Origin of the sequence: Neotabrizicola paludis (genome assembly GCF_044142105.1) — a bacterium.
GTDB lineage: Bacteria > Pseudomonadota > Alphaproteobacteria > Rhodobacterales > Rhodobacteraceae > Pseudogemmobacter.
In genome coordinates, this window is sequence record NZ_JBGTYM010000007.1 from 111289 (window position 1) to 222984 (window position 111696).

At 65.5% G+C, this 111696-nt stretch carries 107 protein-coding genes, 1 tRNA gene and 2 pseudogenes (1 of these 110 only partly in view); 64 read left to right on the plus strand and 46 right to left on the minus strand.

Annotation, left to right across the window (positions count from 1 at the left end):
• Positions 1-107: 107 nt before the first annotated feature.
• From ACED67_RS15200 to dnaQ, 4 genes are read left to right on the plus strand one after another with little or no spacing between them, the layout of a single operon-like run.
• Entirely contained in the window at positions 108-710 is a 603-nt protein-coding gene (locus ACED67_RS15200; RefSeq protein WP_395542561.1) for a Maf family protein, read from the plus strand.
• Positions 707-1546, plus strand: coding sequence for a shikimate dehydrogenase (locus ACED67_RS15205; RefSeq protein WP_395542562.1), 840 nt, complete (start codon positions 707-709; stop codon positions 1544-1546). Before ACED67_RS15200 ends, ACED67_RS15205 begins: the two co-directional genes overlap by 4 nt.
• Positions 1543-2136, plus strand: coding sequence for a dephospho-CoA kinase (gene coaE / locus ACED67_RS15210; protein WP_395542563.1), 594 nt, complete (start codon positions 1543-1545; stop codon positions 2134-2136). Before ACED67_RS15205 ends, coaE begins: the two co-directional genes overlap by 4 nt.
• A complete protein-coding gene (gene dnaQ / locus ACED67_RS15215) occupies positions 2129-2842 on the plus strand; it encodes a DNA polymerase III subunit epsilon (protein ID WP_395542564.1) in 714 nt (237 codons plus the stop codon). The genes coaE and dnaQ overlap by 8 nt, the downstream gene beginning before the upstream one ends.
• Positions 2843-2913: 71 nt before the next feature.
• Here the strand turns inward: dnaQ and ACED67_RS15220 are convergent, their stop codons facing one another.
• Positions 2914-5142 carry a xanthine dehydrogenase family protein molybdopterin-binding subunit gene (locus tag ACED67_RS15220; protein ID WP_395542565.1) on the minus strand — a complete coding sequence of 743 codons (2229 nt, stop codon included), beginning with the start codon at positions 5140-5142 and terminating at the stop codon, positions 2914-2916.
• A 3-nt stretch (positions 5143-5145) separates the two neighbouring features.
• Positions 5146-5613, minus strand: a complete 468-nt coding sequence (locus ACED67_RS15225) for a (2Fe-2S)-binding protein (protein ID WP_395542566.1) — start codon at positions 5611-5613, stop codon at positions 5146-5148.
• Positions 5614-5701: 88 nt separating this feature from the next.
• Between ACED67_RS15225 and ACED67_RS15230 the strand changes: the two genes are divergently transcribed.
• The 8 genes from ACED67_RS15230 (at position 5702) to ACED67_RS15265 (ending at position 13309) form a co-directional block, all read left to right on the plus strand.
• Complete coding sequence (locus tag ACED67_RS15230; RefSeq protein ID WP_395542567.1) at positions 5702-6304, plus strand: TetR/AcrR family transcriptional regulator; 603 nt, start codon at positions 5702-5704, stop codon at positions 6302-6304.
• A gap of 72 nt (positions 6305-6376) precedes the next feature.
• Complete coding sequence (locus ACED67_RS15235) at positions 6377-7204, plus strand: flagellar motor protein MotB (RefSeq protein WP_395542568.1); 828 nt, start codon at positions 6377-6379, stop codon at positions 7202-7204.
• Positions 7205-7291: 87 nt separating this feature from the next.
• On the plus strand, positions 7292-8599 hold the full coding sequence (locus ACED67_RS15240; protein ID WP_395542569.1) for a flagellar hook protein FlgE: 1308 nt from the start codon (positions 7292-7294) through the stop codon (positions 8597-8599).
• Between the two features lie 10 nt (positions 8600-8609).
• On the plus strand, positions 8610-10067 hold the full coding sequence (gene flgK, locus ACED67_RS15245) for a flagellar hook-associated protein FlgK (RefSeq protein WP_395542570.1): 1458 nt from the start codon (positions 8610-8612) through the stop codon (positions 10065-10067).
• A gap of 3 nt (positions 10068-10070) precedes the next feature.
• Positions 10071-11072: a flagellin family protein gene (locus tag ACED67_RS15250; RefSeq protein ID WP_395542571.1), complete on the plus strand. Its 1002-nt coding sequence runs from the start codon at positions 10071-10073 to the stop codon at positions 11070-11072.
• 41 nt (positions 11073-11113) lie between these two features.
• The gene (locus ACED67_RS15255) at positions 11114-12157 is read left to right on the plus strand and encodes a flagellar basal body P-ring protein FlgI (RefSeq protein WP_395542690.1); all 1044 of its coding nucleotides are present in this window, start codon (positions 11114-11116) and stop codon (positions 12155-12157) included.
• Between the two features lie 104 nt (positions 12158-12261).
• On the plus strand, positions 12262-12822 hold the full coding sequence (locus ACED67_RS15260; protein ID WP_395542572.1) for a flavin reductase family protein: 561 nt from the start codon (positions 12262-12264) through the stop codon (positions 12820-12822).
• 22 nt (positions 12823-12844) lie between these two features.
• Complete coding sequence (locus tag ACED67_RS15265) at positions 12845-13309, plus strand: Lrp/AsnC family transcriptional regulator (protein WP_395542573.1); 465 nt, start codon at positions 12845-12847, stop codon at positions 13307-13309.
• Here ACED67_RS15265 and ACED67_RS15270 read toward each other — a convergent pair.
• Positions 13306-15696, minus strand: coding sequence for a thiamine pyrophosphate-binding protein (locus tag ACED67_RS15270; RefSeq protein WP_395542574.1), 2391 nt, complete (start codon positions 15694-15696; stop codon positions 13306-13308). The two genes, ACED67_RS15265 and ACED67_RS15270, sit on opposite strands and share 4 nt — an antisense overlap.
• Positions 15697-15869: 173 nt before the next feature.
• On the minus strand, positions 15870-16199 hold the full coding sequence (locus ACED67_RS15275) for an Hpt domain-containing protein (protein ID WP_395542575.1): 330 nt from the start codon (positions 16197-16199) through the stop codon (positions 15870-15872).
• 177 nt (positions 16200-16376) lie between these two features.
• Here ACED67_RS15275 and ACED67_RS15280 point away from each other — a divergent pair, with 177 nt between their 5' ends.
• On the plus strand, positions 16377-17627 hold the full coding sequence (locus ACED67_RS15280; protein ID WP_395542576.1) for a PP2C family protein-serine/threonine phosphatase: 1251 nt from the start codon (positions 16377-16379) through the stop codon (positions 17625-17627).
• Here the strand turns inward: ACED67_RS15280 and ACED67_RS15285 are convergent.
• Entirely contained in the window at positions 17615-18058 is a 444-nt protein-coding gene (locus ACED67_RS15285; RefSeq protein WP_395542577.1) for an NUDIX hydrolase, read from the minus strand. The two genes, ACED67_RS15280 and ACED67_RS15285, sit on opposite strands and share 13 nt — an antisense overlap.
• Before the next feature lie 81 nt (positions 18059-18139).
• Between ACED67_RS15285 and hslO the strand changes: the two genes are divergently transcribed.
• The 7 genes from hslO (at position 18140) to ACED67_RS15320 (ending at position 26544) form a co-directional block, all read left to right on the plus strand.
• A complete protein-coding gene (gene hslO, locus ACED67_RS15290; protein ID WP_395542578.1) occupies positions 18140-19126 on the plus strand; it encodes an Hsp33 family molecular chaperone HslO in 987 nt (328 codons plus the stop codon).
• Entirely contained in the window at positions 19119-19706 is a 588-nt protein-coding gene (locus ACED67_RS15295) for a CoA pyrophosphatase (RefSeq protein ID WP_395542579.1), read from the plus strand. Before hslO ends, ACED67_RS15295 begins: the two co-directional genes overlap by 8 nt.
• Positions 19703-20857 carry a CCA tRNA nucleotidyltransferase gene (locus ACED67_RS15300; RefSeq protein ID WP_395542580.1) on the plus strand — a complete coding sequence of 385 codons (1155 nt, stop codon included), beginning with the start codon at positions 19703-19705 and terminating at the stop codon, positions 20855-20857. The genes ACED67_RS15295 and ACED67_RS15300 overlap by 4 nt, the downstream gene beginning before the upstream one ends.
• A 167-nt stretch (positions 20858-21024) precedes the next feature.
• Positions 21025-22884, plus strand: coding sequence for an ABC transporter ATP-binding protein (locus tag ACED67_RS15305; protein WP_395542581.1), 1860 nt, complete (start codon positions 21025-21027; stop codon positions 22882-22884).
• The gene (locus ACED67_RS15310; protein ID WP_395542582.1) at positions 22881-24737 is read left to right on the plus strand and encodes an ABC transporter ATP-binding protein; all 1857 of its coding nucleotides are present in this window, start codon (positions 22881-22883) and stop codon (positions 24735-24737) included. Before ACED67_RS15305 ends, ACED67_RS15310 begins: the two co-directional genes overlap by 4 nt.
• The gene (locus tag ACED67_RS15315) at positions 24734-25960 is read left to right on the plus strand and encodes a class I SAM-dependent RNA methyltransferase (protein WP_395542583.1); all 1227 of its coding nucleotides are present in this window, start codon (positions 24734-24736) and stop codon (positions 25958-25960) included. The genes ACED67_RS15310 and ACED67_RS15315 overlap by 4 nt, the downstream gene beginning before the upstream one ends.
• 92 nt (positions 25961-26052) lie before the next feature.
• Positions 26053-26544 carry a L,D-transpeptidase family protein gene (locus ACED67_RS15320; RefSeq protein ID WP_395542584.1) on the plus strand — a complete coding sequence of 164 codons (492 nt, stop codon included), beginning with the start codon at positions 26053-26055 and terminating at the stop codon, positions 26542-26544.
• A 21-nt stretch (positions 26545-26565) separates the two neighbouring features.
• Here ACED67_RS15320 and dalA read toward each other — a convergent pair whose 3' ends face one another.
• Complete coding sequence (gene dalA, locus ACED67_RS15325; protein WP_508436223.1) at positions 26566-27081, minus strand: divisome-associated lipoprotein DalA; 516 nt, start codon at positions 27079-27081, stop codon at positions 26566-26568.
• Positions 27082-27291: 210 nt separating this feature from the next.
• Here dalA and ACED67_RS15330 point away from each other — a divergent pair, with 210 nt between their 5' ends.
• Positions 27292-27873, plus strand: a complete 582-nt coding sequence (locus ACED67_RS15330) for a L,D-transpeptidase (RefSeq protein WP_395542585.1) — start codon at positions 27292-27294, stop codon at positions 27871-27873.
• Between the two features lie 145 nt (positions 27874-28018).
• Positions 28019-28198, plus strand: a complete 180-nt coding sequence (locus ACED67_RS15335) for a hypothetical protein (protein ID WP_225027926.1) — start codon at positions 28019-28021, stop codon at positions 28196-28198.
• Positions 28199-28265: 67 nt separating this feature from the next.
• Here the strand turns inward: ACED67_RS15335 and hemH are convergent, their stop codons facing one another.
• Together hemH and ACED67_RS15345 are read right to left on the minus strand one after the other, a co-directional pair.
• Complete coding sequence (gene hemH / locus ACED67_RS15340; RefSeq protein ID WP_395542586.1) at positions 28266-29330, minus strand: ferrochelatase; 1065 nt, start codon at positions 29328-29330, stop codon at positions 28266-28268.
• Positions 29331-29377: 47 nt separating this feature from the next.
• Positions 29378-30232, minus strand: coding sequence for a methyltransferase domain-containing protein (locus tag ACED67_RS15345; RefSeq protein WP_395542587.1), 855 nt, complete (start codon positions 30230-30232; stop codon positions 29378-29380).
• Between the two features lie 30 nt (positions 30233-30262).
• Between ACED67_RS15345 and ACED67_RS15350 the strand changes: the two genes are divergently transcribed.
• Genes ACED67_RS15350 through ACED67_RS15365 form a run of 4 tightly spaced genes read left to right on the plus strand, consistent with a single transcriptional unit; the run spans position 30263 to position 32546 of the window.
• The gene (locus ACED67_RS15350) at positions 30263-30979 is read left to right on the plus strand and encodes a double zinc ribbon domain-containing protein (protein WP_395542588.1); all 717 of its coding nucleotides are present in this window, start codon (positions 30263-30265) and stop codon (positions 30977-30979) included.
• Positions 30980-31015: 36 nt separating this feature from the next.
• The gene (grxC, locus tag ACED67_RS15355; protein ID WP_395542589.1) at positions 31016-31273 is read left to right on the plus strand and encodes a glutaredoxin 3; all 258 of its coding nucleotides are present in this window, start codon (positions 31016-31018) and stop codon (positions 31271-31273) included.
• Positions 31273-32103: a carbon-nitrogen hydrolase family protein gene (locus ACED67_RS15360; RefSeq protein WP_395542590.1), complete on the plus strand. Its 831-nt coding sequence runs from the start codon at positions 31273-31275 to the stop codon at positions 32101-32103. The genes grxC and ACED67_RS15360 overlap by 1 nt, the downstream gene beginning before the upstream one ends.
• Positions 32100-32546, plus strand: coding sequence for a MarR family winged helix-turn-helix transcriptional regulator (locus ACED67_RS15365; protein WP_395542591.1), 447 nt, complete (start codon positions 32100-32102; stop codon positions 32544-32546). The genes ACED67_RS15360 and ACED67_RS15365 overlap by 4 nt, the downstream gene beginning before the upstream one ends.
• A 9-nt stretch (positions 32547-32555) precedes the next feature.
• On the opposite strand, the gene ACED67_RS15370 is transcribed toward ACED67_RS15365, so the two are convergent.
• Complete coding sequence (locus tag ACED67_RS15370; protein WP_395542592.1) at positions 32556-33686, minus strand: polysaccharide biosynthesis/export family protein; 1131 nt, start codon at positions 33684-33686, stop codon at positions 32556-32558.
• 100 nt (positions 33687-33786) lie between these two features.
• Between ACED67_RS15370 and ACED67_RS15375 the strand changes: the two genes are divergently transcribed.
• From ACED67_RS15375 to ACED67_RS15405, 7 genes are all read left to right on the plus strand, one after another.
• Positions 33787-34632 carry an NAD-dependent epimerase/dehydratase family protein gene (locus ACED67_RS15375; protein WP_395542593.1) on the plus strand — a complete coding sequence of 282 codons (846 nt, stop codon included), beginning with the start codon at positions 33787-33789 and terminating at the stop codon, positions 34630-34632.
• Positions 34629-35243, plus strand: a complete 615-nt coding sequence (locus ACED67_RS15380; protein ID WP_395542594.1) for a sugar transferase — start codon at positions 34629-34631, stop codon at positions 35241-35243. The genes ACED67_RS15375 and ACED67_RS15380 overlap by 4 nt, the downstream gene beginning before the upstream one ends.
• A gap of 114 nt (positions 35244-35357) precedes the next feature.
• Positions 35358-37277: a polysaccharide biosynthesis protein gene (locus ACED67_RS15385; protein ID WP_395542595.1), complete on the plus strand. Its 1920-nt coding sequence runs from the start codon at positions 35358-35360 to the stop codon at positions 37275-37277.
• A gap of 79 nt (positions 37278-37356) precedes the next feature.
• Entirely contained in the window at positions 37357-39477 is a 2121-nt protein-coding gene (locus tag ACED67_RS15390) for a YjbH domain-containing protein (RefSeq protein ID WP_395542596.1), read from the plus strand.
• Positions 39468-40130 (plus strand): YjbF family lipoprotein, encoded by a 663-nt coding sequence (locus tag ACED67_RS15395; protein ID WP_395542597.1) that lies wholly within the window; start codon positions 39468-39470, stop codon positions 40128-40130. Before ACED67_RS15390 ends, ACED67_RS15395 begins: the two co-directional genes overlap by 10 nt.
• A 165-nt stretch (positions 40131-40295) precedes the next feature.
• Positions 40296-40514 carry a hypothetical protein gene (locus ACED67_RS15400; protein ID WP_395542598.1) on the plus strand — a complete coding sequence of 73 codons (219 nt, stop codon included), beginning with the start codon at positions 40296-40298 and terminating at the stop codon, positions 40512-40514.
• A gap of 122 nt (positions 40515-40636) precedes the next feature.
• The gene (locus ACED67_RS15405; RefSeq protein WP_395542599.1) at positions 40637-40852 is read left to right on the plus strand and encodes a hypothetical protein; all 216 of its coding nucleotides are present in this window, start codon (positions 40637-40639) and stop codon (positions 40850-40852) included.
• A 74-nt stretch (positions 40853-40926) separates the two neighbouring features.
• On the opposite strand, the gene ACED67_RS15410 is transcribed toward ACED67_RS15405, so the two are convergent.
• On the minus strand, positions 40927-44457 hold the full coding sequence (locus ACED67_RS15410) for a translocation/assembly module TamB domain-containing protein (protein ID WP_395542600.1): 3531 nt from the start codon (positions 44455-44457) through the stop codon (positions 40927-40929).
• Positions 44457-46280: an autotransporter assembly complex protein TamA gene (locus ACED67_RS15415; RefSeq protein ID WP_395542601.1), complete on the minus strand. Its 1824-nt coding sequence runs from the start codon at positions 46278-46280 to the stop codon at positions 44457-44459. The genes ACED67_RS15410 and ACED67_RS15415 overlap by 1 nt, the downstream gene beginning before the upstream one ends.
• A 178-nt stretch (positions 46281-46458) precedes the next feature.
• On the opposite strand from ACED67_RS15415, the gene ACED67_RS15420 reads away from it, so the two are divergent.
• From ACED67_RS15420 to infB, 7 genes and pseudogenes are all read left to right on the plus strand, one after another.
• Positions 46459-47085, plus strand: coding sequence for a class I SAM-dependent DNA methyltransferase (locus ACED67_RS15420; protein ID WP_395542602.1), 627 nt, complete (start codon positions 46459-46461; stop codon positions 47083-47085).
• An 80-nt stretch (positions 47086-47165) separates the two neighbouring features.
• The gene (locus ACED67_RS15425) at positions 47166-47519 is read left to right on the plus strand and encodes a cupin domain-containing protein (protein ID WP_395542603.1); all 354 of its coding nucleotides are present in this window, start codon (positions 47166-47168) and stop codon (positions 47517-47519) included.
• A gap of 146 nt (positions 47520-47665) precedes the next feature.
• Positions 47666-48280 (plus strand): ribosome maturation factor RimP, encoded by a 615-nt coding sequence (gene rimP, locus ACED67_RS15430; RefSeq protein WP_395542604.1) that lies wholly within the window; start codon positions 47666-47668, stop codon positions 48278-48280.
• Positions 48281-48308: 28 nt separating this feature from the next.
• Positions 48309-49928, plus strand: a complete 1620-nt coding sequence (gene nusA, locus ACED67_RS15435; RefSeq protein ID WP_395542605.1) for a transcription termination factor NusA — start codon at positions 48309-48311, stop codon at positions 49926-49928.
• A 22-nt stretch (positions 49929-49950) separates the two neighbouring features.
• Positions 49951-50604: an RNA-binding protein gene (locus tag ACED67_RS15440; protein WP_395542606.1), complete on the plus strand. Its 654-nt coding sequence runs from the start codon at positions 49951-49953 to the stop codon at positions 50602-50604.
• Positions 50601-51158 (plus strand): annotated as a pseudogene (locus tag ACED67_RS15445) (translation initiation factor IF-2 associated domain-containing protein); the annotation flags it as partial. The gene ACED67_RS15440 and the pseudogene ACED67_RS15445, both read left to right, overlap by 4 nt.
• Positions 51159-51242: 84 nt before the next feature.
• Positions 51243-53201 (plus strand): annotated as a pseudogene (gene infB, locus ACED67_RS15450) (translation initiation factor IF-2); the annotation flags it as partial.
• An 87-nt stretch (positions 53202-53288) separates the two neighbouring features.
• On the opposite strand, the gene ACED67_RS15455 reads toward infB, so the two are convergent.
• From ACED67_RS15455 to ACED67_RS15470, 4 genes are all read right to left on the minus strand, one after another.
• Entirely contained in the window at positions 53289-53429 is a 141-nt protein-coding gene (locus ACED67_RS15455; RefSeq protein WP_395542607.1) for a hypothetical protein, read from the minus strand.
• Positions 53430-53529: 100 nt separating this feature from the next.
• Entirely contained in the window at positions 53530-53928 is a 399-nt protein-coding gene (locus ACED67_RS15460) for a (deoxy)nucleoside triphosphate pyrophosphohydrolase (protein WP_395542608.1), read from the minus strand.
• A 78-nt stretch (positions 53929-54006) separates the two neighbouring features.
• Positions 54007-55395 (minus strand): bifunctional glutamate N-acetyltransferase/amino-acid acetyltransferase ArgJ, encoded by a 1389-nt coding sequence (argJ, locus tag ACED67_RS15465; protein ID WP_395542609.1) that lies wholly within the window; start codon positions 55393-55395, stop codon positions 54007-54009.
• 28 nt (positions 55396-55423) lie between these two features.
• Positions 55424-56266, minus strand: coding sequence for a peptidylprolyl isomerase (locus tag ACED67_RS15470; RefSeq protein ID WP_395542610.1), 843 nt, complete (start codon positions 56264-56266; stop codon positions 55424-55426).
• Positions 56267-56465: 199 nt separating this feature from the next.
• Between ACED67_RS15470 and secA the strand changes: the two genes are divergently transcribed.
• The 3 genes from secA to ACED67_RS15485 all read left to right on the plus strand — a co-directional run bounded on the left by secA (position 56466) and on the right by ACED67_RS15485 (position 61906).
• A complete protein-coding gene (gene secA, locus ACED67_RS15475) occupies positions 56466-59237 on the plus strand; it encodes a preprotein translocase subunit SecA (protein WP_395542611.1) in 2772 nt (923 codons plus the stop codon).
• Between the two features lie 161 nt (positions 59238-59398).
• The gene (locus tag ACED67_RS15480) at positions 59399-60367 is read left to right on the plus strand and encodes a hypothetical protein (protein WP_395542612.1); all 969 of its coding nucleotides are present in this window, start codon (positions 59399-59401) and stop codon (positions 60365-60367) included.
• A gap of 15 nt (positions 60368-60382) precedes the next feature.
• Positions 60383-61906, plus strand: a complete 1524-nt coding sequence (locus ACED67_RS15485) for an OmpA family protein (RefSeq protein WP_395542613.1) — start codon at positions 60383-60385, stop codon at positions 61904-61906.
• A 303-nt stretch (positions 61907-62209) separates the two neighbouring features.
• Here ACED67_RS15485 and radC read toward each other — a convergent pair whose 3' ends face one another.
• Positions 62210-62977 carry a RadC family protein gene (gene radC, locus ACED67_RS15490; RefSeq protein WP_395542614.1) on the minus strand — a complete coding sequence of 256 codons (768 nt, stop codon included), beginning with the start codon at positions 62975-62977 and terminating at the stop codon, positions 62210-62212.
• A 358-nt stretch (positions 62978-63335) separates the two neighbouring features.
• On the opposite strand from radC, the gene ACED67_RS15495 reads away from it, so the two are divergent.
• Positions 63336-63488: a hypothetical protein gene (locus tag ACED67_RS15495; protein ID WP_395542615.1), complete on the plus strand. Its 153-nt coding sequence runs from the start codon at positions 63336-63338 to the stop codon at positions 63486-63488.
• Between the two features lie 46 nt (positions 63489-63534).
• On the opposite strand, the gene dnaJ is transcribed toward ACED67_RS15495, so the two are convergent.
• Together dnaJ and dnaK are read right to left on the minus strand one after the other, a co-directional pair.
• Complete coding sequence (gene dnaJ / locus ACED67_RS15500) at positions 63535-64689, minus strand: molecular chaperone DnaJ (protein ID WP_395542616.1); 1155 nt, start codon at positions 64687-64689, stop codon at positions 63535-63537.
• Positions 64690-64765: 76 nt separating this feature from the next.
• A complete protein-coding gene (gene dnaK / locus ACED67_RS15505) occupies positions 64766-66676 on the minus strand; it encodes a molecular chaperone DnaK (protein ID WP_395542617.1) in 1911 nt (636 codons plus the stop codon).
• 204 nt (positions 66677-66880) lie between these two features.
• On the opposite strand from dnaK, the gene ACED67_RS15510 reads away from it, so the two are divergent.
• On the plus strand, positions 66881-67486 hold the full coding sequence (locus ACED67_RS15510; RefSeq protein ID WP_395542618.1) for an alpha-ketoglutarate-dependent dioxygenase AlkB family protein: 606 nt from the start codon (positions 66881-66883) through the stop codon (positions 67484-67486).
• Between the two features lie 261 nt (positions 67487-67747).
• On the opposite strand, the gene ACED67_RS15515 is transcribed toward ACED67_RS15510, so the two are convergent.
• Positions 67748-68386, minus strand: coding sequence for a COG3650 family protein (locus ACED67_RS15515; RefSeq protein ID WP_395542619.1), 639 nt, complete (start codon positions 68384-68386; stop codon positions 67748-67750).
• Positions 68383-69207: an ABC transporter permease gene (locus ACED67_RS15520; protein WP_395542620.1), complete on the minus strand. Its 825-nt coding sequence runs from the start codon at positions 69205-69207 to the stop codon at positions 68383-68385. Before ACED67_RS15520 ends, ACED67_RS15515 begins: the two co-directional genes overlap by 4 nt.
• 133 nt (positions 69208-69340) lie before the next feature.
• On the opposite strand from ACED67_RS15520, the gene cysQ reads away from it, so the two are divergent.
• The 7 genes from cysQ to ACED67_RS15555 all read left to right on the plus strand — a co-directional run bounded on the left by cysQ (position 69341) and on the right by ACED67_RS15555 (position 77372).
• Positions 69341-70132, plus strand: a complete 792-nt coding sequence (cysQ, locus tag ACED67_RS15525; protein WP_395542621.1) for a 3'(2'),5'-bisphosphate nucleotidase CysQ — start codon at positions 69341-69343, stop codon at positions 70130-70132.
• A complete protein-coding gene (locus ACED67_RS15530) occupies positions 70129-70926 on the plus strand; it encodes a 3-deoxy-manno-octulosonate cytidylyltransferase (protein WP_395542622.1) in 798 nt (265 codons plus the stop codon). The genes cysQ and ACED67_RS15530 overlap by 4 nt, the downstream gene beginning before the upstream one ends.
• Positions 70927-71091: 165 nt before the next feature.
• Positions 71092-71988 carry a UTP--glucose-1-phosphate uridylyltransferase GalU gene (gene galU, locus ACED67_RS15535; RefSeq protein WP_395542623.1) on the plus strand — a complete coding sequence of 299 codons (897 nt, stop codon included), beginning with the start codon at positions 71092-71094 and terminating at the stop codon, positions 71986-71988.
• Positions 71989-71992: 4 nt separating this feature from the next.
• Entirely contained in the window at positions 71993-73078 is a 1086-nt protein-coding gene (locus tag ACED67_RS15540; protein WP_395542624.1) for a glycosyltransferase family 2 protein, read from the plus strand.
• 181 nt (positions 73079-73259) lie between these two features.
• Entirely contained in the window at positions 73260-74270 is a 1011-nt protein-coding gene (locus ACED67_RS15545; RefSeq protein WP_395542625.1) for a glycosyltransferase family 2 protein, read from the plus strand.
• Complete coding sequence (locus ACED67_RS15550) at positions 74267-75964, plus strand: DUF5927 domain-containing protein (protein WP_395542626.1); 1698 nt, start codon at positions 74267-74269, stop codon at positions 75962-75964. The genes ACED67_RS15545 and ACED67_RS15550 overlap by 4 nt, the downstream gene beginning before the upstream one ends.
• A 4-nt stretch (positions 75965-75968) precedes the next feature.
• A complete protein-coding gene (locus tag ACED67_RS15555) occupies positions 75969-77372 on the plus strand; it encodes a nodulation protein NodH (RefSeq protein WP_395542627.1) in 1404 nt (467 codons plus the stop codon).
• An 82-nt stretch (positions 77373-77454) separates the two neighbouring features.
• Here the strand turns inward: ACED67_RS15555 and ACED67_RS15560 are convergent, their stop codons facing one another.
• From ACED67_RS15560 to ACED67_RS15600, 9 genes are all read right to left on the minus strand, one after another.
• Entirely contained in the window at positions 77455-77919 is a 465-nt protein-coding gene (locus tag ACED67_RS15560; protein WP_395542628.1) for a PTS sugar transporter subunit IIA, read from the minus strand.
• A 42-nt stretch (positions 77920-77961) separates the two neighbouring features.
• The gene (gene hpf / locus ACED67_RS15565; RefSeq protein WP_395542629.1) at positions 77962-78537 is read right to left on the minus strand and encodes a ribosome hibernation-promoting factor, HPF/YfiA family; all 576 of its coding nucleotides are present in this window, start codon (positions 78535-78537) and stop codon (positions 77962-77964) included.
• 224 nt (positions 78538-78761) lie between these two features.
• Positions 78762-79532 (minus strand): LPS export ABC transporter ATP-binding protein, encoded by a 771-nt coding sequence (gene lptB / locus ACED67_RS15570; protein ID WP_395542630.1) that lies wholly within the window; start codon positions 79530-79532, stop codon positions 78762-78764.
• Positions 79532-80017 carry a lipopolysaccharide transport periplasmic protein LptA gene (gene lptA / locus ACED67_RS15575; RefSeq protein WP_395542631.1) on the minus strand — a complete coding sequence of 162 codons (486 nt, stop codon included), beginning with the start codon at positions 80015-80017 and terminating at the stop codon, positions 79532-79534. The genes lptB and lptA overlap by 1 nt, the downstream gene beginning before the upstream one ends.
• Before the next feature lie 14 nt (positions 80018-80031).
• A complete protein-coding gene (lptC, locus tag ACED67_RS15580) occupies positions 80032-80661 on the minus strand; it encodes an LPS export ABC transporter periplasmic protein LptC (protein ID WP_395542632.1) in 630 nt (209 codons plus the stop codon).
• A 4-nt stretch (positions 80662-80665) separates the two neighbouring features.
• Positions 80666-81634 carry a KpsF/GutQ family sugar-phosphate isomerase gene (locus tag ACED67_RS15585; protein ID WP_395542633.1) on the minus strand — a complete coding sequence of 323 codons (969 nt, stop codon included), beginning with the start codon at positions 81632-81634 and terminating at the stop codon, positions 80666-80668.
• Positions 81615-82229, minus strand: coding sequence for a ribonuclease D (locus ACED67_RS15590; protein WP_395542634.1), 615 nt, complete (start codon positions 82227-82229; stop codon positions 81615-81617). The genes ACED67_RS15585 and ACED67_RS15590 overlap by 20 nt, the downstream gene beginning before the upstream one ends.
• Positions 82230-82349: 120 nt before the next feature.
• Positions 82350-83348 (minus strand): dimethylarginine dimethylaminohydrolase family protein, encoded by a 999-nt coding sequence (locus ACED67_RS15595; protein WP_395542635.1) that lies wholly within the window; start codon positions 83346-83348, stop codon positions 82350-82352.
• Between the two features lie 119 nt (positions 83349-83467).
• Positions 83468-83896 carry an organic hydroperoxide resistance protein gene (locus ACED67_RS15600; RefSeq protein ID WP_395542636.1) on the minus strand — a complete coding sequence of 143 codons (429 nt, stop codon included), beginning with the start codon at positions 83894-83896 and terminating at the stop codon, positions 83468-83470.
• Positions 83897-84015: 119 nt separating this feature from the next.
• Here ACED67_RS15600 and ACED67_RS15605 point away from each other — a divergent pair, with 119 nt between their 5' ends.
• Complete coding sequence (locus tag ACED67_RS15605; RefSeq protein ID WP_395542637.1) at positions 84016-84447, plus strand: MarR family winged helix-turn-helix transcriptional regulator; 432 nt, start codon at positions 84016-84018, stop codon at positions 84445-84447.
• An 86-nt stretch (positions 84448-84533) separates the two neighbouring features.
• Here ACED67_RS15605 and ACED67_RS15610 read toward each other — a convergent pair whose 3' ends face one another.
• The 4 genes from ACED67_RS15610 to mtgA all read right to left on the minus strand — a co-directional run bounded on the left by ACED67_RS15610 (position 84534) and on the right by mtgA (position 87310).
• Positions 84534-84701 carry a hypothetical protein gene (locus ACED67_RS15610; RefSeq protein ID WP_395542638.1) on the minus strand — a complete coding sequence of 56 codons (168 nt, stop codon included), beginning with the start codon at positions 84699-84701 and terminating at the stop codon, positions 84534-84536.
• 31 nt (positions 84702-84732) lie between these two features.
• Entirely contained in the window at positions 84733-85791 is a 1059-nt protein-coding gene (gene queG / locus ACED67_RS15615) for a tRNA epoxyqueuosine(34) reductase QueG (RefSeq protein WP_395542639.1), read from the minus strand.
• A gap of 52 nt (positions 85792-85843) precedes the next feature.
• The gene (fzlA, locus tag ACED67_RS15620; protein WP_395542640.1) at positions 85844-86509 is read right to left on the minus strand and encodes an FtsZ-binding protein FzlA; all 666 of its coding nucleotides are present in this window, start codon (positions 86507-86509) and stop codon (positions 85844-85846) included.
• A 69-nt stretch (positions 86510-86578) separates the two neighbouring features.
• Positions 86579-87310, minus strand: a complete 732-nt coding sequence (mtgA, locus tag ACED67_RS15625; RefSeq protein ID WP_395542641.1) for a monofunctional biosynthetic peptidoglycan transglycosylase — start codon at positions 87308-87310, stop codon at positions 86579-86581.
• A 136-nt stretch (positions 87311-87446) separates the two neighbouring features.
• On the opposite strand from mtgA, the gene ACED67_RS15630 reads away from it, so the two are divergent.
• Entirely contained in the window at positions 87447-87872 is a 426-nt protein-coding gene (locus ACED67_RS15630; RefSeq protein WP_395542642.1) for a hypothetical protein, read from the plus strand.
• A 37-nt stretch (positions 87873-87909) separates the two neighbouring features.
• On the opposite strand, the gene gltB is transcribed toward ACED67_RS15630, so the two are convergent.
• From gltB to ACED67_RS15660, 6 genes are all read right to left on the minus strand, one after another.
• Entirely contained in the window at positions 87910-92448 is a 4539-nt protein-coding gene (gltB, locus tag ACED67_RS15635) for a glutamate synthase large subunit (RefSeq protein ID WP_395542643.1), read from the minus strand.
• A complete protein-coding gene (locus ACED67_RS15640; protein WP_395542644.1) occupies positions 92435-93154 on the minus strand; it encodes a hypothetical protein in 720 nt (239 codons plus the stop codon). The genes gltB and ACED67_RS15640 overlap by 14 nt, the downstream gene beginning before the upstream one ends.
• Positions 93151-93846: a hypothetical protein gene (locus tag ACED67_RS15645; RefSeq protein ID WP_395542645.1), complete on the minus strand. Its 696-nt coding sequence runs from the start codon at positions 93844-93846 to the stop codon at positions 93151-93153. Before ACED67_RS15645 ends, ACED67_RS15640 begins: the two co-directional genes overlap by 4 nt.
• Positions 93847-93951: 105 nt before the next feature.
• Positions 93952-95388: an NAD(P)-dependent oxidoreductase gene (locus ACED67_RS15650; protein ID WP_395542646.1), complete on the minus strand. Its 1437-nt coding sequence runs from the start codon at positions 95386-95388 to the stop codon at positions 93952-93954.
• Between the two features lie 160 nt (positions 95389-95548).
• On the minus strand, positions 95549-96349 hold the full coding sequence (locus ACED67_RS15655; RefSeq protein ID WP_395542647.1) for an undecaprenyl-diphosphate phosphatase: 801 nt from the start codon (positions 96347-96349) through the stop codon (positions 95549-95551).
• Position 96350: 1 nt separating this feature from the next.
• Positions 96351-97337, minus strand: coding sequence for a complex I NDUFA9 subunit family protein (locus ACED67_RS15660; RefSeq protein ID WP_395542648.1), 987 nt, complete (start codon positions 97335-97337; stop codon positions 96351-96353).
• 165 nt (positions 97338-97502) lie between these two features.
• On the opposite strand from ACED67_RS15660, the gene ACED67_RS15665 reads away from it, so the two are divergent.
• Positions 97503-97587, plus strand: a tRNA-Leu gene (locus ACED67_RS15665).
• 343 nt (positions 97588-97930) lie between these two features.
• Here the strand turns inward: ACED67_RS15665 and ACED67_RS15670 are convergent.
• On the minus strand, positions 97931-98797 hold the full coding sequence (locus ACED67_RS15670; protein ID WP_395542649.1) for a branched-chain amino acid aminotransferase: 867 nt from the start codon (positions 98795-98797) through the stop codon (positions 97931-97933).
• A gap of 145 nt (positions 98798-98942) precedes the next feature.
• On the opposite strand from ACED67_RS15670, the gene ACED67_RS15675 reads away from it, so the two are divergent.
• The 6 genes from ACED67_RS15675 (at position 98943) to dxs (ending at position 104167) form a co-directional block, all read left to right on the plus strand.
• On the plus strand, positions 98943-99437 hold the full coding sequence (locus tag ACED67_RS15675; RefSeq protein ID WP_395542650.1) for a MarR family winged helix-turn-helix transcriptional regulator: 495 nt from the start codon (positions 98943-98945) through the stop codon (positions 99435-99437).
• A 14-nt stretch (positions 99438-99451) separates the two neighbouring features.
• Positions 99452-100159: a response regulator gene (locus ACED67_RS15680; protein ID WP_395542651.1), complete on the plus strand. Its 708-nt coding sequence runs from the start codon at positions 99452-99454 to the stop codon at positions 100157-100159.
• 64 nt (positions 100160-100223) lie between these two features.
• A complete protein-coding gene (locus tag ACED67_RS15685; RefSeq protein WP_395542652.1) occupies positions 100224-101138 on the plus strand; it encodes a histone deacetylase family protein in 915 nt (304 codons plus the stop codon).
• Positions 101135-101374: an exodeoxyribonuclease VII small subunit gene (locus ACED67_RS15690; RefSeq protein WP_395542653.1), complete on the plus strand. Its 240-nt coding sequence runs from the start codon at positions 101135-101137 to the stop codon at positions 101372-101374. Before ACED67_RS15685 ends, ACED67_RS15690 begins: the two co-directional genes overlap by 4 nt.
• Positions 101371-102240 carry a polyprenyl synthetase family protein gene (locus ACED67_RS15695; protein WP_395542654.1) on the plus strand — a complete coding sequence of 290 codons (870 nt, stop codon included), beginning with the start codon at positions 101371-101373 and terminating at the stop codon, positions 102238-102240. The genes ACED67_RS15690 and ACED67_RS15695 overlap by 4 nt, the downstream gene beginning before the upstream one ends.
• Before the next feature lie 13 nt (positions 102241-102253).
• Positions 102254-104167 carry a 1-deoxy-D-xylulose-5-phosphate synthase gene (gene dxs, locus ACED67_RS15700; protein WP_395542655.1) on the plus strand — a complete coding sequence of 638 codons (1914 nt, stop codon included), beginning with the start codon at positions 102254-102256 and terminating at the stop codon, positions 104165-104167.
• 9 nt (positions 104168-104176) lie between these two features.
• Here dxs and lpxK read toward each other — a convergent pair whose 3' ends face one another.
• Genes lpxK through ACED67_RS15715 form a run of 3 tightly spaced genes read right to left on the minus strand, consistent with a single transcriptional unit; the run spans position 104177 to position 106600 of the window.
• On the minus strand, positions 104177-105169 hold the full coding sequence (gene lpxK, locus ACED67_RS15705) for a tetraacyldisaccharide 4'-kinase (RefSeq protein WP_395542656.1): 993 nt from the start codon (positions 105167-105169) through the stop codon (positions 104177-104179).
• Positions 105169-106353: a 3-deoxy-D-manno-octulosonic acid transferase gene (locus tag ACED67_RS15710; protein WP_395542657.1), complete on the minus strand. Its 1185-nt coding sequence runs from the start codon at positions 106351-106353 to the stop codon at positions 105169-105171. The genes lpxK and ACED67_RS15710 overlap by 1 nt, the downstream gene beginning before the upstream one ends.
• Before the next feature lie 4 nt (positions 106354-106357).
• A complete protein-coding gene (locus ACED67_RS15715) occupies positions 106358-106600 on the minus strand; it encodes a DUF4170 domain-containing protein (protein ID WP_395542658.1) in 243 nt (80 codons plus the stop codon).
• Between the two features lie 211 nt (positions 106601-106811).
• Between ACED67_RS15715 and ACED67_RS15720 the strand changes: the two genes are divergently transcribed.
• The 3 genes from ACED67_RS15720 to ACED67_RS15730 are packed head-to-tail and all read left to right on the plus strand — an operon-like array spanning position 106812 to position 108443.
• On the plus strand, positions 106812-107696 hold the full coding sequence (locus ACED67_RS15720) for an SPFH domain-containing protein (protein ID WP_395542659.1): 885 nt from the start codon (positions 106812-106814) through the stop codon (positions 107694-107696).
• Positions 107696-107977, plus strand: a complete 282-nt coding sequence (locus tag ACED67_RS15725; protein WP_395542660.1) for an NfeD family protein — start codon at positions 107696-107698, stop codon at positions 107975-107977. The genes ACED67_RS15720 and ACED67_RS15725 overlap by 1 nt, the downstream gene beginning before the upstream one ends.
• Positions 107964-108443, plus strand: coding sequence for an NUDIX hydrolase (locus ACED67_RS15730; RefSeq protein WP_395542661.1), 480 nt, complete (start codon positions 107964-107966; stop codon positions 108441-108443). The genes ACED67_RS15725 and ACED67_RS15730 overlap by 14 nt, the downstream gene beginning before the upstream one ends.
• Here the strand turns inward: ACED67_RS15730 and ACED67_RS15735 are convergent.
• The 3 genes in view from ACED67_RS15735 to ACED67_RS15745 are tightly spaced (each overlapping or abutting the next) and all read right to left on the minus strand, a layout consistent with a single transcriptional unit that may run on beyond the window.
• A complete protein-coding gene (locus ACED67_RS15735) occupies positions 108416-110050 on the minus strand; it encodes an amidohydrolase (protein WP_395542662.1) in 1635 nt (544 codons plus the stop codon). The genes ACED67_RS15730 and ACED67_RS15735 overlap by 28 nt on opposite strands.
• On the minus strand, positions 110047-110907 hold the full coding sequence (locus tag ACED67_RS15740; RefSeq protein WP_395542663.1) for a dimethylsulfonioproprionate lyase family protein: 861 nt from the start codon (positions 110905-110907) through the stop codon (positions 110047-110049). The genes ACED67_RS15735 and ACED67_RS15740 overlap by 4 nt, the downstream gene beginning before the upstream one ends.
• Positions 110904-111696 carry the 3' portion of an ABC transporter permease subunit gene (locus ACED67_RS15745; protein ID WP_395542664.1) on the minus strand. 47 nt of this gene lie beyond the right edge of the window, so the window shows 793 of its 840 coding nt (coding positions 48-840); its start codon lies off the right edge, out of view — the gene reads right to left on this strand; it ends in the stop codon at positions 110904-110906. The genes ACED67_RS15740 and ACED67_RS15745 overlap by 4 nt, the downstream gene beginning before the upstream one ends.

The following is a 111696-nucleotide window of genomic DNA, read 5'->3' on the forward strand; positions in this document are numbered from 1 at the left end:
CTTCTCCCCAGCCTGCCGCCTTCTGCCCGGTGCCGGGCGGCTTACCCAGACCCCGCCCCCAGCGCGCACCGCAAGAACAAAGCCGGATTGTCCACAGGCCCTTCCCCATGAATGTCTCGCCGCTCCTTCTCGCTTCCGCCTCGCAGACGCGCATCGACATGCTGCGTGCGGCGGGGCTGGAGATTCGCGCCGAGCCCGCGCGGATCGACGAGGATCAGGTCCGTCGCGCGCTTGAGGCCGAGGGCGCGCATAGCCGCGACGTTGCCGATGCCCTGGCCGAGATGAAGGCCGCGAAACTGTCGGATCGCTATCCCGAGACCCTGGTTCTGGGTGCCGATCAGGTGCTGGACCTGAAAGGCCAAATCTATGCCAAGCCGGAAAGCCCCGACGAAGCGCGCGACCAGTTGCGCGCGCTGCGCGGCCAGACCCACAAGCTCTTGTCGGCGGCGGTGCTCTATCAGGGTGGGAAGCCGCAATGGCGCCATGTCGGCGAGGCGCGGCTGACCATGCGCGATTTCTCGGACAGCTATCTTGAAGACTACCTGGCGCGGAACTGGGAAAGCATCCGTCACAGCGTCGGCGGATACCGGCTGGAAGAGGAAGGGGTGCGGCTGTTCTCCTCGATTTCGGGCGACCATTTCACCATCCTCGGCCTGCCGCTTCTGCCCCTCTTGTCCTATCTTGTCCAGCGAGGGATCATCGCCGCATGACCGACCATCCCCGCATCCCGCTCGCCGGCGTTCTTGGCCATCCCGTCGCCCACAGCCGCAGCCCGGCGCTGCATGGCTATTGGTTGCGGCGCTATGGCCTGCAGGGCTTCTACATCCCGATGGATGTAGCCCCGCTGGATCTGGCCGAGGCAGTGCGCACCCTGCCAAAGCTGGGTTTCGTGGGCGTCAACGTGACGATCCCGCATAAGGAACCGATCCTTCAGATCGCCGATATCGTCACCGACCGGGCGGCGCTGATCGGGGCAGCGAACACGCTGATCTTTCGCAAGGATGGCAAGATCCATGCCGACAATACCGATGGCATGGGTTTCATCGCCAATCTGCGCCAGCACGCGCCGAACTGGCATCCGCCCGCAGGGCCTGCCGCCGTGCTGGGCGCGGGCGGGGCGGCGCGGGCGGTGGTTGCGGCACTCCTCGAGGCCGGGGTGCCGGAAATCCGCCTGTCCAACCGCACGCGGCCAAGGGCCGAGGCGCTACGATCGGATTTCGGCGCCAAGGTCGTGGTGCAGGATTGGGTGCAGTCGGGCGCGATGATGGAAGATTGCGCGACCGTGGTGAACACAACCTCGCTGGGCATGGTGGGCAAGCCGCCACTGCAAGTGCCGATGGATGCATTGTCTGCGGGCACTTTGGTGACCGACCTCGTCTATACGCCCTTGCAGACCCAATTCCTGATCGAGGCGGCGGCGCGCGGCTGCGTCACGGTCGATGGTCTGGGTATGCTGCTGCATCAGGCCGCGCCCGGCTTTGAACGCTGGTTCGGCCAGCGCCCGGATGTGGATGAAGCGACCCGTCAGGCTGTTCTTTCGGCATGAGCGCCTTTCGCCTTGGCCTGACCGGCAGCATCGGCATGGGGAAATCCACCACCGCCGGTTTCTTTGCCGCGCGGGACGTGCCGGTCTGGGATGCCGATGCCGCTGTCCACAGGCTCTACGCGCCGGGCGGAGCGGCGGCCCCTGCCTTGGCATCCCATTTTCCCCAAGCGGTGACAGGCGGCGCGGTGGATCGCGCCGCGCTCAAGGTGGCGCTGGCCGAGGATGCGGGGAAGCTGAAGCTGCTGGAGCAGATCGTGCATCCGCTGGTGGCGCAGGACCGCGTCGCATTTCTGGCGCAGGCGAGCGCCGATCTGGTTGTGCTCGACATCCCACTGCTGTTTGAGAAGGGAACCGAGACGGAATGCGATGCCACGCTGCTGGTCACCGCGCCCGCCTCGGTCCAGCGCGCCCGCGTTTTGGCCCGGCCCGGCATGACCGAGGCGCAATTCGCGCTGATCCTGTCGCGCCAGATGCCAGATGCTGAAAAACGTTTTCGGGCGACTCATGTGGTGGAAACCCTGTCGCTTGCCAGCACCGACGCTTATGTTGACGCCCTGATCAGCCACATCCGGGCAGGCCGTCATGCGTGAGATCGTTCTCGACACCGAAACCACCGGCTTCGACCCGGATCAGGGCGACCGCATCGTTGAAATCGGCGGGGTCGAGCTGCTGAACCACCTTCCGACCGGGCGGACCTATCACCAATACATCAACCCCGAACGCGACATGCCGCAATCGGCCTTCGAGGTGCATGGCCTGTCGACCGATTTCCTGCGCGACAAGCCGGTTTTCGCCGCCGTGGGCCGGGCGTTTCTGGATTTCGTCGGCGATGCCAAACTGGTCATTCACAATGCCAGCTTCGACATGAAGTTCCTGAACTGGGAGCTGAAGACCATGGGCCTGCGTGAGCTGCCCTGGGAACAGGCGATCGACACGCTGGCGATTGCGCGGCGGCGGTTTCCCGGTTCCCCGGCCTCGCTGGACGCGCTGTGCCGCAGGTTCGGCATCGACAATTCACGGCGCGAGAAACACGGGGCGCTGCTCGATTCCGAAATTCTTGCCGAGGTCTATCTGGAGCTGGTGGGCGGGCGGCAGCCCGACCTGGTTCTTGCGCCCTCGGGCGGCCAGAAATCGGCCTCTGCCGGGGATGGAATGACGGGCGGCGACTGGCGGCCCCGGCCGCGCCCGGTGCCTCTGCCGCCCCGGATCACTGAGGCAGAGCTTGCCGCGCATGACGCATTTGTCGCCAAGCTGGGCGAGGGCTCGATCTGGCGCAAGCGGCTGGGCAATTCTTGACAAACGGTTAATCTGCCTGACCCAAGCCCTTGAAATTGCTTGGGTCAGACCGATGTCCCGCCGTGGGACAATCAGGCGAAGCTGATCTCGTGCCGCATCGGCAGGCGGCGAATGCGCTGGCCGTTCAGGGCAAAGATCGCATTGGCCAGTGCCGGGGCGGCGGGCGGCGTGCCCGGTTCTCCCACGCCGCGGATCTTGCCGCCCTCGGCCAGAACCCTCACCTCGATGGGCGGGCATTGCGCCAGGCGCAGCGGCTCGTAATCCCAGAAATTCTGCTCGACCACAGCCCCGTCCTTGAAGGTGATTTCGCCATTGATCGCGGCGGACAAGCCATAGACCATTCCGCCGGACAATTGCGCCTCGATATTGCGCGGGTTCAGGGCGATGCCCACATCGGCGGCGATCCAGGCTCCGGTCAGGCGGATGCCCTGCGCCGTCTCCTCGACCTCGATCACCTCGGCCACCGGCACGCCGAAGGACAGGCTGAACGCCACGCCCTTGGCCCGGCCCGGCGCGCTGTTGCCCCAGCCCGACATCTCGGCCACGGCCTCCATCACCTTGATCGAGGGCGCGTGGTCCATCTGCCGCATCCGAAAGACCATTGGGTCCACCCCGGCCTGATGCGCCATCTCATCCAGGGCGCTGTCCAGGAAAAAGGCGTTCTGCGACGCCCCGACCGAGCGCCAGAAGCCGATCGGAACCCCTGCGGGCGCGCGATAGCCGCGGGCGCGGAAATTCGGCAGCGCATAGGGCTGCTCCCACGCCCCTTGCAGGATGGTGCTGTCCGGCCCCAAGGCGGGCAATCCGATCCGACCGAAGAACGAGGCCATCAGCGAACCGGCGGCGGTCTGGAAATCCAGCGCTTCGACCATGCCATCTTTCAGCTTTGCCTTGATCCGCCCGGCTGCCATTGGGCGCAGCATGTCATGGGTCATGTCCTCTTCGCGCGACCAGGTCAGAAGGACCGGCGTGCCCGGCATCTCTTTGGCGATGGCCGCGACTTGCCGGATCACGTCGATCTCGCCCCGCCGGCCGAAAGCGCCGCCCATCGGCAAGGTGTGGATATCGACCGCCGTTTCCTCCAGCTCCGCGACCTCGGCGGCATGACTGCGCGCCATCGTGGGGAATTGCGTCCCGGCCCAGACGCTCAGCTTGCCGTTTTCCAGCAGCGCCGCTGCGCCCTGGGGTTCCATAGGCGCATGGGCGAGATAGGGAACGACATAATCCGCCTCGAAATCGGCACCACCGGCGAGAGCGGTTTCCGCATCGCCATCGTCGCGGGGAGTCGATTCCAGCGCATCCTCGGTGAAAGAGGCGAGAAGCTGTTTCTCCATCTCTTCCGAAGTCGGCGCATGAACCGCCGGGCCCCATTGCGGCACCACCGCATCGGCAGCCTGAAACGCGGCCCAGGTCGTCTCGGCCACCACCGCAAAGGCGCCGGGCAGAGAGATGATCTTGATCACGCCCGGCAGTTTCTCGGCGGCGGTGGAATCGAGCGAGACCAGCCCCCCCTCTGGGGCCGGATTGGCGCGGACTGTCGCGAATTTCATGCCGGGCAGGCGCATGTCGATGGCATAGGCCTCGGTCCCGGTCGATTTGGCGACCATGTCGAGACGCGGCAGGTCGCGGCCCAGAAGTTTCCACTCAGCCTGTGGGCGCAGAGCGGGCGCGTCGGTCAGATCCAGCGCCGCCGCCTCGACCGCCAGCTCAGGATAGGGGATCCGCGTCCCATCGGCCGTGACGACCGCGCCGCCTTCGGTTTTCAGGGTCTCGGTGCCCACGCCCAGCCGCTGTGCCGCGGCCTGGACCAGCGCCTGGCGGGCAAGCGCGCCCGCCGCGCGCATCCGTTCAAAATGATCGGGCATCGAAGAAGAGCCGCCGGTCAGCTGCATGCCCATGAACTTGGCCGGAATGTCCATTGCCTCGCGCAGAGTCTCGGCCAACCAGGATTCGTCGGTCGGGCGGAAGGGTACGCCCTCGGCCATGGCCGCGCCGTTGTAATAGGCCTTGCCGGGCGGGCCATGCTGGACGCGGACCTGATCCCAGGCCAGGTCCATCTCCTCGGCCACCAGGGCGGCAAGGGTGGAATGCACCCCCTGCCCCATTTCGGCGCGCGGGGTGATGACGGTGACCCCGTCCTGGTCGATCAGCACATAGGGGTTGAGCGCGGCGAGCCCCTCGCCCGCGATCGGGTTGGGCAGGGGTTTGCGGTACTGATACCAGCCGAAGGCCACGCCCCCGGCGATGGCGGCGGAGCCGATCAGGAAGCTGCGGCGGGCGATGGTGCCAAGGCGCGACATGGATCAGACCTCCTTCAGCTTCTGGGCGGCAAGATGAACCGCCGCGCGGATGCGCGGATAGGTGCCGCAGCGGCAGAGATTGCCGTTCATCGCCTCGTCGATCTGATCATCGGAGGGCGCAGGCGTTTCCGCCAGCAGCGCTGCCGCCTGCATGATCTGGCCCGACTGGCAATAGCCGCATTGCGCGACCTGCAATTCCACCCAGGCGGCTTGCACGGCGTGAAGCGCCTGTGGCGTGCCCAGCCCCTCGATCGTGGTGACCTGCGCCCCCGCCACATCGCCCAGCGCCGTCTGGCAGGACCGCACGGCCTGCCCGTCGACCATCACCGTGCAGGCCCCGCAGGCCGCGACCCCGCAGCCATATTTCGTGCCGGTCAGGTTCAGCCCGTCGCGCAGCGCCCAGAGCAGCGGCATGTCATCGGGCAGGTTCAGGCTTTCTGGCTTGCCGTTCACGGTCAGCTGAATGGGCATCATCGCCTCCTTTTCACTCCTGACATTATGTGCACGAAATGTCATGACGTCAATTGACAAAATCGATGGAATTCGTCAGAACAACGGCATGTCCGCTGATCTTCCCGCCAATGACCGGATCGAGACGATCCTGGCCGCTGCCTTCCGCGCCTTTGCCGCCTATGGCTATCGCCGCACGACGATGGACGACATCGCCACGGCGGCGGGCCTGTCCCGCACGGCATTGTACCAGAATTTCCGCAACAAGGAGGACATCTTCCTCCAGCTGACCCATGACTACATGGCCGCCGCCGTCGCCGAGATGCGGGCGGTCTTCCGCCGCGACGGGCCGCCGGCCGAGGTGCTGGAAGCGGCCTTCGCGGCCAAGGGCGGCCGGTTCATGGAGATCGTCCTTGGCACGCCGCATGGGCGCGAGCTGATGGAGGCGGGCTTCGCCGTCGCCGGCGATCTGGCGCAGCAGGCCGAGGCGGAAATGCAGCTGATCGTGCAGGACTGGCTGCAGGGATTCGAGATCGACCCGGCGCTGGGCACGGCGGCGGATCTAGCGGCCATGGTGCAGACGGGGCTGAAGGGGCTGAAGGTCTCGGCCACGACGCTGCCGGACTATGAGGCCGGGCAGAGGACGCTCGCGCGGGTGATCGCGGCGGCGCTGGGCCCGCGCAAATCGGGCAAAGCTGTGAAAATCGGCTAAAAGCCAATCGGTTAAGGCCCTCTTCACCCCGGCCACGCCATTCTGCCGCCGGGTGTGAAGACGGGTGGTGGAATGGCAGGGCAGACGAATGCCGCGCCGGTCATCATCAAGCGGAAAAAGATTGTCGGCGGCGGCGGTCACCACGGCGGGGCCTGGAAGGTTGCCTATGCCGATTTCGTGACGGCCATGATGGCCTTTTTCCTCTTGATGTGGCTGTTGAATGCGACGACCGAAAAACAGCGCAAGGGGCTGTCGGATTATTTCAACCCCTCGATCCCGGTGAACCGGGTTTCGGGGGGTGGCGATGGCACGCTGGGCGGCGAGACCCTGTTCACCGAACAGACCAAGGTCCATAACGGCACGGGAGGCACCTCAAAGGATGCCGGGGCGTCGGACGGCCAGGTCTCGGATACGCTGCGCGACGAGGGCGAGGACCAAAAGCTTCAGGCGGTCGAGAAGGCGCTGTTCGACCGGGGCGGCGAAAGCCGCACCATGGAGCAATTGCTGCAGCATGTCGTGACGCGGGTGACCGATGAGGGGCTGGTGATCGAGCTTTTCGATTTGCCCGACGCGCCGCTGTTTACCGGCGACACGGCCTCGCCCGCGCCCGTCACCGTGGCGCTGGCCGCGATGCTGGTCGAAGTCATGAACCTGACGGCGAATGAGGTGGCGGTGAATGGCCATGTCCATACCTATCCGGTCACGCTGGCCAACAATCCGGTCTGGGACCTGTCGGCCGCGCGGGCGCAATCGGTGCGGATGCTGCTCGAGGCCGCGGGTTTGCAGACGGCGCGCCTTCAGCGCATCGGCGGTTTTGCCGACCGCAAGCCCGCCGTGGCCGACCCGGCCGCGATCCGCAACAACCGCATCGAGATCGTGCTCTTGCGCCGCGACAGATGAAGTCTGAAAAATCCAACCCGTTAGGAGGTTCTTAGGGCATCAGAGCCAGTCTGCGGCAAGGGTCTCAGCAGCAGAAAGGTGCGCAGGATGACCATTTCCTCGGCGCTTAGTGCGGGCGTCGCCGGGTTGAATGCGAACGCCACCCGGCTCGCCACGATTTCGGACAATATCGCCAATTCGGGCACTTATGGCTACAAACGCGCCATGGCCGATTTCTCCAGCATGGTCATCACCAATGCGCGGGGATCGGGCACCTACTCGGCTGGCGGCGTGCGGGCCACGGCGGGCCGCCTGATCGAGGAACATGGCGCATTGGTCGGTACCTCGCACCCGCTGGACATCGCGGTCTCGGGGCGTGGGATGCTGCCCGTCTTTCCAGAGGTGGCGCTGGGCAATTCGATCTCGGACACACCCTTGCGCATGACGACGACCGGATCGTTCCGAACCGATTCCAACGGCGTGCTGAAAACCGATACCGGCCTTGTTCTTCTGGGCTGGCCCGCCACTTCGGACGGGGTGATCCCGGTGCTGCCGCGCGACACCATCGCCGGGCTGGTGCCCGTGGTGATCAACACCAACCAGACCGCCGGCGATCCGACCACGTCGATGAACCTGGGCGTGAACCTGCCCGCGACCGAGACCGAGGCCGGGGCCGATGGCACGGCGCTGCCGCTTTCGGTCGAATATTTCGGCAATCTCGGCACGTCCGAGGCGCTGGACATCACCTTCACGCCCACGGTTCCGGGATCGGGCGCATCGAATGAATGGACGATGCAGATCTATGATTCCGCCAGTGGCGGCGCGCTGATCGGGGAATATGTCCTGACCTTCGATGACAGCCGCAGCGCGGGCGGCACGCTTGCCTCGGTGACCGAAGTCTCGGGCGGCGCCTATGATCCAGTGACCGGTACGCTGGATCTGGCCGTCTATGGCGGCCCTCTGAGCGTGGCGATCGGCAAGCTGGGCGATCCGAACGGGCTCACCCAGCTTTCCGACAGTTTCGCCCCGGTGTCGATCACCAAGAACGGCTCGCCCGTCGGCAATCTGACCACAGTCGAGGTGGATGAGAATGGCCTGATCACAGCGACCTATGACACCGGGTTTACCCGCGTCCTGTACCAGATCCCTCTGGTCGACGTGCCGAACCCCAACGGGCTTCTGTCGCTGAACGACCAGACCTATCAGGTCTCGCCGCAATCGGGGTCTTTCTTCCTCTGGGATGCGGGTTCGGGTCCGACCGGCTCGATCGAAGGCTATGCCCGCGAAGGATCGACCACCGATGTCGCGGCGGAACTGACCTCGCTGATCCAGACCCAGCGGGCCTATTCCTCGAACGCCAAGGTGATCCAGACCGTCGACGAGATGTTGCAGGAAACCACCAACATCAAACGCTAGAGGCTAGGCGATGAGCGTCACCTCCGCCCTGAATTCCGCGCTTTCGGGCATCACCGCGACCTCGCGCCAGGCCGAGGCGCTGTCCTCCAACGTCGCCAATGCCACGACGCCCGGCTATGCGCGGCGCTCGGTCTCGCTTTCGGCCCAAGCGATCGGCGGCAGCGGCCAGGGCGTCACGGTGAATGGCGTCACCCGCGACGCCGACCTCTTCCTGCTGAACGACCGCCGCGCCGCCGAGGCTAATGCCGTCGACCGCGGGGCAAGATCCGAGTTTCTGGCCCGGCTTGAGGACATTTTTGGCGATCCGCAGGATCAGGGCTCGCTGGGCGCACGGGTGAATCTGCTCGATTCCACCCTGCTCGAAGCCGCAAGCCACCCCGAATCCGAGGCGCGCCTTGCCGCTGTCGCCAATGCGGCGCGGTCGCTTGCCCAGGGGGTGAACCAGGCCAGCGATGCCATTCAGGCCGAGCGCCAGAAGGCCGACCGCGATATCGCCGCCGCAGTGAACACGCTGAACACGACGCTGCGGCAGGTGCGCGAACTGAACAGCCAGATCCGCAGCTTTTCCGGCGCGGGCAATGATATCTCGGCGCTGCTCGACCAGCGTCAGCAGTTGATCGACCGCATCGCCGGGATCGTGCCGCTGCGTGAATTGCCGCGTGACCACAATCAGGTGGCGCTGATCACCACCGGCGGCGCCGTGCTGCTGGATGGCAAGGAATCCGAATTTGGTTTCACCCCCGTCAGCACCATCGTGCCTGAGATGACCCAGGCCAGCGGCGGTCTGTCGGGCCTGACGATCAATGACAGGCCCATGGCCACCGCCGGAACGGCCAGCCTGATCCAGGGCGGCTCGCTGGCGGCGCTGTTCGCCGTGCGGGACGAGCTGGCGGTCGATGGCCAGGCCCGGCTGGATGCGATGGCGCTGGACCTGTATCAGCGCTTTGCCGATAGCGGCGTCGACCCGACGCTGACCACAGGCAACCCCGGCCTGTTCACCGATGGCGGCGGTGCCTATCTCGGGCCGGACGAAGTGGGCCTGTCGGGCCGACTTCAATTGAACGCCCTGGTCGATCCGCAACAGGGCGGCTCGGTCCTGCGTCTGCGCGACGGGCTGGAATCCGTGACCGTCGGCCCCACCGGCAATGCCACCATCCTGCTGGCGATGACCCGGGCGCTGAACGATCCGCGCCTGCCCGCTTCGGCGGCGATCACCGCCACGGCGCGGTCTGCGGCCGGTCGGGTCGAAGATGTCCTGTCTACCGTCTCGACAGCGCGGCTTTCCGCAGATGCCGAGACCGCCTTCACCAAGGCGCGCCACCTCGCGCTGACCGATCTTGAGGCCGCCAATGGCGTGGATATCGATGCTGAAATGCAAAGCCTGCTGGTGATCGAAAAGAACTATGCCGCCAATGCCAAGGTGATCCAGACGGTCGATGAGATGATCTCGACCCTGCTCGGGCTGTAACCCATGGATGGAATTCTCTCTTCCGGCTCTTTCCTGACCGCCGCGCTTGCCCGCCAGGGCGCCGGTTTGCGCGCCGATCTGCAACGCGCCTCGACCGAGATGACGACGGGGCAAAAGGCCGATGCCGGGGCCGCGCTGCGCGGCGACTTCTACGGGATAAGCGCGATTGATCATTCGCTGGCGCGGCTGCGCGGCTACAAGGCGACGACTTCGGAAACCGCGCTATTGGCCGACAGCATGCAGACCGCGCTGGGCGTGATCGCCGATGGCGCAACGACGGTTGGCGCCGATCTCTTGCGCAATACCGGGTTGAACCTGCCTGCACAGCTTGGCGCCATCGTCGGCGACGGCCGGCGCCATTTCGATACGGCGGTCGCGGCCTTGAACACGCGCTTCGCCGAACGCGCGGTCTTTGGCGGCGTGGTGGCGGAAACCTCTCCGCTGCCCGATGCCGAAACCATCCTGACCGCGCTGGACACGGCAACGGCGGGCGCAGTGACGGTTCAGGATGTGGTCGATGCCATCACCGGCTGGTTCGACGACCCGCTCGGCTATGGCGCGCTTTATTCCGGGGGCGCCGCCCGCCGCCCGCTGCCGGTCGCAGCAGGCGAGGAGGTGGCGCTGGACGCCACCGCCATGGATCCGGCCCTGCGCGACACGCTGAAGGGGCTGGCCATGGTCGCCATGCTGGATCGCGGCATTCTGGGCGGACAGGATCAGGCCCGGGCCGATCTGGCCAAGGCGGCGGGCGGGCAATTGTTGAGCTCGGGCGAGGCGCGGGCCACGTTGATGGCGCGCATCGGCACGGCGCAAAGCCAGATCGAGGATGCCACGGCGCGCAACGGGGCAGAAGAAACCGCCTTGGGTATTGCACGGGCCAATATGCTGGCAGCCGACCCCTATGACACCGCGGCGCGGCTGAAAGACATCGAGAGCCGGCTCGATTCGCTTTATGTGCTGACCGCGCGGCTCTCGCGCCTGTCGCTGACCGAGTATCTGCGGTGATCCGGCTGGTCCTGCTTTTCCTGTGCCTGGCGCTTCCTGCCATGGCCGAACCGATCCGGCTGAAGGATCTGGTCGAGGTCGATGGCGTGCGCGGCAATGATCTGGTGGGCTATGGTCTGGTCGTCGGGCTGAACGGCACGGGCGACGGCTTGCGCAACGCGCCCTTCACCGAAGAGATCATGACCAACATGCTGGAACGCCTGGGGGTCAACATCACGGGCGAGGATTACCGCCCCAAGAACGTCGCTGCGGTGTTTGTGACTGCATCCTTGCCGCCGTTTTCCCGCGCCGGATCGCGGATCGATATCACCGTCTCGGCCATTGGCGACGCGACCAGCCTTCTGGGCGGGACGCTGGTGATGACGCCTCTGAACGGGGCGGACGGGCAGATTTATGCGGTCGCCCAGGGCACGATCATCGCGGGCGGCATTTCGGCCCAGGGTCAGGCAGCGCGCGTGGTGCAGGGTGTGCCGACGGCGGGCACCATTCCGTCGGGCGCGCGGGTGGAACGCGAGGTGCCCTTTGATTTCAGCGGTGTCACCACGCTGCGGCTGGCGCTGAAGACCGCCGATTTCACCACCGCCGCACGGATCGAGGCGGTGATCAACGCGGAATTCGGCGCGCGGGTCGCGGCGATGGAGGATGCGGGAACGGTGACGCTGACCCTGGGCCGGACCGGGCTAAACCCGGCCCATGCCATCGCCCGGATCGAAAACCTGCTGGTCGAGCCGGAAACCAAGGCGACGGTTGTCGTCGACCAGCGCTCGGGCACGATCGTGATGGGCGCCGATGTGCGGATCAGCCGGGTCGCCGTGGCGCAGGGCAATCTGACCCTGCGGGTCGAGGAGGCGCCTCTCGTGGTGCAGCCCAATCCCTTTGCCGAAGGCGAGACGGTGGTTGTCCCGCGCAGTTCGGCCTCGATCAGCAAGGACGGCACCGGTCTGGCCCTTGTGCCGGGGGGCACCAACCTTTCGGAAGTGGTGGCCGGGCTGAATGCGCTGGGCGTGGCGCCGAATGATATGATCGACATCCTGAAAAGCATCAACGCCGCCGGGGCCTTGCACGCGGAATTCGTGATCCAGTAGCGGTGCGGGCTGCGCGCCAGTTGCGAGAGGTTCCAACCCCGCGCCGAACCCGTTAGACCTGCTTCGGGGCGCCACGAACGGGCCCGGATGTCAGGAGTTGCGCAATGACCGGGATGCCGCTGTCGCAGGCCTTCCGCGAAGCCTTTCGCTGCCACCCCGCCGGGGTCGCGGTGATCACGGCCGATGCCGGGCTGGGCCCGGTGGCGATGACAGTGTCCTCGCTGATCTCGGTCAGCGCCGAGCCGCCCATGGTGGCCTTTTCGCTTTCGGCGCGCTCCAGCTCGACCTCGGCAGTGCTGGCGGCAGAGACCATCGTAATCCACCTGCTGCGCTATGCCGATCTGCCGTTGGCCCGGTTGGGCGCCATGTCTGGTGCAGATCGCTTTGGTCCCGATATCGCCTGGGAGCGGCTGCCCAACGGGGCGCCGCGCTATACAAGCGTTGCAACCTGGTTTCTGGCCCGCGTCGCCGGAACTCTGATCGTCCCCGGCGCGACGGTGGTGACGGCAGAGCTGTTGGATGGCACGGCGGCCACCCTTGCCGGCGCGCCCGAGCTGGAATCGCTGATCTATCTGGACCGCCGCTGGCACCGGCTTCGGGAAAGCGCCGATGGCACCACAAGCCTGACGCCGCTGGATGCCGAGAACCGCGACGTGTTTCGCTGAAACACCCATTCAGAGGTCGACCATGACGACAGAGATCGACGCCATCGACCGCCGCATCCTGGCCGAATTGCAGCGCGAGGGCCGGCTGACCCATCAGGAATTGAGTGAACGGGTCGGGCTGTCGCCCACGCCCTGCGCCCGCCGCCTGCGCAGGCTTGAGGAAATGGGCTATATCAGCGGCTATGCCGCGCTGATCGATGAGGCGCGGATGGGCTTTGGCTTTACCGTCTTCGTCTCGGTCCAGCTGGATCGCCAGGTCGACGACCGGCTGGTCAGCTTTGAAGCCGCCATCGCGCAATTCCCTGAAGTGGTGGATTGCTGGCTGATGACCGGAAACCGCGACTACATGCTGCGCATAGCGGTCTCGGGTCTGGCGGAGTATGAGCAGTTCCTGACCGGGAGGCTGACCAAGGTGCCGGGCGTGGCATCCCTGGAAAGCTCGATCCCGATCCGCCGCGTCAAGGGGCGCCAGTCGCGGCTGATCTAGGCCCACACCGTCGCAATCGGCCGCCCGGCCGTAAGCGCCAGAGCGCGTTCGGCGATGGCGCGGCGGTCGATGCCGAAATGGCGGTACAGATCGCCGATCGTGCCGGTCTGGCCGAAATGCTCGACGCCCAGCGGCAGGGTGCGGTGGCCCGCAACGCCGCCCAGCCAGGACAGCGTGGCGGGATGGCCGTCGATCACCGTGACCAGATGGCAATCGCGCGGCAGAGGCTGCAACAGCCGTTCAACCTGCGACAGTGCCGACATGTTTCCGCGCGCCCGGGCGCGCTGGGCGGCGTTCCAGCCGGCATGAAGCCGGTCAGCCGAGGTCACGGCCAGTACGCCCACATCGCGGCGCGCTTCGGCGATGGCGCCAGCGGCGGCGATGGCCTCTGGCGCGACGACGCCCTGATAAGCGATCACCACATCGCAATTCGGCCCCGGCGGGCGCAGCCAATAGGCGCCGTCAACCGCGCCGCGGCGGAAGGCATCGTCATGGCGGCGGCCGGGCTGTTCCAGCGGGTTGGTCGACAGGCGCAGATAGACCGAACCGCCAGTCTCGTCGCGCAGCCAGGTGCGCTCATCTGGGTCGCCCTCGCCATCGCGCTGAAGGTAATCGAACGCCCATTCCATGATGACGGCAAGCTCGTCGACGAAACCCGGTTCAAAGGCCGCCAACCCGTCTTGCGCCATGCCGATCAGCGGCGTGGAGATCGACTGATGTGCCCCGCCTTCCGGCGCCAGCGTCACGCCTGACGGCGTGCCCGCGATCAGGAAGCGCGCATCCTGATAGCAGGCATAGTTCAGTGCATCGAGACCACGGCAGACGAACGGATCATAGACCGTGCCGACCGGGATCAGCCTTTTGCCGAACAGCGAATGCGACAGGCCCGCCGCGCCCAGAAGCAGGAAGAGGTTCATCTCGGCGATGCCCAGTTCGATATGCTGGCCGGAAGGCGCGGCATCCCATTTCGCGGTCGAGGCGATCTTTCTTTCCCGGAACGTGTCGCTGCGGGCGGCACGGGCAAACAGGCCACGGCGGTTGACCCAGGGGCCAAGCCCGGTCGTGCCTGTCACATCGGGCGAGGTGGTGACGATACGCTGGGCCAGGCTGCTGTCGCCGCGGGCCAGATCGTCCAGGATCTTGCCAAAGGCCATCTGGGTGGAAATCTCGCGTTCGGACGAGATCGCGATGGCCGGAACGGGCAGGGCCGCGTCATGCAGACGGCGGGGGCCAGCTGCGAAGAAGGGCACTTGGCGCAGGAAGGATTGGAGCGCCTTGGCGTCCTGGACGGCGGCGAAGGGTTCCCACTCCTCGCCCGCCGCCACGCCCATCCGCGTCTGCCAGTCGGCCATCTGCGCCTTGGTCATCAGGCCGCCATGGTTGTCCTTGTGACCGGCGATCGGCGTTCCCCAGCCCTTGACGGTATAGGCGAGGAAACAGGTCGGGCGGTCATGATCGACGGCGGCGAAGGCGTCGGCCAGGGTTTCCACACAATTGCCGCCCAGGTTCTCCATCAGAGCGGCCAGTTCGTCATCGTTGCGCCGGTCGATCAGCGCCGAGACATCGCCCTGATCGCCCAGATCCTCGGTCAGCCGCGCGCGCCAGACCGCGCCACCCTGGAAGGTGAGCGCAGAGTAAAGCTCGTTCGGGCAACGGTCGATCCAGTCGCGCAAATTTTCGCCGCCCGGTTCGGCAAAGGCGGAGCGCTGCAAAACGCCGTGCTTGAGGCGCACCACATCCCAGCCGAAGGCGGTGAACAGGCCTTCGATCCGGCTCCACAGCCCTTCATGGACCACGCCGTCCAGGGATTGGCGATTGTAATCCACCACCCACCAGCAATTGCGCAAATCGTGTTTCCAGCCTTCCTGCAGGCATTCGTGGATATTGCCCTCGTCCAGCTCGGCATCGCCCATCAGCGCGATCATCCGGCCCTGCGGCGCGTCGCGACCCCAGTCCTTGGCGCGGACATAATCCTGGATCAGGCTGGCGAATGCGGTGACCGCGACACCCAGACCCACGGAACCAGTCGAGAAATCGACATCATCGCCGTCCTTGGTGCGCGAGGGATAGCTTTGCACCCCGCCATAGCCGCGGAAGTTCTGCATCTTCTCGCGGCTGACATTGCCGTAAAGGTAATGCATGGCATGGAAGACGGGAGAGGCATGTGGCTTGACCGCCACCCGGTCTTCGGGGCGCAGGGCCGAGAAATAGAGCGCGGTCAGGATCGAGACCATCGAAGCGGACGAGGCCTGATGCCCACCGATCTTGATTCCATCCACCTTGGGCCGAATGTGATTGGCATTGTGGATCATCCAATGCGACAGCCACAGAAGCCGCTGTTCGACGATCTTGAGTTGCGCCGCCTGATCCGCCGATATCCCTGTCATTCCGTCCTCCTGACTCGCGGAAAGACTAGCAGATCAAAGGCATGGGTTTCGGGCAAAGATCGACGACCGAAGCCGTTCCGTTGAAGGAATTCAGCAAGAAACCTTCATGCTTCGCGTGATTCAACCAACGATCGTCGTCGCGTCGTCAGATGCTGTACTGTCACACGACCAACCTAGGCGGCGGTGCCCTGCGCCAAAGCCCCAAGGAAGGTTGTCTTCGAACTGTGATACAGCGCCACCAGCCGGTCCAGGTCGACCGGATCGGGCAGGCCGGCGGCGGCGCGTTTCTCGCCCTCCTGGCACAGGTCGGCAAAGGCGGTCAGTCCAAGGTTCAGCGCCGACCCTTTCAGGAAATGCAGGCGGGATTCCATCTGATCCGGCCCGAGCCCGCGAATTGTGGAAATGACCTCATCGGTCTCATCCAGGAAGACTGAGACCACATCTGCCAGATCCTCGGGCCCAATTTCATCACGCAGCTCGTTGAGCCGCTCCCAATCGATCATCACACCCTCCGCCTTGCGGCATCGCACCCGGGGCCAAAATTCCACCGTCGCCTTAACAATCGGTAAGCCCGGCTTGGCCGGTCCCGGCCAATTTTACGCTTCACCTCGCCTTAAGGGGGCTGGTGCATTGATCTTGCAGGTTGAACCAGGTGACGGGCTGTGCAGGGCGCTGCGAGAGTGAAACATTCCACCGAAACGCAGGGCATCGTGGCGCAAGCCGCCCGTGTTCTGGTCGTCGATGACAGCCGCGCCCAGCGCCAGCTTCTGGCCGTCTATCTGCGCCGTTGGGGCTATGAGGTGCTGCAAAGTGCCTCGGGCGAAGAGGCGCTGGGCCTTTGCGCACGGGAACGCGTGGACATCATCCTGAGCGACTGGATGATGACGGGTATGACCGGGGTAGAGTTTTGCAAGCAATTCCGTGCCTTGCCCCGTTCGGCCTATGGCTATTTCATCCTTCTGACCTCGAAATCCGAAAAGGCCGAAATCGCCGACGGCCTTGAAGCCGGGGCCGATGATTTCGTGCCCAAGCCGGTCAGCAGCGATGAGTTGCGCGCCAGATTGCGCGCGGGGATGCGGATCCTCTCGATGCAGGCCGAACTGGTCGAAAAGAACCGTGTCGTCGCGCAGACGCTGGACGAATTGCAACGACTCTACGATTCGCTCGACCGCGATCTGATCGAGGCGCGCAAACTTCAGCAGACGCTCGTCCGCGAACGACATCGAAGCTATGGCCGCGCCGAGGTTTCCCTGATGATTCGCGCCTCGGGTCATGTCGGTGGCGATCTGGTCGGCAGCTTCCAGATCGATGCGCATCGTGTGGCGGTCTATTCCGTCGACGTCTCGGGCCATGGTGTCGCCTCGGCGATGATGACGGCGCGGCTGGCCAGCTATCTGTCGGGCGCGTCGCCTGACCAGAACATGGCATTCAAGCTTATGCCCGATGGCAGCCGGGCGGTGCGCACCCCGGCCGAGTTGATGGTCGCCTTCAACCGCCTCATGCTCGAGGAAATTCAGGTCGAGCAGTATTTCACCATGGCCTATGCCGAGGTCGATCTGCGCGATGGCACGGTCCGTCTGGCGCAGGCGGGGCACCCGCATCCGGTGATCCTGCGCCGGGAGGGCGGAATTGAGCGCGCGGGCCGTGGCGGTCTGCCGGTCGGGCTGATCCCCGGCGCGGAATATGAGGGCTCCACGCTGAAACTCTGCCCCGGCGACCGGCTGTTCCTGATGTCAGATGGCATCACCGAATGTCCCGGCGAAGGCGGCTTTGACCTGGGCGAGGACGGTCTGGCGCGGATGCTGGCCCGCTTGCGCGATCTGGACAGCGCCGCGCTGCTTGAGGCGCTGGTGTGGGATCTTGCCGATTTCGCTGGAAATGACCGCTTTCCCGACGATGTCTCGGGGATCGTGATTGATTATCGCGGCTGAAGCGCCTGCAACAGCATGGCGCGGTCGCCATCATTTCCCAGCAGATCCAGCGCTGCCTCGGCCTGCAACCACAACGCGGTATGGCCCGGCTCTGTCGGCGGGCCCAGACGGCGGACCGGGCGGGCGAGGTAGACGGCGCAGAGCTTTTCTGCCCAGAGATCGTATTCCGGCATATAGGTGAAGCGGCGGAAGGCGCCCAGGCGCCGGTCGATCGCCACCCGCCAGCCGGTTTCTTCATAGATCTCGCGATGCAGCGCCGCGATCGGATGTTCGCCCTTGTCGATCCCGCCGCCGGGAAGCTGAAACTCGGGCACCGGTTCCATCTGGTGAGTGGCCAGAATGCTGTCGCCTTGAAGGATCACGGCATAGACGCCGGGGCGGCGGCGATAGCGCTGTCCGGGGCGGACGGGTTCGCCGAAACGGCGGATCATGGGTCGCCTCTTGGTCAGGGCGCGGGATGCGCCTATATAGGCCCCCAATTGCCAGACACGGCACCGTTAGGAAACCCCCTCATGGCCATCGGAACCCAACTCGCCTGGGACGACACTGTCCTGCCTTTTCAGCTTGATGCCTCGGGCATCCGGGGTCGTGTTGCACGGCTGGACGGAGTGCTGGATCAGGTGTTGAAACAACACGCCTACCCGCCCGCGATCGAGGCGCTGGTGGCCGAGACGGCGCTTCTGACCGCGCTGATCGGTCAGACGATCAAGCTGCGCTGGAAACTGTCGCTGCAAATCCGCGGCAATGGCCCTGCGCGTCTGATCGCGACCGATTACTATGGTCCGCAGGCCGATGGCGAACCCGCCCGCATCCGCGCCTATGCCAGTTTCGATGCCGACCGGCTGGCGGCCGACACCAAAGATCCGTTCAGCCAGATCGGCCAGGGTTATTTCGCGGTCATGCTGGATCAGGGCGAAGGCATGCAGCCCTATCAGGGCTTTACCCCCATTGCCGGCGGCAGCCTTTCCGCCTGCGCCGAGACGTATTTCGCCCAGTCGGAACAGTTGCCGACCCGTTTCTCGCTGGCCTATGGCCGTTCGACCGAGCCGGGTCGGCCCGAGCATTGGCGCGCGGGCGGCATCATGTTGCAGCACATGCCGCAGCATGGCGGCGTCGCCGCCGAGGGCGGCAGCGGCGACGGGGGGCTTTTGACCCATGCCGATATCCTGTCGGGCGCGGCATCGGATGACTGGAACCGCGTCAATCTTCTGCTGGATACAGTGGAAGAGATCGAGATGATCGGGCCGTCGGTGGCGCCGACCGAATTGCTGGTCCGGCTGTTCCATGAGGATGAGCCGCGGGTCTTCGAGGCCCAGCCGGTGCGCTTTGGCTGTTCCTGCTCGGAAGACAAGGTGCGCAACACCATGTCGATCTACAGCCAGAAGGACATCGCGACGATGACGACGCCCGACGGCATCGTCACCGCCGACTGCCAGTTCTGCGGCGCGCATTACGAGATGGACCCGGCAACGCTGGGCTTCGAGGCCAAGAATGGTTGAACTTGCCCTGCTGCGAAGCGCATGCGCGCTCGCTTCGGGCGACTCGTCGGATTTCGACCTGAATCCGGCGATCCAATTGCCGCCGGGCCGCAAGCTGCGCCCGGCGGCCGTTCTTCTGGCCTATGAGCCGGGCAAGGGTGTCTGGCTGACCAAGCGGTCCTCGCATCTGAAGCATCATCCCGGCCAGATCGCCTTCCCGGGCGGCAAGCTGGATCCGACGGATGCCAGCCTCGCGGCCGCCGCCCTGCGCGAGGCGCAGGAAGAGATCGGCCTGCCGACCGAGAATGTGCATATCCTTGGCACATTGCCCGCGCATGAAACGGTGACTGGTTTTCTGGTGACACCCCTTGTCGGCCACATCCACCGGCCCTTCACCGCGCGCCCCGAGGCGGGCGAGGTGGAGGAGGTCTTCGCGGTGCCGCTGTCCCATCTCATCGATCCGGACAATTTTAGCATCCAGTCGCGGCGCTGGCAGGGCCAGATGCGGCGCTATTATACCGTTCCCTGGGGCCCCTATTACATCTGGGGTGCGACGGCCCGCATCCTATACAGCCTTGCCGCAAAGGCGCCCGTGGCATGAAAGTCAAAGGCGCTTGGATCAACGAGGCCGGCAGCCAGGCATTGTGCCGCCTTCTGGAAGGCGCGGGCCACCAGGCGCTGTTTGTGGGCGGCTGTGTGCGCAATGCGCTACTGGATGCGCCGGTCGCCGATGTCGATATCGCCACGGATGCAAGGCCGGAAACCGTGTCTGATCTGGCTCGGAAGGCGGGTTTCAAGGTCATACCCACGGGCATAGAGCATGGCACGGTGACGGTCGTGGCCCACGGCCATCCCTATGAGGTCACCACCTTCCGCCGCGATGAGGAAACCGATGGTCGACGGGCTGTCGTGGCCTTTTCCGACCGGATCGAGGAAGATGCCGCCCGGCGCGATTTCACCATGAACGCGCTTTATGCCCGTGCCGACGGCAGCGTGATCGACCCGCTGGGCGGCCTGCCCGATCTTCTTGCCCGCCGTCTGCGCTTTGTCGGGGAAGCCGAGGCCCGCATTCGCGAAGATTACTTGCGCATCCTGCGCTTCTTCCGCTTTCACGCCTGGTATGGCGATCCCGAGGAGGGGCTTGATCCCCAGGGACTTGCCGCCTGCGCCGGGCTTGCCGCCGGAATCGATACCCTTTCGCGCGAAAGGACCGGTGCCGAGATGCGCAAGCTCCTGTCTGCCCCCGACCCCGCGCCCGCCGTTGCCGCCATGTCGGCTGCGGGCGTTCTGGCGCGGATCCTGCCCGGGGCCGACGCTCGCGCCTTGCCGGTTCTGGTCCATCTGGAAGAAGGCCGGGCGCCGGATGCGACGCGCCGTCTTGCCGCTCTGGGCGGCGAAGACGCCGCAGAGCGCCTGCGCCTGTCGAATGCCGAAGCGCGCGACCTTGCGGCGCTGCGCGACAGCCTTGGCGAAGACGAGTCGCCCGCCGCGCTGGCCTGGCGGCATGGCGCGTCTCGTGGTGCCGATGCCGTTCTTCTGCGCGCCGCCCTGACCGGCACGCCGCCCGGCCCCGGCTGGCAGGATGAGGTGGCGCGCGGCGCGGCGGCGACATTCCCGGTTTCTGCCGCCGACCTGATGCCAGCATTGCAGGGCCCTGCTTTGGGCGCGCGGCTTAGGGCGCTTGAGAAGCTGTGGCTTCACAGTGGTCTACGCATCGGCAAGGAAGAGCTCCTGAAGAATTCTGGGGCGTGACAAGCCGCCGCAGATCGGCTAGGTACGACGAATATCGAAGGAGAAGCGCAGCATGGAAATCAGGATCCCGCCCCGTCTCAATTGACCGGACCGATCCTGTTGGCGGTTCGCTCAGACCCGCCTCTTTCCAAAATTGCTGTCGTCTTAGCTCGTCAGGAGCCCTTCCGATGTTCCGCTTCTTCGAAAATCTCGTCGACCCTTACATGGCCTATCCGCGCACGGATGCACCGCCGCGCAAAATGTGGCCCTTCCTGCGCGAATATGTGCAGCCGTTCCGTAAGGTCTTTGTCGCGACGGGCACCCTGTCGATCATCAATGGTGTGCTGGATGTCGGCCTGATCTGGTATCTGGGCCGGTTGATCGACCAGATGGCCGGAGCGACGCCGCAGCAATTCCTGTCCGATCACGCGATCGAACTGGCCGTGGTGGCCTTTGTCGTCCTTGCCATACGGCCCCTGGTGGCGGGCGGGGCGGTGGCGCTGCTGCACAACACGATCCTGACGAATTTCGGCACAATGATGCGCTGGCGCGCGCACAGCCATGTACTGCGCCAGCCTGTCGGCTGGTTCGAATCCGATTTCGCCGGGCGCATCGCCAACCGCATCATGCAGGCGCCGCCCGCGGCGGGCGAGGCGGTGTTCCAAGTCTTCGACATGGCGGTCTTCGCCGCCACCACCTTCCTTGGCGCGGCGATGATGCTGGCCGGGGCAGATACCCGCCTGCTGATTCCGCTTTTCGCCTGGCTTTTCGGCTATCTTGCCTTGATGCGCTGGACGATCCGCCGCGCCGGCCCCGCCGCGACGGCCAGTTCCGACGCACGCTCCGCTGTGACGGGGCGGGTCGTCGACAGCTATACGAACATTCATTCCGTCAAGCTTTTTGCGCATCAGGACCAGGAGCTTGCCTATGCGCGCGAGGCGATCGAGGCGTCGCGCCAGACCTTCCAGCAGGAAATGCGTATCGTCACGGTGATGGACATGGTCCTGACCGCGATCAACGGGCTGATGATCCTGGGCGTCTCGGGCTGGGCGCTGATCCTGTGGTATCAGGGCACGGCCAGCGTGGGGGTCGTGGCGACGGCGGTTGCGCTGGTGCTGCGGCTCAATAGCATGACCTACTGGATCATGTGGGCCTCGACCAACCTTGTGCAGAACCTTGGCACGCTGGCCGAGGGGATGGAGACGATCACCCAGCCGATCTCGCTGGTCGACGCCCCCGTTGCCGAGCCGCTGCGCCTGACCGATGGCCGGATCGAATTGCAGAAGGTCAGCCACCACTACGGCCGCGGTTTTGGCGGCTTGCAGGATGTCAGCCTGACCGTAAGACCGGGCGAGAAGATCGGCGTCGTCGGTCGCTCGGGTGCGGGCAAGTCCACGCTCGTCAAGCTGATGCTGCGCTTCTACGATTGCGAAAGCGGCCGGATCCTGATCGACGGGCAGGACATCGCCCAGGTCACGCAGGACAGCCTGCGGGCGCAGGTCGGCATGGTGCAGCAGGACAGCTCGCTTCTGCACCGCTCGGTCCGCGACAACTTGCTCTATGGCCGCCCCGGCGCCAGTGAAGAAGAAGTGATCGCTGCGGCGAAGCGGGCCGAGGCGCATGACTTCATCCTGACGCTGGAAGACCCGCAGGGCCGCAAGGGCTATGATGCCCATGTCGGCGAGCGCGGTGTGAAACTGTCGGGCGGACAGCGGCAGCGCGTTGCGATTGCGCGGGTCATCCTGAAGGATGCGCCGATCCTCATCCTGGACGAAGCGACAAGCGCTTTGGACAGCGAGGCCGAGGCCGCGATCCAGCAGGCTCTCTATGGCGTGATGCAGGGCAAGACGGTGATTGCCATTGCCCACCGCCTGTCTACGATTGCGGCAATGGACCGGATCGTCGTTCTTGAGGAGGGCCGCGTGGTGGAAGATGGCCCGCATACCGAGCTTTTGGCCAAAGGCGGTCTTTATGCCCGCTTCTGGGCGCGGCAATCGGGTGGTTTCATCGGTCTGGACGCAGATCTGGAGGGGGAGGCGGCGGAGTGAGCCTGGTCCAACGTCTGGGCGACACGATTGACGCCTTCCGCCCAGCCGATGGCCCGCCGCCGCAGAAGCTGGGCGCCTTCATGCGCTGGTGCCTGCGCGGCTCCTGGCCGATGCTCGGGGTTGCGGGGGCACTGTCGGCCCTGGCTGGCGCGACCGAGGTGATCTCGGCCCTGATCCTGGGCTGGGTGGTCGATGCGGCGGTCAGCGGACCGACCACCGGCTTTTTCGCCGCGCATTGGGACCTGATCCTGTGGTTCCTCGTCTTCTACATGGTGCTGCGGCCGCTGTCCTTTGGCCTGTCCTCGGCCTCGAACAGCATTGTCGTCGGCCCGAATGTCATGCCGCTGGTCCTGTCGCGGCTGCATCGCTGGACGCTGGGCCAGGCCGTAACCTTCTTTGACAACGATTTCGCCGGCCGCATCGCGCAGAAACAGATGCAGGCGGCCCGTGCCGTTACCGACACCGCGACCGAAGTCATCAACACCGTCTTCTTCGCGCTGGCCTCAGTTATCGGATCGATCATTTTCCTGATCGCGGTCGACATGCGCATCGCATTGGCGCTGATGGTCTGGCTGGTCGCCTATATCTTGCTGATCCGTTTCTTCATGCCGCGCATTCGGGTGAACTCGGCCGCCCGCGCCGCCAGCCGGGCCATGGTCTCGGGGCAGGTCGTCGACACGATCACCAACATCAAGACGGTCAAGCTGTTTGCCCATGCCGCTTTTGAAGACCGCGTTGCCCTTCAGGCGATGGAAGTTTTCCGCGAAACCTCGCTGGAATTCGGCGTGATCTCGACCTGGTTCCGCCTGTCGCTGATGACGCTGGCGGGGGTTCTGCCGGTCCTGCTGATCGGCGGCAGCCTGTGGATGTGGCAGCAGGGCGTGGCCTCCGCGGGCGATATCGCGGCCGCGGGGGCGGTGGCGATGCGGATCGCGCAGATGTCGGGTTGGGTCAGTTTCACGCTGATGGGCATCTACACCTCGGTCGGCGAGGTCGAGGACGGGATGCGCACGCTGTCAATCCCGCATGCGCTGGCCGACGCGCCTGATGCACAGGATCTGCCGCGCATCAAGGGCGAGATCCGTTTTGATCATGTGACCTTCGCTTATGGCCGCCAGCGCGGCGGCGTGCAGAATATCGACCTGACCATCGCGGCGGGCGAAAAGATCGGCATCGTCGGCGCGTCGGGGGCGGGAAAATCCACCCTCGTCGCGCTGCTGCTGCGGCTTTACGATCCTGAAGAGGGTGCGGTTCTGGTGGAAGGCCGGGATTTGCGCAAGCTCACGCAGGAAAGCCTGCGCCGCCAGATCGGCATGGTCACGCAGGAAACCGCGATGTTCAACCGCTCGGCGCGCGACAATATTGCCTATGGCCGCCCCGATGCCACCGAAGGCGAGATCATTGCGGCGACCGAGGCCGCCGAGGCGCTGGGCTTTGTGCATGACCTGATCGATCACAAGGGCCGCAAGGGGTTCGAGGCCTTTCTGGGCGAGCGTGGGGTCAAGCTTTCGGGTGGCCAGCGCCAGCGTGTGGCCCTGGCCCGCGCCTTCCTGAAGGATGCGCCGATCCTTGTTCTGGACGAGGCGACCTCGGCCCTGGATTCCGAGGTTGAAGCCAGCATCCAAGAGGCGCTGGAGCGGGTGATGGTCGGAAAGACCGTGCTCGCCATCGCGCACCGCCTGTCGACCATCGCCGCCATGGACCGCATCGTGGTGATGGATCAGGGCCGCATCGTCGAACAGGGCTCGCATGAGCAGCTTCTGGCGAAAAATGGTCTCTATGCACGCTATTGGCATCGACAGTCCGGTGGATTCTTGGGCACGGATGACGAAGAATCCGAGGCTGCCGAGTGAAAATCACCGTCGAAAGGCTGGGCCATCTGGGCGATGGCATCGCGCGGGGCGAGGCAGGGCCGATCTATGCCCCCGGCCTTCTGCCCGGCGAAGAGGCTGAAGGGCGGCTGGACGGCGACACCCTGGCCGATATCCGCATCCTGACCCCCAGCCCCAACCGGGTCCGCCCGCCCTGTCCGCATGCAAAGACCTGTGGCGGTTGCCAGTTGCAGCATGCGGCCGATCCTTTCGTGGCTGATTTCAAGCAGGGCGTCGTGCGGCAGGCGCTGGCGCAACAGGGCCTAGAGGCGCTCTTCCTTGGCCCGGTCGTCACGTCGCCATCCAGGTCGCGCCGCCGTGCCACCCTGTCGGGCCGCAGGACCAAGCGCGGCGCTCTTCTGGGCTTCCACGCCCGGGGCCGCGACATGATCGTCGGGGTGCCGAACTGTCAGCTTCTGCAGCCCGACCTGATGGCAACCCTCCCCGCGCTTGAGGCTCTGGTCGTCTTTGGCGGCTCACGCAGCACCGAACAGGCGCTGACCGTGACCCGCAGCCTGACCGGCCCGGATGTGGCGGTCACGGGCGGCAAACCGCTGGATGCGATGCAGAAGATGGAGCTGGCGCGTCTGGCAGACCAGCACGGCCTGGCCCGGCTAAGCTGGGAGGGCGAGGTCGTCGCCCAAAGTGCCGAACCGCAAGTCGCGCTTGGCCCGGCCCGCGCCAGCCTTCCCCCCGGTGCGTTTCTTCAGGCGACAGAAGCGGGCGAGGCCGCGCTGGTTTCTTTGGTAAAGCAAGCGCTCGGGCCGCAGAAACGGGTGGCTGATCTGTTCTGCGGCCTTGGCACCTTCAGCCTGCCTCTGGCCGCTGACGCCGAAGTGCTGGCCTGCGAAGGCGATGCCGCCCTGACCGGCGCGCTGGACCGTGCCGCGCGCGCCACGCCCGGGCTGCGCCGGATCACGGTCGAAACCCGGGATCTCTTCCGTCGCCCGCTGGAAGCCGAAGAGTTGAAGGGTCTGACCGGCGTCGCGATCGACCCGCCCCGCGCCGGCACCGAGGCCCAGGCCGAACGGCTGGCCGTCAGCGCGGTTCCCGTGATCGCCATGGTCAGTTGCAACCCGGTCACCTTCGCTCGCGACGCCCGCATCCTGACCGCGGGCGGTTACCGGCTGGATTGGGTGCAGGTCGTCGACCAGTTCCGCTGGTCGGTCCATGTCGAACTGGTCGCGCGTTTCACGAAGCCGTGAGACGCCGGCAGTGCCCCGCCGCTGGCGAGACAACCCAAAATCCGCTAAGGCAGTTTCAAAAGACGACAGGCAATTCTGCGGGCGGGCCGGACATGCGGGCGATACGGATTCTTCTTTTGTTGGTTGCGGTTGTGGGTCTTTCGGCCTGCAGTTCCAAGTTCCGCACCTATAACGGACCCGAGGTCACCGCGATCCAGGTGCAGAAGGCCAATCGCAAGATGTATCTGCTGCACAATGACAAGGTGCTGAAGGATTACGACATCGCGTTGGGCTTTGCCCCTGTCGGCCACAAGGAGTTCGAGGGCGATGGCAAGACGCCCGAAGGCAGCTACAAGATCGGCTACAAGAATCCGAACTCGCGCTATCACCTGTCGCTGAACATCGACTATCCGAATGAAAGCGATACGGCCTATGCCTCATCCATGGGCAAGACGCCGGGTGGCGACATCATGATCCATGGCGGCCCGACCACCAAGATCCGCCAGCGCGACTGGACCGCCGGTTGCATCTCGGTGACCGACAAGCAGATGGAAGTGATCTACTCCATGGTCAAGCCGGGCACGCCGATCGTGATCCTGCCATAAGACGGAAGGAAAACCGGCGCCTCACGCGCCGGTCACGGCTGTCCACCAGATCTTGCCGCTCGGCTCCTGATACCAGGCAAGGCCCAGCAGCCGCGCCGACGGATCCATGATGATTCCGCGCGTGTCATCCTGCGCCATCCAGGCCGACAGCGTCTCAAGCTCGGTCTGGTAGGTTTCCGAGATCAGCTCGCCCACCAGTTTGCCCGTAAAGCCCACGCGCTGCACGCGCGTCAGCGGCGATGAGCCGTCCGAGCCGAAATGCCACGGCCGGTTCTGCACCGACATGTCGCGAGAATGCGTCTCGGCGGCTGCATTGAGCTGGGCGTTGAAGCTGAGGGGGGCCAGAGCCTTGGCGCCGCGCAGCGAGTTGACGGAATCAAGGAAGCGATAGGGAATTTCCTGCGCCACGGCGGGGGTAATCTTATAGACCTGCGGCAGGGGCTGGCCATCGGGGCCAACAAGCACCTTGTCACCGCCGGATACGCAGCCGGCCAGGCCCATGGCGGGCAGAACGATAAGGAACTCGCGTCTGTTCATGCGTCTCACCGGTTTCTTGGGCCCGGATGCGGGCCATTCCGCCCTCCTTTACCCAATGCGGGCGGTACAGGCAAACCCCTGCCCACATCGCGTCTGCGTGATCCTGCGCAAGCACAGGCCGGTGATTTGCGGTTTGCTGTGGAAAGGCGTAGGTTGCCGCCGAAAAATATCCCTATTCCGCAATTGCCCCCTTCCCAGCAGGAGACTGAAATGACCGCCGACCGGCCTTCCCGCCGCGTTCTTCTTGGTTCTGCCGCCGCCGCTCTGGCGGTTTCGGCCCTTCCCGCCGTGGCTCAGGACGCCACGCCGGTTGCCGCCTCTCCGATCCGCAACAACATCTCCAGCTTCCGAATGCTGGACTGGCAGGGCTATTTCGACAACACTCGCAACGGTGCGATCCTGGTCGACACTGTCTCGCGCGCGCTGCATTTCTGGTCCGAGGATCAGTCGATCTATCGCCTCTATCCAACCTCGGTGCCGCTCTCCGAGGAACTGACCCGCCGCGGTCGTACCGAAGTGGTGCAGAAGGTCGTCAACCCGCCATGGCGCCCGACTCCTTCGATGAAGGAACGCAATCCCGAATGGCCCGACGTGGTCGAGGGCGGCGCGCCGGACAATCCACTTGGAACCCGCGCATTGTATCTGAGCTGGACCTATTACCGCATCCACGGCACGCATGACACGCGCAAGATCGGCCGAAAATCTTCCAACGGCTGCATCGGCTTGTACAATGAGCACATCGAAGAACTGTTTGGCATGGCCAAAGTTGGCACGCAGGTGTTGCTAATTTGACGACAGGCTTGCCAAGCTGTGGCTAAGGGCGTGCCTGCAATTGCATTTCTGCGGGCGTGCTGCTTAAGACTGGACTCACGAGGAACAGATCGATGCGCCCTGTCGCCTCTGCAACCCAGACAGGACGCAATAACTGGAGGTTATCATGAAGAAACTCGCGCTCGCTGCCGCGCTCTCGGTCGCCGCTTCCACCGCTTTCGCTGGTGGCATGGCCGAGCCGGTGATGGAACCGGAAGTCGTCAAGGCTGCGACCTCGTCGTCGTCGGCCGGCATCCTGGTGCCGCTCCTGCTGCTCGTGATCGTTGCCGCCGTGGCTTCGAACTAAGTTCGAGTAGAACTTCGGAAAGGGCGGCAGCTTCGGCTGCCGTCCTTTTCATTTCCGGGCCGGCCCTTCAGCGCAGCCAGCCCGCCAGATTTTCTTCGATCACCGTGACCAGCGCTTCGACATGGGCGGGCGTGTCATTCAGGCAGGGAATATAGGTGAACTCTTCGCCCCCGGCATGGGTGAAGCTCTCACGGATCTCGCCGTTGACCTCTTCCAGCGTCTCGATGCAATCGGCCGAAAAGGCCGGGGCGATCACCGCGATCCGCTTGTGGCCCTGTCTCGCCAGCGCAGCCACGTGCTCCACCGTATAGGGCCGCAGCCACTCCTCGGGCCCGAAGACCGACTGGAAGGTCGTGTCGATCATCTCGGGCGCCCAGCCGAGTCTTTCGCGCAACAGCCGCGTGGTCTTTTGGCACTGGCAGTGATAGGGGTCGCCTTGCATCAGATACCGCTTGGGCATGCCGTGATAGCTGGCAATCAGCTTTTCCGGCTTCACCTCCGCCGCTTCCCAGGCTTGTTCCACCGATTGCGCCAGCGCCTCGATGTAAAGCGGGTGGTCGAAATATTCCGGCACCGTGCGCGCGGCGGGTTGACGCTTCTCCTCCATCAGCGCGCGGAAGAACTGGTCATTCGCGGTGGCCGATGTCGCACCGGCATAATGCGGATATAGCGGGAAAAAGACGATCTTCTCGCAGCCCGCCGCGACCATTGCCTTCACCTTGCTGGCGGTCGAGGGGTTGCCGTAGCGCATACAGAAATCGACCATCAGCTTGTCGCCGTGCCGGGCCTTCAGCGCGGCCGCGATGGCCGCCGTCTGCGCCTTGGTGATCGTCATCAATGGGCTTTCATTCTCCGCCTCGTTCCAGATCAGCTTGTAATTGGCGCCCGAGGTGAAGGGCCGCTTGGCCAGGATCACCGTCTGCAACAGCGGCTGCCATTTCCAGGACGGATAGTCGATCACCCGCTTGTCCGACAGGAACTCGGAAAGATAGCGCCGCATCGACCAGTAATCATGGCCGTCGGGCGTGCCCAGATTGGCCAGCAGAACGCCGATCTTCGCCCGCTTGACGGGCGGATGGTCTGCCGGGGCATGGGCCAGGCGTCCGACCCCGGGCATATCGCTGTCGCTCATCGCGTCTCTCCTTGCTCTTGCCCCAGATAGACTTCCGTCGCGCGGGGTCAACCGCCCGCCGAACTGTCGGGCAGGCGGCGTTCCGTCACATTCAGCGCGTCGGCCAGCCGTTGTGCGGCCGAGCCGGGGCGCAGCGGCTTCTGCTGGCCTTCGTGCGGCGCCCAGCCGGTCAGGCAAATCGTCTCGAACGTCGCGGAAACGCGGCCATCTCCGGTCGCGAAATTTGCCGCATAGATCTGCGCTGCGCGCAGGAAGAGGCGACGGGGCGAGGGGCGGCGCAACCGGGCCGCCAGCGCATTGCCCTCGCCCATGGCCCGCAGGTCCGCCATCAGATGAAAGGCGTCGCGATAGCTGACGGTCTGCGTGTCGCTGTCTGCCACCGGCAGCGCAAAGCCCGCACGATGCAGCAAGGCGCCTGCCTCGCGGATTTCGGCCATGGGCAGGACGCGGGGAGACAGCCCACCCATGACCACGCTCTCGGCCTCGGCCAGGGCGGCCCGCAACTCCTGCAAGGTCTGGCCGCCGAAGAACAGGCACAGCAAAAGCCCGTCGGGCCGCAGCGCCCGGCGGCATTGCACCAATTGTCCGACCGGATCGTCGGCCCAGTGCAGGCACATGGCATGGATGATCAGATCCTGCGACGCTTCCTCAAGGTCCAGCACCGCCGTATCGGCGATGAGCCGCGCCTGTGGTAAGGCGGCCTGCCACAAACCTGGAAAACCGCTGACCACGGCCACATCCGTAAAGGTTCTGTTAACCGCGCCGAGTCTTTCCTGAACATCGCCGACCACCGCTTCCTGCAGGAAAAGCGCAGGGTCGGGCAGGGCCAGGGCGCGGCGGCGATGGGCGTCCAGCGCCTTGCGATCGGTCAGAAGCGGGGCAGGGGGGGCGGGCGGCATCATGGCGGCGGACGATAGGCGGGCGGGGCGCGGATGCAAGCACTGATCCGCGCGATCTATCCGCCGCAATGCATAAGCTGCGAGGCCTTTGTCGCCTCGGATTTCGGACTCTGCGCCGAGTGCTGGCGCGACACGCCCTTCATCACCGGCCTCACCTGCCACAAATGCGGCACACCCTTGCCCGGCACGCCGGACGAGGGCGAGGTCCTGTGCGATGATTGTCTGCGCATTGCCCGCCCATGGCAGGCGGGCAGGGCGGCAATGTTGTATGACGCAAATGCCCGCCGCTTTGTCCTGGCCTTGAAACATGGCGACCGGATGGACCTTGCCCGGCCTGCCGCCCAATGGCTGCACCGCGCGGCGCGGCCCCTGCTCCAGCCCGACACGGTGGTCGTGCCAATCCCGCTGCATTGGTGGCGGATGATCCGGCGGCGCTACAACCAGGCCGCGCTTCTGTCCGCCGCGCTGGCACGAGAGGCGGCGCTGGCCCATTGCCCCGATGCGCTGATCCGGGCCCGCAACACCGGCAGCCAGGAGGGTCGCGACCGCGAAGGTCGATTCGCCAATATCCAGAACGCTTTCCGCCTGCACCCCCGCCGCCGCGCCGCGCTGGCGGGCAGGCCCGTGCTTCTGGTCGATGACGTGATGACCTCGGGCGCCACTTTCGCCGCCGCGACCGAGACCTGCCTTGCCGCCGGTGCAAGCTCGGTCTGCGTCCTTGCCCTTACCCGCGTTGCGAAGGATGCCTAAATCCCTATAGTTCGCGCCGAACACGGGGATCCTGCGATGCCGAAAGTCGAAATCTACACCACGCCCTGGTGCCCTTATTGCGTGGCTGCCAAGCGGCTGCTGGCCAAGAAGGGCGTGGCCTTCACCGAGATCGATGTCAGCGGCGATCCCGCCCAGCGTCAGGCGATGATGGCCCGTGCCCATGGCCGCCATACCGTGCCGCAGATCTTCATCGGCGGCCAGCATGTCGGCGGCAGCGATGACCTGCACGCGCTGGACGCCCGCGGCAAACTTGATCCGATGCTGGCCGCCTGATGCGTGCGGCTCTGATCCAGCTGAACGTTACCGACGATCCCGCCGCCAATCTGGCGGTCACGCTGGCGCATGTGAAAACCGCCGTCGCGGGCGGGGCGGGCTTTGTCCTGACGCCCGAGATGACCAATGGCCTGTCCTCGTCGCGTGAGCATCAGCATGCGATCTTCCGACCCGAGGCCCAGGACGAGACCTTGGCCGGTCTGCGTGCGGCAGCCGCAGAGGCGGGGATCTGGCTTCTGATCGGCTCGCTGGGCCTGACCACGACCGATGCGGATGGCCGCTTTGCCAACCGCTCTTTCCTGATCGCGCCGGATGGCACCGTCGCCGCCCGCTATGACAAGATCCACATGTTCGACGTGAACGTGTCGGAAACCGAGATCTATCGCGAAAGCGCGGGCTACCGGCCCGGCTCTGCCGCCGTGGTGGCGCAGACCCCCTTTGCCGCGATCGGAATGACCGTCTGCTACGACCTGCGTTTTGCCTATCTCTATCGCCGTCTGGCGCAGGCGGGGGCGCAGATCCTGACCGTTCCCGCTGCCTTCAACCACATCACCGGCGCGGCCCATTGGGAGCCGCTTCTGCGCGCCCGCGCCATCGAGACCGGCTGCTTCGTCCTGGCCCCCGCCCAGACCGGCTTTCACGCCGAGACCCGGGGCAAGGGCCGTCGCACCCATGGCCATTCGCTGGCCGTGGCGCCCTGGGGCGAGGTTCTGCTGGATGCGGGCAGCGACCCAGGGGTCTTCTTCGTCGATCTCGACCTTGCCCGGGTCGATCAGGCCCGCGCCCGCGTGCCTTCGCTGACCCATGACCGAAAGATCACCGGGCCATGAGCAGCGAACGCAACGATGAGCTTGCCGTTGCCCTGTTCGGCGAATTGTTCATGGCCGATCAGATCGCTCGCAACCGCATCTCGAAGGCTTTGCCCAAGGGGATGGAAATCTCGCAATTCTCGGTGCTGAACCACCTCGCCCGGGTCGCGGAAGAGCGCACCCCGGCACAATTGGCCCGCGCCTTTCATGTGACGCGTGGCGCGATGACCAACACGCTGGCGCGGCTGGAATGGGCGGGCCATGTCCATATCCGCCCTGATTGGGATGATGCGCGCCAGAAATTCGTCGCGATCAGCCCCGCGGGCCGCGCCGCCCGCGATGCCGCCGTTCAATCGGTCGCGCCGCTGATCGCCGATGTGGTGGAAAAGCTGGGCGCCGACCGCGTTCGGGCCGTCCTGCCTGTGCTGCGCGAATTGCGCGCCCGGCTTGAGGGCGAAGGCTAAGCAACCTGTCTATTGCTCGGTGATCAGCTGTGTCGTACGGCCGATTCCGACCACGCCGCTGACGATCCCCAGAACCGAAGCCGTCGCCGCCACCGGGCTTTCCGCCACCACGACCACATCCTTGTTCTGGATGTAGAATTCACCCGCGCTGAACAGCCCGTCGGCCGAGGTCAGGTCGATCACGAAGATCACGCGGTCCTTTTGCGGCCCGCTGCCATCGCTGCGCAGGGCGCTGTCGGGATAGTCGCGCAGGATCAGGATGCCCTTGGCATCGGCGCGGCTGTCATTCAGCCCCCCGGTCAGCGACAGCGCCTCAAGCGCCGTCACCCGGTCGCGCGGGAAGGGCACCGGCGCCTCGCGGCCCGACGCGCCCAGCGCCAGGAAGTAGCGATCGTCCTCTTCGACATAGACCTTGTCGCCACCGCGCAAGGTGGTGTCGAGCTTTGGATCTTTGAGCAGCTTCTCGGCCGAAATGCCGTAAAGCTTGCCGTCGCGTTGCAGGCGCACCTGCGGGTTCTCGGCCCCGGGCGGAATCCCGCCGCCCAGCGACAACAGGCCCAGAACGGTAAAGTCACGGTCAGGCAGGGGGTAGGTTCCGGGTTTTGCCACGCCGCTGACCAGATCGACCGTCGATTTGCGCCCCGGCGTATGGGCGATCATCACCTGTGCCGAGGGAACGATCGGATCAAGCTTGTCCTGAACAGCCTTGCGCGCTTCGTCAGGCGTCATGTTCGCAACATAGACTTGGTCCGCATAGGGCAGGAAAACCGTGCCATCGGGCGAGACCGTCACCCCCGGCAGGGCGACGATCTTCTGCCCGGGCACGGAGAGAAGTGAGCTTTCCCCAGCTTCCCAGACCGTCAGATCCAGCCGGTCGCCTGGGGCGATCAGGTTGCTGGCGGGGCCGCGCGATCGGCTGATCCAGCCGGAAACACCCGAGGAGTCACCGTTTCCGGGCCATTTTGCGATCCCGCTCGCGGTTTCGCGCGTGATATGGACCACCGCGAAATCCGCGGCCACATCCTGGGCACCCTTGAGAATCTGGCTTGCCTGTCCGGCACCTTTCGGCGGGTTGCATCCCGCCGCGACGAGGCACAAGGAAAGGGCGGCGGTCAGGCCGATCAAGGGGCGTGTCGTCATTCCGGTCTCCGGGCCGCAGCAGCCCCAGCGCCTGTGGACAAGGCAGGCCCCGCGACCATAATCAGCGGACACACGGGGTCAATCGCTGGCCCGCTGATTTTTGGGGGTAACTCTGGACGGGATCGACCTGGTCATCACCGGTGCGGGCGGAAGGCTGGGGCGGCTCTTGCTGGCGGCGGGCCGTGCCGCGTCTGTGCCGGGCCTTCGGCTTCACGCGGTCGGGCGCAACCAGAACGCGCATATTCAATGGGATATTCTGACGGACCCTGCGCCCGACTGGCCTTTGGGTGCGGTCGTCCTGCACCTGGCCGGTGTGGTCCGCGGCGATGAGCGATCACTTGCCGCCAACGAAGCCCTTGTTGCGCCTTTGACGCAGGCCTGCCGAAGAAATCGCGCCTGCGGTCTTTTGTTCGTGTCGACCGCAGCGGTCTATGCGCCGCATTCCGAAGCGGCGTCAGAGACCACGCCGCCCGCGCCGCAAAGCGCCTATGGTCGCGCCAAGCTTGCCGCCGAAGCCGCCCTTTCCCGCCACGATCCCGGATGCCGCGTCAGCATCCTTCGGCTTGGCAATGTGATCGGCGCCGACGCCTTGCTTGGCCCGCGTCCGGCGGCCGAGGTGATCACGCTCGATCCGGTTCCGGGTCAGCGTGGCGGACCTCTGCGCTCGTGGATCGGGCCGCAAAGTCTGTGGACGGTTCTGACCCATCTGGCGCAGGCCCTGACACGGGGCGACGATCTGCCCGACATCCTGAACATTGCCGCCGCGCCGCCGCTGCCCATGGCCGATCTGCTGGACGCCTCGGGCCGCGACTGGCGTTTCGGCCCAGCCAACCCAGCGGTCGTGCCGGTCGCGGTGATGGACACGGCCCGGCTTCGGGCGCTCTGCCCCCTGCCGCCCGTGACACCGGCCACCTTGATCGCCGAGCGGGCGGCGCTGCGGCCATGACCCTGTCCAAGCGTCTTTTCGACATCACGCTGGCCCTGGCGCTCTCGGCGCTTTTGCTTGTGCCGACGCTGTTCCTTTCGCTCTGGCTTCTGCTTCGTCAAGGTCGCCCGCTTCTGTACCGCAGCGAGCGGATGAAGACCGTCACCACCCCGTTCCGGCTTTGGAAGTTCCGCACCATGACCGCTGCGCCGCCAGGAGAAAGCGGCGTCTCGGGGGGCGACAAGACGGCGCGCATCACCGCCCAGGGCCGCTTCCTGCGCCGCACGCGGCTGGACGAGATTCCACAGCTCTGGAACATCCTCAAGGGCGATATGAGCTTTGTGGGTCCCCGCCCGCCGCTGCGCCAGTATGTCGAGGCCAATCCGGCGCTTTATGCCCGCGTCCTGAACAGCCGCCCCGGACTGACCGGATTTGCCACCCTGCATTTCCGTCGGCATGAGGAGCGTCTTCTTGCGGCCTGTGCCACGCCTGCGGAAACCGATGCCGTCTATTCCCGCCGGTGCATTCCCCGCAAGGCGCGGCTTGACCTGATCTATCAGCAGAACCGCAGCACCTGTGGCGACGCAGCACTGATCCTTGCAACCCTGAGGCAAGTCCTTATGCGCGATTAACCGCCCAAAAGGCGTGCAGCAAAGCCACGCGGGCCAGCGCAATCCGCAGGCGATATTGCTGCAAACCGATCTTCGCGGCATTGTCCGATCAAGAAGAATTGAGACGAGTGTCGAATGGCAGGTTTCCGGTCCGCTCTGTTCCGCTATTCGCATTTGCTGTCGCGGTCGCAGAAGCAATTCCTGATCTGGATGATCGACGTGCTTGTCGCGCCGGCTGCCTTCTATCTTGCCGTGGCCTTCGTCTATTCTTCCGCCTGGCCATCCGCTCAGCTTCAGCGGCTTTCGCTTCTGTTCCCCAGCCTTGCCCTGGCCGGCGGCATTGTCTCGCTTTCGCTGGGCCTGCCGCGGATCAAGCTCAAGACCTATGAGAATTTCGTCACGGTCGGGACTTTTCCCTATGCCGTCATGATGGGGACAGCGGCGCTTTTGCTGACAAGCCTTCCCGGCCTGTCCTTTCCGGTGGTCGGCACGCTTTCGTTCACCCTGATCCTGTTTCTCATGGCCATCGGTGCGCGCAGCGGCATGTTGCGTCTTTTCGTCTGGGTCTTGCGCGCTGGACGGGCCCAGGTTCGCGTGCTGATCTACGGCGCTGGCAGCACCGGCGCACAGCTTGCCTCGGCGCTGAAATCGCATGAAACCGTGCTGGTCGTGGGCTTTCTTGACGATGATGCCGCGTTGCACCGTCAGAAGCTTGCCGGTCTGCGGATCCATGCGCCCGACCGGATCGAGGACGTCGTGCGCAATCACGATATCACGCGCGTCATCCTGGCCATGCCCAGCCTGTCTATGCCCAAGCAGCAGCGCATGGGGCGTCAGTTGCAGCGCCTTGGACTTGACGTTCAGGTAGTGCCCTCTTTTGCCCAGCTTGTCGGCACCGAACGGCTGGTCGACACGTTGACACCGCTCTCGGCCGGGCAATTTCTTGGGCGGGACCATCTTGACCAGACGCTGCCCAATGGTGGTGCGGGCTATCACGGGCTGGTGGTCATGGTCTCCGGGGCGGGGGGTTCGGTCGGCTCGGAACTGTGCCGCCAGCTTCTGCCCTGCAAGCCGCGCCGTCTTGTCCTGTTCGAATCCTCTGAACTGGCACTGTACAACATCGACCGCGAGTTACGCGAACTGGCAGGCGCAGGCGCGGTCGAGATCGTGCCCGTTCTGGGATCTGTGACCGATGCCCGCGCCGTTCGCCAGGCGCTGGTCGGCAATGCGGTCGAAGTCGTGCTCCACGCCGCCGCCTACAAGCATGTGCCTCTGGTCGAGACCAATCCGATCGCGGGGATCCTGAACAATGTCATGGGCTCCCGCACCCTTGCCGACATCTGTGCCGCCGAAGGCCTGCGCCGCTTCTTGCTTGTCTCGACCGACAAGGCGGTGCGGCCGACCAATGTCATGGGCGCGACCAAGCGGCTGGCGGAACTGGCCGTGCAGGATCTCGCCCGTCGCTCGCAGCACACGCATTATTCGATCGTCCGCTTCGGCAATGTGCTGGGCTCTTCCGGTTCTGTCATCCCGCTGTTCAAGGAACAGATCGCGCGCGGTGGCCCCGTTACCCTGACCCATGACGATGTCACGCGCTACTTCATGACCATCACCGAAGCCGCCCGGCTTGTGCTTCTTGCGGGGGCTTTCAGCGATGATTCCAGAACGGGCCGCGCCGATGTCTTCGTGCTCGACATGGGCAAGCCCGTCCGCATCCGCCAGCTTGCCGAGCAAATGATTCATGCTGCGGGCTATACGGTGCGCGACGACCGGAACCCCACTGGCGATATCGACATAAAGCTTGTCGGGCTGCGCCCCGGTGAAAAGCTGCACGAAGAGCTTTTGCTTGGTCGCGGTCTGCTCAAGACCCCCCATCCCAAGATCCTGCGCGCCAGCGAAGAGGGCCTGGGCCGGATATCGATGCCGGTCGCATTGCAGCAGCTTGGATCGCTTGCCGCCGAGGGCGATGCCGAGGGCGCGCGGCGGCTGGTCCTCGATCTCGTCAAGGGCAGCGACGCGCCGGACGGACAGGAAACTGCGGCGGTTGGGTCATGATCGCGCAGGAAGATGCGGCGCCGTGCTGCCAAGGCTTGTCCGCTGCGCAAAGCGCCCGCATAGAGGGGACAACGGAGGAATGACCTTGTCCCGAACGCGCCTGCGCCTGACCCTTTCATCCGCTGTCCTTGCGCTTGCGGCGGCGCTGCCCGCCAGTTGGGTTCTGGCTGAAATGCGCCCGACCCCCAACATCAACGGTGCGCCCGGTCTGATCGACATGCCGACGGGCGAGGCGATGCCCGATGGCACGTTCTCCCTGTCGATCGGCAATTTTGGTCCGGTGACGCGCAGCACGCTCAGCTTCCAGATCACGCCCTGGCTCGCCGCCAGCTACCGGGTCCAGTATATCCGCAACTGGAATGCCGACGGGTTCGAAACCTATGACGACCGCAGCTTCGACCTGCGCCTGCGTCTGCTGGAAGAAACCGATTACCTGCCCGCGCTGAGCCTTGGCTTGCAGGACCTTGCCGGCACCGGGCTGTTTTCCTCGGAATACATTGCCGCCACAAAGACCTTTGGCGACCGGCTGAAGGTTACCGGCGGCATCGGCTGGGGGCGGCTTGGCAGCTACAATTCCTTCGGCTCGCCCTTTGGCGAACGCCCCCCGGTCGATATCGGCCAGGGTTCGGAACCCCAGCCGGGCACCTGGTTCAAGGGGCCTGCCGCTGCCTTCGGCGGGTTGGAATACCGGATCAACGACAACTGGACGGTCAAGGCAGAGTATTCCTCGGACAATTACGATCTTGAGGATGGCACCCGCGGCACGTTCGAGCGCTCCAGCCCGTTCAACTTCGGCATCGAATATCAGAAGGGCCAGAACCTGCGTTTCGGCGCCTATTCGCTCTATGGCTCGGAATATGGCATCGGCTTCCACCTGATCCTTGATCCCAAGCAGCGGATGGCGGTCGGCTTTGTGGGCGACGCGCCCGAACCGGTGAAGCTGCGCCCCCCGCGTGCGGCAGACCCGGACAGCTATGATCAGGGCTGGGTCACACAGCCCGATGCGGTCGATGTGCTGCGCAAGAATCTGGCGCGCCGGCTGGCCATCGATGGCATGGTGATCGAGGATTTCTCCTATACCGCGACCTCGGTCGACCTGCGGGTGCGCAACACCAAGATCGATTCGAGCGCCCAGGCCGTGGGTCGTGCCGCGCGCGCACTGACCCATATCATGCCCGCCTCGGTCGAGACCTTCCACATCGTCCCCGTCGTCTATGGCATGGGCGCGTCAAAGGTGACGCTGCGCCGCTCGGACATCGAGGCGCTTGAGCATGTTGCCGGCAACGATGCCGCCCTGCGCGACCGGGTGCAGGTGACCGATGCCCTGCCTGCCCCGACCAATGGGAGCGGCCCGGATGACGAACTTTACCCAAGGCTAAGCTGGAGCGTGACACCCGCCTTCCACTTCACCGATCCGCTGGAAGGCGATATCGGCCTGCGCTTCTCGGCCAGTTACGAAATGCGTCCCGGCCTGGTGCTGTCGGGACAGGTCTATCATCGCCTCGCCGAGAATTTCGATTCTCTGACCATGGGCGGCAGCAACCTGCCTCCGGTGCGCAGCGATGCCGAGGAATATCTGCTCGACGGCGATACCGCGATGGAGCGGCTGACCTTGGCCTATTACGCTCATCCCGCCGAAAACATCTACACGCGCCTGACGCTGGGATATCTTGAACGGATGCACGCCGGTGTATCGGGCGAAGTGCTGTGGCAGCGCCCGAACAGCCCGCTCGCCCTGGGCGTCGAAGTGAACTATTCGGCCCAGCGCGACACCGATGGCGGCTTCGGTTTCTCGCAATATGATTACCGGGTCGCGACCGGCCATGTCTCGGCCTATTACGATTTCGGCAATGGCTTTCTGGGCCAGGTGGATGTCGGGCGCTATCTGGCGGGCGATTATGGCGCCACTTTCAGCGTCGATCGTGAATTCGGCAACGGGTTCAAGGTCGGAGCCTTCGCAACCTTCACCTCGGCCAGTTTCGAGGAGTATGGCGAGGGCTCTTTCTCCAAAGGGTTCCGGGTCTCGATCCCGATCAGTTGGGTTCTGGGCCAGCCGACGCGCCAGGAAATGGGCAAGGTGATCACGCCGCTGCAGCGCGATGGCGGGGCGCGGCTTCAGGTCGACGGGCGGCTCTACGACACGATTCGCGACGATTACCTGAACCAGCTCGACGACGAATGGGGGCGCGTATGGCGCTAGGAATGCGGGCCTGCGGGCAACTGGCGCTGCTTCTGGCTGCGCTGGCCATGGCCGGATGCGGCAGCAAGTCGGATGGGCAGATTTCGCTGGGAGCCTTGGCGAAGTCGATGGTTCAGGGGCGCAAAGCCGCCAAGACCGCAAGCCCCGATCAGGTCAGCCGGCCCGATCTTGCGGCCCAGGGCGGGCCGGTCATGCGGATGAAGGTCGCCTCGCGTGGCATAGACACGTTTCTGGTGCGATACCAGCAAACGGGACCGATCTCGGTCTGGACCGATGGCAGCGGCACCACCTTCACTTTCCGCAATGGCGTGCTGATCGAATCCCGCGGTGCCGGAGGCGACCTGATGTCATCGGCCGCGCCATCCCCGGGCCAGCTTTCGGGCGGCGGCACCCATCCGCGCACCTATTTCGTCGCAGGAGACGAAGACCGCAATGAGCGCCGGGATTACAGTTGCACTGCAGTGGTCGCCGGTACCGAGACGCTGGTCCTGCAGGGCCAAAGCCACACCACCCGCCATGTGACCGAGACCTGCAGCCGCTCCATAGGCCGCTTTATCAATGAATATTGGTTCGAAGGTGGCACGATTCGCAAATCGAAGGAATGGCTTAGCCCAAGCGTGGGCTATGTCGTCTTCGAGCGGATCATCGACTGATCCGCCGCGAAATTCGGCGCTGTCTTGCCGCAAATTTGCGAATCAGCCGGGAAAGCGGTGCGCAGCTACAACAGCTTTTCGCTGTTCTTCGGCAAACCGATGATCTGCTTTGAATCTGGTCGCGGCGATGTTACCTCTAGGGTCAGTGTTCCTTGGAGGTCTCACATGAAGAAACTGCTCACCGCAGCCGCCGCCATCTCGATGGTCTCGACCGCTTCCTTCGCCGGTGGCCCGGTTGTCATCGCTGATGAGGGCGAGCCGGCCGTCGTCACCAAGCCGACTTCGGGTGGCTGGCTGCCGCTCCTGGCTGGCGTTGTCATCATCTGCGCCATCGCTTGCGGCGGCAGCGACAACAACACCAGCACCCCCGTCGAGCCGGAATAAGCGGCACGGGTTGCAGATCGCCCAAAGAACCGGCCCTTGGCCGGTTCTTTTGTCTCTAGGGCGCGCGGTTCGCCGCCGTTTCCGCCCCGCTTGATAGTCCTCACATTTTGGATGAGCTTGCCATGAAAACCCTGATCGCTTCGACTGCAATCGCCGTCATGCTCTCTTCTGCCGCCTTCGCCGGTGGCCCCGTCGTCATCGCCGATGAGGGCGAGCCGGCCGTCGTCACCAAGCCGACCTCGGGTGGCTGGCTGCCGCTTCTGGCTGGCATTGTGATCATCTGCGCCATCGCCTGCGGCGGCAGCGACAACAACACGACCACCACGCCCGAAACCTGAATCGGCTTTCGTCCCAATATGTCAGATCGGGCCAGCCTGACCGGGTTGGCCCGCAGTTTTTCCGTCGACGCGATTCAGTAATCCCGCTCCAGGAAGATCCCGATCCCGCTTTCGCCATCGGAATCGACGCGCCCCTTCACCGTCACGCCCTTGCGCACATCAAGGTTCAGGTTGATCCGCGATGTGCCATCCTGGCCCAGGCTGAACTCGGTATACAGGTTCTTCGAGATATACTTGCCGGCCTTAACCGCGGCTGAGCCGCTGTCATCGGTCGAGACATCCAGATCGTCAAAGCCGAACCCCTTGCGCAGCTTGCCGACCACGCCCTCACCACCTTTGCCCGCCAGCACCGCCACCGCATTGGCAAGCTGCGCCGCCTGGAATGCCGAAATCGTGTCCAGCCCGCGCCCGAACAACAGATGTGACAGCACCTCTTCCTGCGGCAGATCGGGCACTGAACTGAAATTGACCTGCGGCGCGTCGGCGGGGCCGTCGATCACCACATAGCTTGTCACGCCATCATTCTCGGTCGAGGCCGAGACGGTGACATAGGGAATCAGGCTGCCCTGCAACACGATCTCTGCCGAAGCCAGCACCAGCCGCTTGCCGAGAATATCCAGCCGCCCACGGATCAAATCCAGCCCGCCCGAAGGGATGACGTTCGACAGGCTGCCGCCCAAGAACACCGTTCCGCCCAGTTCCGCATCCAACCCGCGCCCGCGCAGGAAGATGCGGTTGGGCGCCACGATGGTCAGATCCAGCCCCCAATCGGGCAGGCTCGATCCGGCCGAGGCGTCGCCGCCCTCGCCCTGGCCGACGCCCGCCCTTACCCGTGTCGCCCGTACATCGGCGCCGTCATTCACATGCCGCACGGCTTCCAGATCGGCCGCCGTGGCAAACCCGGTCGAGGGGATGCGCAGTTCCGTTTCGCCGATATTGACCCGGCCGGACAGCTGCGCCCGGCCCAGAAGCGGCCCTTCCAGCCGCAGCGTGCTGGTCAGGCGCGTCTCGAACAGTTCGGGGTCGCGCAGGCTCAGCCCATCGACACCGATGTCCAGCCCTGCCTGATATGGCGCAGTCAGGCCGATCGTGCCGCCCACCCGCAGCCGACCGCCGCGCCGCGCCTCGGCTGTGGCGGTGATCCGCGCCGTGCCGCCCGCCAGATCGGCCGAAGCGGCCACCCGATCCAGCGCCAGCCCACGTGCCGGAATGGCCACGCTGCCGCCCGACAGCGTCGCCCGGCCTGACAGGTTCGGCAGGGCCCAGCCGCCGCGCAGGGCAAGGTCATAGCCCAGCGCCCCGGCAAGGTTGACCGGCCCGGTGAACGCATTGGCGATCCCCGCCTGCGCCGTGCCCCTGACGGTCAGATCCGGCGCCTTGGCCGCGATGCGGCCCGCAATTGTCGCGTCGATCCCGGCCGGGCCGCTGACCCGCAGGTCGGACACCAGCACCTCGCCTTCCGGCCTCACCCGGCCCGACAGGCTGACCGGGCCTGGAAACTCTGGCGCGATCAGCGCCAGATTGACCAGCTTCCCGGTTACGTTCAGCGCGCCACCACCCGCGTCACTCACATCCGCGCTGACCTGCGGCGTCTTCAGCGTCAACCCCGCCAGCCGCGCCGCGCCATCGGCAATCGCCACCTCGGCGGCGAAGTCCGACGCCCCGGCGATCAGCCGGTCCACCTCGGCCTGCCCGACCCGCAAATTCTGGCCCGTGCCTTTTACCATGGCACGGCCATTCTCCGCTGTGCCGGTGAAACCGGCCTCAGCCGAGATCGAGCCGCCATAGGCCCCACCCAGATCCGACAGGTCGCCCCAGTTCAGCTTGCCGTCAAAACTCGTGCCCTCCGAGGTCACCTTGCCCTCGCCCGACAGCCGCAGGCTGGCCACGCTGAGGGCAAGCCCGCTCAGGCTCAGCCCGGTCTCGTCGCGCACCGCCTGCGCCAACAGGGTCGAGGGGCCGGTCAGCAACAGGTCCGCCTGCGCAATGCCGGTCACCAGCCGTTCGGCCTCGACCCCCAGGTCCAGATCGAAAGCCCCGCTCAGCAGCGCATAGCTGCCATCGGCCCGCACCACCGCCTTGCCGCCCAGGGGCCGCCCCGCCAGGGCCGAAAAGCGCGACAGGTCATCCGCCGTCAGCACCACCCGCCCGCTGGTGTTCAGCCCGCTTTGCAGGCCTTCCAACCGCAAACCGCCGGTCAGGCCATAGCCGTTTCCGGCCAGCACAAGATTCCGCAGGCTCAGCGCATCTTCGCCCTGCCGCCAATGCAGCACCACGCGCCCGGTCAGCATGCTGCCCAGGGCCGTCGCCAGTGCCGCATCGGCGGGGGCCAGCCCTTCGGCGACGAACTGGATCGTGCCGCCCAGGCTGTTCTGCCCGGCCACCCGCCCGATCCGCCCCGAGCCGCTCAGCTCTGCGCGCGAGGCTGCGAAATCGCTGCGGTCCAGCCCCTCGGCCACAAGATGCCCGGTCCAGCCATCGCCCTTGGTCGCATCATATTTGAGCGCCAGATTGGCGAGGTTCAGCCGCGTTGGCACGTCGCCGGACAAGGGCAGCAGCACCGCCGAGCCATCGGGGCTGGCGATGCGCGCGGTCAGATCGAAATCCGTCGGCAACCCATCCGCCGCGAGGCCCAGCGTGCCCGACAGGCTCAGGCTCGCCGCCGCCAGCTCCAGCCGGTCCAGCCGCAGGCCGCCCGCGGGCCAGATTCGGCCTGCCAGATCGAAACTCAGTCTGTCGCCCAGAAACTCGGCATAGGCCGGCAGGAACAGCGGCGCCGGATTGCCCTCCAGCTTGGCGGTGAAGCTGCGCGCGCCCTTCTCATCCGTGGCAACCGTGATCGGCCCGGCCAACCGTGCTGCGCCATCGGTTGCCAGCCGAAGATCGGCGGCGAAATCGCCCAGCGGCCCGGCGCCTTTCAGCGTGAACTCCACACTCGGAGTGCCCGGCAGCCGCATCAGCCGCGCCGCGATCCCGCCCGATCCTTCGCGCGCATCCAGGTTCAGGTCCAGCCGCCCCGTGGCATTGGAATAGTTTGCATCCAGCACGACCTGGCCTTCGGGTCCACCATCGATGCGGCGCAGGTCCAGCGCGGCCTTGCCCTCGCCCCCCGCCAGTGACATCGAGGCCTTCAGCACCGCCTCCACCGGCTCGCCCAGAACGGGCGCCGCCAGGACGATCCGTCCCGCCGAAATCTCACCGATCTCGACAGAGACCGGCAGGTCGGGCAGGGCAAAGGGCGTTACTTCCGGCGTGGTCTCGGCCGGCCCCGCATCGGGCATCCGGTCCAGCGTGATTGTTTCGGCGGTCAACTCGTTGATCACCACCTCGCCCGACAAGAGCGATGACCGGCTCCAGTCCAGCACCACGCCGTCCAGCGTGATCCAGACACCGGCATCGTCGGCGATCTGCAACCGCTCGATGGTCGCCCGCGAAGACAGCGCCCCCTCGAAGCCGGTGATGGTGATCTTGCGCCCCGCGCCCGACAGGTTGTTTTCCAGAAAGGCTGTCAGATAGCCCCGGTCATCCTCTTGTGCCCGTGCGTCGGGGGCAAGGCCCGCGACCAGACCCAGTCCAAGTGTTGCGGCGGCGGCGATCCTGCGCATCAGAAGCTCTGCCCCAGACCGATGTAAAGCTGTACGCCCTCGCCCGTCTCGCCCCCAACAGGGGCCGCCACGTCAAAACGGATCGGGCCGAAGCCGGTCTCATAGCGCAGACCCAGCCCTGCGCCGGAATGCCAGTTGCCGGCATCGCTGAAGAACCCGTCCACATCGATCCGCCCAATGTCGAAGAACCCGACCACGCCGATGGTTTTCGTCACCCGCGTCCGCACTTCGACCGAAGCCGCAAGCATATGCGTCCCGCCGATCAGAAATTCCGGCCCCAGGCCTCGCGTCACCGCTACGCCCAGCGACCGATAGGGTTGCCCCCGAACCGTCCCTCCGCCGCCCGAGAAGAACAGGTCGTCGCGCGGCGTCTCAAGCAATGCGCTGCCCAGAACCGCCCCGCCCTGGAAACGCGCCGCCAGCGTCACGCCCTTTTCCGCACCGAAACTGCGATAGGCGCGGGTGTCGAAGGTCAGCCTTGCCCCCGATCCGGTGGTGCCCAGACCCAGGAAAGGCTTGGCCGTGGCGTCGATATAGAAGCCCTTGGTCGGGTCGGTCGTGCTGTCGCGCCGGTCCCAGGTCGCACCCAGCGGCAGGGCAAAGTTGCGATAGCGGAAATCGCCGCCCGGATCGCTGCCCTCGGAATAGCTGTAGCTGATCCCCGCGCGCAGGGTCAGCGTGTCCGAGAAATAATTGATGAAGTTCAGGCCGAAACTGGCGGTATCGGCGGCATAGTCGATTTCGTCCTCATGGCCGATGTCGAAGGTCAGGCTGGCCGTTGTATCCGCCGAAAGCGTTGCCGGCCGGTCCAGGCTGACGCCGAAGGAATAATCCATCCCGCTGGTCGCCGCGCCGATATTGGTGACCGCGCCCTTCAGCGTCAGCCGCTCGGCCCCGCCGAAAAGGTTGCGGTGAATCCATGACCCGGTCAGCGACAGCCCGTCATCCGTCGCCACTTCGGCGCCCACCGAATAGCGGCGCGGTTTCTGCTCGGCCACGGTGATCTCGATCGGCAACAGGCCGCCATTCTGGATCACCTCGCCCTCGGCCAGGGTGACGCTGGAAAAGACACCCGTCCGCCGCAGCCGCGTGGCGGCGCGGTCCAGCTCGCTCTGGCTGAAGCGTTTGCCGGTCTTCAGCCCCGCGATCTTGATGATCCGCCGCACCTCCATCCGTTCGGCGCCCTGCACCGTGACGCCGCCGAATTTCAGTTCCGGCCCCGGCGCCATCACGATTTCGGCGGCAAGGGCTGCGCTGCGGTGATCCGCGACGATGTCATCTCGGGACACCGCCGCCTTGGCATGGCCGCGTTCACGCCAGCCCAGGATCGCCGCATCCGCCGCCTCTTCGATCACGCCGGCCCGCGCCGTCTCGCCGACCTTGAACCCGTCGGGCACCACCGTTCCCCGCGCCAGTGGCGCGATCTCGGCCTTTGAGAAGGTGAATTTCCGCCCCGGATCGATGCTGACCGCGATCACCCCGATCTGCTTCGGCGCGTTCAGCGGCGCGATCCCCGCCGCCTCGCGCCCGTCGATGGTGATGTGGATCACCGCATCGTAATGCCCCTCGGCGTAAAGCGCACCCAGAAGCCGCGCATAATCGGCCCGCGCAGCGGCAAACAGGTCTTGCGGATCGGTCAGTTTCTCATTGCGCTGGGCGATCAGCAGCGAGGATTGCCGCAGCACCTTGGCCAGATCGTCATCGCCGCCCGCAACCTGAAAATCGATGCGGTCCAGCGCGGCCAGCGGCGCGGCGGGCACCATCAGCGAAAGTGCCAGAACCGCCGCACCCAGATGCCGCCCCAGCCCGCCCGCGCTGTTCATTTGCCTGCCCGTCACCCTGCACCCCACCGCTCTTCGCCCCACTATGGCAAAGCCCCGGTAAAGGGCAACACGCGGCGATCAAAGAAGTTCCTCCGTCCTTGCGGTGGCGGCTTTCCGCCGTCATTCGCCTGTCACCTCTCGGTGTCCTTATGCCGCCGATCCCTCATGGAGATGCCAGATGTCGCTCGACGGATATGATCTCGAAGAAGCCTATGAAATCAACGGCCCCGACGAGGCCCGCCGCATGTACGGCGCCTGGGCCGAGACCTATGACGACAGTTTCGGCCGCGCCTGGGGCTATATCGCCCCGCGCGAGATCGCCGCGATCCTGAAATCCGAGATCGTGCCTTCTGCCGAAATCCTCGATATCGGCGCTGGCACCGGCCTCGTGGCCGAGCATCTGCGCGGCCTGGTGGTCGACGCCATCGACATCACCCCCGAAATGCTGGAGGTCTCGCGTGAAAAGGGCCTCTATCGCCATCTCATGCTGGGCGACCTGACCAAAGCGCTCGACATCCCCGAGGCCAGCTATGATGCCGTGGTTTCTTGCGGCACCTTCACCCATGGCCATGTCGGCCCGGAATGCCTGCCCGAACTCCTCCGCATCACCCGGCCCGGCGCGGTTTTCGCCTGCGGCACCATCGGGCCAGTGCTGGATGGCGCCGGCTTCGGCTCGGCCCTGGCCCGCCTGACCGCCGCCGGCAAGATCACCCCGATCGCCTGGCGCGACATTCCGATCTACGAAGGCGCCAACCACGCGCATAAGGACGACCGCGGCCTGGTCATGGTGTTCCGGCGGGTGTGACGGTTGCCATCGCCCGAAGGGCGGCTCTAGATGGGCGCGCGGCCTTGGACAAGGCGGCGCGCTTCTTCTTTGGAACGACCATGATCGACATTTCCACCTTCTTCAGCCTTGCCACCCTTGATCTTGGCCCACTGACCTCCAAGCCCACCAGCATCGAGGGCGACCAGCGCGAAGCGGCCCTGACGCTTTGCAGCCATGACGGCGGTCGCGTCGAGATCGGCATCTGGGAATGCACTCCCGGGCGGTTTACGGCCGACCGCACGGCCACGGCCGAATTCTGCCACTTCATCTCGGGCCAGGTCGAGATGACCCATGCCGATGGGCGGAAACAGACCCTTGGCCCCGGCGATGCCATCAACCTGCCGCTGGGCTGGAAGGGCGAATGGCGGGTGATCGAACATGTCCGCAAGCTCTATGTGATCACCGCCGCCTGAGTTCGGCTTCCGGCGCCCGCTTTGGGCTTGCAGACTCACCCCCCGATGCGTATATCCGCCCTCAACAGCGGTTTCGGGGTCCACACCCGAAGCTACCGAAAGTCACGGGCGGGCCGCTGGGTCCGCTTTTTTGTTTTGGAACCTGCATGAACGAGCTGATCGCAAAGACCGCCATCGATCGCCGCCTGGCCGAGATCGTCGGCCCGGTGATCGAGGGCCTGGGCTTCGAACTGATCCGCCTGCGCCTGATGGGCGGCCATGGCAAGGTGCAGAAGACCCTGCAGATCATGGCCGACAAGCCCGAAGGCGGCATCGGCGTGGAGGATTGCGGCGAGATTTCCACCGCCGTTTCGGCAGTTCTGGACGTCGAGGACCCGATCGAGGACATGTATACGCTCGAGGTCTCCAGCCCCGGCATCGACCGCCCGCTGACCCGGCTCAAGGATTTCGAGACCTGGAAGGGCTGGGAAGCCCGCATCGAGACCACCGAACTGATCGACGGCCGCCGCCGCTTCAAGGGCGGGCTGATGGGCATCGAGGGCGACGAGGTGCTGATCGAGATCGAAGAGGGCGGTCAGGATGTGACCATTGGCCTGCGCTTCGACTGGCTGTCGGATGCCAAGCTGATCCTGACCGACGAACTGATCGCCGAGATGCTGCGCCAGAAGAAGGTGGCGTTGCCGGAAGAGGGCGGCTTCGACGAGACACATGAAATTGCCGAGGGCGACGAGGACAGCGACGCCCCCGAGACGAAACACTAGATAGAAACACTGGGCGGGAGATAGACCCATGGCAATCACTTCGGCCAACCAGCTGGAGCTTCTGCAAACCGCCGAGGCGGTGGCGCGGGAAAAGATGATCGACCCGGATCTGGTGATCCAGGCGATGGAAGACAGCCTCGCCCGCGCCGCCAAATCGCGCTACGGCGCCGAGATGGACATCCGGGTGAAGATCGACCGCAAGACCGGCCGCGCCAGCTTTGCCCGCATCCGTACCGTGGTCGAGGATGATCTGGTCGAAAACCATCACGCCCAGCTGACCGTCAAGCAGGCCAAGAACTATCTTGCCGACCCGCAGATCGGTGACGAGATCGTCGACGAGGTTCCGCCCGTCGATCTGGGCCGCATCGCCGCCCAATCGGCCAAGCAGGTCATCCTGCAAAAGGTCCGCGAGGCCGAGCGTGACCGCCAGTATGACGAATTCAAGGACCGCAAGGGTTCGATCATCAACGGCGTCGTCAAGCGCGAGGAATATGGCAACGTCATCGTCGATATCGGCCGGGGCGAAGGCATCCTGCGCCGCAACGAGAAGATCGGCCGCGAGGCCTATCGCATCGGCGACCGCGTGCGCTGCTTCATCAAGGATGTGCGCCGCGAAGTGCGCGGGCCGCAGGTCTTCCTGTCGCGCACCGACCCGATGTTCATGGCCGAGCTGTTCAAGATGGAAGTGCCGGAAATCTACGACGGCATCATCGAGATCAAGGCCGTGGCCCGCGACCCCGGCTCGCGCGCCAAGATCGCCGTCATTTCCTATGACAACTCGATCGACCCGGTCGGCGCCTGCGTCGGCATGCGCGGCTCGCGCGTGCAGGCCGTGGTGAACGAGCTGCAGGGCGAGAAGATCGACATCATCCCGTGGAACCAGGACCAGGCGACCTTCCTTGTGAACGCGCTGCAACCGGCTCAGGTCTCGAAGGTCGTGGTCGATGAAGACGCTGGCAAGATCGAGGTCGTGGTCCCGGATGAACAGCTGTCTCTGGCCATCGGCCGTCGCGGCCAGAACGTCCGCCTTGCCTCCCAGCTGACCGGTCTCGACATCGACATCCTGACCGAAGCCGAGGAATCGCAGCGCCGCCAGGCCGAGTTCGCCGAACGCACCAAGCTGTTCATGGACACGCTGGACGTGGACGAGATGATGGCGCAGCTTCTGGTTTCGGAAGGCTTCACCAATCTCGAGGAAGTGGCCTATGTCGATCTCGACGAGCTGCTCTCGATCGACGGCTTCGACGAAGGCACCGCAGACGAGTTGCAGGCCCGGGCCCGCGACTTCCTGGAAGAGCAGGCCAAGAAGGCGCTTGAAGCGGCCCGCGCCATGGGTGTCGAGGAAAGCCTCATTGAATTTGAAGGGCTCACCCCCCAGATGCTTGAGGCGCTGGGCAAGGAAGGCATCAAGACGCTCGAGGACTTCGCCACCTGCGCCGATTGGGAACTGGCCGGCGGCTGGACGACCGAGAACGGTCAGCGCAAGAAGGATGAAGGCATTCTCGAACCCTTCGACATGAGCCTGGAAGAGGCGCAGTCTCTTGTGATGACCGCGCGGGTCATGCTGGGCTGGGTCGACCCGACCGAGATGGCCGCCGCCCAAGAACAGGGCGACGAGGCCGAAGCCGACGAGGAGACCGAGGCCTGATCTCAGGCCTCGGGAACGCGCCATGACGCGCGGCGGCCGGGAAAAATTGCGGGACGAGCCAGAGCGCAAATGCATTGCCTCTGGTGAGGTCAGCCCCAAGGCGGGGCTGATCCGTTTCGTCATTGGGCCAGAGGCGATGGTGGTGCCCGATGTGGCGGCCAAGCTGCCGGGGCGCGGCCTCTATGTCGCGGCCGACCGGGCGTTGATCGCCCGCGCGGTGGCCAAGGGCCTGTTCGCCCGGGCCGCACGCCAGCCGGTCAAGGCCCCGCCGGACCTTGCCGAGATGGTCGAGGCGCTGGTGGCGCGACGGGTGCTGGATCTTCTGTCCATGGCCCGCAAGGCCGGCGATGCGGTCACCGGCTATGAGAAGGTGAAGGAATGGCTTGAGAAGGGCCAGGCAAGGGTCCTGATTCAGGCCGCAGACGGTTCGGAGCGCGGCAAGACCAAGCTTCGCGCCCCGGAAGGCGAAAACACCCTGATTTCCTGCCTCACGGCGGGGGAAATCGGTTTGGCATTCGGCCGGGAACGTGCCATACACGCCGCGCTTGCGGCTGGTGGACTCACGACCCGTGTTGTAGAGGAAGCGGCAAGGCTGGCCGGGCTGCGCGCAAGCGCAAGCGAAACCGGGCAGCGGGACGGCGGAAATCCCGCCGGGAAGGATACGAAGGACGCATGAGCGATACTGACGGCAAGAAACCCCTCGGGCTGGGTGGCACCCCCCGTTCCGGCCAGGTGAAGCAAAGCTTCTCGCATGGCCGCACCCATGCGGTGGTCGTCGAGACCAAGCGCAAGCGGGTTGTCGTGCCGACACCCGCCAAGCCTGGCCCCAGCGGCGCTGCGGGCGGCGGGTCCACGCCCGGTGCCTTCAGCGATCCGGCCAAGCGGCCGGCCGGCATTTCCGAAGCCGAGATGCAGCGCCGTCTCGATGCGCTGCGTCTTGCCAAGGCGCGCGAGCAGGAAGATGCCGCCCGCCGCGCCGCCGAGGAAAAGGAACGCGAGGAAGAGCGCCAGCGCCGCCGCGAGGAGATCGAGGCGAAAGAGCGCGAGGATCGCCAGCGCGAAGCCGCGCTGCGCGCCAAGGCCGAGGAAGAGGAACGCGCCAAGCGCGAAGCCGCTGCCGAGGCAGAGGCCCGCGCGGCGCAACGCAAGGCCGATGTGCTGGGCACCCAGCGCCGCCAGCCGGCCGCTCCGCAGGCCGCTTCGGCCAATGGCCCGGCCCCGGCCGAAGCCACGCCCACCGACCGCTCCACCGGCCAGGCACGTCCGCGCCCGACCGGCGATGACGGGAATAGGCCCAGCTCGACCCCGCGCAAGACCGACCGCGAGCGCGAGAGCCGCGATACCGATCGTGGCGCCAAGCGCGGCGATGAAGGCCGCCGGGCGGGCAAGCTGACGCTGGCCGATGCGACGGGCGACGAAAGCGGCCGCCAGCGCAGCCTTGCCGCGATCAAGCGCAAGCAGGAAAAGGCACGGGCTAAGGCCCTTGGTCTGGGCCACAAGGCCGAAAAGCAGGTGCGCGACGTGCAGCTGCCGGAAACCATCGTTGTCAGCGAACTTGCCAACCGGATGGCCGAACGCGCCGCCGATCTGGTCAAGAGCCTGATGAAGATGGGCATGATGGTCACCATGAATCAGGCCATCGACGCCGACACGGCGGAACTGGTGATCGAGGAATTCGGCCACCGCGCCGTCCGCGTCACCGATGCCGATGTGGAACAGGCGATCGACACCGTTGTCGACAAGGCCGAGAACCTGGTGACCCGCCCGCCGATCGTCACGATCATGGGCCATGTCGACCATGGCAAGACCTCGCTTCTCGACGCGCTGCGCAAGACCAGCGTCGTCTCCGGCGAAGCCGGCGGCATCACCCAGCATATCGGCGCCTATCAGGTGACGGCGCCGAATGGCCAGCTGATCACCTTCCTCGACACGCCCGGCCACGCGGCCTTCACCTCGATGCGGGCCCGCGGCGCGAATGTCACGGATATCGTGGTTCTGGTCGTGGCGGCGGATGACGCCGTGATGCCGCAGACGGTCGAAGCGATCAACCACGCCAAGGCCGCCAAGGTGCCGATGATCGTGGCGATCAACAAGATCGACAAATATGAGGCCGATCCGCAGAAGGTTCGGACCGACCTCCTCCAGCACGAAGTCATCGTCGAGGCGATGTCGGGCGATGTGCAGGATGTCGAGGTTTCGGCCAAGACCGGCAAGGGCCTGGATTCGCTGCTCGAGGCGATCAGCCTTCAGGCGGAACTGCTGGACCTCAAGGCCAACCCGAATCGCGCCGCGCGCGGCGCGGTGATCGAGGCCAAGCTCGATGTCGGCCGCGGCCCGGTCGCGACCGTCCTGGTGCAGAACGGCACGCTGAGGAAGGGCGACATCTTCGTCGTGGGCGAGAAGTGGGGCAAGGTCCGCGCCCTGGTCAACGATCAGGGCAAGACCATCACCGAGGCGGCGCCGTCGGTGCCGGTCGAGGTGCTGGGTCTGGACGGCACGCCCTCCGCCGGCGACACGCTCGACGTGGTCGCCTCCGAAGCCCAGGCTCGCGAGATCGCCGATTACCGCGAAAAGGCGGCCAAGGACAAACGCGCCGCCGCCGGTGCCGCGACCACGCTGGAACAGCTCATGGCCAAGGCCAAGGCCGACAAGGATGTGGCCGAGCTGGCGGTGATCGTGAAGGCCGACGTGCAGGGCTCTGCCGAAGCCATCGTTCAGGCGCTGGAAAAGGTGGGCAATGACGAGGTCCGTGTCCGCGTCCTGCACTATGGTGTCGGCGCGATCACCGACAGCGACATCACCCTGGCCGAAGCCTCGAACGTGCCGGTCATCGGCTTTAACGTCCGGGCCAATGCCACGGCGCGCTCTGCCGCCTCGCAGAAGGGTGTCGAGATCCGCTACTACTCGATCATTTACGACCTGATCGACGACATCAAGAAAGCGGCCTCGGGCCTTCTCAAGGCCGAAGTGCGCGAGCATTTCATCGGCTATGCCCAGATCAAGGAAGTCTTCCGCATCACCGGAGTTGGCAATGTGGCGGGTTGCATCGTCACCGAAGGCGTCGCCCGGCGCTCGGCGGGCGTGCGGCTTCTGCGCGACAACGTGGTCATCCACGAAGGCACGCTCAAGACGCTCAAGCGCTTCAAGGACGAGGTCAAGGAAGTGCAGTCCGGTCAGGAATGCGGCATGGCCTTCGAACGCTATGACGATGTCCGCGCCGGCGATGTGATCGAAATCTTCGAGCGCGAGGAGGTCCAGCGCACGCTGGCCTGATCGCGTCTCGATCCTGAAAATGAAAGGGCCGGGCATTGCCCGGCCTTTGCTTTGGCACGAGTCTTTGTCTGGCCAAAGTCGCGCCGATCAGGCGGCGCGCACCGTATTCACCGGAAAGCCCGTGAAGACCTTGTCCCCGACTTTGATCATCACCCGGCCATCTGCGGTATTGCCAACAAGCAAACCCTGAACCGAAACATGTTCGCCAATAGCGATGGTGCGCAGCATCGTTTTCCCCCCCCAAGGATTGTGCGTCGGACGAAGATAGCTAATCCGACTGTTTCCACAAAGCGGAAAAACTGCGCAATTCGTGGCAGAACTGCCACATTCACAGCCAATCGCGCAGGATCGGGATCAAAGGCAGGTCCGCGGGCGGCATCGGATAGTCGCGCAGCCTTGACGGGGCCACCCAGGCCAGGGTCTGACCCTCGCGTGCTTCGGCGATGCCGTCCCAGCGACGGCAGACAAAAAGCGGCATCAGCAGGTGGAAATCGTCATAGGTATGGCTCGCAAAGGTCAGCGGCGCCAGGCATGAGGCCCAGGTGTCGATGCCGATCTCTTCCTTCAGCTCGCGGATCAGACAGGCCTCGGGCGTCTCGCCCGGCTCGACCTTGCCGCCCGGAAATTCCCACAGCCCCGCCAGCGACTTCCCGGGCGGGCGCTGGGCCAGCAAAACGCGGCCATCGGCATCGACCAGGGCGACGGCGGAGACGAGCAGGGTTTTCATGGCGGGCCTTCGCGCTGGCCGGGACCCCGGGGGTTTATCCCCCCGGACCCCCGTGGAGTATTTGGACCAAAATGCAGATCACGAGCGGTAATCGGCGTTGATCTCGATGTAGCGGTTGGTCAGGTCGCAGGTCCAGACCCTGCGCTTGGCGCGGCCAAGGCCCAGATCGACGGCGATCACCAGCTCCGCCTGTTTCATATAGGCGGCCCCGGCCTCTTCGCGGTAGCTCGGCGCCTTCCAGCCCTTCTCGGCCACGAGGATATCGCCAAAGCGGATCGACAGCCGGTCGCGGTCGGCGGCGGCGCCTGACTTGCCCACCGCCATGACGATGCGGCCCCAATTCGGATCCTCGCCCGCCACCGCCGTCTTCACCAGCGGCGAATTGGCGATCGCGAAGGCCACTTTCGCGGCATCTTCGTCACTCGCGGCGCCGCTGACGCGCACTTCGACCAGCTTGGTCGCGCCCTCGCCATCGCGCACCACCTGAAGCGCCAGATCCTGCATCACCCCGGCCAGCGCCGTCTCGAAGGCCTTGGCGACCGTTCCTTTCAGCGCGGCGGCTTCGGACTGGCCCGTCGCCGCCACCAAGAGCGTGTCCGAAGTCGAGGTGTCGCTGTCGACCGTGATCGAGTTGAACGTGCTGCCGACATTGCGGTCGACCATCTTCTGCAAGGCCGCCGGGGTCACCTTGGCATCGGTGAAGATATAGACCAGCATCGTCGCCATATCCGGCGCGATCATGCCCGAGCCCTTGGCGATGCCCGCGATATGGATCGTGCCGCCTTCGCCCTGCACGGTCGCCGCGGCGCCTTTCGGGAAGGTGTCCGTGGTCATGATCGCCTCGGCGGCCATCTGGATGCCCGCTTCCGACAGTTCTGCCGCCAGCGCCGGAACGACGGCGGTGATCTTCTCATGCGGCAACGGTTCGCCGATCACCCCGGTCGAGGACGAGAAGACCCGCCCGGCCGGCATGTCCAGCGCCTTCGCGACAGCCCCGGTCACCGCCGCCACCGCGGTATCGCCGACCTTGCCGGTGAAGGCATTGGAATTGCCCGAATTCACCACGATCGCCGCGCCGGCGCCCGCCGGAACCGGGGCGGCCAGCTTGTCCTGGCAATCGCGCACGCAGCCCGAGCGGGTGGTGGATTTGGTGAAAGCCCCCGCGATCGCCGTGCCCGGCGCCAGCCGCACCAGCATCACGTCGCGGCGGTTCTGGTATTTCACCCCCGCGCCGATGGCCGCGAACTCGGCCCCCTTGATCAGCGGCAGCGCCGGGAAACTGGCGGGCGCCAGCGGCGAGACGGGTTTCGCCGCCTTCTTCGCCGCCGCCACGTCGCTCGCCATCTCGGCGACCTTTTCCTGCACCGCCTCGGCCATCGGGGCCACGGTCTCGCTTACCGTGTCCTTCAGCGCCTTGAGCTTCTTCTTCAGCGCTTTCGCTTCGGCTTTCCAGTCGGTCTTGGCCATCTGCCGCTCTCCCCTAAATGCCTGCGCCTCAGTCGATCAGCTTGGCGTCCTTAAGCACGGCCGGATCGATCCCCTCGCCGGGCTTCTCGATCTTGGCCGCTTCCGTCAGGGTCTTCAGATGATCCTCGATCGCCTTGGACTCGATCTCCTGGGCCAGTTCCTCGCGCAGATCGTCCAGCGAGGGCTTGGCGGCATTGCGGGTTTCCGAAACCAGGATCAGGTGCCAGCCGAAATCCGATTGCACCGGATCGGTCACCTTGCCGATCGTCGCCGCGACCACCGCATCCTCGAAGGGCTTGACCATCACGCCCTTGCCGAACCAGCCCAGATCGCCGCCCTGCGCGCCCGATCCGGTGTCGATCGAATTGGCCTTGGCCAGCTCGGCAAAGATCGCCCCGCCGTCCAGCTCCGCCTTCAGTTTCTTCGCCTCTTCCTCGGTCTTCACCAGTATATGCGCCGCATGATATTCCTTCTGCGGCTCGGCATCCTTGAAGCGGTCGTCATAGGCCTTTTGCAGCGCCTCATCCGTCACCGCCGACTTGGCCACGCCCGCAATCACCACGCCCGACAGATAGCCGCGCTTGTCATTGGCCATATTGGCCTCGTCGCGCTTGCTCAGCGCCGCCACCGATTGCGCCAGCACTTCCTGCTGCACAAGCTGGTCCAGGATGCCTTTGAACAGCACGTCATCGGGCAGGGTGGAATATTGCTGCGGCAGGTTTTCCTTCAGCGCGATCATCTGGCCCAGCGTGATCTCGGTGCCATTCACCGTTGCCACCACCGTCTCCGCCGTCTCGCCCTCGGCAAAGGCCGGGGCCGCGATCAGGGCCGACAGCGCCAGTGCCGCCGAAAGCCGCAGATGTTTCAGCATTTCACACCCTCCTGAGCGGGCGGGCCAAAGGCTGCCTCACACCCGCGCCACGTTGACTATGCCCGCCCTACCCCTTACATCGCGACAGTCGCGTGATCCGGGGCCTGCCGGTCCTCATGGCCCTTCTATGGAAGGCGATGCAACCCGGCAAGCCCGAGGTCCCACACGAATTCGTATTCGGCCGCCTTACGGAGAAGTCATGCTTGGTCTCACTTCCCTTGCGCGCAAGGTCTTTGGCTCGCCCAATGACCGCAAGGTCAAGGCGGCGCGTCCGCTCGTCGCGCAAATCAACGCCCTCGAACCGGAATTCGCCGCGCTCAGCGACGAAGGCATCATCGCCAAGACCCGCGAATTGCAAAAGCGGGTGCAGGAAGGCGGCGAGACGCTGGATGCCATCCTGCCCGAAGCCTTCGCCAATTGCCGCGAGGGCGCCCGCCGCGCCCTTGGCCTGCGCGCCTTCGACGTGCAGCTGATGGGCGGCATCTTCATGCATCAGGGCAACATCGCCGAGATGCGGACGGGCGAAGGCAAGACCCTGGTCGCCACCTTCCCGGCCTATCTCAACGCCCTGACGGGCCGCGGCGTCCATGTCGTCACGGTGAACGATTATCTCGCCCGGCGCGACTCGGAATGGATGGGCAAGGTCTATGCCCAGCTTGGGCTGACCTGCGGCGTTGTGGTGCCCTTCCAGCCCGAGACGGAAAAGCGCGCCGCCTATCGCTGCGACATCACCTATGCCACCAACAACGAGCTGGGCTTCGACTACCTGCGCGACAACATGAAGGGCAGCGTGGAAGAAATGGCCCAGCGCGGCCATTACTTCGCCATCGTCGACGAGGTCGACTCGATCCTGATCGACGAAGCGCGCACCCCGCTCATCATCTCGGGCCCGGCCCAGGACCGGTCCGAGCTTTACACGCAGATCGACAAGCTGATCCCCAGCCTGACCGAAGAGCATTACAAGCTTGACGAAAAGCAGCGCAGCGTCACCTTCACCGACGACGGCAATGACGCGATGGAGGTTCTCCTCCGCGGCGCGGGCATCCTGCCCGAGGGTCAGCACATGTTCGACCCGGAATCCACCACCATCGTCCACCACATCAACCAGGGCCTGCGCGCGCACAAGCTGTTCTTCAAGGACCAGCATTACATCGTGCGCGACGGCGAGGTCGTGCTGATCGACGAATTCACTGGCCGCATGATGAAGGGCCGCCGCCTGTCGGACGGGCTGCACCAGGCCATCGAGGCCAAGGAAGGCGTCAAGATCCAGGCCGAGAACGTCACTCTCGCTTCGGTCACCTTCCAGAACTACTTCCGCCTCTACGAAAAGCTGGCCGGCATGACCGGCACGGCGGCGACCGAGGCCGAGGAATTCATGCAGATCTACGGCCTTGGCGTCGTGGAAGTGCCGACGAACCGCCCTGTCCAGCGCAAGGACGAACATGACAAGGTCTATCGCACCGCCAAGGAAAAATATGACGGCGTGATCGAATCGATCAAGGAAGCGCATGACCGTGGCCAGCCGATCCTGGTCGGCACCACCTCGATCGAGAAATCCGAATCCATCTCGGCCATGCTCAAGGCAGCGGGGATTCCGCATAATGTGCTGAACGCCCGCCAGCACGAGCAGGAAGCCCAGATCGTCGCCGATGCCGGGCGGTTCGGCGCGGTGACCATCGCCACCAACATGGCCGGTCGCGGCACCGACATCCAGCTTGGCGGCAATGTCGAGATGAAGGTGCTCGAGGCGATCACTGCCGACCCCCATCTTCACCCCGACGAGGTCCGCGCCCGGATCGAGGCCGAACATGCCGATGAAAAGGCGCGCGTGCTCGCTGCCGGCGGCCTGTTCGTGCTGGGCACCGAACGCCATGAAAGCCGCCGCATCGACAACCAGCTTCGCGGCCGCTCGGGCCGTCAGGGCGACCCGGGCCGTTCGGAATTCTTCCTCTCGCTCGATGACGATCTGATGCGCATCTTCGGCTCGGAGCGTCTCGACAAGGTGCTCTCGACCCTGGGCATGAAGGAAGGCGAGGCCATCGTTCACCCCTGGGTCAACAAGTCGCTCGAAAAGGCGCAGGCCAAGGTCGAAGGCCGCAACTTCGACATCCGCAAGCAATTACTGAAATTCGACGACGTGATGAATGACCAGCGCAAGGCGATCTTCGGCCAGCGCATGGAGATCATGCAGGCCGAGGACATTTCGGAAATCGCCACCGACATGCGCCATCAGGTCATCGACGATCTGGTCGACCAGTATCTGCCGCCCAAGACCTACCATGACGACTGGGATCTGGACGGGCTGAAACAGGCGGGCCGCGAGAAGCTGAACATGGACATGCCCGTGGCCGATTGGGCCGCCGAAGAGGGCGTGGACCAGGCGGCCCTGTCCGAGCGGATCATCCAGAATTCCGACACCTACATGGCCGAAAAGACCGCCGCCTTCGGTCGCGAGACCATGGACCAGATCGAGAAGCAGGTTCTTCTTCAGGCGATCGACGGCAAATGGCGCGAACATCTCTTGATGCTCGAACATCTCCGCTCGGTGATCGGCTTCCGCTCCTATGCGCAGCGCGACCCGCTGAACGAATACAAGACCGAGGCCTTCCAGCTTTTCGAATCCATGCTCGAAGGCCTGCGCGTCCAGGTGACCGAACAGCTTTCGCGCATCCGCCCGCTGACCAAGGAAGAGCAAGAGCAGATGATGGCGCAGGTGCTGGCCGCTCAGCAGTCGCGTGGCGCCGCTGTTCCGGTGGCCGCGACCACTCCCGCCGGTGCTCCGCGCGAAGCCGAACCTGCCGGGGCCGCCCCGGCTGCGGCCCCCGTCCCGGGCCTGACCGCGATGGCAGGTGCGCGGCTGGAAGGCTTTGACGAGGCCGATCCCAGCACCTGGGGCAATCCGGGTCGCAACGATGCCTGCCCCTGCGGCTCGGGCGAGAAGTTCAAGCATTGCCACGGCAAGCTGGCCTGATCCTGCCCGCTTTCCAGGGTTGATTGTGGCGAAAACGGGGCGGCTCAGGCCGCCCCTGCGCATTTTGGCGGTTCCCGCCGTGGAAACATTCCGCGAAGCCGCCACGGGATTGCCCGCTTTGTCGGCGACGATAGGCCTGTGAAACAGGTGGGGCCGAATCCATGGATATGAAACGCAGCCTCCTCCGCGCCGGGCTTGTCCTTGCCGTGGCGCTTGGCGCGGGCCATCTGATGCAGAAACTCGCCGACAGCCGGACTCACACGGCCGAGCTTGCCACCCCCCAGCCGAAGAAGATCGAAAAGGTCTCGGCCGGCCCGCAAGCCGCCCCTGCTCCTTCCCCTGCCGCGCCGCAGGTCGCGCTGGCCGCCCTCACCGCCGAAACGCCCAAGCTGCCGCCCCTGACGCTCCTTCCCCGTCTGCCCGTGCTCGCCCCGCCCGCTGCCGCCAAACCGGCGCCCGAGGCCAGTGTCGCGCCCGATTGCACCCCCCGCCTCTCCCTGACCGCCACCCCCCGCGCCATGATCACCCTCGCCCTCAACGCCCCCTGCGCCCCGGGCCAGCGCGTCGTTCTGCGCCATGCGGGCCTTGTTGTGGCCGAACGGCTTGACGCCAAGGGCCAGCTCTCCCTTGATCTCCCTGCCCTCGATGACGCGGGCCAGGTCTCGGTCCTCTTCTCGGATGCCAGCATCACCACGGCCAGCGCCGCTCTGCCAGACACGCCGCTGCCGCGCCGCTTTGCTGTGCAATGGATGGCCGATGACAGCTTCCAGCTCCGCGCGGTCGAGGCCGGCCAGCATTATGGCGACCCCGACAATGTCTCGACCGAAGCCCCGGTTTCCGCCCGGGGCGGCTATCTGATCAGCCTGGGCGATCCGACGCTCGACCTTCCCATGCTGGCCCAGATCTACACCTGGCCCGCCGATGCCAAAACCACCGCCGATCCCGTCATCGAGGCCGCGGTAACCGAGGTGACCTGCGGCCGCGATCTTCTGGGCGAGACGGTCCAGTCGCGGGACGGCAAAGCCACCGTCACCGAGCTGACCGTCGCCATGCCCGGCTGCGATGCTCTGGGTGATATCTTGGTCTTGAACAATCTCGCCGGGAACGTGACACTCGCCGCCCAGAACTAGGGGGCACGGGGTTCCATGCGTTTCAGGACCGGATGCGCGGCAGTTTTCGCCGCGCTGCTCCTCGGCGGCGCCGGCCCGGCCCGGGCGCAGGATGTCACCCTGACCTCGCGCGAGGGCAACATCACCCTCACTGGCACGCTCCAGGGCTTCGATGGCGAATTCTACCGCATCGCCTCGGCCTATGGTCCGCTGACCGTCGATGCCCAGGGCGTGATCTGCGATGGCCCCGCCTGCCCCGACCTCATCGCCCCCAAGGCCGTGATCCGCCTGACCGGCGCCGCCGATCCCGGCACGCGCCTGCTGCCCGGCCTCCTGCGCGCCTTCGCCGCGACCCGTGGCCTGATCTGGCAGGATCAGACCCCGGAAGCGGGTCAGGCCTGGGCCGCCACCCTGCGCGACCCCAGCGGCGACAAGACGCTGGCCGAGCTGTCCTTCGCTCCGACCGATCCCGACAGCGCCACCGCCGCTCTGGCCGATGCCAGCGCCGAGCTTGCCCTCTCGCTGCTCGAAGACCCCCGTTTCACCGCCCGCCCCGTCGCGCTGGACGCGCTGGTGCCGGTCATGGCGCCGGATAACCCCACACCCCGCGTGTCGACCGTGATGCTCGCCAAGGCGCTTTCGGGCGAGATCACCAACTGGGCGCAGATGGGCGGCCCCGACATGCCTCTCGTTCTGCATGGCCTCGCCCCGGAAACCGACATGGCCCGCGCGCTGGCCGCAAGGCTGGGCATGGACCCGGCGATCACCGTCACCCATCCCGACCTTGCCAGCCTCGACGCCGCCGTCGCCCGCGACCCCTGGGCGCTGGCCATCACCGGCCGGTCGGAAACCGCCGCCGCCCGCCCGGTGCCGCTGACCGACAGTTGCGGCTTCCCGCTTCTGCCCACGCCCATCGCGGTCAAGGCGCAGGACTATCCGCTCGCCTTGCCGCTTTACCTGCTTACCCCGCCGCGCCGCCTGCCGCTTCTGGCCCGCGAATTCCTGGAATTCCTCGCCACCCCCGCCGCCGAATCCGTTGTGGCAGGGTCGGGCTATATCGACCGCGCCGTCACCCGCGCGCCGATGACGCAAGATGGCCTGCGCCTGCTCAATGCGATCCGCGGCGCGGGCGAGGATGTGACCCTTGCCGATCTCAAGGCGCTGGCCGCCGTGATGGATGGCGCCGACCGCCTGTCCCTGACCTTCCGGTTCGAGGAGGGCACTTCCACCCTCGACGCCGCCTCGCAGGAAAACCTCGCCCAGCTTGCCCGGCTCATCGCCGCGGGCAGCTATCCTGCCCAGGCGCTGATCCTGGCGGGCTTTTCCGATGGCACCGGCGATGCCAGCGCCAACCGCGCCCTCTCGCTGGAACGCGCCGCCCGCGTGGCCCAGGACCTTGCCGCCCTGGCCCCGGACCTGCGCCCCGACCAGCTTCCCCGCGTCGAAGGCTTTGGCGAGGCCCTGCCCATGGCCTGCGACGAAACCGCCATCGGTCGCCGCCTGAACCGCCGCATCGAGCTTTGGGTCGTGCCCGACTTCACCCCGGATCCCAGCCCGTAGGGCGTGTGCTCGCACGCTCCTTCGCGAAACAACCCGACGCCGCCGGCCACCTTCTATGCTGCCTGCAAGCACATACCATGCAAGGATAGCCGCCCCTCACGCCCTTCGGCTGCGCCCGCTGCCCGAACCACCGCATCGCGCACTGGATTGCCCGACGGCGTCTCGCTCCCGCCATAGGGTGCGTGCTCGCACGCAGCTTCCCCCGGGCAATCCCTCGCCGCGCTCCAAAAGAACCCGCCGTCCTAACCCGCGCCGCAACCTGTATCGCGGATCCCTCGGCGGCGTCCGCCATCGCCAACCCGCCTAGAGATAGCCCTGCGACCGGAAACTCAGCTCGCGCGATTTGCCGATGATCAGGTGATCATGCAGCACGATCCCCAGAACCCGCGCCGCGTCCTGCACCTGAAGGGTCATCGCGATATCGGCCTCCGACGGCGTCGGGTCGCCCGACGGGTGGTTGTGCACCAGAATCAGCGCGCTGGCATTCAGCTCCAGCGCCCGCTTCACCACTTCGCGCGGATAGACCGGCACATGATCCACCGTGCCGCGCCCCTGTTCCTCATCGGCGATCAGCACATTCTTGCGGTCCAGATACAGCAGCCGGAACTGCTCGGTCTCGCGATGCGCCATGGCCGTGTGGCAATAGTCGAGCAGCGCATCCCAGGAAGACAGGACGGGGCGGTTCATCACCCGGGCCCGCATCATCCGCTGGGCCGATGCTTCCACGATCTTCAGCTCCTGCACCACCGCCTCGCCCACGCCCTTGACCATCATCAGCCGCGGAATCGCGGCCGTGACGACCCGGTTGAAATCGCCGAACGTGTCCAGCAGCCGCCGCGCCAGCGGCTTGACATCCTGGCGCGGAATGGCGCGGAACAGCACCAGCTCCAGCAGCTCGTAATCCGGCATGGCCGCGGCGCCGCCTTCAAGGAACCGGCGGCGCAGGCGTTTGCGATGATCGGCGATATAGCTGGGCAGCCGGTCGGGCAGGGCGGCGATCGCCACGACCTCATCCTCGTCCCCTTCGGGGCCGAACAGGGGCAGCGTCGCTTCTGAAAAACCCTTTGCCATGCGCGCAAGCCTCGCATGGCGAGGGTGAAGGAAGGATTAATGACAGATTGCTAGTCCGAACGAGCGAAAAGGAAAACCATCGTCCATCTCGTACAGCGCCAGATGGAATCCACCTAATATAGTGCAGCCTCCCCAGAATCTGTTTGACTCCGAGGGACAACAAAGAAATCCTGTTGTGGATAACTCAGAAGGTTGGTGCCGCCCGACTCGCAATCAGGCAGCACCGTACTCTGAGGTAACTGCAAGGCCGAGCATCGTCCGCAGTTGGCCACCAAGCAAGTCAAGTAGAATCCCTGCTCGACTAGGCTGTCAAGGGCGATCTCACTAACACCGGCAGAGCCCGGAGAAAGTGAACGTCATGTCGAAGAAAGCCCCGTGGCATTCCGTGAAGCAAACCGTCTATCACGACGATACGGACTGCAATACCGGCAACAATATCGAGCGCGAAAACTTGCGGACCGGAACTGGTGGCAAGCCGAAGTGCGCGGAGTGCAAAAAGCTCGATAAATGATGAGCTAGCTAGGGCAGCGTCTAAATTTGGCGCTGCCCTAGCTACGTCAGCCCTTCATCCCGTCCCAGAACCCCTTCACCTTCGAGAAGAAACTCTTGCCCTCGGGATTGTTCTCTTCCGACAGCTTCTCGAATTCGTGCAGCAGTTCTTTCTGCTTGGCGGTCAGGTTCACCGGGGTTTCCACCGCCAGCTCGATCACCATATCGCCCGTGCCCGCGCCGCGCAGCGCCGGCATGCCCTTGCCGCGCAGCCGCATCTGCTTGCCCGATTGCGCCCCGGCCGGCACTTTCACCCGCGCCCGTCCGCCATCGATCACCGGCACTTCCACCTCGCCGCCCAGGGCGGCATTCGGCATCGAGATCGGCACCCGGCAGAACAGATGCACGCCGTCGCGCTGGAAGATCGCGTGCTCCTTCACCTCGATGAAGATGTAAAGGTCGCCCTGCGGCCCGCCGCGCAGCCCCGCCTCGCCCTCGCCGGCCAGCCGGATCCGCGTGCCGGTTTCCACCCCCGGCGGGATATTCACCGAAAGCGACCGCTCGCGCTCCACCCGTCCCGCGCCATGGCAGGTCTTGCAGGGGTTCTTGATCGTCTGGCCCATGCCATTGCAGGTCGGGCAGGTGCGCTCGACCGTGAAAAAGCCCTGCTGCGCCCGCACCTTGCCCATGCCCGAACAGGTCGGGCAGGTCACCGGCTCGGCGCCGCCTTCCGCGCCGGTGCCCCGGCAGGTGTCGCAGGCGACCGAGGTCGGCACGTTGATCGTTTTCTGGACGCCCTTCCAGGCTTCCTCCAGGCTGATGCGCAGATTGTAGCGCAGGTCAGACCCGCGCTGGGCCCGCGCCCGCCCGCCACCGCCGCCGCCGCGGCCGCCCATGAAATCGCCGAACAGATCCTCGAACACGTCGGAAAAGGCCGATGCGAAATCGCCCTGCTGGAACCCGCCCTGCGGCCCGCCGCGCCCGCCGCCCATGCCGTTTTCAAAGGCCGCATGGCCAAAGCGGTCATAGGCCGCCTTCTTCTGCTCGTCCTTCAGGACGTCATAGGCCTCGTTCACTTCCTTGAACTGGGCCTCGGCCTGCGGATTGTCGGCATTGCGGTCGGGGTGCAGCTCTTTCGCCTTCTGGCGATAGGCCTTCTTCAGCTCTTCCGCAGAAGCGCCCTTCGAGGCCCCGAGAATCTCGTAATAGTCGCGTTTTGCCATGCGCAAAACCCCCATCCCGGAACCGGCGAGGGGCGGCCCCTTGCCCGGGCCGCCCCTCTTTCCGGTTCAAGCGGCGTTACTTCCGCTTGTTGTTGCCCAGATCCTCGAAGTCGGCATCGACGATATCATCGTCATCCACCGAGCGCGGGCCACCCTCGTCGCCCTCGCCGCCTTCGGCCTGGCTCGACTTGTAGATCGCCTCGCCCAGCTTCATCGCCGCTTCGGTCAGGTTCTGGATCGCCGAGCGGATCTTGCCGGCATCCTCGCCCTTGAGCGCGTCTTCCAGCGGGCCCATCGCCAGTTCGATCGCCTCGACGGTCGAGGGATCGACCTTGTCGGAATGTTCCGACAGCGACTTCTTGGTCGAGTGCAGCAGGCTTTCGCCATGGTTGCGGGTCTCGACAAGCTCCTTGCGGCTCTTGTCGGCCTCGGCATTCGCCTCGGCATCCTTCACCATCTTCTCGATCTCGTCATCCGACAGACCACCCGAGGCCTGGATGGTGATCTGCTGCGCCCGGCCGGTGCCCTTGTCCTTGGCGTTCACCGACACGATGCCGTTGGCGTCGATGTCGAAGGTCACCTCGATCTGCGGCACGCCACGCGGCGCCGGCGGGATCTGTTCCAGGTTGAACTGGCCCAGCATCTTGTTGTCCGCCGCCATCTCGCGCTCGCCCTGGAACACGCGGATCGTCACCGCGTTCTGATTGTCCTCGGCGGTCGAGAAGACCTGCGACTTCTTGGTCGGGATCGTGGTGTTGCGGTCGATCAGCCGGGTGAACACGCCGCCCAGCGTCTCGATGCCCAGCGACAGCGGCGTCACGTCCAGCAGGACCACATCCTTGACGTCGCCTTGCAGCACGCCGGCCTGGATGGCCGCGCCCAGCGCCACGACCTCATCGGGGTTCACGCCCTTATGCGGCTCTTTCCCGAAGAACTTGGTCACTTCTTCCACGACGCGCGGCATCCGGGTCATCCCGCCCACCAGCACGACCTCGTCGATCTCGTCCTTCGAGACGCCCGCATCCTTCAGCGCCGCCTGACAGGGCTTGATCGACTTCTTGATCAGATCCTCGACCAGGCCTTCCAGCTTGGCGCGGGTCAGCTTCATCACCAGGTGCAGCGGCTGCCCGGTGTTCTTGTCCATCGAGATGAACGGCTGGTTGATCTCGGTCTGCGACGAGGACGAAAGCTCGATCTTCGCCTTTTCCGCCGCTTCCTTAAGACGCTGCAACGCCATCTTGTCCAGCGACAGGTCGACGCCATGCTCTTTCTTGAACTCCTCGGCGAGGTAGCTCACGATCCGCATGTCAAAGTCTTCGCCACCCAGGAAGGTGTCGCCATTGGTCGACTTCACCTCGAACAGGCCATCGTCGATTTCCAGGATGGTGATGTCGAAGGTACCGCCGCCAAGGTCATAGACCGCGATCGTCTTCGATTCCTTCTTGTCCAGCCCATAGGCCAGGGCCGCCGCCGTGGGTTCGTTGATGATGCGCAGCACTTCCAGACCGGCAATCTTGCCCGCATCCTTGGTGGCCTGACGCTGGGCGTCGTTGAAATAGGCCGGAACGGTGATCACGGCCTGGGTGACCGTCTCACCCAGATAGGATTCGGCGGTTTCCTTCATCTTTTGCAGGATGAAGGCCGAGATCTGGCTGGGCGAATACTTCTCGCCGCGCACCTGGACCCAGGCGTCGCCATTGCCCGAATCGACAATGTTATAGGGAACGAGCTTGCGGTCTTTCTCGACTTCCGCATCGCCCACGCGGCGCCCGATCAGGCGCTTGACGGCGAAGACGGTGTTGACCGCATTGGTCACGGCCTGCCGCTTGGCGGGCTGGCCGACCAGACGCTCGCTTTCGGTGAAGCCCACGATCGAGGGCGTGGTGCGCGCGCCTTCCGAGTTTTCGATGACGCGCGGGGCGGAACCATCCATGATGGCGACGCAAGAGTTGGTGGTGCCGAGGTCGATACCGATGACTTTGGCCATGTGCATATCCCTTTCATACAGGCGATCTCCGCCTCGGGGCCCGGACCTTCGGCACCCTTCGGCGGGTTTACATGACGGCCGGGCAGGTGCCCTGTGCCGGACTTGGCGTATATAGGCAGGTGGAATTGCGCCTGCAACGGGCGTGGCGCAGAGTCTGGGGCGAATTTTCGGCGCCAGGGTAAAGACGGGGCGGCAAGGCGGGCCATGGAAAGCGCGTATGAGATCAAGGGCGTTCGCCTCTGGCCCGGCTGGCTTGACCGGCCCGCGCAAGAGGCGATGGTGGCCGACATCCGCGCTGTGGTCGCCGCGGCGCCTTTGGTCGCCCCCGTCACGCCCGGCGGGCGGCAGATGTCGGTGCGGATGACGGCGGCGGGGCGGCTGGGCTGGGTGACTGACCGCAAGGGCTATCGCTATGACCCGCAGCACCCGCAGGGCACGGACTGGCCGCCGATCCCGGCCTCGGTTCTGGCCGTCTGGCGCGCGCTGACCGGCCTCGCGCGCGATCCCGATTGTTGTCTGGTGAACTTCTACGGCGAAGGCGCCCGTATGGGCTTGCATCAGGACCGCGACGAGGGCGACTTCTCCTTTCCCGTCCTCTCGATCAGCCTGGGTGACGAGGCCCTCTTTCGCATCGGCGGGGTAGAGCGGTCAGACCCCACGCAAAGCGTCTGGCTCCGCTCGGGCGATGTCCTTCTGATGGGTGGGCCTGCGCGGCTGGCTTGGCATGGCATCGACCGCCTTCGCCCCGGCTCCTCCACGCTTCTGCCCAAGGGCGGGCGGCTGAACCTGACCCTGCGTGTCGTCGCCTGACCGCGCCCTTGCGGCCATGATTCGCGGCGCCCCGCCAAAACAGGTTAACGTCCGTCCCGCCCCCCGGCAGGGAAGACTTTGGCAAGACAATCGGAAGACCTTGGGAAGACATCACGAACCGCGGCCCGGACCCGGATTAACGCAGCGAGTCCAAGCCCCTCACCCTGCCCGATCCGGCAAGCTTCGCCCTTCACCATGGGGTGCTAGGCTACCGTTCAGCACGGGTGTGGCGGCACCGGGCCGGGTGCACCCCGCCACCTCTCACCGATGGTCCAGCGTGCAGCAGCCCGACAGAAGCGCATTGCCATCCGGACTTTCGATGAACAGCTTCGCGGCAAAGCCGAATTGCCGGTCAGACATCCCGTCCGTGCACCATTCCCGGCTGATCGTCAGGTTGAACACCCGCTCCGGTCCTGCTTCGGCGCGAACATGGAAACCCTGCATTGCCACCGCCTCGGTCACTTCGCCCAGATCCGTGCGCGGCGTGTCGGGCGTCGTCCATTCCGCCCCCTGCTCGAACAGGCCCAGCGACCAGAAAGGCTCCGTCCCCAGGCAGGTCATCGGCCGCGGCACCAGCGCCGGATCCAGCACCGGCTGGCGCTCCAGATAGGCCAGCGACACCCAGCCATTGCCCTCGCCGCCCGCCGCCACCTTGCCCCACTTCCCGTCCGGCGAGATCTCGAGCACTTCCACATTCAGCGCCTGCGGCCCGATCGTGCCCAGCACCGTCGCCCCCGCGCTCGGCTCGGCCCGGATGTTCAAGAGGTCGTTTCCATCCACGCCCTTCACCATGAAGGCCGCAGGCAGCGTGCCGGCGCGCAGCGGTGCCGCCGCACCGCCGGCCAGGGCCAGCCCCAGAAGAAACCCCGCGCCCGGCCGGAACAAAGACGTTGATTTCAATGCCGTTTCCCCCAGCTGAGCGAGGCGTAGCGCGAGGTGAAGAACTGCCCCATCAGCCCGATCATGATACAGGCCAGCGCGCAATAGACCGGGTAGTCGATCGATGTGTAGCGCGGGTGATAGTTCAGGAACGTATAGCCCCGGCCCTGGTCGATCGTGTGGAACAACGGGTTCCATTCGAACCAGCTGCGCAGCTTGGGCGAGGCCATATTGGCCACCACCATCTTGCCGCTGGCGATCATGTTTGCCCTTGCATAGATCGTCGCCAGGATGCCCACCACCTCGGGTTGCCATGGCTTGGCGGCATAGAAGATCAACCCGATCGCCGCGCCGGAAAACCACGACAGCACGAACATTCCCACCATGCCGACCGGATCGTGAAAGGTCAGCGGCGCGATCAGCGTGTGGTAAAACAGGATGATCACCGCCGCCGAAAAGGTCTGCTGATACAGCGAGGCCAGCGCCGCCGCCGAAACGGCGACGATCGGATTCATCGGCGCATGCATCATCATCGGCGAGGCCGGGGCATCTGCCCCCGAGACGGCGCCCAGCGCCTTGGTATGGGTCAGGAACATGAAGACGCCCGACATCACATACAGGATGAAATCGCCGCGAATGGCGATGCGCTTCAGCCCAAGGATTTGGAACATCACCACAAAGATGACCAGGACAAGCGCCGACTGGACGACATTCATAACCATGCCGTAGACGGCATTGCCATGCGACTTGCGCAGGTTGCGCACCGTGACATGGTAGATCAGTTCGAGAAGCTCGAACCCCGTCCGCAACCTCGTGGGTCGTGCCGTCTCTGCCCGGAACATCCGGCCCTCCGCCCGCCTCTATCCCCGCGATCATCATCGGGAAATCTTGCCGTTCCCTTGCGCGCAGAGGATAAGGGCCAAGGCGCGCCAAAAGCAACAGCCGCGCCGGGCCGCAAGAAAGAAGGAGAGACCGATGGATTTCGACCGCCTCATCCCCGTCCTGCGCCGCCTGGCGCTCGAAGCTGGCGACCGGATCATGGAGGTCTATAACGGTCCCGATTTCGAGGTGAAGGCCAAGGGCGATTCCAGCCCCGTGACCGAGGCGGACGAAGCCGCCGATGCCCTGATCTCGGCCGGCCTGCGCGCGGAGTTTCCCGATGTGGTGCTGATCACCGAGGAACAGGCCGACAGCCACGCGCTTTCGGCGGCCACCTTCCTGATCGTCGATCCCCTTGATGGCACGAAGGAATTCGTTCAGCGCCGCGGCGATTTCACCGTGAACATCGCCTATGTCCAGGATGGCGTGCCCCTGCGCGGCGTCGTCTATGCGCCCGCTCAGGGCCGCCTCTTCTACACCCTGGCCGATGGCTCGGCGGTCGAGGAGACCGGCGCGCTTGACAAGGCGGCCCCCGGCCCGCTGAAACCCATCGGCGTCTCCACCCCCGACAACCGCGCCCTGATGGTCGTGGCATCCAAGTCGCACCGCGACCAGGCGACCGATGACTACATCGCCCGCTACGCCGTGGCCGATATGAAATCCGCAGGCTCCAGCCTGAAATTCTGTCTTGTCGCCACGGGCGAGGCCGATCTTTACCCCCGCCTTGGCCGCACGATGGAATGGGACACCGCCGCTGGCGACGCCGTCCTGCGCGGTGCGGGCGGGCAGGTGGTGCGCTTCGACGACCACAAGCCGCTTTCCTATGGCAAGTCGGGCTGGGACAACCCCTTCTTCATCGCCTATGCCCCCGGGGTGCTGCTCAAGTGAAGACGCTCGTCGCCATCCCGGCCCGCTATGCCTCGACCCGCTACCCGGGCAAGCCGCTCGTCACCCTGCGCGGCCCCGATGGCGACAAGACCCTGATCCGCCGAAGCTGGGAAGCCGCATGCCAGGCGCGCGGCATCGACCGCGTCGTGGTGGCGACCGACGATACCCGCATCGCCGATCATGCCGCGGGCTTCGGCGCCGAAGTGGTGATGACCTCTTCCGATGCCGCCAACGGAACCGAACGCTGCGCCGAGGTTGCCGCCGCGCTGCCCGGCTATGACATCGTCGTCAACCTTCAGGGCGACGCCCCGCTGACGCCGCCCTGGTTCGTCGAGAATCTGGTCGCGGGCCTTGCCGCCGATCCCGAGGCCTGGATCGCCACGCCCGTCCTGCGCTGCGACGGTGCCGCCCTTGCCAGCCTTCTGGCCGACCGCCGCGCCGGTCGTGTTGGCGGCACCACCGCCGTCTTCGGTGCGGGGATGCGGGCGCTCTACTTCTCGAAAGAGGTGATTCCCTTCACCGCCCGCGCCTATGGCGCCGATGAAGACACGCCGGTCTTCCACCATGTCGGCGTCTACGCCTATCGCCCCGCGGCCCTCGCGGCCTATCCGAGCTGGCCCAGCGGTCCGCTGGAAGGGCTGGAGGGGCTGGAACAGCTCCGTTTCCTTGAACAGGGCCGCCCCGTGCTTTGCGTCGAGGTCAAGGCAAATGGCCGCCGCTTCTGGGAGCTGAACAACCCTTCCGACGTCAGCATCATCGAAGATATTCTCGCGGGGTTTGCCCAACTGCCCTGAAACTGGCCCCCGGGGCCCCTATCCGCACAAGGGGTAGACCCTATGCGAAATTCCCCCACCGTCGGCGGAATTTCCCATATATGCCAAAGATCCGACACTTTACATTGGAATGTAGTCTATCAAGCGGTAGCTTTGCCGCAGCCGGCACAACCCAAGAGCCAGAGCATGAAAATCAAGAAAGTCACCAAGGCCGTGTTCCCTGTTGCGGGCCTCGGCACGCGTTTCCTTCCCGCCACCAAGTCGGTCCCGAAAGAGATCATGACCCTGGTGGACCGCCCCCTGATCCAATACGCCATCGACGAGGCGCGCGCCGCCGGGATCAAGGAATTCATCTTCGTCACCGCCCGCGGCAAGTCAGCGCTGGAAGATTATTTCGACACCGCGCCCGAGCTTGAGGCCGAGTTGAAGAAGAAGGGCAAGACCGATCTTCTTGAGATCCTCAAGGACACCAACATGGATTCCGGCGCCATCGCCTATGTGCGTCAGACGCGTGCGCTGGGCCTGGGCCATGCCGTCTGGTGCGCCCGCCGCCTGATCGGCGACGAGCCCTTCGCCGTCCTGCTGCCCGATGACGTGATCGCCGCCGAAAAGCCCTGCCTCCAGCAGATGGTCGAAGCCTATGCCCAGACCGGCGGCTGCATGGTTGCCGCGATGGAAGTACCCCCCGCCAAGGCTTCGGCCTATGGTGTCCTGGATATCGCCGAAGATATGGGCGGCATCGTCAAGGCCAAAGGCATGGTCGAAAAGCCCAAGGCCGAGGACGCGCCCTCGAACCTGGCCGTGATCGGCCGCTACATCCTGACGCCCGAGGTTCTGAACAACCTCAACCGCATGAAGCAGGGCGCAGGCGGCGAGATCCAGCTGACCGATGCCATCGCCGAAGAGGTTGACTCCAAGACCGGCGTCTATGGCTTCCGCTTCCGCGGCCTGCGCTATGATTGCGGGTCCAAGGCGGGCTTCCTTCAGGCCACCGTCGCCTTCGGCCTGTCGCGCCCCGACCTGCGCGACGAATTTTCGGTCTATCTCAACGACATGATGGCCCAGCTCAAGGCGGCGCAATAAGGGCATGGGCAGGGCCCGTACATCGGAAGGGCCGCAGGCCTTTCCGATCCTCGCCCTGCCTGCTCCCGACCGCAGCCTGTCACGTCTCTGGCAGGATCTCCGCCTGCGCCTCAAGCGCCAGTCCCTGCTGGCCCGGGCGCTGCGCAAGCGGCGCGAGCTGCGCCCTGTCGCTCTGCGCACGGGCGCCATCCGCAAGGGCGACATCCTCTGTGTCCTGACCCTGCGGAACGAGGCGCAACGCCTGCCGCATTTCCTGTCGCATCACCGCCGGCTTGGCGTCGACCACTTCCTCGTCATCGACAATGCCAGCACCGATGGCAGCGCCGATCTTCTGCGCGACCAGCCCGATGTCTCGCTCTGGTCCACCCCGGCCAGCTATCGCGCCAGCCGCTTTGGCCTTGACTGGCAGAACTGGCTGCTGCTGCGCTACGGGCGCCGTCACTGGTGCCTGACGCTCGATGCGGACGAGCTTCTGGTCTATCCCTATTGGGAAACCCGTCCGCTGCCCGCGCTGGTGCGCTGGCTGGAAGGGCAGGGGGCCGAAAGCTTTGGCGCCTTGATGCTGGACATGTATCCCGCCACCGCGCTTTCGGGGAAGGATTACCGGCCGGGCGACGATCCGCTGCGCCAGTTGCGCTGGTTCGACAGCGGCAATTACGGCCTTCAGGTCCAGCCCCGGATGCGCAATCTCTGGATCCAGGGCGGCCCCCGCGCCCGCGTCTTCTTTGCCGACGATCCACGCCGCGCGCCGACGCTGAACAAGATCCCGCTGGTCAAATGGCACTGGCGCTATGCCTATCTGAACTCCACCCATTCCGCCCTGCCGCCACGCCTGAACGCCGTCTTCGACGAGACGGGCGGAGAGCGGACTTCAGGCATTCTGCTTCACACCAAATTCCTGCCCGAAGTGGTCGCGAAGTCGGAAGAAGAGAAAGAGCGCCGCCAGCATTTCGCCGATCCCGCCCGCTTCGGCAGCTATTACGACGGGCTGATCGCCGATCCGAACCTGCATTGCGCCGCCTCGCGCGAATATACCGGCTGGCGGCAGCTCGAGGCGCTGGGCCTGATGTCGCGCGGCGGTTGGGTGTAAAAGCCGCAATTCCCGATGAAACTGGTGCAGATTGTTTACTTCTCTCGGGTAAGCCTCTAGATTCTGGGCAACAATAGCGGGACCGGGTGTCAATGGCGGTCGATGGGGCAGGGCGCGGCGGTTCTTCGGGCCCTGAAGACATGGCATCCCACCCGCAATTCCGTCAGGGCGGGTGGTCGCGTTGGGTGTGATCGAGTCATACAGGCTGCGGTGGCGCCGCAAACGGCTTCTCGCCCGTGCGCTCTGGCGCCGACGTGAACTGCACGCGCTGTCGAACCGCACCGCCGCCATCGGCAGCGAACCGATCCTGCTCTTCGCCACGCTGCGCAACGAACGCGTCCGCCTGCCCTATTTCCTGAAATATTACCGCGACCTCGGGGTGGAACACTTCCTCCTCGTCGACAATGGCAGCACCGATGGCAGCGCCGAATATCTGGCCCAGCAGCCCGATGTCTCGGTCTGGTCCACCCAGGCCAGCTACAAGCGCAGCCGCTTCGGCATGGACTGGGTCATGGCGCTGCTGCGCCGCTATGGCCATGGCCATTGGTGCGTGGTGGTCGATGTCGATGAATTCCTGATCTACCCCTTTTGCGAAACCCGCCCCCTGCGCGCCCTGACCGACTGGCTGGATGCCAGCCAGATCCGCGCCTTCTCGGCCATGCTTCTGGATATGTATCCCAAGGGCCCGGCCGAGGATCAGCCCTATCGCGAGGGCCAGAATCCGTTTGAAATCGCGCAATGGTTCGACAGCGGCAATTACGCCATCAGCCGCAACTGGGCCTATGGCAATCTCTGGATCCAGGGCGGGCCGCGCACCCGCGCCTTTTTCCCCGACCGGCCCAAGGCCGCGCCCGCGCTGAACAAGGTGCCGCTGATCCGCTGGCACCGCTCCTACGCCTATGTCAGCTCGACCCATATGCTTCTGCCGCGCGGGCTGAACCTCGTCTTCGACGAATGGGGGGGCGAGAAGGCCTCGGGCTGTCTGTTGCACGCCAAGTTCCTTGACACATTCGCCGCCAAGGCCTCCGAGGAAATGGCCCGCGGCCAGCACTATGCCGAAAGCCGCGAATACAAGGCCTATCTCGACGGGCTGCGCGACCAGCCCGATTTCTGGTGCAAATGGAGCGAGAAATACATCAACTGGCGCCAGCTTGAGATTCTGGGGCTGATGTCCAAGGGGAACTGGGCATGAGCCTCGGGTTTGTCATGCTCTGCCACACCGCGCTGGACCGCGCCGCCCAGATCGCGCGCTATTGGGCCACGCGCGATTGCCCGGTGGTGATCCATGTCGACAAGCGCACCCCCGGCGCGCAGGTCGACCAGCTGCGCAAGGACCTGGCCGATCTCGACAATATCCGTTTCTCGCCGCGCCATGCCTGTGAATGGGGCACCTGGGGCATCGTCGCGGCCACCCAGGAAGCCGCCCAGCTTCTTCTGCGCGATTTTGCCCAGGTCCGCCATGTCTTCCTGGCTTCCGGCTCCTGCCTTCCCCTGCGCCCGGTCGAGGAATTGCGCGATTATCTTGATGCCCGGCCGCGCACCGATTTCATCGAAAGCGTCACCACCTCCGATGTCGGCTGGACGATCGGCGGTCTGAACACCGAACGCTTCACGCTGCGCTTCCCCTTCTCCTGGCGCAAGCATCGCGGGTTGTTCGACAGCTATGTCGCCCTGCAACGCCGCCTTGGCGTGCGCCGCAAGCTGCCCAGCGGTCTCGTGCCGCACCTTGGCAGCCAATGGTGGTGCCTGACCCGCCAGACCCTGACCGCCATCCTGGACGGCCCCGACCGGGCCGAGCAGGACCGTTTCTTCCGCAAGGTCTGGATCCCCGACGAAAGCTATTTCCAGTCGCTGGTCCGCATGGTCTCGACCAATGTGGAAAGCCGTTCCCTGACGCTGTCCAAGTTCGACTATCAGGGCAAGCCGCACGTCTTCTACGACGACCACCTTCAGCTTCTGCGCCGATCCGACTGTTTCGTCGCCCGCAAGATCTGGCCGCGCGCCGACAAGCTTTATGCCGCCTTCCTTTCCCCCGATGCCGCCAGCCAGCCGCGGGCCGAACCGAACCCCGGCAAGATCGACCGGCTTTTCGCCAAGGCGATCGAACGCCGCACCGCGGGCCGCGCCGGCCTTTACATGCAGTCACGCTTCCCGAACCGCGATTGGGAACAGGGCCGCACCGCCGCACCCTATTCGGTCTTCGAAGGCTTTGCCGAACTGTTCGAGAATTTTGACACCTGGCTCACCAAGGTTGCGGGCACCCGGGTCCATGGCCATCTGTTCGCGCCCGACCGGGTGCATTTCGCGGGCGGGGCCGATGTCTATAACGGCGCCCTGTCCGACAGCGCCGCGATGCGCGATTACAACCCGCGCAGCTTCCTGACCAACCTGATCTGGAACACCCGCGGCGAACGCCAATGCTTTCAGTTCGGCCCCGGCGACAACCAGAAACTGGTCGAGTTCATCGCGGGCGACCCCAATGCCCAGATCTCGATCATCAGCGGCGCCTTCGCCATTCCGCTGTTCCAGTCCAACCGCAATTTCGGTGAGATCCGGGCCGAGGCCGCAAGGCTGCAAAAGATCGAATCCGATTTCCTTCAGATCCTGCGGGCAAGCTGGGTCAAGGCGCGTGTCCGGGTCTGGAATCTGGCCGAATTCGTCGAAAGCCCGATGGAACCCTTGCAGACCATCGTCGATGAGATCAGCCCCCGCTCATTGCGCCGCCTGACCGAAGTGCCGCGCCTGGCCGATCTGACCGGCTTTGGCCAATTCCTGCAAAACCTGCGCAATCAGGGCATGCAGCCCGTGCTGATGGGCGATTTCCCCGCCGGGCCGGACCTGCCCATCGCAGGCAGCCGCCGGTCGCGGCCCTATCTGGTGCAATAGGCCCGTGGCAGGGTTCACGTCTTTCGTGCTTCTGGCCGGGATGCGCACCGGCTCGAATTACCTTGAGGCCAATCTCAACGCGCTGCCCGGCGTCGCCTGTCTGGGCGAGGTCTTCAATCCGCATTTCATCGGCAAGAAAGACCAGGCCGAGATGTTCGGCGTCGATATGGCGCTGCGCGAACAGGACCCGCATCTGCTGTTGCGCCGCCTGCGCGACCAGACGCCGGGCCTGGCTGGGTTCCGCTATTTCCACGACCACGACCCGCGCATCCTCCCGGCCCTGCTGGATGATCCGGCCTGCGCCAAGATCGTGCTCACCCGCAATCCGGTTGACAGCTATGTGAGCCTCAAGATCGCCCAGGCCACCGGCCAGTGGAAGCTGACCAATGCGAAGAACCTGAAATCCGCGCAGGCCCGCTTTGACGGCGCGGAATTCGAGGCCCATCTGAACGCGGCACAGGCCTTTCAGATCCAGATTCTGCACGCCTTGCAGATCACCGGCCAGACCGCCTTCTACATCGACTATGACGACATTCAGGATCTCGCCGTGCTGAATGGCCTTGCCGCCTGGCTGGGCCTAGCGGGGCGGCTTCAGGCGCCGGACGAGACGCTGAAAAAGCAAAACCCCGAAGACATCGCCGACAAGGTCGCCAATCTCGACCAGATGGAACAGGCGCTGTCGCGGCTGGACCGGTTCAACCTGTCGCGCACGCCGAATTTCGAACCGCGCCGCCCGCCTGCGATCCCTTCATTCGTGGCGCTGGAAGAGGCGGGGCTTCTGTATATGCCGCTGCGCGCCGGGCCTGAGGCGCAGGTCAAGGCCTGGATGCTGCGGCTGGGCCGGGGCGGGCTGCGGGGCGATTTCGTGCAGAAAACCCTGCGCCAGTGGAAACGCGCAAATCCCGGCCATCGCAGTTTTACCGTGCTGCGCCATCCGCTCTTGCGCGCCCATCAGGCCTTCCTGACCATGATCGTTTCGGGCCGGCTGGCCGATCAGCGCCACAGTCTGATCCGCAGCCAGAAGGCCGACCTGCCCCCGCCCGGCCAGCCCTTCCTTGATCTCGCCCAGCACCGCGAGGGCTTTGCCGCCTTCCTGCGCTTCGCCAGACTGTCTGTGGCCGGCCAGGCTGGACAGAGGGTCGATCCGCATTGGGCCAGCCAAAGCGCCGTCCTGCAGGGCTTCGCGGGTTTCCAGGGCCCCGACCATGTGCTGCGCGAGGATCAGATGGCCACCGGCCTCGCCCATCTCGCCGCCGAGCTCGGTCTGGGTCAGGTCCCTCCGGTCACCGCCGACCATGCGGCGGAAAACGCGCTTGCTGCGATCTGGGACCCAGCGCTGGAAGAGGCCGCCGCCGAGGCCTGGGCGCGCGACTATATGGCCTTCGGTTTTGGCCGCTGGCGGGTTTGATCCGTCAGGAATGGGTGAACCGGGCTTGCAAGCCGCTGGGCGCGCTTGCATTCCATCTTTTCCCACAGTGGGACAGGCCGCCTCAAGCCGCCTGCGGCGCCTTCGATTCGGTCAGGATCGCGTGCAGCTTGGCCGGGTCGGTATTGGACCGCAGCTTGGTCACCACCGAAGGGTCGCGCATCGTGCGGCTGACCAGCGCCAGCGCCTTGAGGTGATCGACGCCCGAATCCTTGGGCGCCAGCAGCGCAAAGACCAGATCGACCGGCTGGCGGTCGACGCTGTCATAATCCAGCGGCTTTTCCAGACGGATGAACAGGCCCGCGATCCGCGACAGATCCTCGATCCGCGCATGGGGCAGGGCAATGCCATGCCCCACGCCGGTCGGTCCCAATGTCTCGCGTTCCTGAAGCCCGTCCACCGCACTGGCCGATTGCAGCCCGTAGGTCTGCTGGGCGATCTCGCCCAGCTCCTGGAACAGACGCTTCTTCGAGGTGAACTGGCCGACCACGCGAACGGCGGCGGGAAGGAGTAGGCTGGAAAGGTCCATGCGTCCGGTCTGTCCTGTCGTGCCCGCGCGCCTGGCGCCGGCCTATCTGCTGTTGCGCGGGTCGATCCACCCGATGTTGCCGTCGTCGCGACGGTACACCACGTTCACGCCCCCATGCCCCTCGTTGCGGAACACGAGCATCCGGTGCCCGGCCAGTTCCATCTGCATCACGGCCTCACCGACCGTGATCGAAGGGATCTTCGTCTCCATCTCTGCGATGACGACGGGGGCGAGCGTGTCCGGCTCGGCCTCATCTGCCTCATCTGATCCGGCGAGGATATACTGGGCTGCGCCGTCGAATTCAACCGGCCCCTTGCGATCGCTGTGATGGCTGCGGATCCGGCGTTTGTAGCGCCGAAGCTGCTTGTCCAGCCGCTCGCGCGCGGCTTCGAAAGCCGCATAGATCTCGTTTGCCGCACCTTTGGCCTGGGCATTCAGCCCGGTAGACAGGTGAATCACTGCCTCGCAGACAAATTCATGACCGACCTTGGAAAACACGACGATGCACTCGGTCGGCCGCTGGGCGTATTTCTCGACCACTTCGCCCATTTCGGCTTTCACATGCGTTTGCAGCGCCTCGCCGATGTCGATCTGTTTGCCGCTGATCTGGTAGCGCATGGTCTCTCCTCTTCATGCTCGCCTTTCAGGACGTGACTCAAGGCCATGCCATCCGGGCTTTCCAACTATCGGGGACAGGGGCACAGCGTGACGGCAGGCAAGACGGCGGGCAGGCGGGGCGCCGGATGGGCCGCGGCGGTCACGGTGCGGGGGGCGATAATCGCTGTCATTACCATCATTTGGTGACAGCACCCCCGTGCTGTCAACAGAATCGCGATGACGTTTCAGATGATGCGGAAATTCTCGCCCAGGTAGACCCGGCGCACCATCTCGTCGCGCACGACCTCGTCGGTCGTTCCGCTCATCAAGACCTTGCCATCGTGCAGGATATAGGCCCGATCGACGATCTCCAGCGTCTCGCGGACGTTGTGATCGGTGATCAACACGCCGATGCCGCGGCTTCTCAGATCCGAGACGAGGTGGCGGATTTCCGCGACCGCGATCGGATCGACCCCGGCAAAGGGTTCGTCCAGCAGCAGATATTTCGGATCGGCGGCCAGGCAGCGCGCGATTTCCACCCGCCGCCGCTCGCCGCCTGAAAGGGCCAGCGCCGGGGTCTGGCGCAGATGGGTGATCGAGAACTCGCTCAGCAGCTCTTCCAGCCGCTCGCGCCGCTTGTGCCGGTCGTCATGGGTGATCTCCAGCACGGCCAGGATATTGTCCTCGACCGAGAGGCCGCGAAAGATCGAGACTTCCTGTGGCAGATAGCCGATGCCCAGCCGGGCGCGGCGATACATCGGCAGCGCGGTCACATCCTTGCCGTCGATCAGCACCTGGCCGCCTTCCGGCGTCACCAGCCCGGCGATGGTGTAGAAACAGGTCGTCTTGCCGGATCCGTTCGGACCCAGAAGCGCCACCACCTCGCCCCGGCGCAGATCCATCGAGACTTCGCGGATGACCGGGCGCTTCTTGTAGCTCTTGCGCAGGTTGCGGATCGACAGACCTTGCCCGCCCGAAGTCAGCGTCAGTTCCGGTCGTGCGGTTTGCGCCGACATCAGTTGCCCCCCGGCACGAAGGTCGTCGAGACGCGCCCCTCCATCACGCCCGTGCCATCCTTCAGCTGGACCGTCAGCTTCTGCCCGGCCAGCGTGCTGGCGCCCTGGGTCAAAAGGACATTCCCGGTCATCACCACCGTGCCGCTGTCGATCGTGTAGACGGCTTCCTGCGCCTCGGCGGCTTCCTGCGCGTTCGACAGTGTCACCCCACCCGTGGCGTGAAGCTTCGAGATGCCCTTGCCATTGGCGCCATATTCGACGCGCACCTCGGCGGCGGACATTTTCATCTCGCCCTGGGCCACGGCGACATTGCCGGTGAAGACCGCGGTTCCATCGGCATTGTTCACCGTGAAACTGTCAGCCTCGACATTGACCGGCAGGCTCGTGTCCTGCTTCAGCCCGCCGAAATCGACCTTGGCCGGCTGCGCCAGGGCGGGGAAGGCCAGAAGGGTGGCAAGAAGGAAAGGGGCCAATCTGCGCGACATGCAATCTGCTTGTTTCAAGGGGCGGGCGCTGTGCCGCCGGGTTGATATACCAGCTTAACGCGGCCGGTGAAAACCAGAAGATAGGAATCCCTGCCTCCCGCCGCGTCCGGCTCCTGCCGGGTCAGCCGAAACCCCGTCGCCGTCAGCTGGCCCGCCGGGCCTTCGGCCTGCACCGGGTTCTCGCTGGTGGCGCCGGAACGGTCCAGGTTTGCGACCAGCGCCTCGGTCGCCAAAGTATAGCCGGACGAGGCCTTCAGCGTCACCCCGCCCGACAGCCGCATCTCGCCGTTGGCATCGTCGATCTCGGCATCGGCCGCCGCGATCTCGGTCGCGCTGCCATCGGGCATGTCCATCCTGGCCGTCACGCCCAGGGCGGCGGCGGTGCGGTTGTCGGTGGCGGGCCGGGCCTGTTCGGCGCGGACGGTGATCGCGGTGCCGTCCTCAGTCGTGCCAGCATAGGCGGGCGCGGTCATCCGCGGGTCCCGGGCCAGATCCTCGACATCGACCTCGGCATAGGGAATGGCGGCATCCGGGTCGATCCGGTCCGACAGCAGGAACAGGGTCGACAGAAGCACCAGCGCCGTCAGCGGCAGCCCGACCTTGAGCCAGCCCACGACGCGCGTATGGCGGTCAGACCGGGGCACGCGCTCAGGCCACGCCCGCGCGCAGGCAATCGTGGATATGCAGGATGCCGCTGGCCTGGGCGCCATCGGCGCTGACGATCAGACAGGTGATCTTCTTTTCATTCATCAGGGCCAGCGCCTCGACCGCCAGAGCATCGGGGGCGATGGTGCGCGGATTGCGCGTCATCACATGTCCCGCCGTCAGCGTCAGCAACCCGTCCATATGGCGGCGCAGATCCCCGTCGGTGACGATGCCGCGAAGATGGCCCTTCGCATCGGTCACGCCAACCACGCCGAACCCCGCGCGCGACATCGTGATCAGCGTCTCGCCCATCGGCGTCGTTTCCGTGACCAGTGGCACCTCGCCATGCATCAGGTCATGCACCCGCAACAGCCGCGCGCCCAGCTTGCCGCCGGGGTGGAAAATGCGGAAATGGTCGGGGGTGAAGGCGCGATGCTCCATCAGCGCGATGGCCAGCGCATCGCCCAGCGCCAGCGTCATCGTGGTCGAGGTGGTGGGCACGATCCCCTGCTCGCAGGCCTCGGGCGCTTCGGGCAGGACGATGGCGATATCCGCCTCGCGCAGAAGCGTGCTGTCGGCGCGGCTTGCCACCCCGATCAGCGGAATGCCGAAGCGCCGCGAATGCGCCACCACATCGGCCAGTTCCGGCGTCTCGCCCGAGTTCGACAGCACCAGAAGCACATCCGACTGGGTGATCATGCCCAGATCGCCATGGCTCGCCTCGGCGGGGTGGACGAATTGCGCGGGCGTTCCGGTCGAGGCCAGCGTCGCCGCCACCTTGCGCGCGATATGGCCCGATTTGCCCATGCCCGACACGATCACCCGGCCCTGGCATTTCAGGATCAGCTCGAAGGCCTCGGTGAAGCCCGGCCCCACCGCACCGGCCAGAATGCCCAGCGCCTCGGCTTCGCGCAGGATCACGCGGCGGGCGACGGCAAGCGGGTCAAAGCCCTTAATGGGTGTAAATGTCATGCGCGTCATCCCAGCCCATGAGGTCCATTTCGGCGCGGGTCGGCAGGAAGGCGAACAGGCGCTGGGCCAGCTCCAGCCGGTCCTCGCGCAGAAGCCGTTCTTCCAGCGCCGCCTTCAGCGCATGCAGATACAGCACATCCGAAGCGGCATAGTCCTTCTGTGCCTCGCTCAGCGTTTCCGCGCCCCAGTCGCTGGTCTGCTGCTGCTTGGACACATCCACCCCCACCAGATCGGCCAGAAGATATTTCAGCCCGTGCCGGTCGGTGAAGGTGCGGATCAGCTTCGAGGCGATCTTGGTGCACCAGACCGGCGCAGTGGTCACGCCGAAGGCACGTTTCATCACCGCGATGTCGAACCGCCCGAAATGGAACAGTTTCAGCACCGCAGGATCGGCCAGAAGCCGCTCCAGATTCGGCGCGGTGCTCTGGCCCCGGGCGATCTGCACCAGATGGGCATTGCCATCGCCCGCCGAAAGCTGCACCACGCACAGCCGGTCGCGGCGCGGGTCAAGGCCCATGGTCTCGGTGTCGATGGCGACAACGGGGCCAAGATCCAGCCCGTCGGGCAGGTCGTTCTGGTGCAGGAAGATGGCCAAGGCGCTGCCCTTACATCGCGATTGAGGTTCGCGACGGGCTTAGCCCCATGGCCCGATGCGGTCAACTGCGGGGCGGCCGAACGGCAGCCCCTGGCAGCAAGGGCGCGCGCGCGGTCCGCCCTACAGGCTGTCCCGCCGCAGCGGCGTGGTGCTGCAATGCAGTCCGCCGCCATTCTTGTGCACCGCCGCATAGGGCACCGTCACCCAGCTTACCCCCGCCGCCGCCAGCCGGTCGAGCGTGCGGTTGGTCGCCCCTTCCGGCATCAGCACCTTGCCCGGCGCCAGCGCGATGGAATTGACGATCCAGGGATCATCGCCGGGGTCGGTCTCGATATAGCGGATGCCCCTGCGGCCCAGCTCCTCGAGGAAGCAATAGGGCAGGCCCATCGGGTTCAGCAAAGCCAGGTCGCGGTCGATCATCAGGAAGCTCACATCCAGATGGATGTCATAGCCGGTCAGCTCGACGATCAACAGCTCCACCCCCTGCCGGGCCAGGACCTCGCCCACCTGCTCGGCGCCCTCGCGGTTCACCCGCACCCCCACGCCGATGGCGCAGGTCTTCTCGTTCAGCCAGGCAAAGCTGCCGCCTTCCATGATCCCGGTACCGTTGATCGTGCGCAGGATCGGGATGCCCAGATTTGCCAGCGTCCGCGTCACCGCCAGCTCTTCGCCGCGCCGGATGCGCGCGCCCATCCGGCAGACGATGGCGCCGCCCTTCACCATGATGAACGGATCGCGGGTATAGACCTGCTTCAGCCGGTTCCCCGCCTCGCCCTCCATGAAATGGACATTCACCCCCTCGGCCCGCAGCGCCGCGACATAGCCGTCATGCTGGGCCTGCATCAGCGGAAGATCGGGCGGTGTGTCCGACTGGAAATACCAGCCCACCGCCGGATCGCCATAGGAGCCGATCTCGGGCAGGCGCTTGGCCGGATCGACCACCGCCATTTCCGGCCCTGGCCGGTGCATCAGAATATCGCGGATGCGGCCCACATCATTGTCGATGCCCCAGACCCGGCCCCAGCTTGCCGTCAGCTCGCCCTCATCCTCGAAGGGGGGCTCGGCACCGGCGGCAAAGGTCTTGATCGTCTGCGTGTAAATCCAATGCGGGTTGGTCATGCTGCCCTCGGGATTGCGGCCTGACGCCACCTTCCGTCAGCGGCGCGCAAGGCGCAAGTGCGGCAGGAGACCGGGGCACAGCACCTGCCGCGCCCCCGCCTTCTCCCGACTGCCCGGTCTCAGGCCAGTTCGGTCACGACCTCGATATTGCCCTTGGTCGCGTTGGAATAGGGGCAGATGAAGTGGCCGCGTTCCACGATCTTTTCCGCCACCGCCTTGTCCAGCCCGGGCAGGCTGACCACCAGCTTCACCTTCAGCCCGAAACCGCCATCCGAACGCGGGCCGATGCCGACATGGGCATTGACCGTCGCGGTGTCGGGCACGGTGCCCAGCTTCTCGCTTTGGGCGGCAAAGCGCATCGCCCCCAGATAGCAGGCCGCATAGCCCGTCGCGAACAGCTCTTCGGGGTTGTGGCCCAGGCCCGACCCGCCCAGTTCCTTCGGGCTGGCCATGGTCACGGTCAGCTGGCCATTGACCAGCCCCGAGGTGCCATTGCGCCCGCCGCCGGTTGCCTTGGCCTCGGTCCAGTATTTCGCATCCACCGACATGTCAGTCTCCTATCGTTTACGATTAAATCGCGCACGATACTACTGATCTAGAATCATACGCCCTGTCAACCCCGGATGCATCGCTTGCGTTCCAATCGTGCGCGATTTATATTTCACCGATGACCCTCGCCCCGCCCGACATGCTCTGTTTCGCGCTGCATTCCGCCGCCCATGCCATGCATGCGGCCTATGCGCCCTTGCTCGATCCGCTTGGTCTGACCTATCCGCAATATCTCGCGCTTTCTGCGCTTGCAGCTCAGGACGGTCAGACGGTGGGCGAAATCGGTGCGGCGCTGCGGCTGGAATCGAACACGCTCACGCCCTTGCTGAAACGGATGGAGCAGCAGGGCTGGCTGACCCGCAAACGCGACGAGGTCGATGAACGTCAGGTCCGCATCGCGCTGACGGATGCGGGCCGCGCCCTTGCCGACCGGGCGGCAGGCGTGCCACGCGCCTTTGCCGAAAAGACCGGACTCGACCTCGCCTCGATCACCGATCTGCGCGAGGTTCTGGCCGATCTGCGCGACCGGCTGAAACCGGCCAAGTCTTAAAGATCCGTTAAAACGACTCAGGCAAGCCTTTGATATTCCTCAGGCCGTGACCTGTCCCGCCATGGGACAAGCCGCGGTCATCGCCCTCAGGCCTCACGCCCGCGGGCGATGCGCAGGAACTGGGCCAACCGGCTCGATCCCGCCTTGGCTTCGCTGCGATGCCAGGTCTCGCGGCTCTCACGCGCGAGGCGCAGGAAATGCTTCACCCGCCCCCCGGTCGAGCTCTTGCGCTTGTCCGCCAGATGCTTGGTCATGGCTGTCCTCCTTCGCTTGCGGAGCATCAGGCTAGCACGGATCGGCCCCCGGCCCCACCCCCCGGTCCTGCAGCTGCGAAATCCGGCCCAACGCCCAGACTGCGGCCTCGGCCACGACCGGGTCGTCATCGCCCCGCAATCCCGCCGCCACCGGCGCCAGCGCGGCAAGGCCCGAATTGCCGATCGCGTACAGGACATTGCGCACGAAGCGCCCGCGCCCGATCCGCTTGATCGGCGATCCCGAAAACCGCGCCCGGAACCCGCCATCGTCCAGCCCCGCCAACTCTGCCAGCTCTGGCAGCCCGACGCGCGGCTGATAGCCGATCTCGCGCGCCGCCACGGCGAATTTGTTCCAGGGACAGACGGCCAGGCAATCGTCGCAGCCATAAATCCGGTTGCCCATCAGCACCCGCAGATCAGGGTCCACCGGCCCGGCATGCTCGATCGTCAGATAGGAAATGCAGCGCCGCGCATCCAGCTGATAGGGCGCCGGAAAGGCCCGTGTCGGGCAGATGTCCAGACAGGCGGTGCAGGACCCGCAATGTGAAACCTCTGCCGCATCCGGCTCCAGATCCAGTGTGGTGAAGATCGCCCCCAGAAAGACCCAGCTTCCCAGATCGCGCCCCAGAAGATTGGTGTGCTTGCCCTGCCAGCCCAGCCCCGCCGCTTGCGCCAGCGGTTTCTCCATCACCGGCGCGGTATCGACAAAGACCTTGACCTCTGCCCCCGGCGCCTGCGCCACCAGCCATCGCGCCAGCCGCTTCAGCCGCTTCTTGACCAGATCATGGTAATCCTTGCCCTGGGCATAGCAGCTGACCACTCCCCGGTCCTTCTGCGCCAGGCCCGCCATCGGGTCGCCCTCGGGCGTATAGGCCTCGGCCAGCATCACGACCGACCGCGCCGCAGGCCACAGCGCCGAAGCCGCGCCGCGCCATTCCACCCGTTCGGCCATCCAGCCCATCTGCCCGTGCCGCCCGGCGTCAAGAAACGCGCGCAACCGCCCCGCCGCTTGGGGCACGGCATCGGGGCGGCACACCCCCATGGCCGAAAACCCCTCGGCCAAAGCCTGCGCGTGCAAGGCCTCCTTCATCTTGGCGAAGATACTCCGGGGGTCCGGGGGACGGCGCCCCCGGCGGTTTCAGCTAGAAATCCAGATCGGCATAATGCGCCGGCGGCAGGAAGCCCGGCACCTGGTCGGCCAGAAGCGTGCGGAAACTCGGCCGCGACTTGATCTTGGCATACCAGTCCTTGACCACAGCATGGCGGTTCCAGTCCACGTCCGAGATATAGTCCAGGCTCGACAGATGCGCCGCGGCGGTGAAATCGGCCAGCGTCATGTCATTCCCCGCCAGCCAGCGCCGCTGGTCCAGCAGCCAGGCCAGATAGTCGAGGTGATATTTGATCCGGCTCGCCCCGTATTTCACATTCTTCGAATCCGGGTAGCCCGCCCCGGTGACTTTCTTGTTCACCCGCTCATACAGAAGCTTCGAGGTCACTTCGTTGTGGAATTTGTCATCGAACCAGGCGCAGAGGCGGCGCACCTCATAGCGGCTGTCGGCATCGCGCGGCATCAGGGCCGGGCTTGGCACCGTCTCTTCCAGATATTCGCAGATCGCCTGGCTCTCGCTCAGGACGCGCCCCTCCATCCGCAGCACCGGCACCTTGCCCGCCGGGTTGCGGCGCAGGAAATCCGGGCTCGGATCCCAATAGCGTTCCTCGACCAGCTCCACCTCGATCCGTTTCTCGGCCAAAGTCAGGCGCACCTTGCGGCAGAACGGAGACAGGGGAACATGGTAGAGACGGTTCATGTGCAGGGGACCTTGTGCTTGCCCCCTTCCTAGCCGCTTGCCACGCGCGCGTGCAATCCCTGCCCGCGCCTAGCCTTCGAAACAGGCGGATCGACCGTCAGCGGCGATGGTCTCGGCGCCGGCCATGATCTGGCGGGCGCGCTTCTTCACGAATGCCGAGGGGTTGGCCGCATCGCGCCCCTTCGGATCGGGCAGCACCGCCGCCAGCCGGGCCGCCTGGGTCGGCGAAAGCGCGCGCGCATCGACGCCAAAGTAATGCTGCGCCGCCGCCTGCACGCCGAACACGCCCTCGTCGAATTCCGCGACATTCAGATAGACCACCAGGATCCGCCGCTTTGACCAGACCAGTTCGATCGCGGGCGTCAGCATGGCCTCCATCGCCTTGCGCGGCCAGCTGCGCCCCTGCCAGAGGAACACGTTCTTCGCCACCTGCTGGCTGATGGTCGAGGCGCCGCGCGTGCTGCCCTCTTCGATGGCCAGCCGGATCGCCTTCATGTCGAAGCCCCAGTGCTCGCAGAAATTCGCATCTTCCGCCGCCACGGCCGACCGCGCCATCACCGGGGCGATCTCGTCCCAGCTCACCCAGTCCTTCTCGATCCCGCCCAGGCGCCAGGATTCGGAAATTTGGTACAGGTTGATCGGCGGTGGCACCACGGCGAAGATCAGGATCAGCGCCAGAAACAGCGCTGCCAGCCCGGCAATCCCACGCCCGACCCAGCGCAGCACCCGCCGCAGCGGCGCACGGCGCGGCGCGGGTTTCGCCTTGCGGCTGCGGGTCTTTCTCTCGGCGGTTCCGGCCATGTGCCCATAGGCCCGATGGCCGCCCTGCGGTCAAGACCGCTGCCGCCCACACGCAGCCGTGACCGGGCCGGGGCGGCGGAAAAGCCGCGCCCGCCCGTTCACCCAATGCGACACAAAAGAAGAGGAGCCTGTCGAGATGGCCAAGACCCTGATCCTGCCCGCTGCCGTGATTGCGGCCTTCACCCTGACCGCCCTGCCGCTGATCGCGCAGGAGGTCCCGGCCGCGCCGCCTGCGGCGAAACAGCCCGAAGCCGGGTTCAAGGTCGATTTCGGTGCCGGGCGGTCGGTCCGCATCGATTGCGGCACCACCGAGATCGCCGCCTGCCTGACCGCCGCGCAAGGCGTGATCGACAAGGTCGCGGCCACCCCGCCGGTCGAGATGGGCGAAAGGGGCAAGTTCCACGGCAAGCACGGCGGCAACCACGACCGCGGCGACTGGGGCGGGAAAGGCAAGGCTGAACGCGGAGAAGGCCAGGACAAGCGCGGGCCCGGCATGGATGCGCCGCCGCCGCCCGCCGACGGCGCTTCCCCCGAGGCGCCGCCGGTCGTGCCCGCGCCCTAACACAAAAGCAAAGGGCCCCTGCAAGGGGCCCTTTTTCCTATTCCGCCGGCACTTTCACCGGCTCGTCCGACAGGGGATGCGCCAGATGCGGCAGCATCTCCTTCGGGCAGACTTGCAGGAAATTCGCCCGCTCTTCCGTCCAGTCGGTCAGGATCCGCGCCGCGACTTTCGATCCGGTCTCCGCCAGATGCCGCTCGATCAGGCCCTTGAGCTGCGCCTCCCAATGCGGATGCGACACGGCGCAGGTGACAAGGCTTTCAAGATTCATGAAATCCTCGGCCGTGCCCGCCGGATCGTACAGATAGGCCATGCCCCCGGTCATCCCGGCGCCAAAGTTGGCGCCGATCCGGCCCAGAATCACCGCCACACCGCCGGTCATGTATTCGCAGCCGTTCGAGCCGCAGCCCTCGACCACCACCTTGGCGCCCGAGTTGCGCACCGCGAACCGCTCGCCCGCTCGCCCGCTGGCAAAAAGATAGCCATCCGTCGCGCCATAAAGCACCGTATTACCGATGATCGTGTTCTCGGCCGCCACCAGCGGCGAGGCCATTTGCGGCCGCACAGTGATCATACCGCCCGACAGGCCCTTGCCGACATAGTCATTGGCATCGCCCATGACCTCGATCTTCAGCCCGTTGACGGCAAAGGCCCCCAGCGACTGACCGCAGGACCCGGTCAGCTTCACCGTCAGATGGTCAGGCTGCAAGCCGTTACGCATGCCGAATTTCTTCACGATATGGCTCGACGCCCGCGTCCCGATGGTGCGCAGCGTGTTCCGCACCGCGTAGGACAGCTGCATCTTCTCGCCATCCTCGAAGAAGCGGCTGCCGTCGCGGATGATTTCCGCGTCCAGCGTGTCCGGCACCGCATTGCGCGGCTTCGAGCGGTCATAGGTGATGCGATGCGTGCCATCGACGCTGATCAGCAGGGGGTTGAGGTCCAGATCGTCCAGATCGGCATGGCCGCGCGACACCTGGGTCAGCAGGTCGGCCCGGCCGATGATCTCGTCCATCGACCGCGCGCCGATCTGGGCCAGGATTTCCCGCACTTCCTGCGCGTAGAAGGTGATCAGGTTCACCACCTTGTCGGCGCTGCCGGTGAACTTGTCGCGCAGCTTCTGGTCCTGGGTGCAGACGCCCACCGGGCAGGTGTTCGACTGGCACTGGCGCACCATGATACAGCCCATCGCGATCAGCGCGGCGGTGCCGATGCCGTATTCTTCGGCCCCCATCATGGCCGCCATCACGATGTCGCGCCCCGTGCGCAGCCCGCCATCGGTGCGCAGCGTCACCCGCTCGCGCAGGTTGTTCATCGCCAGAACCTGATGCGCTTCGGTCAGGCCCATTTCCCAGGGCAGGCCGGCATATTTGATGCTGGTCGCCGGGCTGGCCCCGGTGCCGCCATTGTGGCCCGAGACAAGGATGACATCCGCCTTGGCCTTGGCCACGCCCGCCGCAATCGTGCCGACACCCGAGGAAGACACCAGCTTGACCGTCACCTTGGCGCGCGGGTTGATCTGCTTCAGGTCATAGATCAGCTGCGCCAGGTCTTCGATCGAGTAGATGTCATGGTGCGGCGGAGGCGAGATCAGCGTCACCCCCTTGGTCGAATGGCGCAGCCGCGCGATCAGCTCGGTCACCTTCATGCCGGGCAATTGCCCGCCCTCGCCGGGCTTGGCACCCTGCGCGACCTTGATTTCCAGTTCCTCGCAGGCGTTCAGATATTCCGCCGTCACGCCGAAGCGGCCCGAGGCGACCTGCTTGATCTTGGCCGACGGGTTGTCGCCGTTCGCCTCGGGCAGGAAATGCGCCGGGTCCTCGCCGCCCTCTCCCGAGTCGGACTTGGCCCCGATCCGGTTCATGGCGACGTTCAGCGTCTTGTGCGCCTCGGGCGACAGCGCGCCCAGCGACATGCCCGGCGTCACGAACCGCTTGCGGATGCTGGTGATCGATTCGACTTCCTCGATCGGCACCGGCTTGCCCAGAGCCTTGATGTCCAGAAGGTCGCGCAGATGGATCGGCGGATTGGCCCGCATCGCAGCGCTGTACTGCTTCCACAGATCATAGCTCGCCTTGTCGCAGGCGGCCTGCAGCATATGCATGGTCTGGGCTTCCCAGGCATGCTTCTCGCCCGTGCGCCGCGCCTTGTAGAAGCCGCCGATGGGCAGCACGTCGCTTCCGCCGCGCCAGCCCTTGGCGTGGATCTCTTCGACCTTGTGCTCGATTCCGTGCAGGCCGATGCCCGAGATGCGGCTGTGCATCCCCGGGAAATATTCGGCCACCATGGCGCGCGACAGGCCCACCGCTTCAAAGTTCAGGCCGCCGCGATAGGAGGAGATCACCGAGATCCCCATCTTCGACATGATCTTCAGCAGGCCCGCGTCAATCGCATCGCGATAGCGCCGCATCGCATCGGTCAGGCTGCCCTCGATCAGCCCGCGTCCGATGCGGTCGGCGATGGAATCCTGTGCCAGATAGGGGTTCACCGTGGTCGCGCCGCAGCCGATCAGCACCGCGAAATAATGCGGGTCGATGCATTCCGCCGAGCGCACGTTGATCGAACAGAAGGTCCGCAGCCCCTTGCGCGTCAGCCAGCTATGCACCGCGCTGGTCGCCAGGATCATCGGCATCCCAACCTTTTCCGGCCCCTGATGCTCATCCGTCAGCACCAATTGCCCGGCGCCCGACCGCACCGCATCCTCGGCTTCCGACCGGATCCGCTCCAGACCCTGGCGCAGATCGTCCAGCGACGGGCCGACCGGGAAGGTGCAGTCGATATGCGCCACCTGTTCGCCAAAGCGGTCGACCAGAACCTTGAACTCGGCATTGGCGACGAAGGGGCTTTCCAGCACCAGGATCTCGGTCTGGCCCGAGTTTTCGTCCAGCACGTTCTTCAGGTTGCCGAAGCGCGTCTTCAGGCTCATCACCCGGCCTTCGCGCAGACTGTCGATCGGCGGGTTCGTCACCTGGCTGAAATTCTGCCGGAAGTAATGCGACAGCGGGCGGTAGACCTTGGACAGAACCGCGGGCGGCGTGTCATCGCCCATCGAGGCGACCATTTCCTTGCCGTCCTCGGCCATCGGCGCCAGAACCTGCTCCAGCTCCTCGACCGTATAGCCGGCCGCGATCTGGCGGCGGCGCAGCTCGGCGCCCGTGTGATCGGCGCGTTCGGGCACGTCGCGCAAAAGCGCGTTCAGATCGACGATCTTCTCGATCCAGTCGCCATAGGGCTGGTTGTTCGCCAGCCGGTCCTTGATCTGGGTGTCGTGGTACAGCTTGCCCTCAACCATATCGACCGCGATCATCTGCCCCGGCCCCAGCGCACCCTTCTCGCGCACCGTGGTCTCCTCGACCGGCACCATCCCGGCCTCCGACCCGGCAATCAGCAGCCCATCCCCCGTCACCACATAGCGCATCGGACGCAGCCCGTTGCGGTCCAGCCCGCCGCAGACCCAGCGCCCGTCGGTCATCGCCAGCGCCGCCGGCCCGTCCCAGGGCTCGATGACCGAGTTGCAATAGGAATACATGTCGGCCCAGGCCTTGGGCATGTTCACCGTCTGCTTCGACCAGGCCTCGGGCACCAGCATGGTCTTGGCCATCGGCGCCGACCGGCCCGACCGCACCAGAACCTCGAACACCGCATCTAGCGCACCCGAATCCGACGCGCCCGATGGGATGATCGGCTTGATGTCTTCCGCCGCCTCGCCGAACGTGCCCGAAGCCATGCGGATCTCATGGCTGCGCATCCAGTTCACATTGCCCTTCAGCGTGTTGATCTCGCCGTTATGGGCCAGCATGCGGAAGGGCTGGGCCAGCCACCACTGCGGGAAGGTATTGGTCGAATAGCGCTGGTGATAGATCGCGAAGGCGCTTTCGAACCTTTCGTCCTGCAAGTCGGGATAGAAGGTCGAAACCTGCTCGGCCAGCATCATCCCCTTGTAGATGATCGACCGGCAGGACAGCGAGCACAGATACAGCCCCTGGATCGCCGCCGCCACCGCCGCCTTCTCGATCCGGCGCCGGATGATGTACAGCTCACGCTCGAACTGCTCGTGGTCGATGTCCTTTTCGCAGCGGATCAGGATCTGCTCGATCTCCGGCCGCGTCGCATTGGCCTTCTCGCCCAGGACCGAGATATCGACCGGCACATGCCGCCAGCCATAGATGTAATGGCCCATCCGCAGCACTTCAGCCTCGACGATGGTCCGGCAGCGTTCCTGCGCGCCGAAATCGGTGCGCGGCAGGAAGACCTGGCCCACGGCGATCAGCTTGTTGCCATCGGGCTCGTGCCCGGTGCGCCGCACCACATCGTAGAAAAACTTGACCGGGATCTGCACATGGATGCCCGCGCCGTCGCCGGTCTTGCCATCGGCATCCACTGCGCCGCGGTGCCAGATCGCCTTCAGCGCGGCGATGCCGTTCTCCACCACCTTGCGGCTGGGCTTGCCCGAGATCGAGACGACCAGACCCACCCCGCAAGAGGAATGCTCATCCTCGTCGCGATACAGCGAATGCTCGTTCATATAGGCGCGCTTGGCCTCTTCCGCGCGGACCCAGGCGTCATCAAAGCTGGTCATGGTTGGCCTCCATCAGGTCAGGGGAAGTCTGCACCGGCGCCATCGACATGATGGCGTCGCAGTCATAGATCGGCTGGGTGGCCCCAAAGCCCTTGTCGCCGGGAAAGGCAAAGTCCACCGGGCTGCCGTCGATGGGCAGCCATTGGCCATCGCCCAGATCGGTCTCGCCCGGCCCGGCAAAGAAATTGCGGCGCTCGCGGCTGATATATTCATGGCCATGGGCGCGCCGTACGACGTAGCCGCTGTCGTCGGTCTCGGTATATTCGAACTCGGTCTCTTCCAGCGCCACGCCGTCGATGGTGACGGTTCGTCCGGTCAGCCGGTCATAACCCGAGACATTGGAATGGGTGCCATCCTCGCGGGTCAGGCTGAAGACATAGGTGTCGATCCCCGCCGACAACAGCTCGCTGAACGAGGCCGGGTCTTCCGCTCCGGGGTCCAGGGTCTGGCGCACCGTCGGGTTGACGTCGAAGCTTTCCACCCATTCCGCCTCGCGGTTGATGCGCGAATAGAAATAGACGCCTTCCTGATCGAAATCCGCCCGCCACTGGTCGCCCGGCGGGTCGGCCTTGCAGGTGTAGTGGTTCGACACCCGGCACCCCTTGGACTGCACGGTCATATTGATCTCGCAGCCCTCGGGCGCAGTCCAGGTGCCGGCAAGGGCAGGGGCGGGAAGAAGGGCCAGCAGAAGGACAAGGCGTTTCATGCGCGGACCTCCGGCGGGAAAGATTCGTTCAGGCTCAGGGATTGGCAGCCATATTTCGGCTTGGTCGATCCAAAGCCTTTCCTGCCCTCCAGCGCCAAGGTTTTCAGCTTGATGCGACGACCGGGTCCGCCTTGTCCGTCCGAAACCTCTGTCTCACTGATCAGCAGGTCAAGCTGCTCATTGAACAGTAGCGTTCCCGACGTATGAAGCTTGCTGCCCGACTGCGGATAATCCAGATCGGCCTCATACCTGAGGCGCTTGAACGTCTTGCCGGCAAGCTCGCGGGTCTCACCGTCAAAAGTATATTCAATAACGATGCTCGCCGATTGGCTCGCACCATCTCCGGTCAGCGTGGCGCGCTCGGTCACACGAGACTTTCCTGTCTGCACAGCCTCTGCAGGCGAGCCACCACTGCTTTTGGACCTGATGTGAGAGCCGCCGGGCATGACAATCTCTATGGCGCCATGATTCGCGTCGTTCGCATGTGTCTCGATCGCACCATTTGCCAGGGTGATTTCCTGCCAAAAGGCGATCGGGCCCGCGCCGTCGCAGCGAAAATGGTTTGTCACTGCGCAATGATCATCCTGCGACGTGGCAATAAGCACGCAGGACTCGGGCCGTTGGCGCGAAGTCTCGGCCGCCAACGGCGAAGCTGCGACAGTCAGACAGGCAAGGATGGCAAACTTCTGCATCACGACTAAAACCTTTGATCAGGTCACAGATCCTGACGTTAAACTTCCCTGCCTCTTCCGCGCGTAGAGACGAAAGGAAGACGCAGGCAAGACGGGTTCAAGACTCTATTCCGCAGCCACCGTGGCGGGCTGCGCCAGATAGGCCAGCATCGCATCGGCGGCCTCACGGCCATCGCGGATCGCCCAGACGACCAAGGATGCCCCCCGGACGATATCGCCCGCCGCATAGACGCCGGGCAGGCTGGTCGCATGGGTGCGGAAATCGGCCTTGATCGTGCCCCAGCGCGTCACGGCCAGTTCCTTCACGCCCCAGAGGCCCGGCAGGTCTTCGGGTTCAAAGCCCAGCGCCTGCACCACCAGGTCGGCCTCTTCGACATAATCGGCCCCCTCGATGATCTCGGGGCTTTGGCGGCCGGTCGCATCGGGTTCGCCAAGGCGCATCTTCTGCACCATCACGCCCTCGACCTCGGTGCCGCCGGTGAATCCCTTGGGCGCCGACAGCCAGACGAATTCAACGCCCTCTTCCTCGGCATTTTGCACTTCGCGCTGGCTGCCCGGCATGTTCGCCTTGTCCCGGCGATAAAGGCATTTCACCGATTGCGCGCCCTGGCGGATCGCGGTGCGCACACAGTCCATCGCCGTATCGCCGCCGCCGATCACCACCACGCGCTTGCCCTTGGCATCCAGCATCCCCGAATCGAACTCGGCAACCTCGTCGCCAAAGCTTTTCCGGTTCGACGCGGTCAGATAGTCCAGCGCCTTGACGATGCCCTTGGCGCCGACGCCGGGGGCCTCGATCTCGCGGATTTTGTAGACGCCGGTCGCGATCAATACTGCATCATGCTGGCCGCGGATGGCATCGAAAGACAGATCCACGCCGACATCGCAGTTCAGAACGAAATTCACCCCGCCCAGCCGAAGCTGTTCGTTGCGGCGCATCACCACGTCCTTCTCCAGCTTGAAGCCGGGGATGCCATAGGTCAGCAGGCCCCCCGCGCGGTCATAGCGGTCATAGACCGTGACCTGCACACCGGCGCGGCGCAGCACATCCGCCGCGGCAAGGCCCCCCGGACCGGCACCGATGATGCCCACCGACTCGGGGCGTTCGACATGCGGCTTGATCGGCTTGACCCAGCCCTCTTCCCAGGCGGTGTCGGTGATGTATTTCTCGACCGAGCCGATGGTCACGGTGCCATGGCCCGATTGTTCGATCACGCAATTGCCTTCGCAAAGCCGGTCCTGCGGGCAGATGCGGCCGCAGATTTCCGGGAAGGTGTTGGTGGCCTGGCTCAGCTCATAGGCTTCCTGAAGGCGGCCCTCTGCGGTCAGGCGCAGCCAGTCGGGGATGTTGTTGTGCAAGGGGCAATGCGACTGGCAATAGGGCACGCCGCACTGGCTGCACCGGCTGGCCTGTTCGGCGGCCTTCTCGGCGGCGAACTCGGCGTAGATCTCGCTGAAGTCCCGGGCGCGCGAAGCTGCATCGCGCTTGGCCGGCATTTCGCGGCCGACGTTGACGAATTTCAGCATCTTCTGCGTGGCCATGGCTGCGCGTCCCCGTCATTTCCTCAGGCACGCCTTCCTACATGGCTTCGATTCGGAATAAAAGTCAATCAAGCTGACCTATTTCACAGTTTTCGATCGGCAAGGGTAGTAAGATTGACGTTTTCTTTTGAAACTGGGTCAGCAAGAGTTCCAGACCTGCTCAGAACCCGGCGAAAAGCGCGGCAAGCGCCACCGAGCCAACGATGATTCGCCACCAGCCGAAGACCGAATACCCATGCTTTCCAACGAAATTCAGCACCCAGCGGACCACCAAAGCCGCCGTCAGGAAGGCGATGCCGAAACCGACGGCAATTTCCCAGAGCGCCCCGAAATCCAGTGAATCGCGGTTCTTGAATAGGTCATAGGCCACCGCCGCGCCCATGGTCGGAAGCGACAGCAAAAAGGAAAACTCTGCTGCCGCCCGCTTCTCGACCCCCAGGAACAACGCCCCCACGATGGTCGCGCCCGAACGCGAGACGCCGGGAATCATCGCCAGGCATTGGCAGAAGCCGATCACCAACGATTTGCCGAAGGGCAGCTTCAGCGCGTCGAAATGCACCGGCTTCGGCGCGATCCGGTCAACCACCAGAAGCACGATTCCACCTAGAATCAACATGATGCAGATCAGCTTGGGCGTTTCGAACAGCACGTTCTTGATGAAATCATGCGCCAGAAGCCCCACGATCACCGCGGGAAAGAAGGCCAGCAGGACCGACACGATCGAGCGCCGCGCCGCCTCATCCGTCCGCGCCGCCAGAAACAGACCGGTCAGCTTGGCCGCGTAGACCGAGAACAAGGCCAGGACCGCGCCAAGCTGGATCACGACCTCAAAGGTCTTGCCCGCCGCCTCAAAGCCCAGGAAATGACCGGCCAGCAGCAGATGGCCCGTCGACGACACCGGAATGAACTCGGTCAGCCCTTCCAGCAGGCCCAGCAGGGCAGCGGTCAGCGTATCGCCCACGTCAGGCCTTGTTCAGATTCTTGGCCGAAGCCTTGATTGCCGCAAATTGGCCCGAGGGGCGGAAGGGCCAGAGATATTCCGGCACCACCGCCTCGAAAGCCACCGGCGTGATGCCCAGATTGGCCAGACCCTTGGCGCCCGGCGCCACCACATTGTCCTGGCCCAGGCTGGCAAGCTGGTCGCGGGTCAGAACCGTGTTGCGGATCAGCCCGCCGGTCAGGGCCGAGCCGATGTCCAGGGCGCCGGCAAGGATGCCCATCAGGAAGGAGGGCATGTTCAGCACCAGACGGCGGCGCTGGATCACGGCCAGCATCTTGCCGATCAGGTCGCGGAAGCTTTCGACATCCGGGCCGCCCAGCTCATAGATGCCCGGCGCGGCCTCGCCCTTGATGCCCTTGACCGCAGCCTGCGCCACGTCATCGACAAAGACCGGCTGGAACCTGGTATCGGCATGGACCAGAGGCAGCACGGGCCCCAGCCGCGCCATCGAGGCGAATTTGTTGAAGAATCCGTCCTCGTTGCCGAAGATCACCGAAGGCCGCAGGATCACCGCGCCGGGAAAGGCGGCCTGCACCGCCTCTTCGCCCGCCGCCTTGGACTGGCCGTAAAGCGAGGGCGCATCCTTCGCGGCGCCGATGGCCGAGATATGGACAAGTTGTGCCACGCCTTCCTCGACCGCGATCCGCGCCACGCGGCCCGCGCCTTCGGCCTGCACCGCCTGGAAATTGTTCTTGCCGCCGCGATCAAAGGTGCCGACGCAGTTCACCACCGCATCCGCCCCGCGCATCACCGCGCGCACGCTGGCATCGTCGCGGATGTTGCACAGGACCGGCTCGACCTGGCCCGGCACGCCATAGGGCTTGACGAACAGCGCCTCGTTCGGCCGGCGCACGGCGACGCGGACGCGCCAGCCCTCTTTCGCCATCCGCCGCGCGATGTAGCGGCCAACAAAGCCCGAACCGCCGTAGATCGTGACCAGCTTGCTCATGCGTGCCATCCTTGCCAGAGGCCGAAAATCCTGCGCCCTGAATAGCCCCGGCCTTGCTGCAGCCGCAAGACAAAAGCCGATGCGGAAGCCATGTGACGATTTTCGTTCTTACGGGCTTTGGCCCCTGTTGACACTGCCGATGCCCCCGGATACATCGCCGCCAGTGCCCAGATGGCGGAATTGGTAGACGCACTGGTTTCAGGTACCAGCGCCGCAAGGCGTGGAGGTTCGAGTCCTCTTCTGGGCACCACTTCATTCAAAAGCCGCGCATTCCCAGCGAATTGCGCGGCTTTTGCATTCGGACCCAAGCCCGCCTTCTCCGCCCTGCGCGCGCCGCCGCACGGATTTGGCCGCAGTGCTGGCCTGGCGACCGGTAGGGCTGTCAATGCTGTGGGGAGTGTTCTCGGGCAGGCTCTCGCCCATTTGCGCGAGCACCGCGCGGTCACGACAATTGTCGCAACGCCGCTTTCCAAGCCAACGGGCCCGGCCGCGTTGCCCCTCCCGCACAACGCGGGACGGGGCGGCTGTCTATGCCTGTCTCCTGCCAATGCGACCAGAGTCGCCCGGCAGGAGAGAAGCCTTGCGCAGCGCGATCAGCGCCGGACGAGCTTTTCGTATTCCGTCGCGACGCGCTTCGTCAGCTCGCCCACTTCGAAATTGTAGTCACCGATCTGGCCCACCGGGGTCACTTCCGCCGCCGTGCCGGTCAGCCAGCACTGCTCGAAGCCTTCCAGTTCCTCGGGCAGGATGTGGCGCTCATGAACCTTGATCTGCATGTCCTTCATCATGCCGATCACGGTCTGCCGGGTGATGCCGTTCAGGAAGCAGTCGGCCTTGGGCGTGTGCACTTCGCCATCCTTAACGAAGAAGATATTCGCGCCGGTCGCCTCGGCCACATAGCCGCGATAGTCGAACATCATCGCATCCGAGCAGCCCTTGGCCATGGCCGCGTGCTTGGACATGGTGCAGATCATGTAAAGACCGGCGGCCTTGGCCTCGGACGGGATGGTTTCGGGCGAGGGGCGCTTCCATTTCGAGATGTCGAGCTTGGCGCCCTTGAATTTGGCGTCGCCGTAATAGGCGCCCCAGGTCCAGCAGGCGATGCCCAGGCGGACCGGGTTGCCAAGGCTGGCCACGCCCATCTCTTCCCCCGCGCCGCGGAAGGCGATGGCTCGGACATAGGCATCGGTCAGGCCATTGGCCTTGAGCACCGCATCCTTGGCGGCGTCGATCTGGTCGGCGGTCCAGGGAATGTCCATGTCGAGAAGCTTGCCGGAATGGATCAGGCGTTCCGAATGCTCATGGCTCTTGAAGATCTTGCCGTTGTAGCAGCGCTCGCCTTCGAATACGGCCGAAGCATAGTGGAGCGCATGGGTCAGAAGGTGGACCTGCGCCCCCCGCCATTCCACCATCTTGCCATCCATCCAGATGAACCCGTCGCGATCGTCATATGCCGCCATCTCGGCCTCCTGATTTTCGATTCTTGCGCAACATGGGTCCGTATCGGACATGAAGTTGCGTCAAGGCGGGGCATCGCTACGCTTTATGACTTGGAAAGTCAACAAGGCTGACGTAAATTCCGCTGAAAAAGGAGGCGGGATTGAAATGGCGGAGCCGGCACGGGGCGAGAGTCTTCTCTTTCTAACCGATGAACAGTTGCGCAAGGGCATCGAGGCGATGTTCTTCGCCTATCGCGGTTTTACCGCTGACCCGGACCGGATCCTGGAGGGCATGGATTACGGCCGCGCCCATCACCGGGCGGTGCATTTCATCCATCGCAGCCCCGGCACCACCGTGTCGAACCTGCTGTCGATCCTGGGGGTGACCAAGCAAAGCCTGAACCGCGTGCTGCGCACCCTGATCGACGATGGCCATGTGAAAAGCGAAAAGGGCAAGGTCGATGCCCGTGAACGCCATCTGTTCCTGACCGACAAGGGGGCAGAGCTGGAGCGCGCCCTGTCGGATGCGCAGCGCGCCCGGATGCGCTCGGCCTATCGGGCGGCGGGGCCGGCGGCGGTGGCAGGCTTCCGGCAGGTTCTCGAAGCGATGATGGACCCGGAGATGCGGGCCGCATACAACCGTCTGCGCGACGGAAGCTGAGGGAGAGGGACCGCATGTCGGCAGTGACGGGCAACGAGCCGCATCTTCTGGTCGTCGACGATGATGAGCGCATCCGGGGGCTTTTGCAGAAATTCCTGATCCGCAACGGGTTTCTGGTCTCGGTCGCGCGTGATGCAGCCCAGGCGCGGCGCGTGCTCGCGGGGCTGGAGTTTGACATGATCGTGCTGGACGTGATGATGCCAGGCGAGGATGGCATCAGCCTGACGCGCGATTTGCGCAAGCGCAGCACCGTGCCGGTGCTGCTGTTGACCGCCAAGGGCGAGACGGCGAACCGAATCGAGGGGCTGGAGGCGGGGGCGGATGACTATCTGGTCAAGCCCTTCGAACCGAAAGAGCTGCTGCTGCGCATCAATGCCATCCTGCGCCGGGTGCCGCAGCCCCGCGCGGCGGAGCCGGCACCGAAGATGCTGCATCTGGGCGCAGTGCGCTATGACATGGACCGGGGCGAGTTGTGGCGCGGCGACGTGCCGATCCGGCTGACCGCGACCGAGGCAGCCCTCATGCGGCTGTTCGCGGCGGCGCCGGGCGCGGCGATGAGCCGCGAGCGGCTGGTGGCCGACCTGGGCCGCGAGGACGCGGCGCAGGAGCGCGCCGTGGACGTGCAGATCACGAGACTGCGCCGCAAGATCGAGGAAGACCCCAAGGCGCCGCGCTACCTGCAGACGGTGCGGGGCGAGGGCTACATGCTGGCGCCGGACTAAGCGCGGGATACCCCCGGGGGGCGCTGCCCGCGGACCCCCGAAATACTTGCGCCAAGATAAAGGGGTGAAGATGCTGGTTTTCTCGCATCGCGAATGTCTGGACCATGTGACGCCGCCGGGGCACCCCGAGCGGGCGGAACGGCTGGCTGCGGTGGAAGCCGGGCTGGCAGGTCTGGCGCTGGCGAAACGGGACTGTCCGCTGGCGGCGACGGTGGAGGTCCTGCGCTGTCATCCAGCCGACTATCTGGCGCGGGTGACGGGGGCGGTGCCCGAGGAAGGATGGGCGCAGTTGGATGGCGATACCTTCCTTGCGCCGGGGTCGCTCAAGGCGGCGCTGCGCGGGGTGGGTGGCGTCTGTGCGGCGGTGGATGCGGTGCTGGCGGGCGAGGCGGGGGCGGCTTTCGTGGCCGCGCGGCCGCCTGGCCACCATGCCGAAACGGCACGGGCGATGGGCTTCTGCCTGTTCGGCTCGGTCGCCATCGGGGTGAAGCGGGCGCTGGATCATCACGGGCTGTCGCGGGTGGCTGTCGTCGATTTCGACGTGCATCACGGCAATGGCACGCAGGATCTGTTGTGGGAGGAGCAACGCTGCCTCTTCGCCTCCTCCCACCAGATGCCGCTTTATCCCGGCAGCGGGGCGCCCGATGAACGCGGGGCTTTCGGGCAGGTTCTGAATGTCCCCCTGCGCGCGGCCAGCGGCGGCGCGGCGATGCGGGCGGCCTATGAGCGGGTGATCCTGCCAGCGGTTGCGGCGGCAGAACCGGAATTGCTCATCGTCTCGGCTGGCTTCGATGCCCATGCGGCCGATCCCCTGGCGCAGCTTGAGTGGGAGGCCGAGGATTTCCGTTGGCTGGCGGCGCGGCTCTGGGAGGTTTCCGGGGGCCGGGTGGTCTCGGCCCTGGAAGGGGGCTATGATCTGGGCGCGCTGACCGAAAGTGTCGGCGCCTATGTGGGCGAGATGGCGAGGCTGGATTCATGAGCGAGAAACCCGTTGCGGAGATGAGCTTCGAAGAGGCGCTCTCCGCGCTAGAGCAGGTGGTGGGGCAGCTTGAGCGCGGCGATGTGGCGCTGGAGCAGTCGATCGCGCTGTACGAACGCGGGGCTGCGCTCAAGGCGCATTGCGCGGCGCGGCTGAAGGAGGCCGAGGAGAAGGTCGAGAGGATCCGTCTGGCCGAGGGCCGCGCGGTGGGCACCGAGCCGGTGGAGGGGATGTGAGCTTTCCCGAACGGCTGGCCGAGGACGCCCAGCGCATCGCGCTGCGGCTGGACGAGGCCTTGGCGACTCTTCCTGATCAGCCGGTTGTCCATGCCATGCGCTATGCCCTGCGCGGCGGCAAGCGGCTGCGCGGCTTCCTTGTGCTCGAATCGGCGCGGATGCTGGGGGTTGCGGCCGAGCGCGCGGTTTCGGCGGCGGCGGCGGTGGAATGTCTTCACGCCTATTCGCTGGTGCATGACGACCTGCCCTGCATGGATGACGATGACCTGCGCCGGGGCCAGCCCACGGTGCATGTGAAATGGGGTGAGGCCACGGCGGTGCTGGCGGGCGATGCTTTGCAGACGCTGGCTTTCGAGTTGCTGGCTGACCCGGCTCTGGGCGGGGCCGAGGCGCGGATCGCGCTGGTCGCGGGGCTGGCCCGCGCGAGCGGCGCGCAGGGCATGGTGCTGGGCCAGGCTTTGGACATCGCGGCCGAGACGGCGGGGCGGAAGCTGACACTGGAAGAGATCACCGCATTGCAGGCCGGGAAGACCGGCGCCCTGATCCGTTTTTCCGCCGAGGCCGGGGCGATTCTGGCCGGGGCCGAGCGCGCGCCCCTGCGCGCCTATGCCGAGGCTTTGGGACTGGCCTTCCAGATCGCCGATGATATTCTGGATGTGACCGGCACGGCCGAAGCGGCCGGCAAGCGCGTGGGCAAGGATGCGGCGGCGGGCAAGGCCACGTTCGTTTCCCTTCTTGGACTGGAAGGCGCGCGGGCGCAGGCTGCGGCACTGGTGAAACAGGCGGAAAGCCTGCTGGAACCCTACGGAGAGGCTGCACGTTACTTGATCGCGGCGGCGCGTTTCTCTATCTCGCGCGACAGCTAAGAAGGAGGCCCCGATGGCCGACCGCCCCGCAACGCCGATCCTTGACCGCGTCCATTTTCCGGGCGACCTGAAGGCCCTGTCCGACCGCGAGCTGCACCAGCTTGCCGATGAGCTGCGGGCCGAGACGATTTCGGCGGTTTCGGTGACCGGCGGCCATCTGGGCGCAGGGCTGGGCGTGGTCGAGCTGACCGTGGCGCTGCATGCGGTGTTCGACGCGCCGCGCGACAAGATCGTCTGGGATGTCGGGCACCAGTGCTATCCGCACAAGATATTGACCGGGCGGCGTGACCGCATCCGCACCCTGCGGATGGAAGGCGGGTTGTCGGGCTTCACCAAACGGTCGGAAAGCCCCTATGACCCGTTCGGGGCGGCGCATTCTTCCACCTCGATCTCTGCGGCGCTGGGCTTCAAGGTCGCGGCCGATCTGGGCGGGGATCCGGGCGATGCGGTGGCGGTGATCGGCGATGGCGCGATGTCGGCGGGCATGGCCTTCGAGGCGATGAACAATGCCGGCCATCTGGGCAAGCGGCTGTTCGTGATCCTGAACGACAATGAGATGTCGATCGCGCCGCCGGTCGGCGCGCTGTCCTCCTATCTCAGCAGGCTTTATGCCGAAGCGCCGATGCATGACCTGAAGCAGGTCGCCAAGGGCTTTGTCGGGCTGTTGCCGGGGCCGTTGCAGGAAGGCGCGCGGCGGGCCAAGGACATGCTCAAGGGCATGGCGGTGGGCGGCACCCTGTTCGAGGCGCTGGGCTTTTCCTATGTCGGGCCGATTGACGGGCATGATCTGGACCAGTTGCTGCCGGTTCTGCGCACCGTGCGTGACCGGGCGACCGGACCGATGCTGATCCATGTGCTGACCAAAAAGGGCAAGGGCTATGCCCCGGCCGAATTGTCGGCCGACAAGGGCCATGCACGGGCCAAGTTCGATGTCGTGACGGGTGAGCAGAAGAAGACGCCGTCCAACGCGCCCTCTTACACCAAGGTCTTCGCCGAAAGCCTGATCCTTGAGGCCGAGCGCGACGAGAAGATCGTCGGCGTCACCGCGGCGATGCCGGATGGCACGGGGCTGGACCTCTTTGCCAAGCGCTTCCCGCGCCGGATGTTCGATGTTGGCATTGCCGAGCAGCATGCCGTCACGTTTTCGGCAGGCATGGCGGCGGGCGGGCTGAAGCCCTTCTGTGCGCTTTATTCCACCTTCCTGCAACGCGGTTACGATCAGGTCGTGCATGACGTGGCGATCCAGCGCCTGCCCGTGCGCTTTGCCATCGACCGCGCCGGGCTGGTGGGGGCCGATGGCGCCACCCATGCCGGGGCTTTCGACGTGGCCTTCCTGTCGAACCTGCCGGGCATGGTGGTGATGGCGGCGGCGGATGAGGCCGAGCTGCGCCATATGGTGGCGACGGCGGTGGCGCATGACGGGGGGCCGATCGCTTTCCGTTTCCCGCGCGGCGAGGGCTGCGGGGTCGAGATGCCGCCGCGCGGCGTGCCGCTGGAGATAGGCCGCGGCCGGATGATCCGCGAAGGTGCGCGGGTGGCGGTGCTGTCTTTCGGCACGCGCCTGGCCGAGGTGCTGAAGGCGGCGGAATCGCTGGCCGCGCGCGGCCTGGCGCCGACGGTGGCGGATGCGCGCTTTGCCAAGCCCCTGGATCGCGATCTGATCTTGCGTCTGGTGGCCGAACATGAGGCGCTGATCTGCATCGAGGAAGGGGCGGTGGGTGGCTTTGGCAGCCAGGTGGCGCAGCTTCTGGCGGATGCGGGTATCTTTGACCGCGGCTACAAGTTCCGCAGCATGGTTCTGCCCGATATTTTCATCGACCAGGCCAGCCCCGAGGCGATGTATCGCGTGGCTGGCATGGATGCGCCGCAGATCGAGGCCAAGGTGCTGGAGATTCTGGGCATCGCCACGCTGGAACGCCGGGCCTGAGCCCGGCGGCTAAAGGCGCAGCCGCGCCAGCATCGTGTCAAGCGGCGCCCAGTCGTCCAGTTCAAGCCGCACCACCAGCGCCAGGACCCTGGGCCGGAAGGATGCGGGCAGGCGGGCGGCGTCCTTTTCGGTCGTCACGAGCTGCGCCCCGGCCTGTGCGGCGTCATGCTCCAGTCGTCGCAGCAGGGCGTCGGAAAAGGGCTGGTGATCGTCCAGCGCGACGCTGCGCACCAAATGCGCGCCTTCCGCCCGCAGTGTGGCAAAGAATTTTTCCGGGTGGCCGATGCCCGCGAAGGCGATGACGCGCTCGCCCTGCCACTCCATGCCCATCTGCAAGGGGCGCAAAGCACCGGTCAGGTGGGGAATGTCAATAGCCTTGCCCCAGCGGGCGGCAAAGCCGGCCTGCGCGTCGGGCGGGCCGATCGACAGCACGGCATCGGCGCGGGTCAGGCCCGTTGCCACCGGCTCGCGCAGGGGGCCCGCAGGCAGGCAGAACCCGTTGCCAAAGCCGCGCTCGGCATCGACCACGACCAGCGACAGGTCCTTGGCGACGGCAGGATTCTGGAACCCGTCATCCAGCAGGATGACGCTGGCGCCCGAGGCCTCGGCGGCGCGGGTGCCCGCCGCGCGGTCGCGGGCGATGAAAGTCGGGGCGAAGGCTGACAGGAGAAGGGGCTCGTCGCCAACCTCGGCGGCAGAATGCCGGGTCGGATCGACCTGGACCGGGCCTTCAAAACGGCCGCCATGACCGCGCGAGACCAGGGCGACGCGCTGGCCACGGGCCTGAAGGCGCTGCGTCAGCGCGATGGCGGTGGGGGTTTTGCCAGTGCCGCCCGCATTCAGATTGCCGATGCAGATCACCGGAACCTTTGCACGATAGGGCCTGCCCTGCGCCAGCCGCCTTGCCGTGGCGGCGGCATAAAGCGCGCCAAGGGGCGACAGCAGGTGAGGCAGAAGACCGGGCCTTTCGGGTGGGGCGAACCAGAAGGCGGGCGGGCTCATCACTTGGCCCCGCTCAGGGCGCGCAGCCGGTCAAGCACGGCTTCGGTGGCCTCGGCGCCGTCGGAGGCGACGATCCAGGCGGCCTGCGCCAGCCGCGCGGCGCGGTCTGGGGCGAGCAGATCGCCAAGCGCCTCGGCCAGATCGGGGGCGGCCGCCACGGCCCGGGCCGCCCGCGCGGCGCCAAGCCGCCCCAGCAGCGCGCCATAGACCCCGGCGCGGGGCCCGTGCAGGATGGCGGAACCCAGGGCCGCAGGCTCCATCGGGCTGCGCGCAGCCCCATTGCCGGACAGGCTGTTGCCCAGGAAAGTGATCGGAGCAAGGCGATACCACAGGCCCAGCTCGGCCGGGCTGTCGACGACGAATACCTCGGTTTCCGGCTCGGGGTCTTCCTCGGCGCTGCGCAGCGCGACGATCCAGCCTTCCTCTTCAAGCTTTTCGGCAAGAGGCTGGGCGCGGGCCGGGTCGGCGGGCAGCAGGATCAGCAGAAGCCGGTGGCTTTGCCCCAGAACGCGACGATGGGCAGAAAGAACGGCGGCCTCTTCGGCATCGGGCAGGCTGGCGGCGAACCAGACCGGGCGCGACGCGAAAAGCTTGGCCAGCGCCGCGCGTTCGGCCTCGAGACAGGGCAGGACGGCGCAACGCTCTTCCATCCGCCCGGTGATCGCCAGCACCTGCGGCGGGGCGCCGGCCTTGCGGAAGGCGGCGGCGGCGGCGTCATCGACTGCCGCGATATAGCTGAGGGCGGCAAGGCATTTGCGCAGCGTGCCGGAAAACCAGCCCGCACTGCCAGGGATCAGACGCGGCGCGCGGGCATCAGTCAAAAGGACCGGCAGGCCACGCGCCCGCGCCGCCGCGATCAGCGCCGGGCGCAGCCCGCCATCCGACAGAACCAGCGCTTCGGGCCGCCAATGCTCGAGAAAGGCGCGCACCTCGGCGGCGCCGTCTTCGGGGGGATCCTGATGCATCGCCTCGGACAAGTCGCCCGAGGCGGGACCGGTCAGCAGCACCGAAACACCTTCCCGCTCGGCCAGTCGCCGCATCAGCTCTTCCGCTGCGGGCGCGGGATCGCTGCCGCTGACATGCAGCCACACGAGCCGGCCTTCTGGACGCGGCGGGCGCGCCGCCGTCAGCGCCGAGGATGCGCGCGGCCGGAACGCGGCCAGCGATAGCCCAAGCGGCGCCATGGGATCAGCCAAGTTCCTCGGTCGAGGAAGCAGCGGTTTCCTCGTCGCGCAGACGGTGAATATGCGCGATGAAATAGCGCATATGGGCATTGTCGACGGTGCGCTGCGCTTCGGCCTTCCAGGCGGCATGGGCGCTGGCATAATCGGGGAACATGCCGACGATATGGATCTGCGACGGATCGCGGAAGGTGGTCTTGTCGGGGCTGACGAGCTCGCCGCCAAAGACGAGGTGCAGGCGTTGGGGCATTCTGGGCCTTCCGGGAGGAGGGGTTTCTTGGACGCGCGCAGGATAACCGCTGCGCCCTGTCAGCGAAAGGTGGGCAGCGCAAGGCCTGCCGCGCAAAGCAAGGCGCGCCAGGGGGCGGAGATTCCGGCCCTTGCCGGATGGGGGCTCTGAGGTCACATTATGGGGGACCCGGCCGGGCGCTGCCGGTGCGTATTCGACACGGAGGAATTTCATGCAGCTGACCGATCTTCTAGGCTGGAACGCGGTGTTTCTGGCCATCGCTCTGTTCATTATTCTGTGCATTTTTCTGGGCGTGCGGATCGTTCCGCAAAGTGAAAAGCATGTGGTCGAGCGTTTCGGGCGGCTGAAATCGGTTCTGGGGCCGGGCATCAACTTTGTCGTGCCCTTCCTGGACCGCATCGCCCACAAGGTCTCGGTGCTGGAACGCCAGCTTCCGAATGCCAGCCAGGATGCGATCACGGCGGACAACGTGTTGGTGAAGGTCGAGACCTCGGTCTTCTATCGCGTGACCGAGCCGGAAAAGACCGTCTACCGGATCCGCGACATTGACGCCGCCATCGCGACCACGGTGGCGGGAATCGTGCGGTCGGAAATCGGCAAGCTGGAACTGGACCAGGTGCAGTCGAACCGCGCCTCGCTGATTGAGCGCGTGCGCGAGCAGGTGGCGGCCATGGTCGATGACTGGGGTGTCGAGGTGACGCGGGCAGAGATTCTGGACGTGAATCTGGATGAGGCGACCCGGGCCGCGATGTTGCAGCAGCTCAACGCCGAACGCGCCCGCCGCGCCCAGGTGATGGAGGCCGAGGGCCGCAAGCGCAGCGTCGAACTGGCGGCGGATGCCGAACTTTACGCCGCTGAACAGGCGGCCAAAGCCAAACGCGTGACCGCCGAGGCCGAGGCTTTCGCCACCAGCGTCATCGCGGTGGCGATCAAGGAGAACGGGCTTGAGGCGGCGCAATATCAGGTCGCGCTGAAGCAGGTCGAGGCTCTGCAGGCCGTGGCAACCGGGCAGGGCAAGCAGACGATCCTGGTGCCGGCCAATGCGCTTGAGGCCTTTGGCGACGCCTTTCGCATGTTCAACCGGAGGGGAAGCTGATGCCGGATCAGATCTGGACGATCTGGTGGGCCTGGGTCGTTCTGGGTTTTGCGCTGGGCGTGCTGGAGATTCTGGCGCCCGGCTATATCTTCCTGGGCTTTGCCATCGGCGCGGCGCTGACCGGGGTTCTGGTCGGCCTGGGTCTGGCGCCCGGCCTTCCGGCGCTGATCCTGATCTTCGCGGTATTGTCGCTGGTGGCCTGGCTTGGCCTGCGCGCCTCGCTGGGCAAGCGGGCGGGCCAGGTCAAGACCTGGGATCGCGACATCAATGACAATCCCTGACAGGGCGGGCAGCGGCCCTGACGGAACCCTGCCAGAATTCATCGGCGCGAAGGCCGCGTTCTTTCTGGGAACGCGGCTTTTATGCTATCTGAGAGACGATTTTCCTGGCCTGATCTGGCGCAACCACTGGGATCTGCCCGGCGGGGGCCGCGAGGACGACGAGACGCCCGAGGCCTGTCTCTTGCGAGAATTGCACGAGGAATTCGGCCTGTCCCTGCCCGCGTCGCGTCTGGAGCAGCGGCTGGTGCTGCCCTCGGTGGATTTTCCGGGGCGCGTCTCGGTTTTCTTTGCCGGTCGGATCACCGAGTCCGACCTGGCGGCGCTGCGCTTTGGCAGCGAGGGCCAGCGCTGGGAGATGATGGAGGTCGAGGAATTCCTGGCGCGCCGCGACGCGGTGCCCTGGCTGCAAGATCGCGTGCGGCGCGTCTGGTCGGGGTTTCAGCCCGCGAACCAGCCGGCACGATAGACCTCGCGACCCTGAAACAGGGTTAGAAGAACCTTTGTGTCCGAGATTTTCCAGGGCGGGCAAGAAAAGATATCCTGATCGAGAATGATCGCATCGCCCGAGAATCCGGGCCTCAGCCGACCGGTATAGTCGCCACGCCAGCAGGCGGCGGCCGCCTGCGCGGTATAGCCAAGCACGCAATCTTCGACCGCCAGGCGTTCCTGTGGCTGGAACGGGTCCTTCGGGTCCTCTGCCAGTCTTGCCTGCCGGGTGACGGCGGTCTCGATGATCTCGAAGGGATTGAGTGTCGAGACGGGCCAGTCCGAAGACAGGCAAGTGGCGGTGCCCATGTCCAGCAGGCTGCGGAACGGATAGGTCAGCGGCTGGCGCTCGGCCCCGATCATGTCAAGCGCGATATCGGGCACGACCGGATCATAGCGCGCCCAGAGCGGCTGGATGTTGGCCATCGCGCCCAGGGCAGACAGGCGCGGTGCATCGACGGGATCGACCAGTTGCAGATGGGCCAACTGGTGCAGGCCGGGCCAGGGCCCGTTGGCGGTGCGGGCGGCCTCGAACCCGTCCAGCGACCGGCGCAGGGCGGCATCGCCGATGACATGGACATGAATCTGGAAGCGCGCGGCGTCGAGCGCTGTCATCAAGGCCAGGGTCTGCGCCTGCCCGAACATGCAGGGCGCATTGCCGCCCGCCGTGTCGGCATAGGGGGCCAGAAGTGCGGCGGTGCGATTCTCGAACACACCGTCCATGAAGAATTTGGCCGAGTTGATGTGGAACATCGGTCCCGGCGCGGCGGCGCGCATCGCCAGAAGGCGCGGCAGGGCGGTTTCGACCGTATCGCTTTCCCGCACCAGCGCGGCGCCGGCCACACGGATCGTCAGCAGGTTCTCGGCCAGGGCACGGCTGTAAATCCGGCTCTCCAGCTCTTCGATGCGCGGATCCAGGACGCCGGTCAGGCCATGGGCATGGCCATGCGCCTGCGCGGCCAGAAGGCCGGCCATGTAATCGTCGTCGGAAAGCTGCGGCAGGCGGTCGAGCGCCCATTTAATCGCGTCTTCATGCAGCATGCCCGTGGCTGCGCCTGAACGATCGCGGACGATATGGCCATTGGCTGGGTCGGTCGTGCCGGCCTCGATTCCGGCCAGCCGCAAGGCCGCCGAATTCAGGCAGGCGTTGTGAAAGCTTGAGTCATAAAGCACGGCGGGCCGGTCGCCGGTGGCGGCATCAATGGCCGCGGCGGTCAGGCTCTCGTCGCCGAACAGCCCCGGCTGCCAACCCGCGCCGATCACCAGCGGCAGGGCAGGGTGGCGGGCGGCGTGGGCGGCCATGGTGGCGGCCAATTCGGGCAGCGTCTTCACATCGTAAAGCGGGGCGGAGGTGGCAAGATCGGTGCCGCCCGAGAGAAAATGGATATGTGCATCTTGAAAGCCCGGCAGCACCAGCCGCCCGCCTGCATCGATCACATGGGCCTGGGCGCTGGCCATCCGGCGCATCTTGGCCGATGGGCCAAGGGCCACGATACTGCCATTGCGGATCAGCATGGCGGCGGCCATGGGCTGGGCGGGGTCCATCGTGCGGATGCGGCCATGGACGATCAGGGTTTCGGACATCATGAAACAGGCTCGAACAAGGCCCAATCCGGCGCCGGGATTACATGGGCCGGGGCGTTCACCTCGGCGGTCCAGGCGAAAAGGGCAAGGAAAGGGGTCCTGCCGGTCAGGGTGGCATGGGGCTGCAGGGGTGGGTTCCAGACCGGGGCGAAGGCGGGTCTCTCGTGGAAGGGCGCGCCGGGCGCAAAACGCCAGCGATGCGGGCCGGTAAGTGGCAGGTAAAGTTCGGGCGCAGGATGGGCGTGGTCGCGATACAGCGTGTCGGGGGCGATAAGGAAAAGGCCAAGGTCATAGTCCTGGGCGGCGAAGGGGGCATCCTCACCGACCAGCGTGGCAAAGCCATGAGCCTGCGGGAAATCTGGCCCGATCAGCCCCGGATCGTAGGCGTCATAGGTGATCCAGCGCAGATGCGGGGCGGCGGCGGCCAGGATCTGGGCAAGGGCGGGATCGTCACGCGCCACGGCGGCAAGCGCGGCAGGAAGATGGGCCGACAGCACCCGATTCGGCGTGACTGGGACCGGTGTCGGGCTTTGGCGGAAAGCGGGGGCAAGGCCAGCCCGCACTTCGGCAATGCCTTCGCCGCCGGTGCGGGCGAGCAGACGGTCAAGCTCGACCAAGAGAAGCTCAAGGATCTCGGCGGGGTCGGGCGGGGCCAGGTCGGGTGCCGCGAGTCCCCGGTCGGCAAGCACCAGGGCAGGGTCCTGGATGTCGAGCGCCGAAGCCTCGCGATAGGCCTCAAGCTGGGCGTCGGAGAGAAGACCTTCGCCATGCAGCGCCATTGCCGCGCCATAGCGGGCGCGGGCGGAACCCGGGGCGCCATGCGGTGCGGTCAGCAGGTGGCGGTGAAGGGCCTTTGTCATTCATTGGTCCGATACGCGAGGCGTTCATCGGCCAGGCGGCGCTTTTCGGCCCGGTTCATCACGATCCCCGCCATGGCGACACAGAGACCGACAGTCAGCACGATAAGGGTTGCCAAGGCGTTGATATCCGGCGTGACGCCCAGCTTGACCTTGGACCAGATCAGCAGGGGCAGGGTCGTCGCGCCCGGGCCGGTGGTGAAACTGGTGATGACCACATCATCGAGCGAGATGGTGAACGCCAGAAGCCACCCCGACAGCAGCGCGGGCGAGATCACCGGCAAAGTCACGTCGCGCATCACCTGCCAGGGCCGCGATCCCAGATCCATCGCCGCCTCTTCGATGGCACGGTCCATCTGCAGCATGCGGGAATGGACGACGGTGGAGACGAAGACCATGGAAAAGGTGATATGGGCCAGCGTGATCGTGGTGAAACCGCGCTGGCCCGGCCAGCCGACCCATTCGGCCAGCATGATGAAGAACATCAGCGACGAGATGCCGGTGATCACCTCGGGCATGATCAAGGGCGCGGTGACCATGCCCGAGAAAAGCGTGCGGCCGCGAAAGCGGCGGAACCGGGCCAGCGTGATGCCGGCCATGGCGCCCAGGATCGTGGCCATCGTGGCCGAGATCAGCGCGATCTGCACCGAAAGAAGCAACGCCGCCCCGACCTGCTTGTTGGAAAACAGCGAGACATACCATTTGGTCGAGAAACCGCCCCAGACCGTCGCCAGCCGCGAGCCGTTGAAACTGTAGACCACCATCGACAGGATCGGGATGTAGAAGAAGGCA

What these genes read in the sequence shown, in the direction of transcription:
- ACED67_RS15495 (WP_395542615.1), top strand. Translation starts at nt 63,336, where the DNA reads ATGTCGAAGAAAGCCCCGTGGCATTCCGTGAAGCAAACCGTCTATCAC.
- ACED67_RS15395 (WP_395542597.1), top strand. Translation starts at nt 39,468, where the DNA reads ATGGCGCTAGGAATGCGGGCCTGCGGGCAACTGGCGCTGCTTCTGGCT.
- coaE (WP_395542563.1), top strand. Translation starts at nt 1,543, where the DNA reads ATGAGCGCCTTTCGCCTTGGCCTGACCGGCAGCATCGGCATGGGGAAA.
- ACED67_RS15455 (WP_395542607.1), bottom strand. Translation starts at nt 53,429, where the DNA reads ATGCTGCGCACCATCGCTATTGGCGAACATGTTTCGGTTCAGGGTTTG.
- hslO (WP_395542578.1), top strand. Translation starts at nt 18,140, where the DNA reads ATGGCCATCGGAACCCAACTCGCCTGGGACGACACTGTCCTGCCTTTT.
- ACED67_RS15735 (WP_395542662.1), bottom strand. Translation starts at nt 110,050, where the DNA reads ATGATGTCCGAAACCCTGATCGTCCATGGCCGCATCCGCACGATGGAC.
- ACED67_RS15235 (WP_395542568.1), top strand. Translation starts at nt 6,377, where the DNA reads ATGGCAGGGCAGACGAATGCCGCGCCGGTCATCATCAAGCGGAAAAAG.
- ACED67_RS15540 (WP_395542624.1), top strand. Translation starts at nt 71,993, where the DNA reads ATGGGCAGGGCCCGTACATCGGAAGGGCCGCAGGCCTTTCCGATCCTC.
- ACED67_RS15550 (WP_395542626.1), top strand. Translation starts at nt 74,267, where the DNA reads ATGAGCCTCGGGTTTGTCATGCTCTGCCACACCGCGCTGGACCGCGCC.
- ACED67_RS15250 (WP_395542571.1), top strand. Translation starts at nt 10,071, where the DNA reads ATGGATGGAATTCTCTCTTCCGGCTCTTTCCTGACCGCCGCGCTTGCC.
- ACED67_RS15560 (WP_395542628.1), bottom strand. Translation starts at nt 77,919, where the DNA reads ATGGACCTTTCCAGCCTACTCCTTCCCGCCGCCGTTCGCGTGGTCGGC.
- ACED67_RS15660 (WP_395542648.1), bottom strand. Translation starts at nt 97,337, where the DNA reads ATGAGCAAGCTGGTCACGATCTACGGCGGTTCGGGCTTTGTTGGCCGC.
- radC (WP_395542614.1), bottom strand. Translation starts at nt 62,977, where the DNA reads ATGGCAAAGGGTTTTTCAGAAGCGACGCTGCCCCTGTTCGGCCCCGAA.
- fzlA (WP_395542640.1), bottom strand. Translation starts at nt 86,509, where the DNA reads ATGAACCGTCTCTACCATGTTCCCCTGTCTCCGTTCTGCCGCAAGGTG.
- ACED67_RS15220 (WP_395542565.1), bottom strand. Translation starts at nt 5,142, where the DNA reads ATGTCGCGCCTTGGCACCATCGCCCGCCGCAGCTTCCTGATCGGCTCC.
- ACED67_RS15360 (WP_395542590.1), top strand. Translation starts at nt 31,273, where the DNA reads ATGCGTGCGGCTCTGATCCAGCTGAACGTTACCGACGATCCCGCCGCC.
- ACED67_RS15610 (WP_395542638.1), bottom strand. Translation starts at nt 84,701, where the DNA reads ATGACCAAGCATCTGGCGGACAAGCGCAAGAGCTCGACCGGGGGGCGG.
- ACED67_RS15485 (WP_395542613.1), top strand. Translation starts at nt 60,383, where the DNA reads ATGCGTTTCAGGACCGGATGCGCGGCAGTTTTCGCCGCGCTGCTCCTC.
- ACED67_RS15645 (WP_395542645.1), bottom strand. Translation starts at nt 93,846, where the DNA reads ATGCAGAAGTTTGCCATCCTTGCCTGTCTGACTGTCGCAGCTTCGCCG.
- ACED67_RS15200 (WP_395542561.1), top strand. Translation starts at nt 108, where the DNA reads ATGAATGTCTCGCCGCTCCTTCTCGCTTCCGCCTCGCAGACGCGCATC.
- ACED67_RS15295 (WP_395542579.1), top strand. Translation starts at nt 19,119, where the DNA reads ATGGTTGAACTTGCCCTGCTGCGAAGCGCATGCGCGCTCGCTTCGGGC.
- ACED67_RS15425 (WP_395542603.1), top strand. Translation starts at nt 47,166, where the DNA reads ATGATCGACATTTCCACCTTCTTCAGCCTTGCCACCCTTGATCTTGGC.
- ACED67_RS15225 (WP_395542566.1), bottom strand. Translation starts at nt 5,613, where the DNA reads ATGCCCATTCAGCTGACCGTGAACGGCAAGCCAGAAAGCCTGAACCTG.
- ACED67_RS15330 (WP_395542585.1), top strand. Translation starts at nt 27,292, where the DNA reads ATGACCGCCGACCGGCCTTCCCGCCGCGTTCTTCTTGGTTCTGCCGCC.
- galU (WP_395542623.1), top strand. Translation starts at nt 71,092, where the DNA reads ATGAAAATCAAGAAAGTCACCAAGGCCGTGTTCCCTGTTGCGGGCCTC.
- queG (WP_395542639.1), bottom strand. Translation starts at nt 85,791, where the DNA reads ATGAAGGAGGCCTTGCACGCGCAGGCTTTGGCCGAGGGGTTTTCGGCC.
- dnaQ (WP_395542564.1), top strand. Translation starts at nt 2,129, where the DNA reads ATGCGTGAGATCGTTCTCGACACCGAAACCACCGGCTTCGACCCGGAT.
- lptA (WP_395542631.1), bottom strand. Translation starts at nt 80,017, where the DNA reads ATGTCGCGCAGATTGGCCCCTTTCCTTCTTGCCACCCTTCTGGCCTTC.
- dalA (WP_508436223.1), bottom strand. Translation starts at nt 27,081, where the DNA reads ATGAACAGACGCGAGTTCCTTATCGTTCTGCCCGCCATGGGCCTGGCC.
- hpf (WP_395542629.1), bottom strand. Translation starts at nt 78,537, where the DNA reads ATGCGCTACCAGATCAGCGGCAAACAGATCGACATCGGCGAGGCGCTG.
- ACED67_RS15440 (WP_395542606.1), top strand. Translation starts at nt 49,951, where the DNA reads ATGACGCGCGGCGGCCGGGAAAAATTGCGGGACGAGCCAGAGCGCAAA.
- ACED67_RS15710 (WP_395542657.1), bottom strand. Translation starts at nt 106,353, where the DNA reads ATGGCGCCGCTTGGGCTATCGCTGGCCGCGTTCCGGCCGCGCGCATCC.
- ACED67_RS15260 (WP_395542572.1), top strand. Translation starts at nt 12,262, where the DNA reads ATGACCGGGATGCCGCTGTCGCAGGCCTTCCGCGAAGCCTTTCGCTGC.
- ACED67_RS15680 (WP_395542651.1), top strand. Translation starts at nt 99,452, where the DNA reads ATGTCGGCAGTGACGGGCAACGAGCCGCATCTTCTGGTCGTCGACGAT.
- ACED67_RS15390 (WP_395542596.1), top strand. Translation starts at nt 37,357, where the DNA reads ATGACCTTGTCCCGAACGCGCCTGCGCCTGACCCTTTCATCCGCTGTC.
- ACED67_RS15335 (WP_225027926.1), top strand. Translation starts at nt 28,019, where the DNA reads ATGAAGAAACTCGCGCTCGCTGCCGCGCTCTCGGTCGCCGCTTCCACC.
- ACED67_RS15380 (WP_395542594.1), top strand. Translation starts at nt 34,629, where the DNA reads ATGACCCTGTCCAAGCGTCTTTTCGACATCACGCTGGCCCTGGCGCTC.
- gltB (WP_395542643.1), bottom strand. Translation starts at nt 92,448, where the DNA reads ATGACCAGCTTTGATGACGCCTGGGTCCGCGCGGAAGAGGCCAAGCGC.
- ACED67_RS15270 (WP_395542574.1), bottom strand. Translation starts at nt 15,696, where the DNA reads ATGACAGGGATATCGGCGGATCAGGCGGCGCAACTCAAGATCGTCGAA.
- ACED67_RS15415 (WP_395542601.1), bottom strand. Translation starts at nt 46,280, where the DNA reads ATGAACAGCGCGGGCGGGCTGGGGCGGCATCTGGGTGCGGCGGTTCTG.
- dnaJ (WP_395542616.1), bottom strand. Translation starts at nt 64,689, where the DNA reads ATGGCAAAACGCGACTATTACGAGATTCTCGGGGCCTCGAAGGGCGCT.
- ACED67_RS15350 (WP_395542588.1), top strand. Translation starts at nt 30,263, where the DNA reads ATGCAAGCACTGATCCGCGCGATCTATCCGCCGCAATGCATAAGCTGC.
- ACED67_RS15400 (WP_395542598.1), top strand. Translation starts at nt 40,296, where the DNA reads ATGAAGAAACTGCTCACCGCAGCCGCCGCCATCTCGATGGTCTCGACC.
- hemH (WP_395542586.1), bottom strand. Translation starts at nt 29,330, where the DNA reads ATGAGCGACAGCGATATGCCCGGGGTCGGACGCCTGGCCCATGCCCCG.
- ACED67_RS15715 (WP_395542658.1), bottom strand. Translation starts at nt 106,600, where the DNA reads ATGCCCCAACGCCTGCACCTCGTCTTTGGCGGCGAGCTCGTCAGCCCC.
- ACED67_RS15675 (WP_395542650.1), top strand. Translation starts at nt 98,943, where the DNA reads ATGGCGGAGCCGGCACGGGGCGAGAGTCTTCTCTTTCTAACCGATGAA.
- mtgA (WP_395542641.1), bottom strand. Translation starts at nt 87,310, where the DNA reads ATGGCCGGAACCGCCGAGAGAAAGACCCGCAGCCGCAAGGCGAAACCC.
- ACED67_RS15230 (WP_395542567.1), top strand. Translation starts at nt 5,702, where the DNA reads ATGTCCGCTGATCTTCCCGCCAATGACCGGATCGAGACGATCCTGGCC.
- ACED67_RS15480 (WP_395542612.1), top strand. Translation starts at nt 59,399, where the DNA reads ATGGATATGAAACGCAGCCTCCTCCGCGCCGGGCTTGTCCTTGCCGTG.
- ACED67_RS15410 (WP_395542600.1), bottom strand. Translation starts at nt 44,457, where the DNA reads ATGCGCAGGATCGCCGCCGCCGCAACACTTGGACTGGGTCTGGTCGCG.
- ACED67_RS15320 (WP_395542584.1), top strand. Translation starts at nt 26,053, where the DNA reads ATGCGGGCGATACGGATTCTTCTTTTGTTGGTTGCGGTTGTGGGTCTT.
- ACED67_RS15720 (WP_395542659.1), top strand. Translation starts at nt 106,812, where the DNA reads ATGCAGCTGACCGATCTTCTAGGCTGGAACGCGGTGTTTCTGGCCATC.
- ACED67_RS15255 (WP_395542690.1), top strand. Translation starts at nt 11,114, where the DNA reads ATGGCCGAACCGATCCGGCTGAAGGATCTGGTCGAGGTCGATGGCGTG.
- ACED67_RS15650 (WP_395542646.1), bottom strand. Translation starts at nt 95,388, where the DNA reads ATGGCCACGCAGAAGATGCTGAAATTCGTCAACGTCGGCCGCGAAATG.
- ACED67_RS15605 (WP_395542637.1), top strand. Translation starts at nt 84,016, where the DNA reads ATGACCCTCGCCCCGCCCGACATGCTCTGTTTCGCGCTGCATTCCGCC.
- secA (WP_395542611.1), top strand. Translation starts at nt 56,466, where the DNA reads ATGCTTGGTCTCACTTCCCTTGCGCGCAAGGTCTTTGGCTCGCCCAAT.
- ACED67_RS15595 (WP_395542635.1), bottom strand. Translation starts at nt 83,348, where the DNA reads ATGACCAACCCGCATTGGATTTACACGCAGACGATCAAGACCTTTGCC.
- cysQ (WP_395542621.1), top strand. Translation starts at nt 69,341, where the DNA reads ATGGATTTCGACCGCCTCATCCCCGTCCTGCGCCGCCTGGCGCTCGAA.
- lpxK (WP_395542656.1), bottom strand. Translation starts at nt 105,169, where the DNA reads ATGAGCCCGCCCGCCTTCTGGTTCGCCCCACCCGAAAGGCCCGGTCTT.
- ACED67_RS15240 (WP_395542569.1), top strand. Translation starts at nt 7,292, where the DNA reads ATGACCATTTCCTCGGCGCTTAGTGCGGGCGTCGCCGGGTTGAATGCG.
- dxs (WP_395542655.1), top strand. Translation starts at nt 102,254, where the DNA reads ATGGCCGACCGCCCCGCAACGCCGATCCTTGACCGCGTCCATTTTCCG.
- ACED67_RS15600 (WP_395542636.1), bottom strand. Translation starts at nt 83,896, where the DNA reads ATGTCGGTGGATGCGAAATACTGGACCGAGGCCAAGGCAACCGGCGGC.
- argJ (WP_395542609.1), bottom strand. Translation starts at nt 55,395, where the DNA reads ATGGCCAAGACCGACTGGAAAGCCGAAGCGAAAGCGCTGAAGAAGAAG.
- ACED67_RS15385 (WP_395542595.1), top strand. Translation starts at nt 35,358, where the DNA reads ATGGCAGGTTTCCGGTCCGCTCTGTTCCGCTATTCGCATTTGCTGTCG.
- ACED67_RS15740 (WP_395542663.1), bottom strand. Translation starts at nt 110,907, where the DNA reads ATGACAAAGGCCCTTCACCGCCACCTGCTGACCGCACCGCATGGCGCC.
- ACED67_RS15510 (WP_395542618.1), top strand. Translation starts at nt 66,881, where the DNA reads ATGGAAAGCGCGTATGAGATCAAGGGCGTTCGCCTCTGGCCCGGCTGG.
- ACED67_RS15305 (WP_395542581.1), top strand. Translation starts at nt 21,025, where the DNA reads ATGTTCCGCTTCTTCGAAAATCTCGTCGACCCTTACATGGCCTATCCG.
- ACED67_RS15460 (WP_395542608.1), bottom strand. Translation starts at nt 53,928, where the DNA reads ATGAAAACCCTGCTCGTCTCCGCCGTCGCCCTGGTCGATGCCGATGGC.
- ACED67_RS15690 (WP_395542653.1), top strand. Translation starts at nt 101,135, where the DNA reads ATGAGCGAGAAACCCGTTGCGGAGATGAGCTTCGAAGAGGCGCTCTCC.
- ACED67_RS15420 (WP_395542602.1), top strand. Translation starts at nt 46,459, where the DNA reads ATGTCGCTCGACGGATATGATCTCGAAGAAGCCTATGAAATCAACGGC.
- ACED67_RS15585 (WP_395542633.1), bottom strand. Translation starts at nt 81,634, where the DNA reads ATGACATTTACACCCATTAAGGGCTTTGACCCGCTTGCCGTCGCCCGC.
- ACED67_RS15370 (WP_395542592.1), bottom strand. Translation starts at nt 33,686, where the DNA reads ATGACGACACGCCCCTTGATCGGCCTGACCGCCGCCCTTTCCTTGTGC.
- ACED67_RS15725 (WP_395542660.1), top strand. Translation starts at nt 107,696, where the DNA reads ATGCCGGATCAGATCTGGACGATCTGGTGGGCCTGGGTCGTTCTGGGT.
- flgK (WP_395542570.1), top strand. Translation starts at nt 8,610, where the DNA reads ATGAGCGTCACCTCCGCCCTGAATTCCGCGCTTTCGGGCATCACCGCG.
- ACED67_RS15470 (WP_395542610.1), bottom strand. Translation starts at nt 56,266, where the DNA reads ATGCTGAAACATCTGCGGCTTTCGGCGGCACTGGCGCTGTCGGCCCTG.
- ACED67_RS15640 (WP_395542644.1), bottom strand. Translation starts at nt 93,154, where the DNA reads ATGAAACGCCTTGTCCTTCTGCTGGCCCTTCTTCCCGCCCCTGCCCTT.
- ACED67_RS15205 (WP_395542562.1), top strand. Translation starts at nt 707, where the DNA reads ATGACCGACCATCCCCGCATCCCGCTCGCCGGCGTTCTTGGCCATCCC.
- rimP (WP_395542604.1), top strand. Translation starts at nt 47,666, where the DNA reads ATGAACGAGCTGATCGCAAAGACCGCCATCGATCGCCGCCTGGCCGAG.
- ACED67_RS15265 (WP_395542573.1), top strand. Translation starts at nt 12,845, where the DNA reads ATGACGACAGAGATCGACGCCATCGACCGCCGCATCCTGGCCGAATTG.
- ACED67_RS15405 (WP_395542599.1), top strand. Translation starts at nt 40,637, where the DNA reads ATGAAAACCCTGATCGCTTCGACTGCAATCGCCGTCATGCTCTCTTCT.
- dnaK (WP_395542617.1), bottom strand. Translation starts at nt 66,676, where the DNA reads ATGGCCAAAGTCATCGGTATCGACCTCGGCACCACCAACTCTTGCGTC.
- ACED67_RS15300 (WP_395542580.1), top strand. Translation starts at nt 19,703, where the DNA reads ATGAAAGTCAAAGGCGCTTGGATCAACGAGGCCGGCAGCCAGGCATTG.
- ACED67_RS15275 (WP_395542575.1), bottom strand. Translation starts at nt 16,199, where the DNA reads ATGATCGATTGGGAGCGGCTCAACGAGCTGCGTGATGAAATTGGGCCC.
- ACED67_RS15345 (WP_395542587.1), bottom strand. Translation starts at nt 30,232, where the DNA reads ATGATGCCGCCCGCCCCCCCTGCCCCGCTTCTGACCGATCGCAAGGCG.
- ACED67_RS15630 (WP_395542642.1), top strand. Translation starts at nt 87,447, where the DNA reads ATGGCCAAGACCCTGATCCTGCCCGCTGCCGTGATTGCGGCCTTCACC.
- ACED67_RS15670 (WP_395542649.1), bottom strand. Translation starts at nt 98,797, where the DNA reads ATGGCGGCATATGACGATCGCGACGGGTTCATCTGGATGGATGGCAAG.
- lptB (WP_395542630.1), bottom strand. Translation starts at nt 79,532, where the DNA reads ATGTCGGCGCAAACCGCACGACCGGAACTGACGCTGACTTCGGGCGGG.
- ACED67_RS15520 (WP_395542620.1), bottom strand. Translation starts at nt 69,207, where the DNA reads ATGTTCCGGGCAGAGACGGCACGACCCACGAGGTTGCGGACGGGGTTC.
- ACED67_RS15285 (WP_395542577.1), bottom strand. Translation starts at nt 18,058, where the DNA reads ATGATCCGCCGTTTCGGCGAACCCGTCCGCCCCGGACAGCGCTATCGC.
- nusA (WP_395542605.1), top strand. Translation starts at nt 48,309, where the DNA reads ATGGCAATCACTTCGGCCAACCAGCTGGAGCTTCTGCAAACCGCCGAG.
- ACED67_RS15730 (WP_395542661.1), top strand. Translation starts at nt 107,964, where the DNA reads ATGACAATCCCTGACAGGGCGGGCAGCGGCCCTGACGGAACCCTGCCA.
- grxC (WP_395542589.1), top strand. Translation starts at nt 31,016, where the DNA reads ATGCCGAAAGTCGAAATCTACACCACGCCCTGGTGCCCTTATTGCGTG.
- ACED67_RS15365 (WP_395542591.1), top strand. Translation starts at nt 32,100, where the DNA reads ATGAGCAGCGAACGCAACGATGAGCTTGCCGTTGCCCTGTTCGGCGAA.